This is a genomic window from Niallia sp. FSL W8-0954 (assembly GCF_038005605.1).
GTDB lineage: Bacteria > Bacillota > Bacilli > Bacillales > Cytobacillaceae > Niallia > Niallia circulans_A.
Genome location: NZ_JBBOTN010000001.1, coordinates 1,837,875 through 1,953,217 on the forward strand (window position 1 = coordinate 1,837,875; position 115,343 = coordinate 1,953,217).

Consider the following 115,343-nt stretch of genomic DNA (forward strand, 5'->3'; position numbering starts at 1 on the left):
GCCTCTTTAATATGTAGTGGAGTAGGAAAATCGGGCTGGCCAATGGTTAAAGAAACCATTCCTTTTTTTCCAGCGACCATATTAGCGAACTTTCTGATACCAGAAATCTCAATATTTTTAACTTTTTTATTGATTAAATGTTCCATAACAAGTCTCCTATCGTAACGTATTCTATTATGATATCAAAAGCGATGATTGTTTTAAATACATAAACAAATAAAAAGAGCAGGGTATAGAAGAATCTATCCCTGCTCCAAGCTTGCTCTAATATATATTTAATTAGTAACCATAATCCCAATCAACGTCTTCCTCCATTAATAAAAGTTGTTCATGGTTTGATTGATTCAGATGATTTTCTAAAGGCTGTTTCCGATTGTCCATTTTATCTGTGTTTTTCCATATCTCTAAATCGATATTTTCTAGAAAAGTTACCGTTAAGTCTTCGTGAAAAAGAATTGCAGTACCCTTCATTGTGTACTCGTCCTCTCTTTAATTAGTTAAATAATTTACGGTTTTCTTCCTTCACAACTTACACTATTAGCGTATTCTAATAACATAAAATCGTCTAGGTTTTTGTTTGATATTTCACAAATTAGAAAAAAACAAATAAACATTTTATGAACTTTTTAAGCAAAGAAGCAGGATGGTTTTTCTAATGTTTATTAATTGTAATTCAACCAGTCATTTCATAAAAAAGGTTGTTTAGAAAATAAATACCATTTATCATATTAGAAGGAGGGGAAAATAAATGGTAACAACTATACAAATAGAAGAAAAGGAAAATCATCCTCAATATGCAGGATTTTGGATTCGTTTTGGAGCATGGGCAATCGATAGTGTCATTTTAGGTATTCCTTTATTATTTTTTTCTAATATCATTTTTGCTTTATTTATCAGTTCAATGGAAATACCTAATGAATTATTGTTGGATCCAGCAAGTATAAATGCATTATCTGATTCTGAAATTTTATCTCTATTAGGCTCCATAATGACCGCTTTTTTTGGAACGATGGCAGTATGTATGTTTATTAGTCTTTTTTATTATTCACTGTTTCATGCTTCTAAATGGCAAGCGACAATTGGAAAGAAATTATTAGGTTTAAAGGTAGAGGATTTGAAAGGAAATAAGCTTTCTTTCTGGAGAAGTTTAGGAAGATACATAGTATCAAGTCTCCTTTCAGGAATTTTATTAATTGGCTTTATTTTGGCAGCGTTCACGGAGAAAAAACAAGCGTTACATGATTTAATTGTAGGTTCCATTGTTGTAAGAAAATAATTCATAAACTCTGTGGGCTTATCTATAATGTGAGTGAGACGACAAACATTATGGATAAGCCAAATGGTTCTTAAGGGAAACAAACAGGAGTATGTTATTTTATCGCTACATACCCGCTATTTGAGAGGAGAGCTTGATAGATGGAACCGATAACCAATAAAACAGAAATGAAAAAAAGAGGGTTGGCATTATATTTTACTTTGCCCATAATATCATGGGCCCTTTATGATGCGGCTAATACTATTTTTTCGTCTAATATTAATACAATCTTTTTCCCCTTGTATTTACAAGATATGGTTGGTTCGAATGAAGTAACCAAACAGATTGCTTCGACTTTTATTACATATGCGAATGCATTAGCAAGCTTTCTGTTAGTTATCTTTACACCATTATTTGGCGTAATGATGGATCGAACTGGAAAAAAGAAAAAATATATTGTTATTTTAACATTATTAACTGTATTTGGAACCATTGCTATGGGGTTTTTCTCTTTTATCCCGTCTACACAACAAATATTTGGAATTCCGATATCCTTAGCACTTGTTATCCTCTTTTTTGTTTTATCTAAATTTACTTATCATTCTAGCTTAGTGTTCTATGATACGATGATTTCTGATTTAGGAACAAAGGAACAGATTCCATTAATCTCTGGATTTGGTGTAGCCATCGGTTATATTGGAACACTGATTGGATTAACTGTTTATCTCTTTATAGATGAAGGGGCATATAATCAATCCTTTATTCCAACTGGTATTCTTTTTTTACTTTTATCCTTGCCATTATTTTTTTTCATTAAAGATACACCAAAAGAAAATATCCAAAAACAATCTGTTCTTTCTGGATATCGAGAAATAATAGAAACTTTTAAACAAATGAAAAGTTATCGGAAAATTTTCACCTTTATGCTTGCTTACTTTTTTCTAAATGATGCATTAGCCACTACTATTGCGACGATGTCTGCATATGCCAATGCGGTTATTGGATTAGATACTGGTAAATTTATTGTTCTTTATCTTGTGTCAACCATTGCAAGTATTATTGGTTCCTTTGTTTTTGGATATATAACGAAAAGTGTTGGTGCATACAGAGCTGTTCGTTATGTGGGGATACTGTTAGTTATTGCGATTATTATTGCAACGCTTGCTAAAAATGAAGGGTTATTCTGGGTAGCTGGCAGTTTATTTGGAGTGGCGCTTGGAAGTATGTGGGTAACAACAAGAACCTATATCGTTGAAATTACCCCAGAAGAGAAAAGAGGACAATTTTTTGGTTTGTTTGCTTTTTCTGGAAAAGTATCATCTATTATCGGTCCTTTAATATATGGGACAATTACATTGGTTTTTGCTGAGTACGGTAATATTGCAAGTAGATTTGCGCTAAGTTCTTTAATCATTCTAACTATTATCGGATTAGTGATTCATGCACGTATAAAGGAAGACTGATGGAAAAAAGATTTCTTCCTTCCAAATAGAAGAGGAAAACGAAGCTGTTTATGAATGCTAACAAAAGCAAATATTCCGTGAGAAGGTGGAATATTTTCATATTGTTCTTTCATGAATAGCTTTTTATTAGCCTTTTTTGCAAAAAAATGGATACTAAAAATACTATAGGTTGTAGAATAACTTTTCTTCACCTCAAAATTTAGGAAATTTAAAGAGCCTTACTTTAAGAGTAGATAAAAAGTCCGATATAAAAGATAGGTATAAATAATTTGATGTAGTCTGGCTAAATAAGTGAATTTTTAGGCGAGCGAAAGGACAAACAGAAATGAAAAATGATAAAGGGATACTTTTAGAAACGGGAACAAATGAATTAGAAATTGTAGAATTCAGCGTAGGAAAGAACCATTTTGGAATCAATGTGATTAAGGTTAAAGAAATCATTAATCCAGTGCCAATCACGCCAATCCCACACGCACACCCATATATAGAGGGGATTATGGAGTTAAGGGGAGAAGTATTAACTGTTGTTAATCTTGCAAATGTACTTGGTTATCCTCCTTCTGATACTCCTGAAAAGGACAAATATATTGTTTCTGAATTTAATAAAACAAAAATAATTTTCCATGTTCATAATGTAACACAAATTCATCGAATATCATGGGAAAACATTGAAAAACCATCTGAAACGTACTATGGAACGGACAGCCAGATTATCGGAGTAGTAAAATTAAAGGGAGAAATGATTTTATTATTAGATTTTGAAAAAATCGTTGTTGATATTAATCCGGAGTCGGGAATCAATGTTCAACAAGTAAAAAAATTAGGTGATAGAAAAAGAAGTGACAAGAAATTAATTGTTGTGGAAGATTCTGCCCTGTTAAGAAAATTATTAGAAGATACTTTAAATGCTGCTGGATTTCAGGAGATCACCTTTTTCGAAAATGGGCGTGAAGCTTTAGCCTATTTAACAAAAACTATAGAGGATGGTCATTCGGTTGAAGAAGTGGCTCAATTAATGATTACCGATATAGAAATGCCGCAAATGGATGGACATCATTTAACAAAAGTAGTAAAGGACAATCCTAACTTAGCAACATTGCCAATTGTTATATTTTCTTCGTTAATCACAGATGATTTAAGACATAAAGGTCAAGTAGTAGGAGCAAATGCTCAAGTAAGTAAACCTGAGATTAATGAATTAATTCATATTATCGATAACATCATATTATAAATGCTGATGAATTAGCAGTCTGCATGGGAGTTGCCTTTTTGCTTAAGAGAAGGGAAGCGAATCCAGCTTCCTTTGTCTTTAAGAACTACTTTGAGAGACTGGCACATGGGTGACCCAACCAATTATACGGAGAGGTTAATAAAGATTTCGTATAATTGGTTGGGTTTTTATTCTTTTTAGGAAAGAAGGCTTGTGGTAAATACCACAGACTTAAATACACTTCACTTTTCATGGGCTATACCTGTATTATTTCCTGGAGCCTCTTTACAAATAAATTCTTTTCACTATTTTATATTCAAATCAAGCATTATATTATGCATTATTATTTTGCATAATATCTTTATGTATTTTCTCAAATAGTTCTACTGGTAGGGAGTATTTAGTTGTTTTAAAGTTTTGCCAATTAGTAATGATTTCTACCATATTACCCTTTTTCTCAACTTCTAGAAGGGCATTTTCGCCAATATCCCTTACAGATATGAGCCTGTCTCCGTTTTTTTTCTCCGTCTGTTTATATTCATAATTAATACCAAATTTACGCATAATACCTCTCCTTTAAAATAGTTTTATAGTATTACCTTATCATAAGTTATATGTGTGGAGACTAAACAAACATTAAGATAGCCGTAAATAAAATATTATTATTCGGGTTACGGTTTACGTAACAATATTTTTTGAAACACCCTTTTTATACCGTAAAACAGCCACCCCATCATTCCAACTTATGTATGGGGTGGCTGTTTCTTAGGTGAAATGTATCCTAGCTGCATTATAGTATTAATTGCTCTCTTTTAGTTGATATAATCGAGGGGATTACCGTTTTCATTCAAGGTACATTAAAAATTAATAGCTTTCACCAAGTTTTTTAAAAACAGGCTTTTGGTATTTCTTTTTGCGGATTGAATGATTAGGTGGCGTATCTTCTTTTAATCCAGTATAAGTGGATAAAAGCTTTTTAGACTGTGTTAAGGAAAGAGTAGATTTGGGATTTCGAATACTTTGATTGAGAGATCCTAAATGTGGCAATTCCTCAAAATCCTTTTTAGTCGGAGGCAAATGAAATGTATAGTTTTCACACGCAATCAATAAATCTGATTGTTGTTGACTATATTTTGGATTATTTGAGAAGTGTAGACCGATTTTCTTTGCTTTTCCTTCTGCTAATAGTTTATGTAAACTGTCATGCTTTAATTTATATAAAAACTTTGGGTTTGGAGCAGTTTTTGCATGACGGTTTACAACTGAGATTGCTTGAAGAAGATTTACAACAGTAGGTTGTATTGGCGGCGGATATTGTTGCTGCTTATTCAATTGTTTTAACTCTCCCTTCTATTGTTTAGTACAAGTTATTATACTATTTTTTGCGAAAGAAGGAAATAAAAAAGAAATATCTTGTCTATCAAGTGTGCTCCTGAAGCAAGGTTAAGATAAATTTTATTTTAAGAATAGACATAATTTTTTATCTATTTGAGTACAGAAATGGATTCACATGCCGATAATAGTAGTAAAAGAAAAGTTGATAGGTTGTGTACATTTTTTTAGAACAAATTATTATATTGCTGCATGTAAGGAATGAGATGGATGGACAAATATAATGAGAATAGCACAAGTAAGAAAATAATCGCTCAATCCAAATCAAATATAGAGAATATTATTTTTGAAATTATTTTTATGTATATTAAAGATATGGTCTTTATCATGAAAGTAGAGAAAGGGGAAATTTTTCGCTATATTTTTGTAAATGAAGCTGCATTCTTGTTCGCTAAATTACCAATCAACTTTATAGGGAAAAAAATCCAAGATGTTAATTCTGCGTACATATCTGCTAGATTACAAAAGGAATATTCTACAGTGTGTAAGAGGAAGGAAAATCATAGTTATACAGATCAAATCAAGCTTAATGATTGAGAGCTTATCTATGCAGAATCTGTTTTAACGCCTATAAAGGATGATAAAGATGAGGTGAAATACATTGTTTCTATAACGAGAGATATTACAGAATCCATCAAGGAAAAACTTTTATTATATGAAAGTGAACAACGATATCGTTCATTAGTAGAGAATAATTTAGATGCTGTTCTCACAGTCAATTTAGATGGCGTTATACAGGAGGTGAATCCTGCTGGGTTGAAATTAATTGGTTTTAGTGACGAAGCTAAAACGATTTTTTCGCTTTATGATCTAATAGATGAGGAGAATACACTTTTTTATGGTAGTTTTAAAAAGTGTAAACTGACAAAAACATCACAATCAGTTGATTGTAAATTAATAAGTAAAAATGGAAACGAATTATCTGTTCATTCGAAATTCGTACCTATTATAGTGAATCATACCATTAAGGGGATTTATGTCATCTTAAGAGATATTTCAGAAAAGAAGAAGACAGCAGAAAAGATTCAGTTTATGTCTTTTCATGATCAGCTGACAGGACTTTATAATAGACGGGCTCTAATGGAGGCTATAAACCTTGAAATAAAAAGAGCGGAAACAGACCAAGCTGCTTTCGCTTTAATGACCATTGATTTAGACAGATTTAAATATATTAATGATACATTTGGTCATATTGTTGGCGATCAAATTCTTGTAAAAGTCGCGGAACGCTTATTAGAGTTTAATAATTACAAATGCCATGTGTATCGTCAAGGAGGAGATGAATTTAATATTCTTCTTTCGCAAACGAATAGACAAGAAGTAGCAAGTATTGCTCAACAAATACTTTCAACCTTTGCTAATTCTTTCTATCTAGATTCTCAGGAATATTATATAAGTCCCAGTATAGGAATTAGTATGTATCCACAGGATGGAGAAGATATTGAAATATTGATTAAAAATGCTGATGAGGCACTTTTTCGAGTAAAAGAAAGAGGCAAAGCACACTATCAATTTTATCGTTCCGATATGACAACAGCTTTAACTAATATAGTATCAGTTGAAACAAAATTGCGAAAAGCTGTTCAAAGGAATGAACTGAAATTGTATTATCAGCCGCAAATTGATTTGAACAATTATACTTTCAATAGCTTTGAAGCGCTATTACGGTGGGAGAGTCCCTCCTTAGGCTTGGTTGCTCCCAATGACTTTATACCCCTTGCGGAGGATACGGGTCTCATAATATCGATTGGCAATTGGGTTATTGAAACGGCGTGTGAGCAGATAAAAATTTGGAAGTCACTTTACAATCTAGATGTCAGAATCGCTGTGAATATTTCTCCCAAGCAATTTCAACAACCTAATTTTGTAGAAGTGATTCGCGAGGCTATCAAAAAATATAACATTCAGCCATTCCTCTTAGAAGTGGAAATTACAGAAGGGGTTATGGAGAATATTAAAGAAGCAGTTCCTATTTTGCGGAATTTAAAGGAGTTGGGTGTTATTATTTCTGTTGATGATTTTGGAACCGGCTATTCTTCTCTTAGCTATATAAAGCAATTTCCCATCGATGTGTTAAAAATTGACCAGTCTTTTATTAAAGATGCTGTGACAAGCGCAAAGGATGCTGCCATTACAACCACTATTATTCACTTAGGTCAAAACTTAGGAATGGAAGTAATTGCAGAAGGTGTCGAAAATAAAGATCAGGAAGATTTTTTAAAGAAGGCAAATTGTCAGAAAGCACAAGGTTATTATTATTCAAAGCCATTGACTTGTGAAGACGCAGAACAATTTCTTAGGCAGTTTTAAACATGATTGATGAGCGGAGAACATAAACTTTTAGGAGGGAAGGATGGTTGGCAAATTTGCCATTATAATTTAAGTGTATAGTTAAGGACTGGATTTTTATTAGGAATAATAGGGAGGAGAGTAAGCCAGCCTGAATACACGATCCTAAGCGCGTCAAGAAGACTCATACCGGTGTTTGCCCGCATACAAAGTAAAGTGTATTCAAGCTGCTTGCTTATTACTTGCAGCAAATAACAAAGGGAATCAGTCAGCCCACTAAGAGTTATTCAGCTTTAACCAATATTAAAGTGAAAAAAACTTTTTGGCTTTACCGATAACTAATTGCTCTTGACTTTAAAGCATGCCAGGAGTCAATAAAGTTTTTTTTATTTACCTTGACGTTTTTCTTACCAGATAAGGGATCATTTAAGTAAACATGCTCTTTACTGAACCCGACTAAAACAACTGCATGTAAATCTAATGGCGTTTTAATTGTTCTTCCATTATGTTCCCATGATTCCCATCTATCAGGTAAACGATAATCCCCTGTCGTCCATACGACAATTGGGTAACCATTCTCAACATGTTTCTCTAAGTCATGAAAAGAGGAATTTGTTAAATTAACTGCTCTTTCAGGTAAAAATTTGTTAACAAGGTCTTCCATCGGTCTATCAAACACAGCATAACCAGCCTTTTTCCCAGTCATATCTCCAACAAATCCAGTAGAAGGATCTCCCCATTTAATAATATTTCCGTTTTTTCGGACTAATGGATCTAAGTCCTTCTCTATGTCTTTAAAAAGGTCCATTTTCGTTACTTTAACACCAGCATAATTTAAGACCATGGTTAAACTTGTTACCTCACATCCATATCGTAATTCTGGATTTTGTTTTACCAAAGGAACATCTAATAGTATTTTATTAGAGGAGCTTGATACTTGACTTACTATTTCGCTTTTTTGTCTTGGATGGTCATCAATATGGAAGTATTCCCAAACTTGCTCCGAACCAAAAAAGGGAGCGAGCAAAAGTAATAGTTTCAACAACTGCATATGACTGCCTCTTTCTTGCCAACTCCTAACGTTATCATACGAAATTCTCATCAAAATATGAGGGCAAATTATTACCAAAAAGGTTAAATTAAGTTGATTCAAATTTAGACTTCATCCATAATGATAGGGTTGAATAGAAAGAATTTTCTATCAATATTTCGAAAGCTAGGAGTTTATATGATATAATTAGGCTTATTTAAATTTCTTAATATAAAGTGAAGAACCTTTGCTAACTAATTAATAAATCCATTTAAGTATAGGGGTTTTTTATTTGAAAAGCGTCGATTTGACAAAGTTTAATTATGATATGCAAAGGAGCTTGCTTTTCTTATAGGGAGGCGATCAAAATATGGATGCTTTGGATATTTTGACTGATTTAGAAAATGTCATCCCTTATTTTCAAGCTATTTTTAGCGCTGATGAACATCGGGTTATTGGATATGAGGTATTAGGTAGATATAATGGGCAAGATGGAGCGGAAAGTCTTGGTGACTTTTTTGCAGATGAAGGAATTCCAGATGAATACAAGCTTGAAGTAGATCAAGTTATTTTGACAAAAGCTTTAGATAAAGCTTTATCTCTTGATGAGGACGTATTGCTTTTTATCAATAGAGATGCTGAAATGCTGATGAAGGATGATGGAGAAGCCTTTTTAGATACCTTATTGGAGTACGAAGGGAAAGGTATCAAGCTGAATCGAATCGTTCTAGAGCTATCCGAAAGAAATTATCAAGGACAATTTGATCATTTAGATCATTTACTAATTTACTATCGCACATATGGTATAAAGATTGCGATTGATAAAATGGGAAGCGATAGCAGTTATCTTGACCGTCTAAGTGATTTAGGGCCTGATATTTTGAAAATTGATCTATTGGCTTTGCGGTCTACGTCCACCTCACATACTTATCAAGATGTATTGTATTCATTATCTATGCTTGCTCGAAAGATTGGTGCTACTTTATTATTTGAAAATATCGAGATGGTTTATCAGCTTCAATTCGCTTGGAAAAATGGAGGAAGATTTTATCAAGGGTATTACTTACATTATCCAGAGGAGAATTTCGTTGAACGTAATAGTAGAAAAGAAACATTGAGAAACATGTTTCATGAATTTATCCTTTCAGAAAAGAAGAAATTAGCGACGATTTATGATTTAACAGAAGAGTTTCAAGGTCAATTACAAGCATTGCTTGTCAAATACAAGAAATATTCTTCCTATGAAGAGTTATTAAAATTATTGTCAGCTGAGTTAACAGAGGCTGCTTTTCGAATGTATGTTTGTGATGAAGATGGGTTTCAGAAATCTGCCAATATTATTAAATATGAGAATGATTGGCTTATACAACCTGAATATGCACATAAAAATTGGAGTTGGAGACCATATTTTTTAGAAAATATTATGAAGATGCGAAATGAAAAAAAAGGGATATTATCTGATCTATACAGTGATATTGAAACCGGCGAAACGGTTAGGACGTATTCTTATCCGTTAAATTCAAAAGAATATTTATTTATTGATTTATCCTATAATTATCTTGATCGAATGAAATTATTGCTTCCTTAACAACAAGCTGAAGAGATTTTCTCTTCAGCTTGTTTTATTAGGAATAGAAAGGGTATGGAAGAGTAATGAAGTGGTAGAGCAATTAGAGAAGGGAAGGATTTGATGAAAAAAAGCTTCTTTATCTTATTGATTATTTCTATGTGGAGTGTTTTTCCGTATTCCATTGACGCCGCCAGCCGTTTGACAAGTAGAGAGGAAGTATTCGCTTTTGTAGAAAAGGCATTCCGGGCACAAGTATCATTAAGTAAAGAAGCGAGAGAAATGGAGGAGATAGAAGAAATCTTAACGCCTTATTTTTCAGACAAACTAATTTATTTATTTCTTAATGAAAACCTGAAGGGAGAACAAGGGAACTTTTTTACATATGGTAATGAATTTGGTAAATATTATCTACCTTTTTATCAATTATCAGAACAAACTTTTGTAGAACAAGAAGAGAATAGTATACTCCTATATGAATATTATGAACCAATTGTTATTGGAGAAAAAGTATATGAAGGTTCTTATGAAGGGATTTTGATCAGAAAATTGAATAATAAATGGCTTATAACAAATATGTTTTCAGATAAAGAGGTAAGGTCCATTTTAAAGAGTAAAGAAAAAAACTATAGTACATTAGTGTATATGCCGTTATTTTCCATTGATAATCAAGTTACTTATATAAAGAATGAGAATAAAAACTATAATGATGTCAACACAAATCATCTCTAATATAATCATTTTAAAGTTTATGGCGCACATTAGGTGCTGTACGCCACAATAAGTATTAAGAAAGATTCAAAGCTTCCTTTAGCTTTTCCAAATCAAATCCATAAATGACTGTTCCATCAATTACGAATGTTGGAGTGGAAAAAGATTGATATTTCTTTATTAAGTCTTTTTTGGCATGAGGGTCCTTTTGAATATCTCTCATTTCGAAATCAAAACCATGTTCTTTTAAGAATAGCTTTGAATATTCGCAAGGGGGACAATCTGGTTGAGTAAACAATGTGATTTGATGCATAATGCTCCTCCTACTTTTATCTTTAACTAAAATCATACAAAGAAAGTTATTATCATGCAATTCTTTTGAGTGATAAAAGAATTTCTTGTCATCATTTTAGCAAGAAATTATGCTCCTAAGGAAAGTGTGTATGTTAATTTGTGAAATGGTAAGAATATTCAGAGGAAATAAATAATAAAAAAACACCGAGTTTTTTTCAGTTTTACTTGGACAAACTCTCGACAATCTTTTATTCTGTTAGTATTGGCATTTTACACAAGAGGCGAATTGTAACTAAATTAAACGAAGAAAGTGTATAGAAACATGCTAATAGTGAAACCTATGCTTAATAAAGGTTTGTTTGAAAGGAGAGAGAGCATGTCACAATTACAAGGCATATTAACAAGATTGAAAAATCTACAAGAGCAGGCAACTGGGGGAGAACCAACTCAACGTTTCTTTGAGGTAAATGGAGAGAGAAAGTGTCAAGTAACATTTCATCCGAAAACTGAGACGTTTGAACTAGAAGTATATAATGACAAGGAAAAACCAAAAAGATATCAATTTGATAATGTTGATATGATTACGATTGAGATTTTTGATTTAATTCAGTAATCTTATTTAAAAAAATCTTCAGCAAGGTGGAACAGTCCATTTTGCTGAAGGTTTTTTTAGTTTTTAGTACTTACAGCTAGTAATTCAGGAGAATTTAATCAATATTAGGATAAAAAGCTCTAAAGATTGAAAATATTTCCTACATGAAAAAAACATGAGAATCCATACTAATGGTTGAGGTGATAAACATGATGCCAACGGTTATTTGTCCAGAATGTTCACAGGAAGAAAAACTGGAAAATGTCTTAACTGCTCAATCTAATCAAAATGTGATTTTTCGATGCCCACATTGTCAACTGCTTGTAAGGAATATAAAAACGAGTAAGGGTTAAAAGAGCATAATGCCGAGAACTATGATAAAATGAGATATAAATATATTTTGTGAGGAGTTTTCGGCTATGATAAGTATGCACAGCGAAGAGTTTTTAAACATTACTTTACAGGACTTATTAATTCCATCTGAACGAGTAGCACATGTGCAGATAGGAAATAGTTTAGAACACGCTCTGCTTGTCTTAACAAAAAGTGGATACTCAGCAATACCAGTATTAGATGCTCATTATAAACTCCATGGCTTAGTCAGCACTCCGCTCATCATGGATAGCATATTAGGCTTAGAAAGAATTGAATTTGAGAAGCTTGAAGAAATAAAAGTGGAAACAATTATGAATAAGGTAATACCAAGAGTGAAGAGCAATAGTTCTGTATTACATACGATAAAATATTTAGTAGACCATCCTTTTATTTGCGTGGAAACAGACGATGGCTATTTTGATGGAATTTTAACAAGAAGATCCATACTAATGCGACTTAATATTTATTTGCATCAACTCAATCAAAATGAACGCTAAAAGTAATATTCCTTCATCTACGGCTACCGCTCTTGTCTGCCTCTTCATTAGAGATGTATCCCTCTTTTGATAACAATTTTTATTTTATGAGGATAATGTCATGTCAACGATTTCTGAATTACAACTATTAACTGTACTTTCACAGGAAATGAATATGCGCAAAGCAGCAGAGAGATTATTTGTCACCCAGCCAGCTCTTTCTCAAAGGCTGCAAAATATTGAGAAAGACTGGGGAACCCCGTTATTTATTAGGTCACAAAGAGGCCTTTCTCTTACTGCAGCTGGCGAATTAGTAACGACATTTGCAAGGGAAACATTAAAAAAAGAAGAAGAAGTAAAAGAATCCATTCATGCATTTAAAGAAGAAGTATATGGAACATTAAAAATAGCTGTCGCAAGTATAGTTGGACAAAATTGGCTTCCAGAAGTATTAAAACGATTTGTTGAGCGCTATCCACAAGCAAAAGTATCATTAGTAACTGGTTGGAGCAGCGATATGATGAAATCAGTTTCAGAGGATAATATGCATATCGGTATCATAAGAGGTGCATCTGATTGGAAAGGGATAAAAATGCATTTATTCGATGATCCACTTTATTTAGTGGATCGAGAAATTGCTAAGTTAGAAGATATTGCCTTAACTGATCGACCGTTTATCCAGTTTAAAAGTGATTCTAACTATTACGAAGAAATACAAGTTTGGTGGCATCAGAATTTGCAAATGCCTCCTAAGAATACTATTGTTGTAGATCAAATTGAAACATGTAAACAGCTTTCTTTTAATGGCATTGGATATAGTATCTTACCTTCCATTGCCTTAAGAAAAGCTGATGAGTCACTATCAAGAATACCATTATTTAATGATAATAATAAACCTATTACAAGAGGGACTTGGTTAATTGGCTATGAAGCGAATTTTCAATTAAAGCAAGTTCAAGCGTTCATAGAGATTGTCAATGAATACCTTGAAGAAGAAAAAGTGAAAGCAATTAATCCTTAATATTATAATAATAATTGCTTGTTTTCATAACTTTTGTTTGGTAAAGTAATTTTTATATTGTAATTTATACATAACTGGAGGTAAAGAAATGAAAATGATGGATGCAAATGAAATTATTTCATTTATTCAAAATAGTACAAAATCTACACCTGTTAAGGTATATGTAAAAGGGGATTTATCAGCTGTTGAATTTGGTGAGAATATCCAAACCTTTATTAGCGGGAATTCTGGTGTGATTTTTGGAGAATGGACAGACATTCAAAGTGTAATTGAAGCTAATAAGGATAAAGTAACAGATTATGTAGTTGAAAATGATCGTAGAAATTCCGCTATTCCTTTATTAGATTTAAAAAATATTAAAGCTCGTATTGAGCCAGGCGCAATTATTCGTGACCAAGTTGATATTGGTGATAATGCTGTTATTATGATGGGTGCTGTTATTAATATTGGTGCTGTTATCGGCGAAGGCACAATGATTGATATGGGAGTTATTATGGGTGGACGAGCTACTGTCGGTAAAAACTGTCATATTGGAGCAGGTGCAGTATTAGCTGGTGTAATTGAGCCTCCATCTGCTAAACCAGTTATAATTGAAGATGATGTATTGGTTGGTGCAAATGCTGTTATTGTAGAGGGTGTAACTGTAGGAAAAGGGTCTGTAGTTGCTGCAGGAGCTATCGTATTAGAAGATGTTCCAGCGAATACATTAGTAGCAGGAGCTCCTGCACGAGTAGTAAAAGAAATTGATGATAAAACAAAATCAAAAACAGAAATTATGCAAGAGTTACGTCAATTATAATTTTGATGAAAAGCGTGGAGAAACTTCCGCGCTTTTCTTGTAGGTAATCTAATGAGCTATGTAAAATTGTATAAAAAAGGAAGAGTAGGGGAGCTATATGGGGAATACGATAGATTTAGTTACTATTCGCAGACAGCTGCATAGAATTCCGGAGCTTGGATTTAAAGAATTTAAAACACAGCAATATTTACTACAGATGATTCAAAGCGTCGCAGATGAACGTGTAGAAGTGAAAACATGGAAGACTGGGATTATCGTAAAAGTGAATGGACTTAATCCAACAAAAACGATTGGCTATCGTGCTGATATGGATGGATTACCGATTGTGGAAGAAACATCATTATCCTTTGTATCAGAGCATCCGACTGAAATGCATGCTTGCGGTCATGATTTTCATATGACGATCGCATTAGGTGTGCTAACTAATATTATTAATAATCCAATTAACGATGATGTGGTATTTATCTTTCAACCTGCAGAAGAGGGACCAGGCGGTGCTGAACCGATGTTGAAAAGTGAGGAGCTCCAAGCATGGAAGCCAGATATGATAATAGCTCTTCATGTTGCTCCGGAATATCCTGTAGGGACGATTGCGATTAAGCCTGGCTTATTATTTGCGAATACATCAGAACTCTTTATTGATTTAAAAGGGAAAGGGGGACATGCAGCCTATCCTCATTTAACAAATGATATGGTTGTTGCTGCATGTACATTAGTATCCCAGTTACAGTCCATCGTGTCTAGAAATATAAATCCACTTGAAAGTGCTGTTGTAACGATTGGGAAAATCACAGGCGGAACGGTTCAAAATGTTATCGCCGAAACAGCAAGGCTAGAAGGAACGATGCGTACGCTTTCTAGTGAAGCAATGGAAAAAGTAAAAAAACGCGTTCAATCTTTAGTAAAAGGAACTGAAATCGCCTATGACTGTGAATGCACCATTGATTTCGGAAGTGGTTATTATCAAGTCTATAATAATGAGTTATTAACGAAAGAGTTTATGGATTTTATTATAGAGGAAACAGAAGCAACCTTATTTGAATGTAAAGAAGCCATGACAGGGGAAGATTTCGGTTATATGTTAAAGGAAATCCCAGGATTTATGTTTTGGCTAGGAGTTGACTCTACCTTTGGATTACATCATAGCAAGCTTAATCCGAAAGAGGATGCTTTACAGTTGGCTGTAAATGTATTAACAGCGTATTTAACCAAAAAAGGCAATTAAGAATAGAGGAACTCTGTTTTATATAAAAGAGAAGGCTTACTGCAAAATGGACAGTAAGCCTTTTTTTAACTCTTTTTATCTACTATAATCGGAGTTTCTGGAAGTTTAATACCATTTTCATCAAGTGCGATTTTTACTTCTTGTCTGATTAATCGTTCGACACCCCATTGCTCCATATTGATTGTTTTGGCTAGTATTCTAATAGTAAGAGTATTTGGTCCCATGTTTTGTATGCCAACCACATCTGGTCCATCCGTAATGACTGTGTTTTCTTTGGCGATATGTTCACATAGAGCCTTTAAAATTTCTAATGTTTTTGGTATATTATTATGTACAGAAATTTCTATATCGACTAAAGCTTGCATTTCTCCCCGAGAATGGTTACTAAGCTGTGTGATTTCTCGATTAGGAATAAAGTGTAATGTTCCATCAGCACCTCTAATTTGTGTTGTTCGCAGCCCTACTTGTTCGACAGTACCTGAAAAATCCCCTATCGATACAAGTTCCCCCACATCTAACTGTTTTTCTAATAACAAAAAGAATCCTGATACTAGGTCACTTACTAAACCTTGTGCACCAAAACCAACTGCTAATCCAATAATACCAGCTCCAGCTAATATGGCTGTTGCATCAATTCCTAGCAATTGAAGAATAGTAATAATGAGTATAAAAAATAATACATAGGTAATTAGATTATTCGTTAAGCTTTCTAAAGTGAAGGCTCTGCCACGTGAGATAGAATGCTTTTGAATATAAGTTTCGAATAATTTATTTATTACCTTTTTAGCCATCTTTTTGATGAAAATATAACTTAACAGAATCAAGATAATTTTTAACGCTAATAGAGAAGATTCTAGAAGGAAATCTCCCCATTCTATATTTTGGATATACGTTTTTAGTTTATCAACATAAATCATTAGAAATTGTACTCCTTTTAATGAAAAATAAGTTTTTTCTTTTTATTCCCTTTAAAGTATTTGATAAACTAGGAGATGGATCTATTAAGCTTCGGATAAGTTAGTTACTTGATAGATTTGCAAATAAGGATACTCTGTTTATCTAAAAGCGGGGAGACATGATTCACTAACTTTTTATGTGATTAGTTCAGCAAAAAATATGCGTATAGGAATAAAAAGAAAGAAGGTAACGAATCATTGAAAATAGGTGAGCAACTTCCAAACTGGAATACTCCGACCATATGGATTAACGGGGAAACAAAGCTTACAAATGAAATAGGCGATAAGCTGATTTTAATTCACTTTTGGTCTGTAAGTTGTTATTTTTGTAAAAGGGCTATGCCCGAATTAAACCAATATAGGGAGTTATATCAAGATAATCTTCTAATAATATCTGTGCATTTCCCTCGAACAGAGCGAGATTTAGATATTGATTTAATAAAAAAGACTGCCAAGACGTATAGTATGACACAGTCCATTTATGTAGATCATGATTTTCAGCTAGCCAAGGCATTTTCGAATGAATATGTTCCCTCCTACTATTTATTTGATAGGGAAAGAAAGCTGCGGTACTACCAGGCGGGCGGAACTAATTTAAAAATGTTAAATACACGCATCAACCGTGTCATAAATAATCAACAATAACTGGCTGGAAAACAATCATTAGCTTTTATATATTAATCAAGTGGTTTAATGTTATAATAAGGACGATTTATTTAGGTGAAATTTTTATAATTGTTGGAGGATTTTATTGTGAAAAGAGCATTTGCGGTTATTGGCCTTGGAAGATTTGGTGGTAGTATTTGCAAGGAATTGACCGAACTAGGTATGGATGTAATGGTCATTGATAAAAGTGAAGAAAAAGTAAATGAATACGCAAATCTAGTTTCGCATGCAGTGGTAGGTAATGCGGTAGATGAAACAGTATTGAAAGGTCTTGGGATCCGTAATTTTGACCATGTTATTGTTGCAATAGGGGAAGATATCCAAGCAAGTATTTTAACAACTTTAATGCTGAAAGAATTAGGTGTGCAAAATATAACGGTAAAAGCCCAAAATGATTATCATGAGAAAGTACTAAGTAAAATTGGAGCAGATGCAGTTGTTCATCCTGAAAGGGATATGGGCAAGAGAATAGCTCATAATATTGTCTCTAACAATGTCCTTGATTATTTAGAGCTATCGGATGAGCATAGTATTGTGGAAATTAAAGCAAGTCATAAATTAGATGGTCGTTCGATCATTGATTTAGATATTCGTGCCAGATATGGAATCACTATTGTTGCCATAAAAAGAGGGAAGGAAATTATCGTTTCTCCTCAAGCATCAGAATCAATTAGAGAAAAGGATATCTTAATTGTAATTGGAGCTGACTCGGATATTAATCGTTTTGAGAAAAAGGTTATGTCTTAACAAGAAAAAGGAGCTATTTGTTCGATATAGAACAAATAGCTCCTTTTTACTTATTTATACTTCCATGATAATAGGAAGGATCATTGGGCGACGTTTTGTTTTTTCATATAGGAATGGAGAAATAGTATCAATTATTTCATTCTTTATTTCTGACCATTGTGTCGTTTTGCGTTCCATTACTTTATTTAAATGTTTACTTATTAGTGTTTGTGCATCATTGATTAAATCACCAGACTCACGCATGTACACAAATCCTCTTGAAATAAGATCAGGTCCAGCGGCGATTCTAAAATCAGTCATATTAATACTCACCACGACAACCACTAAGCCTTCTTCTGAAAGAATTCGACGATCACGTAAAACAATATTTCCAATGTCGCCAATTCCGCTTCCGTCAATATATACATTTCCAGATGGAATTTTACCTGCAACCTGTGCTGAATCGCTTGAAAGTGCTAATACTTCACCATTATCCATAATGAAGCAGTTCTCTTCTTTGACGCCACAATCAACAGCAGTTTGAGCGTGTGTTTTTTGCATTCTAAACTCACCATGGATTGGCATAAAGAATTTAGGTTTAATTAATCGAAGCATTAGCATTTGCTCTTGTTGACCACCATGACCAGAAGTGTGAATATTGTTAAGTGGTCCATGAATTACTTCCGCACCTGCTCGGTAAAGTTGATTGATTGTTTTATTAACACTTAATGTATTACCTGGTACTGGATTGGAAGAGAATACCACAGTGTCACCAGGGATAATCTGGATTTGTCTATGCGTACCATTAGCAATTCTTGATAGAGCTGCCATTGGTTCACCTTGGCTTCCTGTACAAAGTATGACCACTTGATTAGCTGGCAGTCGGTTAATTTGTTGCGGATCAACAAAAGTTTCTTTTGGTGCTTTTATAAAGCCAAGTTCCAAACCGATGTTAATAGCAGCTTCCATACTGCGTCCAAAAACAGCTATTTTGCGGCCAAATTCTACGGCTGCATCTGTTACTTGCTGTAAGCGATAAATATTGGAAGCGAAAGTAGCAAAAATCAATCTACCGTCCGCCTTTATAAAAGTATCATGGATGCTTTTTCCGACTTTTTTCTCCGACATAGTAAAATTAGGAACTTCACTATTTGTACTATCAGATAATAAGCACAAAACGCCTTCTTTCCCTATTTCAGCCATTTTTGTTAAATTGGCAGGTTCCCCAACTGGCGTAAAGTCAAATTTAAAATCTCCAGTGTGTACAATGTTCCCAGGTGGTGTTTTGACAACAATCCCATAGGAATCAGGTATACTATGAGTAGTTCTAAAGAAAGAAACCGATGTTTTTCTAAATTTAATGATATCGTCTTCTTGAATTTCATGCATCGTTGTTTGGCGCAATAATCCATGCTCTTCCAATTTGTTACGAACAAGTGCTAATGCCAGTTTGCCTCCGTAAAGAGGGATATTAACTTGTCTTAAAAGGTAAGGAATACCACCAATATGATCTTCGTGACCATGCGTGATAAATAAGCCTTTAATTTTGTCTACATTCTTCTCTAAAAAAGTATAATCAGGAATAACATAGTCAATTCCTAAAAGCTCGTCCTCAGGAAATTTAATTCCAGCATCAATTAAAATAATTTCATCTTGAAACTGGACACCATACGTATTTTTACCGATTTCCCCTAATCCTCCTAGGGCAAATACAGCAGTTTGATCATTTTTTACAAATTTCATTATTCAATCTCCAATACTGTAAAGTCTTCGTTTTGTTGTTCATATTCTAAGAATGCACCTTCTACGCCAGTAATAAACTCGATATTATATGGTTTTTCTGCTAATTTTGTTCGAACATCTCTTTCTGATGAACCTTTAACGAAAATAGTTCGCGTATTTTCTCTTACTGGTACCTCTGTTTTTAAATCTTGAAAATATACTTTAAATATCATTGTAAATCGCTCCTTAATCATTTGTTTCTGAAATTTATTATATAAAAAAATAACATGGTTTTCATGTTTTTTCTTTTAATAGCCATTATATTAGAAAGGTTCTTTTCTCAGTGAGTTTATGTGAAACTGATGGATGGAAAAAGATATTTACCCTCTATATATTATTATGAAACATATTAATATTACATAAGTTTATGTATGATCATTCTTATGAAATCGTTATTAAAACAAAAGGTCAGACTCAATACCATAATGCTTGGTTTGTATAGCGGTATAATAACCACTATATTTAACTAAGCGTGGTATTGGCCGGACCATAAAAATACCCTTCAATTTTTTAAGCTATTGTTTTTTTGCGAAGTAAATCTTTCCACTGTTTTAAAAGCTTCTTTCTTAGCTTCTTTAACATAGTGGATCATCTCCTTAATTCTATTTTAAACCATTCTTGTACAAAGTAAAGTCATCTTCTCATTTTATATTTCTTTTTGTAAAAAAATAGTTTATTAAATGGTGTTTTTTCAATCCGATCATTCAAAATTGAAGGCGGTTTTACATTATTTGGATACGAAAGAATGGTTTATTCCTTTTATTTGGCTAATTTCATAGTGGGTCGTTAGATAAGAGTATTTAGGAAGCGTCAATTTTCTATCTTAGTGTGAAGCTAATAGAAAGAATCGTTAACTAGACATGTTTTAGAGACGATAAGCATTCCTTTTATTTTCTATGAAAACAGCCTTTTATATAAATAGTATATGAATATTTTTGTAAGATTCTCATGGATAATGTTGGTAATTGTAAAATAGGCTGAATGGAGAGCGATCCTCTGTAGCAGGATAAAACCTTATTTAGTATAAAACAGGGAAGTAGAAGGGAAAGAAGAAGAGGCTCGAATAGTAATGATCGAACCGTTTCTTTCTATAAAAAGTTATCTTTCAATAGGTAATGCGTTATCAATAGGAAGAAAAGGATCTTTTTCATTGATATGATCATAAAACATCACGCCGTTTAGATGATCAATTTCGTGTTGGAAAACAATTGCTGGTAATCCTTTAAGGCGTAATTTTACTTCTTTTCCTTCTAAATCAATCCCTTTCAAAGTAATTCTTGCATACCTTGGAACGAAACCTGGAATGGTTTCATCGACAGAAAGGCAGCCTTCGCCAGTTGTTAAATAAGCTTTTTCAATGGAATGGCTGATGATTTTAGGATTGAATAAAGCGTAGCTGTATTGCTTGTCATTTTCATCTTTAACGTGCACAGCAATCATTCTTTTGGAAACATTTATTTGCGGAGCAGCTAAGCCTACCCCGCCTCTTAATCCATACTTATCTGCTAATTCGGGATTTTGGCTATTTATTAAATATTCCATCATGCTTTTTAGAATGTTTTTTTCCTCTTCGCTTGGTGGCATGATAACTTCGCTTGCCACTTGTCTCAATGTCGGATGGCCATCGCGAATAATATCTGTCATTGTTATCAAAATAATCACTTCCTTGTATCTAACTGTTTATAAAAGTAGTCTAACAGAGATAGAATAAAAAGTTAATAAATGAGAATAGTACTTTATGCAAGAAGATAATTAGATATACCTATAATATATTATAGGACAAGCTAATATGTTTATAATATAAAAATATTTCTAAAGTCATCAGTGCTGCCTGTTAAAAAAATTGGAAACGGACAATTACGCAGGGAAGAATGGAGTTTTTATTAGATTCTTAAAACAGTCTAGATGATTAAGACGAAGGGAACCATTATTGTCAAAGTACAGAAGAATCGATATAGTAATAAGAAAGTGAGGAGGAAACAAATGAAACGAAGTGTTTTAATTAGTACAATTATGCTATTTACGATAATTGCTGCTGGGTGCAATTTTAATTCTCCAAGTGAGAAAATGTATGACAAACTAGAAGAAGTAGTTAAGATTGAAAGTGGTTTTGAAGAACAGCAAGATCCTCTTGTCAAATTAGAAAAGAAGGAACAAGATATTTATTCTAAAATAATTAGTCTTGGATTAGAGGATATGGATGAAATTACAAAATTATCGGACGAAGCTCTAGAATCCATTTCCAAAAGAAAAGAATATATGGATAAAGAAGCAGATAGTATAAAAAAGTCACAAGAAAAGTTTGAAACAATAACAACAGACATAGAAGAACTAGAAAAAAAGGAGGAAAAATCATTAAAGGATAAAGCGGATAATCTATACCAAACAATGATGGCCCGTTATAAAGAACATGATAAATTATACGCAAATTACATAGAAGGGCTTAATAGTGATAAAAAGCTTTATGAAATGTTTAAAGATAAAGATGTGAATATGGATGATTTAGAAAAACAGGTAAAAAAAATCAATGATACGTATGAGAAGGTTTATGAAAATAACAAAACATTTAATGAATTAACGAAGAAATATAATGATTTGAAAGTAGACTTCTATAAAGAAGCCGGCATAAAAATCAAAATGAATGAAGAGGAAGAAGAAAAATAAAGTAATATTTATTACTTGTAGCTTGTCGACAAAAAGATATTGGAGAAGTAAAAATGCATTTTCATGCGTTGCTTGGAGTGGAGGGGGTGAGACTCCCTCGAGGAAAGTTGATATACCAACGTTTACAGCGTTATTTTTTTAGTCCAATATTTTTTTAGGAAAACTCTTTGAATCATATTTTAACTAACTATTCCATTAATTATAATATTTGGTAAGTAAGTGGACGCGACGCTAGAGCCAATAGGGATTTATTGACAAATATACACTATTAGATGCATCCGGTATCTCTACTCTTCTTATGAGGACGTACCCTCCCATGTCTCTTAGCGTCGCGCGCTTACATTCCTTCGTTTGGTCTCATCATAAGGCAGAGGCTGGCATCATGCTCCTGTATGGACTCTAAGTCGTAAGTCTCTCTAAAAGCCAGCTTTCCTGTCATCTTTTTGAATATAACCGTCTTATAGATTTTTATTTGGGTTGGAGGATAGAGAGATCTTGTCTCATTCGCTCCTTATCAAACAGTACTTCTTGCTGACAAAGTCCATGAAAAATCTTTAACATTTTATTACATAGAACGACTAATGCTTCTTTCTTCTTCAAAGGGTTTTCTTTTCTAGAGATATAATACTGATATAAATCATAAAAGGTTTCATTATTTCTAATCAAAGGCAAGACAGCACGATAGAGAAGGGCTCGCAGCTTTCTTCTCCCTCTTTTGGAGATTCGCTTTTGTCCAATCATCTTTCCAGAAGAGTTCTCTCGTAAGGTTAATCCCGCTAATTTAATAAGTTGGCGTGGATGTTTATAATGCTTGAGAGAACCCACTTCTGCTAGTAAATCTATAACGGTAGTTTCCCCAATGCCAGGGATTGATAATAAATAATGATATTCCGCTTGTTGCTCTGCTAGTGTCTTTAAACTTTCATTTACCTGTTCTAATTGCTTTGTCAGAAGTTCGTATTGAGTAATTAAAGAGTAAATTTCTATACGAGCCATATTGGAGCCTTCTGTTAATCCAATAGATTGTACCGCCACTCTCTTTAGTTGTGCTATTTTAGGTCTTGCTGGATACTTTAGTTTTTCCTTTTCCAAGTATAAAAGGACTAACTCCTCGATTTCTTTTTCCATTAAGTCTACTGGTAAAGGGGTATGTTTTAATATGGCACATGCATTCAGCCCTAAATCTTTAAATGCTACTTTAAATTCAGGAAAGTAACGATCCGTCCAGCGAATGATACGATTCTTCACTTTCGAAATGTCCTTTTTCAGATTCCACCGAATAGAGGAACCTTCTCTAAGCTCTGCTTCTATTCCTTCTATTTGACGAGGATCACTAAAGTATCCATTGGTTATTAGTTTAGCAATGACTCTCGCATCCTTCTTATCATTCTTCGTTTGTAAGTTATCATCCAACTCCTTGGAACGATTCACATGTAGAGGATTGACCATGACAAAACGAATATCATTTTGGGTAAGAAAAGCAGCTAAATTCATCCAATAGTGCCCAGTAGGCTCGAATCCAATCAATAAATCATCCTTTTGATGAATTGCCTTTAGATTTTGAAGCTTGAGATAAAATTGATGAAAACCATGATGAGACTGGTGGATAGAAAAAGAGGTACTTAACTCAACCCCTCGATCGTCCACCGCACATGCATAGTGTGTATTTTTAGCAATGTCAATTCCAATGATTAAAGTGGAAGTAGACACTTGATTTAAACGGTGATTACGGGTATTATTCATAATAGATTCTCCTTCTGACGCTGTGTTGATTGGTCTCAATATTAGCATCATAAAGGAGGATCTTTTTTTGTGCAATACCACAGAAACTAATCCCACAGGAATGCTCCTGTGGGATTAGCGAGACAGTCTAAGACCCTGCAGGCTGTAAGCCGAAGCGGCTTAGCGCGAGCCCCACGGAAAGCGAACCCCCGGAGCGGAAAGTAACGTCTAAATTCAAAGAGATTAATAAATATACTTTACTCAAACTTCTATTTCCAAAATACAGGAGTTTGTCTACAGTCTGAAGTAATATTTATTACTTGATTATTCCTTTTATCTATCCCATTAAAATTTTTATAAGTTACAAAATAGAGAGGACAAACGGAGCATGAATTTTGCTTCTTTGGACACACTTTGTTTTGTGGCTTTTTTTGTGGGATAATATTTCAGAATGTAGGAGGTGCTTTGTAACATGCAGTATTCAAAACATACGGAGTTCATAATAGAAAAGAAATGATTTTTCGACACTTTCGCAAGTTATTATAAAACAGTTGCAAATAGTGTTTTCTGTATGATACAGATGTTGTGTTGCAAATAATACAGATGTATTAATTTCATGTAAAAAAATAATAAAAACTTCGAGCTTAAAGATTGACGGATAATATTTAAGTATATTAAACTTATAAATGTATTGAACAGTTGTATTAATATTTACATATAAATAATTGATACAGTCTATACGGAAACCGAATTAATTTTATAAGACGTTTTTTCTTGCGTATTTTGTGGAAAACTGTTTAAGTATGGTTTTTTTTGTTGCTTAGAGCGATATGCTTTAAGGAATAGAAAGCGTTACCCAACTAAGTGTTTACCACATGGCAACACATTGTAAACATCTATTTGTTTTTACAGAAAAAAGTCTTTTAATATGAAAGGAAAGGGTGGCTTTAATGGCTTCTAAAACAAAGAAGGCACAATTTGATGTGCAAGCACAGCTTGAACAAGTGGCAAACCAATTTCAAACACTTCAGATTTTAAATGAAGAGGGCGAAGTTGTAAACGAATCTGCAATGCCTGATTTAAGTGATGAGCAATTACAAGAATTAATGACTCGTATGGTTTATACTCGTATTCTTGATCAACGCTCTATTTCCTTAAACAGACAAGGTCGCCTAGGTTTCTATGCACCTACTGCAGGACAAGAAGCTTCACAATTGGCTTCACAATTCGCATTAGAAAAAGAAGATTTTATTCTTCCAGGATATCGTGATGTTCCACAAATTATCTGGCATGGACTTCCTTTATCTCAAGCATTCTTATTCTCACGTGGTCACTTCCAAGGAAACCAAATTCCTGAAGGTGTAAACGTAATTTCTCCACAAATCATTATTGGTGCACAATACATCCAAACTGCTGGTGTAGCATTAGGAATGAAAAAACGTGGTGCTAAATCTGTTGCAATCACTTATACAGGTGATGGTGGGGCTTCACAAGGTGATTTCTACGAAGGAATTAACTTTGCTGGTGCATTTAAAGCTCCTGCAATTTTCGTTGTACAAAACAACCGTTTTGCAATTTCTACTCCAGTTGAGAAACAATCTGCCGCGAAAACAATTGCACAAAAAGCAGTTGCTGCAGGTATCCCTGGAATTCAAGTAGATGGAATGGATCCATTAGCAGTTTACGCTGCTGTACGTGAAGCTCGTGAAAGAGCAATCAACGGTGAAGGTCCAACATTAATCGAAACTTTAACTTACCGTTATGGTCCACATACAATGGCTGGGGATGACCCAACTCGTTACCGTACTGCTGATCTTGATAGTGAATGGGAAAAGAAAGACCCATTAGTTCGTTTCCGTAAATTCCTAGAAAACAAAGGCATTTGGAATGAAGAGAAAGAAAATGCAGTTATCGAGCGTGCTAAAGAAGAAATTAAAGAAGCAATCAAAATTGCTGATGAAGCTCCAAAACAAAAAGTTACTGACTTAATGAACATCATGTATGAAGAGTTACCAGTTAACTTAAAAGAACAATATGAAATTTATGCAGCAAAGGAGTCGAAGTAAGCCATGGCGCAAATGACTATGATTCAAGCAATCACTGATGCGTTACGCACAGAATTACGTAATGATCCAAACGTATTAGTATTTGGAGAAGACGTAGGTGTAAACGGCGGTGTATTCCGTGCGACAGAAGGTCTTCAAAAAGAATTCAGCGAAGATCGTGTATTTGATACTCCATTAGCTGAATCTGGAATTGGCGGTTTAGCAATCGGTTTAGGACTTCAAGGATACCGTCCAGTACCGGAAATTCAATTCTTTGGTTTCGTTTATGAAGTAATGGATAGTATTTCTGGACAAATGGCTCGTATGCGCTATCGTTCAGGTGGTCGCTACAACGCACCAGTAACTATTCGTTCTCCATTTGGTGGTGGAGTTCATACTCCTGAACTTCATGCCGACAGCTTAGAAGGATTAATGGCACAACAACCTGGTCTTAAAGTTGTTATCCCATCAACTCCTTATGATGCTAAAGGTTTATTAATTTCTGCTATTCGTGATAACGATCCGGTTATCTTCTTAGAGCATATGAAATTATACCGTTCATTCCGTCAAGAAGTTCCAGAAGAAGAGTATACTATTCCTCTTGGAAAAGCGGATGTAAAACGTGAAGGTAAAGACCTTTCTATCATTACTTATGGAGCAATGGTTCAAGAGTCTATTAAAGCAGCAGAAGAATTAGAAAAAGAAGGATACTCAGTGGAAGTAGTTGACTTACGTACTGTAAGCCCACTTGATATCGAAACAATCATTGGATCTGTTGAAAAAACAGGTAGAGCTGTGGTAGTTCAAGAAGCACAAAAACAAGCTGGTATTGCAGCTAATGTTGTTGCTGAAATCAATGATCGTGCAATTCTAAGCTTAGAAGCTCCAGTTCTACGTGTAACTGCACCAGATACTGTTTTTGCATTTACACAAGCTGAAACTGTATGGCTTCCAAACTTTAAAGATATTATTGAAACAGCTAAAAAAGTTCTAACTTTCTAATTAAAACCGAATAATATTCGCACAAGAATTAGAAGATAAGTTAGTTAAAAGAAGAAAATTTTTTCATAAGATATTAGGAGGTTGTCACATTGGCTTTTCAATTTAGATTACCTGACATTGGTGAAGGTATTCACGAGGGCGAAATCGTAAAATGGTTTGTTAAACCAGGCGATAAAGTTCAAGAAGATGATGTATTATGTGAAGTTCAAAATGATAAAGCAGTAGTAGAAATTCCTTCCCCAGTTGAAGGTACTGTAGAAGAAGTGAAAGTGGAAGAAGGAACTGTTGCAGTAGTAGGAGATATCTTAATTACATTTGATGCTCCTGGATATGAAAACCTTCAGTTCAAAGGCGATCATGGTGATGAAGCTCCAGCTGCTGAAGAAGCAAAACCTGAAGCTGTTGAAGAAAGCAAAGGTCAAGAGGCAGAAGTTGATCCAAGCAGACGTATTATCGCAATGCCTTCTGTACGTAAATATGCTCGTGATAAAGGTGTAGAAATTCAACTTGTTTCTGGTACTGGTAAAAACGGACGTATTTCTAAAGAAGATATTGATGCTTACTTAAATGGTGGTGCAACACCTGCTAGCCAACCAGCTGCAGAAGCTGCTCCAGCAGAAACAGCAGCGGAAGCTCCTAAGCCGCTTGCTATTCCAGAAGGTGACTTCCCAGAAACTCGTGAGAAAATGAGCGGAATCAGAAAAGCTATTGCTAAAGCAATGGTAAATTCTAAGCACACTGCTCCTCACGTAACATTAATGGATGAAGTAGAAGTGTCAAAATTAGTTGCACACCGTAAGAAATATAAAGAAGTTGCTGCTGCAAAAGGTATCAAATTAACTTTCTTACCTTATGTAGTAAAAGCTTTAACAAGCGCATTAAAAGAATTCCCAGCTTTAAACACATCATTAGATGATGCTACAAGCGAAATCGTTCATAAGCATTACTATAATATCGGTATTGCTGCTGATACAGAAAAAGGTTTATTAGTTCCTGTTGTTAAAAATGCTGATCGTAAAGGTATCTTTAACATCTCTAACGAAATTAATGAACTTGCTGTTAAAGCAAGAGACGGTAAATTAGCTCCAGCTGAAATGAAAGGTGCTTCTTGCACAATTTCTAACATTGGATCTGCTGGTGGACAATGGTTTACTCCAGTAATCAACCATCCTGAAGTTGCTATTTTAGGTATTGGTCGTATTGCTGAGAAAGCTATCGTTAAAGATGGAGAAATTGTCGCTGCTCCTGTATTAGCACTTTCTTTAAGCTTTGACCACAGAATGATTGACGGAGCTACTGCTCAAAATGCAATGAATCATATTAAACGTTTATTGAACGATCCAGAACTATTGTTAATGGAGGCGTAAAAACATGGTAGTTGGAGATTTTCCTATTGAAACAGATACTATAGTCATTGGTGCGGGTCCTGGTGGATATGTTGCAGCAATTCGTGCAGCACAATTAGGACAAAAAGTTACAATTGTTGAGAAAAACGTATTAGGTGGAGTTTGCTTAAACGTTGGATGTATTCCTTCAAAAGCTTTAATCTCTGCTGGACACCGTTACGAGCATGCTGCACATTCTGCAGACATGGGTATTACAACTGAAAACGTAACAGTTGACTTCTCTAAAGTTCAAGCTTGGAAAGACAGTGTTGTTAAAAAGCTTACTGGTGGAGTTGAAGGTCTATTAAAAGGGAACAAAGTTGATATTGTATACGGTGAAGCATATTTTGTAGATGCTAACACTTTAAAAGTAATGGATGAAAAATCATCTCAAACTTATACTTTTAAAAATGCAATTATCGCAACTGGATCTCGTCCAATCGAAATTCCTACTTTCAAATTCTCTAAACGTGTTCTTGACTCAACTGGTGCACTTGCACTTCAAGAAGTTCCAGAGAAAATTGTAGTAATCGGTGGAGGATACGTTGGTACTGAGTTAGGTGGAGCTTATGCTAACTTTGGTACACAAGTAACAATCCTTGAAGGTGCTGATGAAATTCTTGGTGGTTTCGAAAAACAAATGTCTTCATTAGTTACTCGCAACCTTAAGAAAAAAGGTGCTGAGATCATTACAAAAGCAATGGCTAAAGGTGTGGAAGAAACAGACACTGGCGTTGTTGTTAAATATGAAGTTAAAGGCGAAGAAAAATCAGTGGAAGCTGATTATGTATTCGTAATGGTTGGTAGAAAACCTAATACAGACGAACTTGGTTTAGAACAAGTTGGTATTGAATTAGGCGAACGCGGAATCATTAAAACAGATAAGCAATGCCGTACAACTGTAAGCAATATCTTTGCTATCGGTGATGTTATTTCTGGTCCTCCATTAGCGCATAAAGCTTCTTATGAAGGTAAAATTGCTGCTGAGGTTATTGCTGGACATAACTCAGAAATCGACTATTTAGGAATTCCTGCAGTAGTATTCTCTGAGCCAGAATTAGCAACTGTTGGTCACACAGAAGCTTCTGCTAAAGAAGCTGGTATCGAAGTGAAAGCTGCTAAATTCCCATTTGCAGCAAACGGTCGTGCGTTAGCACTTAACGATGCTGAAGGTTTCTTGAAGCTTGTTACACGTAAAGAAGATGGTCTTGTAATCGGTGCGCAAATCGCTGGTCCAAGTGCATCTGATATGATCGCTGAATTAGGCTTAGCAATCGAAGCTGGTATGACAGCTGAAGATTTAGCTATGACTATCCATGCTCATCCAACTTTAGGTGAGGTAACAATGGAAGCAGCGGAAGTTGCAATTGGCAGCCCAATTCATATCTTACGCTAATTATAAAAAAGAAGTCCTCGTCCCGAGGGCTTCTTTTTTTTATCTTAAAAACGATTCGAGAAAACTTTTTTTGTATCTAATCTAGTTTTAGGGAAGAAAATTAGCTAGTAGAATTTAGACATATTACTGTTTTTTGAAATGAAATAATTATAAAATAAAACAAAAGATTGGTACATATACTAGTATTAATTGTTAATGGAGGAAAGGTGGTGTTTTTCTTGAAGGTTTATACAGCAATTTTATTTCAGCTAATCATTTGGAGTGGGTTTTCTATTATTGAATGGTTATCAAGATATGATTTAATTTTATATAAGGTGTTTATGTTTGGTGTGTTCTTTTATTTAGCGATTATCATAGGAAATACAATTATAAAATCAACAAGAAAAACAATGCTAGCCACCATGATCAGTTTATCCATTTACGGTTCTTTTCATTTAATTATGACAATTATATCAGTTGTATAAATCATATAAACATAACACTATGATTTATTTTAAATATAGTCTTTCTTTAGAAGTGAAGAAGAAAACAGTTCTCTTTAACCTAATATTGCGAAAAGAGCAGACTTTTTCTCATTATGAAATTTCTCCTATACAAATATTCAGCACAAAAAATGCCTTAATCTAAAAATAAAGGCATTTTTTAATACAACTAAATTCTTAAGTAGTTATAATCTCCTTTTTGTTGATTTTTTTCCAAAAAAGCTACTAAAAACGGTGGAAATCGCTAGAATTAATAAGAAAAATACAAGAAAACTAAAAATAAACGGAATAGGATGGAAAATAGTTTTTGATTGCACCGGCGATTCGAATGTAATTTCTAAAGGGTATGCCTCAACGGAAGTGGGCAGCAGCTTTTTTTGTTCAGCAAATGGGATTGGACCACCGAAATGGAAAGCCTGTTCTAATTGTTCAGGTTTTTGTGCCACATAATTTTTAAAAATAAACGGAGAAACTAGGCTAATTAGTAAACTGATAATCATGATAACAATATATTTTTTCAAAAAGGAAAACTCCAATCTTTCTATATACAATAAACAAATGCTGTCTTTTCATTTATTACCAAATTAAAGACAGGAATACCCTATATATGGCATCCCTGCTCTCCAAAATTTATTTATCTTATTGCACGATGCTCTTTAATAACACGAAGCTTTTTGAAATCGTAATCCTCAGGACCCTGAACAGGCAATCCTGCCTCCATATTTCTTTTTATATAAGCAAGGTTATCTTCTGTAATAATTTCGCCAGGAATGAAAATAGGGATTCCTGGAGGGTATACCATAATAAACTCCGCAATTACTCTTCCCACTGAATCATCAAAATCGATTAATTCGGTTTCTGAGTAGAATGCATCTCTCGGCGTTAGTGCCAGTAAAGGGATGTTTGGCAGCATCACTCGTGCTTCTACTTTTGAAGCCTTATCTTTTCGTTCTACTGCAAGAGCTTTTAAGGCGTCAATTAAAATATTGGCCTCTCTTTCGGAATCCCCTGGTGTAATAATGCACAGAATATTATACAAATCGGACATTTCTACTTCAATGCGATAATGTTTCCGAAGCCATTCTTCCGCATCGTGGCCAGTTAAGCCAAGGTCTTTCACAGATATAATGAGTTTTGTTGGGTCATAATCGAAAGCAGAATCTGATTCCAGAATTTCTTCGCCCACACAATATAGATGTTCTACGTCATTAATCTGTCTTCGAATGTATTGTGCAAGATTAATCGTTTTATCAATCAGCTCTTTTCCTTCTGTTGCAAGACGCTTTCTGGCAACATCTAAAGAGGCTAGCAGCAAATAGGAAGTACTAGTTGTTGTCAACATACTTAAAATAGATTGTACACGTTTATAGCTAATAAGGTCGCCTCTCATATTTAAAATAGAGCTTTGTGTCATCGACCCACCGAGTTTATGCACACTTGTTGCGGCAATATCTGCTCCGGCTTGCATTGCAGACATTGGCAGTTCCTCGTGAAAATGAATGTGAACTCCATGTGCTTCATCTACAAGGACAGGGATATCATAGGAATGCGCCAAATCTACAATCGTCTTTAAATCAGCAGAGATGCCAAAATAAGTTGGATTAATAACTAAAAGCCCTTTAGCATCTGGATGAATATCTAAAGCATGTTGAACAGACTCGACGGTGATTCCATGAGAAATTCCAAGATTCTTATCTACTTCAGGGTGGATGAAAATTGGAATTGCTCCAGCAAATATTATGGCAGACATAACAGATTTATGGACATTTCTAGGAACAATAATTTTATCTCCTGGGCCACAAACACTCATGATCATCGTCATGATAGCACCACTTGTGCCTTGAACGGAAAAGAAAGTATGATCTGCTCCAAATGCCTCAGCAGCAAGCTGCTGTGCATGTTTAATCATCCCTTTTGGATAATGAAGATCATCAAGAGGACCAATATTAATAAGGTCTATCGAAAGGGCGTTTTCTCCGATAAAGTTTCTAAATTCTGGATCCATTCCATTCCCTTTTTTATGACCGGGTATATGAAATTGAATCGGATCCCTTTTAACATGTTCCAATAATCCGTGGTATAACGGTGTTTCGTGTTGTGACAATTTATTACCACACCTCTTTATTTAGTATTTTTATGCAATTTTAAGCGAACTTTATTTAAATTTCTTATGTACATCTAAAAATTTTATTGTACATTGCTGCCGCTATTCTGTCTTTAATTTCATTACTCTTAACAAGTTTTACCCTAATCTCAAAATATAAAAATCAGAAAACAAAAGAATTATAGCATTTTTTATTTTCTTTGCATACAATTAGTTTTCACTATAGGAAAAAGAATTATTTTTTTTCTCTATTTTTTCTTTCTTCAGTTTAGCTAGTAGAGGAAAGGAACTTGGGAAAAGAATCAATATTTTACTTTCTTAGCTACTTAAATTACAATAGTTTTTATCTGAAAAACTTCAATTAATAGGATGTGGAAATATGGATTATCAATACCCAATCGATATTGATTGGTCAACGGATGAAATTATTACTGTCGTTAAATTTTTTGAATGCATTGAAAAAGCATATGAAAAAGGGGTAGAGAAGGCAGAATTAATGGAGCAATACCGTGCCTTTAAAAAAATTGTCCCAGGAAAAGCGCAAGAAAAAAAAGTATGTGATGAATTTGAAGAAGTAAGTGGTTATTCAACCTATCGAACCATCAAAAAGGCGAAAGAAGCTTCGGATGATAGTAGAATAAAGATGTCATGATAGGTGATATAAAATATTTTGCTTGTAACTTTTTACAAAAAGATAATGAAAAACTGTAAACAAACCGCTGATTTTAGTTTGCTTACAGTCTAGGAGGCTGTATAACGGCCTCTTTTTTCATAGCTAATCCAAATCTAATACTCCAATGATAATTTATAAATGGGAAGCAGGGTATCATAAGTTTTTTCAATTAATGCAAGCAGTTCTTCTCCATTTGATAGAATAGAATCTCCAGCAGCGATTTTCTGACCTACTAAAAATTCAGCTTTTTTTACATCACGGAATCTTGTTAAGGCTGCTTCTAAGTTTGTCTCTCCAATTTTAACTGCATCTTTTTTCATATGGTCCATGGATAGAACATAATCTTGTGGCAAAGTGGACTGCAGAATCTCATAATTTGCCAAAAAACCTTCAGCGATTTCTTTCTTTTTTGGAAGTTCATATATATATGCTAACCAAATAAAGACATGGTCATCAAATAAGCCGACTTGGAAATGTGGATGTTGTTTGTAGCCTCGTTTATTACTTGCGATGGCAAGCCAAGTATCCTTCGGCGGGTTAACTGTTCGTCTTGCATGTTTTGCAATATGTAGAAACATTTCCATGCCAAGCTTTCCAGACAGCTCTTCAGTAAGCTGTGTGCCAATTTCGCGAAACTTTGGCTGAATTCTTTCCTGAATCGCTTCCATTCGAGCATCTAGTCCATCAATTGTAAAGGTATCAAAATCTTTTTGTGTAAAACCAGTGAATGCCATTATTTCTTATCTCCTTTTTAGTTTATCTCCATTGTTTACGGGTAAATACTGTATATAAAATCAAGTAAGCTATTTAGTCACTTAAAATGTAGCTTCAACTTAGCTAGCCTTTTCGCAAATATTGTAGCATACATAAATAATATTATGAAGGAATTTGGATTACGCTGGGTTATAGCACAAAATAGGAGCAAGCTAATTAGTTTCCACATAATATATATGAAATCAACAGAAATGCAAGTCGATGAAAGGGGTGTTCTGTCAGTGAAACAATTGATGAATTTAGCGAAGAAAATGGAAGTGGAAAAGGAAAAAAAAGCTGTTCTTCGTCTAGAAATGGATTATGAATTGGCTACCTTATTCGATGCGATGAATGAAAAGGATGAAAAACAAAAAAAATTAAGTAAGCAAAAGTTAGAAAGAATTAGGCAGGAACTTCTAAGACTTAAAGCATTATAACTAATGAATAAGCTGATAGGTAATCATGCAGCTGACTCTATAGGAAGCAACCTTTCATTCCTATAAAGTCAGCTGCATGATTTTGCATACCAATAGAAAAATGAGCTTTAGAAATATTGTTTAGCTTAAATGGACGTTGTCACCGCATTGACGAAGAGAATTGGAAAGGGAAGGGGGTATAGGCTGGGCTCTTAGTAATAGACTTTAAGAAGAAAATACATAATATTATCCAAAGAACCTGTATTCATAGAATTTTCTTATTTTATGATACTATATAGAAGAAGGATAGATTTTTTAGAAGTATGTTTAGGGATGATCTAAGCTAAAATATAGGAAACGATGAAAAAAAGAATGTAAAGAAGGGTTGAGAAGATGACAAATTGGCTGGAAATCGATAAATATGCGAAAGAATGGATTAAAGAGGCAGGAGCAAGAATTATCAAGTCTTTTTCTTCTGAGCTCATTATTCAAACGAAATCAAATAAAAATGACTTGGTCACCCAAATAGATAAGGGGACAGAAGAATTTTTGATTAATAAGATCAATAAAGTTTTTCCTTCCCATCGTATTTTAGGCGAAGAGGGAGTATGTGAGGCACTAGAAGATTTGAAAGGGATAGTCTGGATTATTGATCCTATTGATGGAACGATGAATTTTGTCCATATGCAGCGGGATTTTGCCATCTCTATTGGAATTTATGAAGATGGAGTAGGAAAGATTGGTTTAATATATGATGTAGTGGCAGACGAGCTGTACCATGTTCGAAAGGGAAATGGTGTTTTTATGAATGACTTAAAGCTATTACCTTTAAAAGATACGGCCGTGGATGAGGCTATTATCGGATTAAATGCTACATGGGTAACAAAAAATAAACGGATTGATCCGACTATCTTAGAACCACTTGTAAAAGCATCAAGAGGAACGAGATCTTTTGGATCTGCCTGTTTAGAATTAGCGTACATAGCAGCCGGAAGAATGGATGCTTATTTAACCTTAAGATTATCGCCTTGGGATTATGCAGCAGGTAAGATAATGGTTGAAGAGCTAGGCGGCAAGGTAACAACTTTAAGAAACGAACCGCTTGATTTATTAACGCAACAATCTTTTTTTGCATCCAAACCTGGATTACATGATGAAATACTTCAAAAATATCTAAAAGATGGAAACTGGTAAGAGTTGTTAAGGCTAGTTTTCGGTTACATGAAGAACTTTCTTTTTTTTATGGGATTTTAAGAACCAAATTCCACAGAATAGGCAAAAACAAATAAGAGTACCAGCTAATGTTTTTTCTAAAATACATATTCCGATGCTTATAAAACTAGATACCCCATAAACGTTATAGTAAAAATATGGATAATTATCAAAATTCATGTTTATCTTCCTTTATTATGGTCTATATTTATCAAAATTAATAGCGTATGATAGTAAAGAAATCCCACAGCGAAATGTTGTGGGTATTTTTTAATCGTGTCTCCTCTATCATACTATGTTATGGAATGGAAAGAACAGCCATAATGTAAATAAATTGTTATATTCAAGCATAAAATGATGATAAAATAAATTTTTTTATCAAAATAACGTTTACATTTGTTATTTTGATAAAAGGTTTTAGGTTTCTGTGAAATTATGTGATATAATGACTCAGTTATAATATTATTAAAAAAATAAATTAATCCAGATAGACATATTTAGGTAGGAGTGAAATTTTTGAAAATTAGAGAAGATATTCGTAACATTGCTATTATTGCTCACGTTGACCATGGGAAAACAACTTTGGTTGACCAGCTGTTAAAACAATCCGGCACATTCCGTACAAATGAACATGTGGAAGAACGTGCAATGGATTCCAACGATTTAGAAAGAGAACGTGGAATAACAATATTAGCGAAAAATACTGCTATTCAATATAAAGATAAACGTATTAATATCCTAGACACACCAGGACATGCTGACTTTGGTGGAGAAGTAGAGCGTATCATGAAAATGGTTGATGGTGTTCTACTTGTTGTTGATGCATATGAAGGTTGTATGCCACAAACACGCTTCGTATTAAAAAAAGCTTTAGAGCAAAACTTAACTCCAATTGTTGTTGTTAACAAAATTGACCGTGACTTTGCTCGTCCTGCTGAGGTTATTGATGAAGTATTAGATTTGTTTATTGAGTTAGATGCGACAGAAGAACAATTAGAATTCCCTGTTATCTATGCATCAGCTATTAATGGTACAGCTAGCACAAACCCTGAAAAACAAGATGAAAACATGCAATCATTATATGATGCAATTGTAGATCATATTCCTGCACCAGTTGACAATCGCGAAGAGCCTTTACAATTCCAAGTAGCTCTTTTAGATTACAATGATTATGTTGGAAGAATCGGTATCGGTCGTGTATTCCGCGGTACGATGAAGGTTGGTCAACAAGTAGCGTTAATGAAATTAGATGGAACAGTGAAGCAGTTCCGTGTAACAAAAATCTTTGGTTTCTTCGGATTAAAACGTCAAGAAATTGAAGAAGCATACGCTGGAGATTTAATCGCAGTATCAGGAATGGAAGATATAAACGTTGGTGAAACAGTATGTCCATTTGAACATCAAGATGCACTACCAGTTTTACGTATCGATGAGCCAACTCTTCAAATGACATTCTTAGTTAATAACTCTCCTTTTGCAGGTAAAGAAGGTAAATATTTAACTTCAAGAAAAATTGAAGAAAGATTGCGTGCACAATTAGAAACAGATGTAAGTTTACGTGTTGAAAATACAGACTCACCAGATGCATGGACGGTATCAGGACGTGGAGAACTTCATTTATCTATCTTGATTGAAAATATGCGTCGTGAAGGTTACGAGCTTCAAGTGTCAAAACCTGAAGTTATCGTTAAAACTATTGATGGAGTTCGTTGTGAGCCAATTGAACGTGTACAAATCGATGTTCCTGAAGAGCATACAGGTTCAGTTATGGAATCGATCGGTGCTCGTAAAGGTGAAATGTTAGATATGATCAACAACGGTAATGGACAAGTTCGTTTAATCTTTAACGTACCTGCTCGAGGACTTATTGGTTATACAACTGAATTTTTAACATTAACACGCGGTTATGGTATCATCAACCATACATTCGATAGTTATCAACCAATGGCATCAGGTCAAGTTGGTGGACGTCGCCAAGGTGTATTAGTAAGCATGGAGTCTGGAAAATCATCTACTTATGGAATTATGCAAGTAGAAGATCGTGGAATTATCTTTGTTGAAGCTGGGACTGAAATTTACGAAGGAATGATTGTTGGGGAACATACTCGTGAAAATGACATCACTGTTAATATCACAAAAGTAAAACAAGCAACAAACATCCGTTCAGCAAACAAAGACCAAACGGCAACAATGAAAAAACCAAGAATTATGACTTTAGAGGAATCCTTAGAATACTTGAACGATGATGAGTATTGTGAAGTAACTCCTGAATCAATTCGTTTACGCAAAAAAATCTTAAATAAAGCAGAACGTGAAAGAGCTGGCAAGAAGAAAAAATCTGCTGAATAATAATAGATAAGGAAGTCATCTGTTGATGGCTTCTTTTTTTTATTTTGAGTGAAGTGGAGGTATAGGCTTTAACTGAGAATGCAAGCAAGGAAACTAAGTGATTGTGAACAAAGAAGAGTCTTCTGTGACTGTAAGGAAGTTGGAAGAATGGTGTTCATTATTTTGAATTGTGAGAGAGGGAAACGGAGTTCATGGAGAAATGAACACCATTTTTGCATTGGGAGAGCAGAAGAATGGTGTTCATCGAGGAAATGAAAGCCACATTCAGCATGGAGAGTGTAGAAAATGGTGTTCATCGAAGGAATGAAAGCCATATTCAGCATGGAGAGTGTAGAAAATGGTGTTCATCGAAGGAATGAAAGCCATATTCAGCATTGGGAATGTAGAGAATGGTGTTCATCGAGGAAATGAAAGCCACATTCAGCATGGAGAGTGTAGAAAATGGTGTTCATCGAAGGAATGAAAGCCATATTCAGCATTGGGAATGTAGAAAATGGTGTTCATCGAAGGAATGAAAGCCACATTCAACATGCAGAGTGCAGAAAATGGTGTTCATCAAGGAAATGAAAGTCACTTTTTGCATGAGGACAAAGAAATCAGAGTGAAAGGTCATGGAGACCATCTCTCGTAGCTCTCATAAGTTAAACCCAATCTCTAATCGTAATAGAAGCACATATTCAAAAATAAATTAGTTGTATTCTTCAACCAACCTCTAAACTTATAATTAGTAAATAAAGGAAAATGAGGAATGGGAAATGAAAATTTTTCGATTTAATAAAGAGTCTGGAAAGCAAATCACTCAATTTAATTCCTGTTTTATTATGAATCGCATCCTGGAAACTAAGAAAGAAGCATATATTGGATGTATGTATCTTGAAGAAAATGGGATTATTGGTTTACATCAAGCTGTAATACCACAACTTCTGTTAATTGTTAGCGGCATAGGCTATGTTCGAGGAGAAAAGAATGAAGGTTTCAAGTTAGAAGTGGAGAGGCGGTGTATTGGGATAAAGAGGAATGGCATGAAACGAAAACAGATATTAGCTTAACAGCCATCGTTATTGAAAGTGAAGAGATAATGCCTGATTTAATGAAACCATTAAAAGAGAAGAGCATATAAAAAAGAAGACCTTACTAAAAGATCTTCTTTTTATTTATAATGCTTGTCTACTTACCAATCATCTTCTTGAGTTTTGTTTTGATAAAGAACAAAGTTACCCGAATCGATTCTTTTCTTTGTGTTTTTGGCGATTCTATCATCACACTCATTACACATATACGTATGGATTGGCCGATTTCGTAGTCGTTTTGCCTGAAAGGAGTTTTCGTCTATATCTTCAATTTTATCACATATCACACATTTAACTTTCAATAGTTGCACCTCTAATCATAAAATAGATTATAGGCACATTATAATATATAATCGTATAGAAAATCGAATTTTAATCTCTTATATGATTATTTGATTGTTCATCTTGGTTATTTTTCAGCTCTTTTTCTTCTTTATCATTCAATTTTTCATTTGATTTTTTGAGATCTCTATCTGGCTCATTTCGAATCATATCCGCTGGTACCTCTGGGATAAGTCTTCCACTAATATCAGCTAGTTCATTGAATATACCTTGAATAGGTTTTCCATTTTGAATATCTTCCCCAATTTCTTTCAGTCTTGCATTAATGTCAGGATCGGCAATGACAACTGCATTGGCGCCATCAGGATCATTTTTTAAACTCTCGGCTACTGCGTATTTTATTGAACCAACCTCAGAACGATCTAGGTCAGCGTTGACATCAACCCCTACGAGCGCATATTTACCGATTACTACCGCTGTTGCATCATTAACATTATCAATGCTTGTTGCAAGAGCTACGAGCCTTTTGGCGATATCCTGTCCAGTCTTCCGGTCAACCCTTTGGTTGGTAGAATTTTTTACATTTGTAACTTGAGGGCTGTTTTCTCTATTCTCAGATTGCTGGCTATTTTCTGCGTTATTATTTGTGCATCCTGTAAGAAGAAAAAGGACTGCGATGAAGAAAAACCATTTTTTCATAAAATTCCCTCCTTTAATATTGAAACCTACAATTAAAAGTGTACATTTCCCCTGATTTGTAGATGGAAATGAGCATTTTTACGATTTTTTACACTTCCTCTCTCTTTATTGTGCAAAATATCTTCTATCTTTATTCGATAAAACATATATTTTACCAAGGTTCTTTCCGTTACACGGATAAGTGCAGCAATATATGACGTTTTAGAGCAGGGGGCATCGGTTTGAGTAAAATTTACGTATTGGATACAAATGTCTTGTTACAGGATCCTTATTCTATTTTTTCTTTTAGTGACAATGATGTAGTAATTCCAGCAGTAGCTTTAGAAGAGGTAGACAGCAAAAAACGGTACATGGATGAAATCGGAAGGAACGCAAGACAAATATCTAGATTGATCGATAACTTAAGAGAGTCAGGAAAGTTGCACGATAAAATTCCATTGGAGAATGGTGGAACTTTACGGATAGAATTAAACCACCGTTCTTTTCACGAACTGCAAGAAATATTTGTCGAAAAAACAAATGATAATCGCATACTAGCAGTCGCAAAAAATTTATCAATAGAAGAAAGTAAAAAAGAAAATGGACGAACCGTTATTCTTGTTAGTAAAGATACACTCGTCCGTGTAAAAGCAGATGCAATTGGTTTGAAGAGTGAGGATTTTTTAAGTGATCGAGTAGTAGAAAATGAACATTTATATACTGGTTTTATGGATGTACAAGTAACCATAGATATATTGAATAACTTTTATGAAAATGGTCAACTCCCGATTGCAGAAATTGGGAATGGAAATTATTATCCAAATCAGTTTCTTATTTTAAAGGATGTATTGGGATCTTCCTCTTCAGCATTAGCTATTGTAGATTCATCGAGGAAGTTTGTTAAAAAGCTAGTGTTTGATCATGAGCATATTTGGGGGATCCGTCCAAGAAATGTGCAGCAAACGATGGCGATTGAAATGCTATTAAAAAAAGACATGCCATTAGTGACGTTAATAGGAAAAGCAGGTACAGGAAAAACACTATTGGCATTAGCATCTGGATTAATGCAGACAGAAGATTTTGGAGACTACAAAAAATTATTAGTGGCAAGACCGATTGTCCCGATGGGAAAGGATTTAGGTTTTCTTCCTGGAGAAAAGGAAGAAAAATTACGACCGTGGATGCAGCCTATTTTTGATAATCTTGAGTATTTGTTTAATACAAAGAAACCAGGAGAACTAGAAGCAATTCTGGCGGGAATGGGATCTATTGAAGTAGAGGCATTAACATATATTAGAGGAAGAAGTATTCCAGACCAGTTTATTATTATTGATGAGGCCCAGAACTTAACGAAGCATGAAGTGAAAACGATTTTAACAAGGGTTGGAGAAGGTAGTAAGATTGTTTTGATGGGAGATCCTGAACAAATTGATCATCCTTATTTAGATGCTTTTAATAATGGATTAAGCTATGTAGTAGAACGTTTTAAAGACCAACCGATAGCAGGTCATGTAAAATTAGTTAAGGGAGAAAGATCTTCTTTAGCTCAGCTTGCCGCAGATTTATTATAATTTAACGGGAAACAATGATACGCCATCTGTTAATAGCTAGATGGCGTATGTGTGAATGAATAACATTATGTAATTTTAAATGCTCTGACATTTTTGATAGGAGTTTGTTCTGGGCCTTTTGTTTGATCGAAAATATGTACAGGACCATCTTCTGTAAGCGGTTTTCCTTTTACGCAAAATAATAAGAAGATCGAACCGATTTCTTCTAAAGGAATCGCATATTCTTCTTCTTCTGTTGTGATTAAAAGAGTTTTTGCCTCTTCCTGCGGTTCTGCATTTTTTATAAAGGGAGCTAAAGCCATATAGAAGGTTCCGGTTAGCATTTCCACTTTTTTATAGGTTTTTGTGGATTGTTCTGGGGCTTTCGCTCCATCTGTAATTTCTTGATCCCAGTGCTTGGAGGCTTCTTTTGTATACGCTTCTAATTCGTCCTTTACTTCAACTGGGGCAAATACAGTATCAGCTGTTTGTTTTCGATCATCAAAGATCCAGACAGTAGGATCAATAGTAATCGGAAAATTTACCAACCCAGAAACTTGAATAATACTATTCATTTTTATATCTCCTCCGTATGTGTGTTCTTTGTTATGTATAAAAGTTCTGCAAATTAGTATTGCTTCTAAAAGAAAATATCTTAAATTGGCTAAATTTTAATTGGCAGATTAAAACAGTTGTTATGTTAAGTATAGCTTTTTCTTGTCTTTCTGTCATTCGAGATGATAGAACGCAAACTTTTAAATTTTTTAAAAGGGATTGTTCTTGCAATTTTTCTAGGTTGAGTTTAAACTTTATAGATAGGATAATCGCTCGGAAACGGGGGGATAAGATTGACTTCTGAAATGATTATTAATCATAAAGAAAAAGCAAATGAGTTATTGAAAGCAGATGCTGAAAAAATATTAAAACTAATTAAAGTTCAGATGGATAATTTAACAATGCCACAATGCCCTCTATATGAAGAGGTTTTGGATACGCAAATGTATGGATTGTCTAAAGAGATAGATTTTGCTATTCGATTAGGTTTAGTAGAAGAACAGGTTGGTAAGAAAATTTTAGATGAATTGGAAAAAGAGCTATCGATTTTGCACGAAGCATCTATAAGAAAATAAAAAGTAAACTCAAACAAAAGCATGTATTGTTTGAGTTTTTTTAGTGGCTATGTGTATTATTTGTAAATAAGGGAAGTACATACGAACAAAGGCAAATCTTTTGGCAATTTATAAGCTCACTTGAGCCCATAAGCTTGTAAGTAACATCCGATGTAGAGTAAGTAGCGGATAAGAATAAGCAATTTGTTATGATTAATAACAGAAAGCGGCCCAATATTTTATGAGAATGAAAATTAGAAGTTTATCCTTTTCAGCAGGAAAAAGATAAGACACAACGAATACTCTAAATGAGGAGATTGAATAAGGGATGCGGTTGAATGATAAAGAAGATATTAAAATCGTATGATTATACATTAATTATAGCAATGGTATTATTAATTCTATTTGGATTGATTATGATTTATAGTGCTAGCATGGTTTCAGCAGTCCAATATTATGGAGAAGACAGTAGTGATTTTTTTTATAAAAGACAACTAAAATATATTATCATTGCCGGGATTGCTTTTGTGATAGTGGCAATTTTTCCATATAAGGCATTGTTAAGCAATAAAATATTAGTACCAATGGTATTTGGCTCTATTATTTTTTTAAGTGGAATCTTTTTATTCGGTAGTGTTTTTGGAAATGCGCAAAGCTGGTATAAAGTAGGAACAGCAAGTCTTCAGCCAGCTGAGTTTGTTAAATTGGGTGTGATTATTTATCTATCGGCAATTTACTCTAAAAAACAGGCGTATATAAATGAATTTAATCGAGGCGTTGTTCCCCCGCTAGCATATTTGGTTATTGTTTGTGCATTGATTATTCTTCAGCCGGATTTTGGTACAGCAGCGATTATATTTATGATTGGTGCTACGGTTATTTTATGTTCAGGAATGAACTGGAAAAACTTGTCCAAGTTGATGCTGATTGGCTTGGCGTTTCTATTATTACTTGTTTTAATCCTCCAGCTTGCAGGAAAGAGTATTTTTACAGAAAAGCAAATGGCGAGAATTTTCGTTTTTCTAGATTCGCCTTTTGCTGAAGATGTTGTACAAGAATCTGGTTACCATATGAGTAACTCTCTTATCGCTATTGGATCTGGTGGTCTAAAAGGGGTAGGTTTGGGACAAGGTGTCCAAAAACTGGGTTACTTAACAGATGGCCATACTGATTTTATTATGGCAGTAATTGCTGAAGAACTGGGTATTTTTGGTGTCGGATTTGTAGTGGTAGGGCTCAGCTATATTGTTTTAAGAGGCATTTATACAGGATTAAAGTGTAAAGACCCGTTTGGGAGCTTATTAGCAATCGGTATTTCCAGTATGATAGGAATCCAAGCTTTTATCAATATTGGAGGAGTTTCTGGATTAATACCATTAACAGGTGTCCCGTTACCTTTTATTAGTTACGGAGGATCATCTTTATTACAATTGTCCATTGGAATGGGGATTCTTGTCAATGTTTCCATGTTCGTGAAATATGAAAGAGTTTATAAGCCGAAAGAAGAGAATGTTTCAGATATAGCAGTGAAGAAACAGCCTACTTCCAGTTTTGTTCGACCAAACCGTCATTTTTAAACAATTCAATAAAATGGCTGGGATATAAGTTTTCCAGCTAAAGAAAAACCAAAACCATGATACGAAGATATTAAAGCATTTCGTATCTGATTTTGGTTTTTTTATCTTTGTTTATAGAAGTAATACTAAGAAAACAGGTTGATTCATTTGCTTCCTTGCTAAAAAAGGCTATAATGAATAGAGTGTCTTTTTATTTGTAAAACGCTCTCGAGGAAGTTGTGATAAATGTTAAAGTTTACCAATAATGTGACAACTGAAGTTTTTAGTGTAAAAAGAGAGAAATATTCATGAAAATATGGTTTAATAGCAAAAGAGTCTTTTTTTAACATTGCTATGATGTTAAATGTGAATAATGACACAATAAAATGAACGGTATTTTATATAGTATGATATCTTTTTGTATGTAATGAAAGGGGAGATATGATCAAATGGCTAATTCTCGCGTTTATCCTGAAGCCAAATTGACGAATCAACAATCAGAAACAAGTGCTTGGAAGGATTTTCTCGCATTAATTAAAATAGGAATCGTAAATTCAAATTTAATCACCGTGTTTACCGGTATCTGGCTTGCAATAGTCTTCACAGATGCAAAGTTTCTAGAGCAAATTGATACGGTATTATATACTTTAATCGGATCAGGATTAATTATGGCAGGTTCCTGTGTTTTAAATAATTTTATTGATCGTGATATTGATCCATTAATGGAAAGAACGAAGTCCAGACCAACAGTAACAGGAAAAGTGAAGCCTGCAAAAGTTGCTGTTTTAGGTTTTGGTTTTCTCTTCATTGGTACTTTATTCCTGTTATTAACAACAATAACTGCAACTGTCATTGCTTTAATCGGTGCATTTAGCTATGTCGTTGTCTATACTATGTGGACAAAGCGTCGACTAGTATCTAACACCGTAATAGGAAGCTTTTCAGGAGCATTTCCACCACTAATTGGATGGGCTGCCATTGATCCTGGCCTCCATGTGATGGCTTGGAGCTTGTTTTTAATTATGTTTGTTTGGCAGCCGCCACATTTTTATTCTTTAGCAATTCGAAGAGCAGAAGAGTACCGAGCAGCAGGAATTCCAATGCTCCCTGTTGTTAAAGGTTTTGAGGTAGCAAAAAGGCATACGTATATATGGATTATTGCTTTATTTCCGCTGCCATTTTTGTTATACCAAATCGGTATTCCATTTTTAATATTAGCAACATTATTAAATATCGGTTGGGTTATTACGGGGATACGAGCAAGTAAAAAGGAAGATGAATACAAATGGGCAACAGCAATGTTCATTTATTCCATTCAATATTTAACAATATTATTTGTCTCAATGGTAGTATTTACATTATTCTAAAAAGGAATTGTTTATAGGGGAGAACATTTCAAGGAGAATAATGGTTGATTTCTTATTGGTTAAAGCTTGATGCTTTTTCCGATAAGAAACATTAATATCCTGAAACTTGGAGCAGTCTGAATACATATAGACTTCGATGGGATTAGTGAGACAGAGGAGACCGAGCAATGCTCGCTTTCGTCAGAAAGGTCGAGGGTGTTGCCTGGTTAACGGCACTAAATTTGCGAACCAGTCTTATTGAAAAGGGAATTTTGGGAGTTTGTTAAACAAAGAGGTAAATACTTTATGGAGTGGGTAGCTAAATGGAATTTACATTACCGATATTGCCGACAATTAGTACTACGTTTATTATTTTAAGTGCGATTTTTGTAGCGATTGGTTGGGGATTAATTAAGCAGAAAAAAAGACAACAACACCAGACTGTCATGTTATTTGCAGCGATTTTCGCGGTAATCTTTTTCGTCATTTATGCATCAAGAACGATTTTTATTGGTAACACTTCTTTTGGAGGACCAGATGATATTAAGATCTACTATACTATATTTCTTATCTTTCATATCACCTTGGCCACAATAGGTGCTGTATTAGGAATCATTATGTTGTATACAGGTTATAAGCAGCAATATGCAAAGCACCGAAAGTTAGGACCGATCACAAGTATTATTTGGTTTATTACAGCTATTACAGGAACAGCGGTTTATTTACTACTCTATGTTTTTTATCATGGAGGAGAAACGACATCTGTTATTAAAGCAATATTAGGTTTTTAAAAATAACATGTAAAAATGCTTCTAAAAAACAGAAGCATTTTTTTTATTGGTTTCTAATGGCGAAATGGATGGTTTTAAATGTAACTTTATTTACATAATTGAAAAACTACTTCTTCTATTAAAATTATTTAAATTAAGTTATACTATTTAGTAAGAAAGCCACATATATTAATAGAAACAATGCTAGAGAGGGGGGAATCCTCTGAAAATTTTATTAAGAACTGTCATAATTATTGCTGTATTATCGGCGATTGGATTCTATTTTAGTATAGCAGATGATAATAATCAGCCAGATGTATTAGTTGAAAATGGTGATAATCCTAAAAAAGTAGAGGATAATCTCAAAGAAGCAAGTAAAAATACGCAAGTTTTGCCAGCTCCTAAAGAGGGGTTAGGGAGCTTAATCGGTAAGAGTACAAGTGAACTCAAAAAGAAGTATGGGAAGCCAGCGAGAATTGATCCTTCCGCTTATGAATATGACTGGTGGATATTCAATAAGGATGACTCTAAGTATTTTCAAGCTGGTATTCTTGATGACAAAGTAGTTACCATTTATGCAATTGGCAGCTCAGTGAATGTTACGCCTTATAAAATTGGACAAGAAGTTGGAGATATTTATACAATGACTCCAATTGAAACCAATATTAGCTTTAACTACGAAAATTCCTCCTACCGTTTTGAATTATCGGAGGATGAAATAAATAACCGCCCACTTATTCAAATTGGAGATTATTATGCACAGCTATACTTTGATAAATTTAATGGTACTCTATCAAGTATTCGGTATATGGATGCCCGAACGTTACTTCATTTAAGACCATATGAATTAGTTTATCGGGGAGAACTATTAGAGACACAGAGTAATGTGGAGAATAATGAAGCAATACAAGAAGGAAACGAGCGACAAATTCTAGATATGACAAATGTATTAAGAAAAAGATTCAAGTTAAATACAGTTGAATGGGATCAGCCTACTGCGGTAGTAGCATTAGGCCATAGTAAGGATATGTTTGATACCGAAAACTTTTCTCATACATCTGAGAAGTATGGTGATTTAGAGGACCGCTTAAAAGCAGGTGACATCTTATATCAAGTTGCTGGGGAGAATATCGCTGCAGGGTATTCAGATGCTCCCGCAGTAATGGAAGGTTGGCTAAATAGCAAAGGGCATCGAGAATGTTTATTAAATGAGAAATTTACACATCTTGGAGTAGGAGTATTTGATAAATACTATACACAAAATTTTATCGAAAAATGGTAAGAGTAGAAAAAGAAACAGTCGGCAAACTCAGCGGAGGAGTGGTCGGCTGTTTTTTTTATCTGAGTTGTTGGTGTATGGTAGGGATAATTACATAGCAGGATTTGGTTATCTTTAACCAATCTTATAATCTTATTAGTTACAGGGTTTTAGGGAAATATGAAGAGAAATGCACACTTTTTACAAAGCTGTCATAAAGTAATATAGGCAGATGTATCAAATTAGAGGTGAAATAATGATGGCTGATAAAAAACTTCATCCTTCTGTAGAAGAATTTAAAGCATTTGTAAAAGCAAACCCTAAAATATTGAAAGAGGCAAGAAGTGGGAATGTGACATTACAGGAATTATATGAGGATTGGTATTTATTAGGTCCAAATGATACTAGATGGGATGGTTTATTAGAAGGTAGTGCTGAGTCCACCCAAAAGAAAGAAGAGGCATCAGGTAATCGGACTGTATGGATGTCTAATATTGTTGATACATTAAAGAATATGGACCAAAATCAAATCCAAGGATACTTGGCAAACTTAAACCAAGCTTTAGGTACGTTGCAAGGTGTTATCTCTCAATTCGCTCCCAATAGTGGTTCTAGTGGAACATCTGCGCCAACAGAACAAAAACCTTCTGGACCATTTTCTTTTAGGAAAGATTAAATAGGAGGACTATATGAGACAGAATATTAAAGAATATATTGCGCAGAATACAGAATTACAACAGTTTATACGAGAACAGCCACAATGGTATAGAGAATTAAGCAGAAATCCAAATCAGTTAGAAGTCTTTGAGATTGCTTCCCTTCATTATTATAAAAAAACCATCCCAGATCATGTGGAAAAGTTTTCGAATGGTGTACAAATGGCGTCTATGATGGTTAGCATGTTTCAGGCAATGAATGCACAATCTTAGGTCTTTAGAAGTCAATAAATACTTTGAGTAAAACAAACAGGAATGGTAATACTAACGAAAACATTATTAAAATTACCAGGAGTGTTTATGTTGAAAAAATTCGGATTGATTTGTATTCCTGCTTTTCTCCTTTTAACTGGGTGTAGCCATGATATACCTGATCCAAAAGTAAAACCTCATAAGGAAGCAGTAAATGGTGTAATCTCATCAAATATGGCTGTACAAGCCTCTACTACTTATAGAGATACAGAAAAGATGGCTGTGCATCATTTAGTGAAGGGAAATAAAGTATTTGTAGAATGCAGAGTAAAGGACTATTCATTCAGAGAAGATAGCCAGGGGAAATTAGGTAAAATAGTTTTAGAAGTTGATGGTCAGAAGTATGAATATTCTTCTGCTGCCTTTGTAATTGAAGGGCTGAAAGCAGGAAAGCATACGATTAATCTTTCTGTTATAGATGCAGCAAGTAAGGAAACGCAATATCAGAAGTCATTTCAAGTAATGATTAAAAGTTAGATAAAAAAGGATATCACATTCCTTTTCTTTCTAGTGTCTTTCATGTAGAATAAGAGGTGGAGGTGAGCGAATACGTGCTTGCGACAACTGAAATACTCCTTATTCAAGAGGAAGCAGAAGAGATTGCTGAAATGATATTAGAATCAGATGTTGCAGAACAATACCGTATTTGTTTGGCCAATATACAATCAAATAAGGAAACACAGCGGAAAATTCATTCTTTTAACAAAATGAAAGAGCTATATGAAGAAGTTCAGCGTTTTGGAAAATATCATCCTGAATATAAAAAAGTGATGATGGAAATAAGACAGCTTAAACGCGAGATGGATTTAGATGATAATGTAGCAGCATTTAAAATTGCTGAGAATGGTTTACAAAAGCTTTTAGATGATGTTAGTGTTATTATTGGACGTTCTGTTTCTACTTTCATTAAAGTACCAACAGGTAATCCATTTTTTGATGAACTTTCTGGCTGCTCCGGAGGTTGTGGTAGTGGTGGAAGCTGTAGTTGTTCTGCATAATATACTTAAAAGCAATGATCCTAGATGATCATTGCTTTTCTATTTTCTTTTCCTATGCTATTATGATAAATAATGGTATTTAAAGGGGTTAAATTATGCTAGGGCAACGACAAGGGATTATTGTTTGGTTATTTTCACTAAAACAAGCAAAAATGTTAAGAAGATATGGGAATGTTCATTTTATTTCCAAAAGGTTAAAATATGTTGTGCTCTACACAAACCAAAGTGACGTAGAAAGCATAATGGAAAAAATAAATGCTCATTCTTTTGTTAAAAAGGTAGAACCTTCCTATAAACCATTTTTAAAAATGGAATTTGAAAATTCGCGGCCAGATAAAGCGAAAGAATATGATTATAAAATGGGAATTTAATAGCTGCTTAAAAGATAATAAGAGCAGTATGGACGAAGCTTAGTTAGAAGGATTAACTTCTGCGACTAAGTCATCATCCATACTGTTTTTTTCTTTAATATAATTCCATTTAAATTGGGAAGGGGAGTAAAAAAAGCCTGCAGGCAAATACCTGCAGGCTCCTTCCACATCCTTATTATTCATAAGGAAAGAAGGTAAAGGGAGAGGAGAAACCGGAGGAAAACTTAGGGGAAACGTAAGTCTTCTCCGCGGTTGGCAACAACATCCTCGAATAGATGCTGTTAATTACATTATCCCCAACCATGGAACACTTATACCTAATCAAAATAATTTTTTTGGATAAAGTAAGATAGTCTTCTTTTTTAGTTAATAGGTGGAATAAAACTATTCATGGTATAAATAGTAAAAAATCTTTAAAATGTTGGCTCGCTATAAGGTTTATGGTAGGATAGGGAAGGTAAAAGCAGTTAAAGTAAAATTAGGGTTGTGGTGATTGAAATGAGAGTTGTCTCCGGTAAAAATAAGGGGATTCCATTGAAGGCAGTGCCTGGTAACTCGACTAGACCTACTACAGATAAAGTCAAAGAAGCCATCTTTAACATGATAGGTCCTTACTTTCAAGGAGGAGAAGGCCTTGACTTATTTGCTGGGAGTGGTGGACTAGGTATTGAAGCTTTAAGTAGAGGATTGGATCTTGTTATTTTTGTAGACAAAGAAGGAAAAGCGATACATACGATTAAAGAAAATCTTTCTATATGCAAATTAGATAGCCAAGCAGAGGTATATCGCAACGATGCGGATCGTGCTTTAAAAGCATTACAAAAAAGAGAAAAAAGATTTGATTATATTTTTTTAGATCCGCCATATAAAAAGCAGCAGTTGGAAAAAATGCTAACATTTATTGATGAAGCAGGTCTCTTAAAGGAAGACGGAGTTATTGTTTGTGAACACGGTTCGGAAATTTCTTTGCCTGAGGCAGTTAGCAGACTTCAACAAGTGAAACATGAAAAATATGGAATAATTGCGGTTTCTATTTATTCCTTACAAAATGGTATGGAGGACTAAGAAATGGCTAGTATAGCAGTTTGCCCAGGTAGTTTTGATCCGATAACGTATGGTCATATTGATATTATTAAACGATCAGCAAAGGTATTTGACCATGTATACATATGTGTATTAAATAATTCTGCCAAAAAACCTTTTTTTTCAGTAGAGGAAAGATTAGCGTTAATTAGAGAAGTAACAAAAGATATTAAAAATGTTTCTGTGTCGTCCTATGAAGGGCTTTTGATTGATTATGCAAAAAGTGTAAATGCAAATGCAATTATTAGAGGGTTACGAGCTGTATCAGACTTTGAATACGAAATGCAGATTACCTCTATGAACCGAGTTTTATCAGATGATATTGAGACATTCTTTATTATGACAAATAATCAATATTCTTTCTTAAGTTCAAGTATAGTGAAAGAAGTCAGTAAGTATGATGGTGACATTTCGGAGCTTGTCCCAAAGATTGTTCATGATGCGTTAAGAGCAAAGTTTCATAAAAATCGTCCCTAACGCTTTCTCTCCAGTAATATGAATAAAAAAGGACTTATTGCCTAAAAGATTTTTATATCTTTATGGCAATAAGTCTTTTTTATACTTCTTCTCTTGGAGATAATCTTTTTATTAAGATAAAACAATAAATTGTCAAGGAAATAATCGTTACAATTGGACCCCATGTGCTAATATTTTCAAATATTTGTTGAAAGAAAGCTCCCTCCTGTTTTAATCCTGGAATTGCAATCGTTGGAGCATCTTTTGCCAAAAAGGTTTTGTTAAAGAAATCCCAAGCGATAAATGTATAAATACCGGAGAAGATTGCTTGCATTATTCTTGCTATAAAAAATGGTTTAAAGCGAATATCTGTCTGTGCTAGAATACTTGCAACCTGCGCTTGTACACTCAAACCACTAAAGCCGAGAATACAGCTAGTTAGGATTGCTTGATGCATAAGGGTAGAAGTTTCTACCTCACTTGTTAATTGACTTCCTAATGTAATTTCAAATATCCCAGCAATGAATGGAATCGTTAATTCGCCAGAAAAAGTGAATAGCTGGAAAATAGATTCTAACAATTTAGCAACAAAAGAAGTAATATGTAAGTGAAATAGTAATCGATTAATAACGGAAAAAAGAATAATGAAGCCACCGACCATTAATAATGATTGAATTGAAGAAGTAACGGCATCACCCATTAATTTGCCAAGCGGACGCTTGTCTTTTAATCGAGTATGATGTAATTCCCGTAATGCTCTTTTGATAGAGGCTTTTTCAGTTGCCTCCTGTTTCTTTATTTCTGTGTCCTTGCCATGAAATCTCATAAAAAGTCCTACTGTAAAGTTGGCTAAGTAATGAGAAAAGGCAAGAAGTAGTCCTAGTTTGGGACTATGAAAAAAAGAAGCTGAAACTGCACCAATAATAAACATTGGATTAGAAGCGTTAGAAAAAGAAACGAGTCTTTCAGCTTCTGTTCTTGTTAATTGTTTTTCTTCACGCATTCTTGCTGTTAATTTTGCTCCAGTAGGAAAGCCTGATACCATGCCCATTGCCCAAACAAATCCACCTACACCTGGAACTTTAAAGAGAGGTCGCATAATGGGTTCCAATAAAACACCAATAAAACGAACTACACCAAAACCGATTAAAATTTCGGATAAAATAAGGAAAGGAAGAAGTGAAGGAAAAACAATCGTCCACCATGTGTTTAGTCCATTTTTGGAAGCGTCAACTGCAACTCCTGGAAAAGAAATTAGAGCAAGAGCTAATAGGGACGCAGATAAAGCGAGTACGATTGTCTTAAATTTTGAGCGTAACAAATTATATTGCTCCCCCTTCAAATAGAAAATAGTAGGTAAGTATTCTTTTTTATAGAAGAAAGACTGTTTAAGAAACATATTTAATAAAAAAGAATACTTGTACACAAACAGCCTGAAGAATATCCCTCTACCAATCAATATACTCATAACATAAAAAAAAAGACCATAAGAATATATAGATTATTATTTTGATAAGAATAGGTGGGACAATATGGAACGCCCAAAAATTGGATTAGCGTTAGGGTCAGGTGGAGCGAGAGGATTTGCACATATTGGTGTAATAAAAATACTTAGAGAAGAGAACATCCCAATAGATTATATTGCTGGTAGCAGTATAGGTGCTATAGTTGGCTGTCTATATGGAGCAGGATCCGATATTGAGCGATTATACACTTTATCCAAGTTCTTTAAAAGAAAATACTATTTGGATTTTACTGTGCCTAAAATGGGGTTTATCGCTGGGAACCGTGTAAAGGAATTAATTCATTTGTTTACCTATGGAAAAAATTTAGAGGAGTTAGATATCCCTGTTGCCATTGTTGCGACAGATTTGTTAACAGCAGAAAAAGTAGTTTTTACAAAAGGGCCCATTGCTGATGCTGTTCGGGCAAGTATTTCTATTCCAGGCATATTTGTTCCAGAAAAAATTGACGGGCGATTGCTTGTAGACGGAGGAGTAATCGATCGTGTTCCTGTCTCAGTTGTGAAGGAAATGGGAGCAGATATTGTAATTGCTGTCGATGTAGCAAAAGTAAACATTCATACAGATATTTCTAATATTTATGATGTAATTATGCGTTCATTAGATATCATGCAAATGGAACTAGTAGAATCACGCGAGGTAGCAAGTGATGTGATGATTAAGCCGCCTGTTGAAATGTTTAATAGTAAGGCATTTACTGATTTGGAGAAAATTATTAAAATAGGGGAAACAGAAACGAGAAGATATATAGAAGGGATTAAAAAGGAAATCAGAAAAAAAGAAAGAAGGAAAAAAAGTAATTAATAGAGTAAACAAATAAAGATTAAAGGTTCTCGATTTACTACAGTGGAGGGCCTTTAATCTTTAAGCTGTTTATAAAGAACTCCAACCAATAAACTAGTCCTTGCATAGGAATTATTTCATGATTGGAGGTTTGGTGTAATCCATCTCTAATAGTTGATGCTGAACAAGATTAGGAACACCTAAAGCATAAATTTGCGAAGCGCGAATATCTAATGCGATTTTTTCTTTATCAAAAGCAGAAAGCTTACTGATAATTGGCAGCTGAAACTGCTTCTTTTTTTCTTTTAAATAGAGACGGCCATTTACAGTTGTACCAAGTAAACGAATAAAACTTGGCTTCAATGAAGACTGCATTTCTGCCTTTTTGGTGTTTGTTAAAATATGTACGCAAATTCTTTGCAGCCTTGTCCATGTATATCTTTTCGTTTTTACTAAACGAATAAAATCCTGAAAAGAGGATGCTGTTTTTACATATTTGAGGAAGCGATACTCTAAACCTTCCTCCATCTCATATATGGTAGCTAGCTCTTCTGCTGTTGACTGAAGGAGACGGAATTTTAAATAGTGCCAGTAATTCTCCCAAGTATGATAAGCGAGGTATGTTTCCTTATACTGCTGTAGTATTTGATAACTACTTGCGGGGAGGAAGGGTTCTATTTTTTTTATGTCTCCCTTGGCATGCAATAATTCTTCACGAATGCTTGTTGCGCTAGCTATCGTATCCGAAGTAAATGTTTTGTCATGATAGTCTGCTTTCATGCGGGCAACTGTGCAAATTTCCATAGGATACTTATTGGTATGCACCGCCTTATAATATTCATATCCTAAGATGTTATTTGGCATACTAAGATTTAGCGTGGTGTGATCATCACTATTTGTTAATTCTTTTATCGCTAATGATTTAGCTTTCGGATAGCTTATTCCTTGTTTCATAAATCTCTTAACAAGTAAATCCTCTTCTGTCTTTTGCTCTTGCAGCTTGGTAAAAATCTGATGAAAAGCATCAATGCTGCCTGATTCACTGCCAAAACATAAGAAATTACAACTTAAGCTTTGCAAAATATCAACAGCGCCAGAAGCAAATACGGCAGCATGCTGTGTGGCAAAAGCATAAGGAAGCTCCACAATAAGATCTACTCCACTTTCCAAAGCCATTTCTGCTCGAGCCCACTTAGAAACAAGGGCAGGTTCTCCTCTCTGCAGAAAAGGACCACTCATAACAGCAACCACAATATCTGCCTGTGTTAGTTCTTTCGCTTTTTGGATATGATACAAATGTCCATTATGAAATGGATTATATTCTACTACTATTCCAACTGCTTTCATCACATTCTCCCTAACTAGTTTCTTTATGGTTGTATTAATAAAAGTTTATCCTAAAAATAGTGGTTATAAAAGAGAAACCTATATGATTTGCTTGTTTTAATAGGGCTGTCTACTTTCTAATATAGTTTCTATTCTACGAATTTTAGAAGGTAAAGCTTTGCTAATAGCTTAAATGGAAAGCAAAGGGGAGAGAAATAAAAATCATTTAGGAAGTTTTGGTTGCAATTCTGATGAATATGGGTAGAATAGAAAAGAAATCACGAAATATGGTCGTGATTCAGGACATATCTCTTATTATTTACTGTAAAGAAAAAATATTGACAAATAATTATATGAAAGCTATAATTACCTTTGTTGCCTTGGGGTGATATATATGAAATGGACGTTAAGCCAGTTACAAAAATTTCGAAGTAAGGGATTGCCAATTGATGAAACAATAAATATGGATGAGATCAAAGAAACAGATCCAACCATAAGAAAAGTATCTCCTATTCATATAACAGGACGTACGGATATTGATTCAACGAAAGTGACTTTTCATTTAAATATAAAAGGATCGCTCGTGCTACCTTGCTCTCGTACTTTAGTAGACGTGGATTATCCAATTAATGTTGAAACAACAGAAACCTTCCTATTAAAAGTTTCGGAATATGAAACAGACGAAGAGGAAGTTCATCAGGTGAAAGGGGATGTAATTGACTTAAAGCCAATTATAGCCGAAATACTTTTACTTGAGGTACCGATGCAAGTCTTCTGTGAAGATGTAACAGAAGAGGGAGCTCCGCAATCAGGAAATGATTGGGAAGTAATCCAAGAGCAAGATTTACAGGAGAAGAAAGTTGATCCTCGTCTTGCAGGACTTGCTAAGTTTTTTGAAAATGAGTAAATAAACTCATATTTAATTATGCAAAAGAAAAATGTGAGATTGGAAATATCTTTTCTCATTACTTTCTTAATACTCTTTAAGGAGGTGGGACGAATGGCTGTACCTTTTAGAAGAACATCTAAAACTGCAAAGAGAAAACGTCGTACACATTTTAAATTACAAGTGCCTGGTATGGTAGAATGCCCTAACTGTGGTGAAATGAAACTTGCTCACCGTGTATGCAGCGCTTGCGGAACATACAAAGGGAAAGAAGTTGTAAGCAACTAATTATCTTTTTTGTTGATTAAAAGCACAAGAACTTAAGTTCTTGTGCTTTTTTCCATGTTATCGTTATTTTTATAAAATAGCTGAGGTAAAATAAAAGGAAGTTTTGAAAGTTAGAAGAAAATACATATTAATGAGGTGTTGAGCAATGATTGTCGTAAGTTCTTGTTTAGCTGGTCTGAAAGTTCGGTATAATGGGACGGATTGTTTAGATGCCAACATAGAAGCGTTTATAAAAAAAGAAAGCATAAGAACGGTTTGTCCGGAATTATTGGGAGGCTTCTCTACTCCGAGGGAGCCAGCCGAGATAGTCGGAGGGGATGGTTATGATGTTCTCGATGGAAGAGCGTTTGTTAAAGATGCTAAAGGAAATGATGTGACACAAATGTATATCGAAGGGGCTAATAAAACGTTAGTTTTTATTAAAGACTTGGAGGCAGAAATGGTAGTCTTAAAAGAAAATAGTCCTTCTTGTGGTAGTGGTAGTATATATTCAGGGAGCTTTGATGGCACAAGAATGGACGGTGTGGGTGTAACCACAGCGCTTTTAAGAAGAAACGGTATCAAAGTGGTATCGGAAGACGAATTATTTTCTTGAATAGATCTTTAAGCAGTTTTGCGTGCCATTAATTTTTCTTTCTGTAATATGAATAAATCAGTCTATCTTTTCTAGTAGATGCATATGTATGAATAAAAAACACTAGGAGGGTACACTGATGACAACAACAAGACAAGATGCTTGGTCAAAAGATGAAGATATTTTACTTGCTGAAATTGTTCTTCGTCATATTAGAGAAGGCGGTACACAGCTTCAAGCATTTGAAGAAGTGGGGAAGTTATTATCAAGAACAAGTGCAGCATGTGGATTTCGCTGGAATTCATATGTACGCAAACAATATAAATCTGGTATAGAACTTGCCAAAAAACAAAGAAAGCAATTGAAAAAGACAAATGTAGCAGAAGAGTTTTCTCAAGAAGAAGTAACTGGCCAGCCTGCTATATCTCCAACTCCTATACAGAATCAATTTGATGAAATGATGATATATTTAAAAGATTTATATGATAAAGCAACTAAGTGGGAACAAGAAAATATAGACTCTTCCACCGTTAAAGAGAAAACGAAAGAATTAGAGGAAAAGCTAGCGTTATTAAAGAAGGAAAATGAAGAACTGCAAAGTGAATTAGATTCCATGGAAGGTGCTTATAAAGCATTAGTGGAGCTGATGGAAAAAGCAAGACAAATGGTGGTTTTTAAAGATGAGGATAAACTTCCCAAGGTATAAGTAAGATTTTCTTTAGCTGAAATGCTAATGGCATCTATTTCTATAATAATTAGATCAAATAAATATTCTATATTGCAGGAGGAATCCTGTCAGTTAGGAAGCATCCGCTCAAAACTCCTGTATATAAAAGGTGAGGCAGAGGAGAATCAATGGATTCACTTGACTCCCAAGGAGAATATGAGCGGCTGCTTTATATAAACCATCAAAATCTCCCTATGTAAAGAAAACAAAATCAATTTGATTTTGTGAGTATAATACCGCGTTTTCCCCATTAAAGTTGTCACATTCTTCTCTAATTTTATTCCTTCTATACTATTAAACCTTAAAAAATCTCTTTTATAGATTATCTTTCAATAACTGTGTGATTCCACTCGTTTTTTAGCTTTCGTTTCGTTTTTTAGGGCAAGAATAATATTTTATTTTTTTCTATTGCTGTGATTTTCGTACTACAAACATTTCAGAAAATGTTAATATATAACTAACGATAACTTGAAACGATAAAGGAGCTTCTGATGAAAATTGCAATTATTGGAGCTGGGGCAATTGGCTTATTATGTGCATACCAGTTAAAGGAAAAGCATGATATCACCTTATATGTTCGGTCAAAGAAGCAATACGAGCGAATCTTAGAGGAAGGAATATATTATAAAGTAAATGACGAAAAGAAAAATCGAACAGTACACGTACGGTTTTTTGAAGAGTGGAATGGACTAGAAGAGCTGACAATCGTGGCAGTGAAGCAATATCAATTATCGTCCATTTACGAGAAGATGGAAAAAATGGGTGATAAAATAAAGGCAATGTGCTTTTTACAAAATGGAATGGGACACATAGAGACAATTAGGAATTCGCGAGTTGCTAATATATTGATAGGAATTGTCGAACATGGAGCGATGAAGGAAGATGAGCAAACTGTCATACATACTGGTGTAGGAGCAATAAAAATAGCTTGCTTAAAAGGAGAAATGGACGATATACTTACCAAGCTCACAACAGCGACCAATAAAGACTTTTTATTTATAATGGAGCATAATTATGAAATAATGCTGCAAAAAAAATTAGTCGTAAATTGTCTTGTAAATAGTTTAACTAGTATTTTGCAGGTGCCAAATGGTGTTTTGCTGGAAAACGCTTATTATTCTGAAGTGATGACTATGTTTATGAATGAGGTATTAGATGTTTTAACGATAAATGAAGCTGATAAAGAAATTTATCGAGAGTATTGTTTGGAAGTCATACGAAAAACAGCTTTAAATAAATCTTCGATGCTAAAGGATATGGAGGCGGGAAGGCCTACGGAAATAGATGCAATTTTAGGATACATAATAGAGGAAGCAAAAAAGAAAAAGCAGAGTGTGCCTATTGCAAAGGTGGTTTATCGGATGATTAAAGGAAAAGAACGAGAAAGAGAGGTGTTTATCCATGATTAATCTAACTTCACAGCTCATTAGTTTTCTCGTGGTTTTTCCTATCTTTACATTGTTTATTGTTTTTGTTATTAGTAAGTTGATTACAAAAAAGCACCGTCTATCTATACATCTAGCCCTAGATATAAGTACCATCTTTTTTATTGTTTCTGTCCATTTTCTTATTCAATCCATCTGGCATACTTCGCTCTTATTGTATATTGTGATATTTATCTTGTTGATTGGCATGTTATTTGTTATTATTCATTGGAAGTTTAAAGAGGAAATACAATACAAAAAAGTATTTAAAGGAATTTGGCGTGTAACCTTTCTTCTTTTTTTCCTTTTATATATTGTATTGCTCGTTTATGGCCTTATATTATCTATATGGAGAACACTTGGAATGATATAATAATTGATTATAATAAAGTAACTTAAATGGTTTTAGCAAGCCAGTGCTCCTTTAAATGAATAGGTGGGCTCGAACTGGCAGATGCTAAAAAGAAAATAAATCGAAAAGATAAGGCTTATAAGCAACTTTTTTTCTTTTATAGTAAAGGGATGCTATACTTTTCTATGTGGCGAAATAAAATGAATGTTTTTTATAGCTGGATGATAAGCTCGTGGTTGGACTCCCACTATAGAAAGAGTCTTTAATAAGGAGAAAATACATATATAAGGAAAACTCGAATAGGAGAAAGGAAGTACATAGATGGAGATGATGAATCTCTCTTTGCCTGTGGCAAATAAATTCGTAACAGATTATTTAGAACAAAAAAATAGTGCGGAAGACTTTTTTCATTATTCTTATCTTGATAATGGTAGCTATGAGAAGAGAGTTAAAGAATTAGAAACGAGAACTTTTATGAGGAATGATCTTGCAGATTATATTGCAGATTACATGAAAAAGTTCCCTCAAGGTGAAAAGGTGAGGCAATCCCTTTCTAAATTAAGAAAGGAAAACAGTGTAGTTGTTATTGGTGGACAACAAGCGGGTGTTTTAACAGGACCGTTATACTCCATTCATAAAGTAATTAGTATTATCTTGTTAGCTAAACAAAAAGAAGAAGAATTAGGTATCCCGGTTGTGCCAGTATTCTGGATAGCGGGAGAAGACCATGATTATTTAGAAATTAATCATATTTATACACCAGGTAAGGAAAAAATGAAGAAGGTAGTTTTTCCGCAAAGAGTGTTGGATAAAAGAATGGCTTCCGATATATTGCTGGAAAAAGAAGTCTGTATAGAATGGCTGGAAACAGTCGTTGAATCCTATGGTGAAACAGATCATTCTAAGCCTTTGTTGGAACTTTTGCATAGCGCTGTCCATGAATCCACCACGATAGTTGACTTCTTTAGCTATATTACTATGAGTTTATTCCAAGATTATGGTTTACTATTGGTCGATTCTGGTGATAAAGAGATTCGCAAGTTGGAGAAAGAAATTTTCCTTAAACAAATTAATGAATTTCAAAAATTGGCAGATTCCGTTTCAGAACAACAAAAGTTAGTACAGGAGAAGGGATATTCTCTAGTTATCGAAATGGCAGAAAATCCTGTTAACTTGTTTTATTATGATGAAGCAGAGCAAGAAAGGGTATTGCTGCAATACGATGAAATAGAAAACTGTTTTATCGGGAAAGATAGAACGGTATCTTTTACAATGGAACAGTTAATAGAGATTGCAAGTGAATTCCCTCAAAGGCTTAGCAATAATGTGGTAACAAGACCAATAACGCAAGATCTATTATTTCCTACTTTAGCATTTATTGGTGGACCTGGAGAGATTGCATACTGGGCGGAACTTAAAAAGGCTTTTGAACACCTAGGGATTAAAATGCCGCCTGTTATTCCTCGCTTAAATATTACTCTCTTAGAGAGAAGCGTGGAAGCAGACATAGAGGAACTAAAATTATCGATAAAGGATGTTCTTGTAAATGGAACCTCTGAAAAATGTGCGGAATTTTTAAAGTCTGTCTCGAATGAACGGATTGAACAGATACTTAGTGAGTTAACAAATATAATCAAAACGAAATACGATCAAGTGGAAGAGGAAATGAAGGCGGAGTATAAAGGCTTACTGCCGTTATTAGAAAAAAATGAAGATTTCTTAGTTAGCCAGGTTGAATTTTTGCAGAACAAAGTCGATGCTTCCGTAAAATTAAAGCATGAAGTACTGGTAAATAAATTCAATCGCATTGAACAAAATTTAAAACCAGAAGGATCTCCACAAGAAAGAGTTTGGAATATCACTTATTTCTTAAATAAATATGGTATGGATTTTATTCAAAGTGTAATGGAATTGCCAATGGATTTTGATGGAACACATAAGGTTATTAAATTATAAGGAAGAAAAGAATGATTGCCATCCTAATTATAGGAAGGTTCAGACTGTCGACAAACTCCTAATTCAGTAATTAGGAGTTTGTCTTAGTTTATACATATATATTCTTTTAAATAAGAATTGATTTCCATTGCAGGGGTTCGCTTTCCGTGGGGCTCGCGCTGAGCCGCTGCGGCTTAAAGGCCTGCAGGGTCTCAGACTGTCTCGCAGATCCCACAGGAGTCTCACCCCTTCCACCCTAATCAATGCATAATAATTCCATTTACATTTCCTAAATTCCTTTTGTCAATAAGCTGTACCGTCCTAATTATAGGACGGTTTTTTTATTGTTATAACGTATTTTCATTCCTTCCTCTAGGTTTGTCTTTTAGAAAATAAACAGTCAATTCTCAAAAAGTAGTGACAAAGAAACCTATTTATTCTTTTCAAAATTATTATTTTTGTTGCAGGAAATATACAAAATAGATAGAATTAAAATTAATAGTGGAGGAAAGTGGGGGAATGTGGTACATTGAGGTTAGAAAGTGGGGGACAAGGGTATGTTTATGGGTGAATATCATCATAATGTTGACGCAAAAGGACGTATCATTGTTCCTGCGAAGTTTAGAGAGAACTTAGGTGAGACCTTTATTCTAACCCGCGGCCTCGATCGATGTCTTTTCGGTTACCCACTGAATGAATGGGAGATAATTGAAGACAAGCTCAAGCAATTGCCCTTAACCAAAAAAGATGCTAGAGCATTTACCCGATTTTTCTTCTCCGGAGCAACAGAATGTGAGATTGATAAACAAGGTCGCATAAATATTGCCTCCCCCTTATTTCAATATGCACAGCTAGAGAAGGAGTGTGTTATTCTCGGTGTTTCTAATCGTATTGAAATATGGGATAAACAAGAGTGGGAAAATTATTTTTCCGAATCAGAGGATTCTTTTGCAGAAATTGCAGAGAATATGATTGGGTTTGATATTTAATTTTTTTCACTATGTACATAATAAATACTACCTACAAGAAAAATTTATAGACAGGTGTGGATTCATGTTTAATCATACAACAGTATTACTGAATGAAGCGGTCGATGCTCTCGATATTAAGCCAGATGGAATTTATGTGGATTGTACTTTAGGCGGAGCAGGGCACAGCGAATTAATTCTTTCCAAATTATCAGGCAGCGGAAGATTAATTGCATTCGATCAAGATGAAATAGCCATAAAAAATGCACAAGAAAAATTAGCCCCATATAAGGACAGATTGACGATTGTCAAAAGCAATTTTCGTTATCTAAAAGAAGAAATTCACAACTTAGGGATTACACATGTAGATGGAATTCTTTATGACTTGGGTGTTTCTTCCCCGCAATTAGATACTCCTGAACGCGGATTTAGTTATCATCATGATGCACCGCTTGATATGCGCATGGATAACGAAGCGGATGTTACTGCATATGATGTAGTCAATTCTTGGTCATATGAATCATTAGTTAAAATTTTCTTTCGTTATGGTGAGGAGAAATTCTCTAAACAAATAGCAAGGAAGATTGAGGCAGCAAGAGAAAATCGGCCAATTGAAACGACTGGAGAGTTGGTTGAATTAATCAAAGAAGCTATTCCAGCGCCAGCTAGACGAAAAGGTGGTCATCCTGCTAAAAGAGTTTTCCAAGCAATACGAATTGCAGTCAATGATGAACTTGGCGTATTTGAAGATTCGTTAGAGCAAGCTATTACGTTGTTAAATCCAGGCGGAAGAATCAGCGTTATCACTTTCCATTCTCTTGAAGACAGAATCTGCAAGTCGACATTTAAAAAGATGAGTGACCTGCCGCCGTTGCCGCCAGGACTACCGGTTATTCCAGATGAGTTTAAACCAGAATTGAAATTAATTACAAGAAAGCCGATTGTTCCATCAGAAGAAGAATTAGAATTTAATAACAGAGCAAGATCAGCGAAACTACGTATTGCAGAAAAACAATAACCAAAGGGTGCGGGAGGTAATTAAATGAGCAACTTAGCAAGAAAAATTCAGCAGGATCAATATCAACAACAAGAAGAAAAACAGTCGGTTAAAAAGGTTATTAAACAGACTAAATCATTATTATCTCCTGGAGAGAAGATTTTAGGAATTGCCTTTGTAGCGATTATTTGTATTGGCGGCGTAAAAATTGTAAGCAACCAATCGGAGATTTATCAAGTAAATAAAGATATTCAAGTAGCGGAAAGCTCCATTAATTCGCTTGAAAAGTCAAACAAGGAATTAGATACACAGGTCAAGGATTTAAGCAGCTTTGAACGCTTACGCGAAGTAGCAGGGAAATTAGGTTTAGATTTTAGTAAAGATAATGTAAAGGTTGTGCATTAAGCAATGATTCGAAAACAACCTAATATTAATTTTGGAGCAGCCATCCTTTTTATTCTCTTTTGTCTGCTCTTTTTTGTTTTAGTTATTCGGTTTGTCTATATTCAAGCGACAGGAGAAGTGTCAGGAGTAGAACTAGCTGCACAAGCAGAAAAAAAACATAACACTTCTCGTGTGCTAGAGGCTTCTAGAGGAAGTATATTAGATCGCAATGGGGACGTAATTGCGGAGGATGCAGTTTCTTATAAGCTAGTTGCTGTAACGGATAAATCATTGAGTAAAAATCTGGATAAAAAAGTTCATGTTGCAGATCCTGAATTGACAGCTAGAGAATTAGCGAAATATATCGATTTAAAAGAATCGGAGATTTATAGAATTTTAACCAAAAAGGGCGCAAAACAAGTGGAATTTGGGGAGGCCGGAAAGGATCTTTCCTATGAGACGAAAAAGAAAATTGAAGATTTAAAGCTTCCTGGTATTCAAATTGTCGAAGGGAAGAAGCGTTTCTATCCGAATGGAATCTTTGCTTCCCATGTTATCGGCTATTTGGAAGAGGATGATGGTAAAGAAACAGGTAGATTAGGTATTGAAGAAAGCTTAAATAAAATGCTGACAGGCACAAATGGCAGTATGCAGTATAGTAAAGATATATGGGGTTATATTTTGCCGAACAGTAAGGATAAAATCGTGCCTGCTCAAAATGGCAAGGATGTTTATTTAACACTCGATAAGAAAATTCAATCCTTTTTAGAAGATACGATGAATAAGGTGAATGCGGAATATGATCCTGTAAAAATGATTGCGATTGTAGCTAATCCGAAAACAGGGGAAATATTAGCGATGAGTCAAAGACCGTCCTTTGATCCTGAAACAAGAGAAGGTATTACAGCTTCCTGGCATAATGAAGCAATCGAAACCAATTATGAACCAGGATCCACGATGAAAATCTTTACCTTAGCTGCAGCAGTAGAAGAAGGAGTATTCAATCCAAACGAGGAGTATCAGTCAGGCAGATATGAAGGAATAGGAGATCATAATAATGGAGCTGGTTGGGGACCTATTTCCTATTTGGAAGGTGTTCAGCGATCTTCCAATGTAGCGTTCGCGAAACTTGCTAAGGAAAAAATCGGCTTTGAGACATTCAGAGAATATTTAACAAAATTCGGCCTTGATCAGCCAACTGGCATCGATCTGCCAAAAGAAGCAAATAGCTCGATTGTATTTAATTGGCCAATCGAAAAAATTACTACTGCTTTTGGTCAAGGTACTGCTTTAACGCCAATTCAGCAAATTCAAGCTGCAACAGCTATCGCCAATGATGGAAAAATGGTAAAGCCGTATGTTATTGAACAGATTAAAGATCCAAATACAGGAAAAATCATTAAAAAAGGCGAGACAAAAGTTGCAGGAACACCAATTTCTGCAAAAACAGCCAAAGAAGTCCGCGATATTCTTGAAACAGTTATTACGAGTAAAAAAGGGACTGGTTACAAAAAATTCAATATTGATGGATATGATGTTGCCGGTAAAACAGGAACCGCACAAATTCCTAAAAGCGGCGGTGGGTATTTAAAAAGTAAAAATGATTACATCTTTTCTTTCTTAGGAATGGCTCCGAAGGATGATCCTGAATTAATAATGTATGTTGCTGTTCAGCAACCAAAGTTAAAGGAAACGGAAACTGGGTCTGAACCAGTCGCTGAAATTTTCACTTCAGTAATGAAGAGCAGTCTACAGTATATGGATATAGTTCCAACAAAAGAAGTAATTTCGAAGCCAATCGAAATTCCTAATTTAAGTGGAATGACTGCAGAAGAAGCGAAGAAAATTCTGGAGGATAAAGGGCTGAATGCCGTTATTATCGGAGACGGCAAGACAGTGGAAGAACAGCTGCCAGTCAAAGGAGATACTTATCTAAAAGGCGAGAAAGTAATCTTAAAGACGGATGGGAAAGAAACAGTCCCTAATATGAAGGGCTGGTCATTACGCGATGTTTTAAAAGTAGCGGACCTCAATAAGCTGAAACTTGAAAGTTCCGGCAGTGGTTATGTGTCCTCCCAAAGTATAAAAGCAGGGTCTAAGATTAAGGAAAACGATAAGTTATCGGTTAAGTTAAAAGAACCAGAGTAAGAGAGCTTCACTACATTTTTGAGATGTAGTGAAGCTTTTTTGTTGGAGATGGACGCGGTATTGTATACTAGAAATAAGCGTTCGTTTGTAACGCTTTAGTATAATAGGAGGGTGAAAAAGTGTATAAGAAAAGAAGGGAACCACTGGAATTAGCTTTATTAAAATCATTAAATAGCCGAATGGAATTATCTGATGAATTGAAGACAAAGTACTTAAATCAAGGGAAAGGCTGGGAAGGAGAGAGGAAGTTTGATGAGCATTTAAGGGATTTAGCCCCAAATAGTATTGTATTAAATGATTTATTATTACAATCACACCAGACGACATTTCAAATCGACTCCTTATTGATAGAAGGAGAGGCACTTCATCTCTATGAAATTAAGAACTACGAAGGTGACTTTTATTATGAAAATGATCGATTCTATAAGAAAAACAATAAAGTAGAAATCAATAATCCTATTACTCAATTAAAACGAACAGAGTTCCTGTTAAGACAATTAATTCACCAGCTTGGTTACTCTATTACAATTATTCCACATGTTGTTTTTATAAACCCCGAATTTATCTTATATCAAGCTCCACTTCATTTGCCTTATATTTATCCCAACCAATTAAATCGTTATGTTAAATTATTAGAAAAAAATAGATCACAAGTAAAAAAACAGTATGCGCTCTTAGCTGAAAAGTTGATCGCTCTTCATATGGAAGATTCATCTTATCGAAGAATGCCAAGTTATACCTATGAAGAACTTAAGAAAGGAATCCTTTGCGAAAAATGCAACTCACTGTTTATTTCAACAGAACGCGCAATGATCAAATGTAATGTATGTGGATATACAGAAAGCTTGGAGTTAGCAGTTTTACGAAGTGTTAAAGAATTTAAGCTGCTTTTTCCAGAAAGAAAGATAACGACAAAAGAAATATATGACTGGTGTTTGATATCGGGAGGAATGCGGAGGATTAAGAGAATATTAGATAAGCATTATAGGCTTATTGGTATACATCAGTGGGCGTATTATGAGTAAAAGATAGTTTTCACAGAAGAGATGAACGCCAAAATTAATAGAAGAAGCAGGGAAAGTGGTTTTCATCGGGAGGATGAACGCCGAAATAATTAGAAGAAGCAGGGAAAGTGGTTTTCATCAAGGGGATGAACGCCGAAATAATTAGAAAAAGCAGGGAAAGTGGTTTTCATCGGGAGGATGAACGCCGAAATAATTAGAAGAAGCAAGGAAAGTAGTTTTCAACAAGGGGATGAACGCTAAAATAAGCAGAAGAAGCAGGGAAAGTGGCTTTCATCGGGAGGGTGAACGCCAAAATAAGCAGAAGAAGCAAGGAAAGTGGCTTTCATCGGGAGGATGAACGCCGAAATAATTAGAAGAAGCAAGGAAAGTAGTTTTCATCGGGAGGATGAACGCCAAAATAAGCAGAAGAAGCAGGGAAAGTGGTTTTCAACAAGGGGATGAACGCCAAAATAATTAGAAAAAGCAGGGAAAGTGGTTTTCATCGGGAGGGTGAACGCCAAAATAAGCAGAAGAAGCAGGGAAAGTGGTTTTCAACAAGGGGATGAACACCAAAATAATTAGAAAAAGCAGGGAAAGTGGTTTTCATCGGGAGGGTGAACGCCAAAATAAGCAGAAGAAGCAGGGAAAGTGGTGTTCATCAAAGAGATGAACGCCGAAATAATTAGAAGTAGCAAGGAAAATGGCTTTCATCGGGAGGGTGAAAACCACAATAACTAGAAAAAAACAAAAGTGGCTTACATCAACAAAAAATCCCTCACATAAAAATCCCTACCTCTTTTCTAATCAACTAACCAATACTCTCCGTTCTATTCCGATTCGTACAAGCATATATTTCAATTGAGCTAGTATAAAGGAGGTTCCATCTGTATGCGGGTTTCAAATGTAACCGTTCGGAAGCGATTGTTGATAGCGCTTGTTGCTGGGATAGTTATTTTTCTCATAATTGATACAAGATTGGCGTATGTTCAATTTTTTCTGGGGGACGAGCTTACAACAAAAGCAAAAAATTTATGGAGTAGACAAATTGCTTTTGAGCCACAACGAGGAGAGATCTTGGATCGTAATGGAATAGCGCTTGCGACTAATGTCAGTGCGCCAACGGTTTATATAGTACCACGCCAAATTAAAGATCCAGCAGACACCGCTGAAAAGCTTGCAGAAGTATTAGAAGCAGATAAGGAATCTGTTTATAAGCAGATTATTCAAAGGGAGATGAGTGTTCGCTTAAAAGAAGGTAGGAAAATCACGCATGAAAAGGCCAAAAAAGTTCGTGCACTTGATATAGACGGTGTATATATTGGTGAAGATTCGAAGCGATCTTATCCTTTTGGAAACTATTTATCCCATGTATTAGGGTTTGCTGGTATTGATAATCAAGGGCTAATAGGTTTAGAGTTGGAATATGATGATGAGTTGAAGGGAAAGAAGGGATCTGTTCAATATTATTCGGATGCAAAAGGACAGAGAATGAATGATATGGCTGATGCCTATGAAGCGCCGGTAAATGGGAATGATTTAGTCCTTACCATCGATACAAAAATTCAAACGATTGTAGAAAGAGAATTGGATATAGCCCAACAAACCTATGATCCTGAATCGATTATCGCACTTGCAATGAACCCGAAGACTGGCGAGGTTTTGGCGATGTCAAGTCGTCCAGGCTTTGATCCATCAGATTTTCAAAATGTGGATTCCACTGTATATAATCGTAATTTACCGATATGGAGTTCATATGAACCAGGATCTACCTTTAAAATTATTACATTGGCAGCAGCCTTAGAAGAAGGAAAAGTAGATTTAGATAAGGATACTTTTTATGATAAAGGGTATGCCGAAGTAGGTGGAGCAAAACTTAAATGCTGGAAGCGAGGAGGACATGGCTCGCAAACGTTTTTAGAGGTCGTTCAAAATTCTTGTAACCCTGGTTTTGTAGAATTAGGGGAACGTCTTGGCAAAGATAAGCTGTTTCAATATATTCGTGATTTTGGATTTGGGCAAAAAACAGGAATTGATTTACAAGGGGAATCTAAAGGGATTTTGTTTAACATGGACAGAGTAGGACCAGTGGAGCAAGCGACAACAGCATTTGGTCAAGGCGTCGCCGTAACGCCAATTCAACAAGTTACAGCATTATCTGCCGCCATTAACGGGGGCACTTTATATACTCCTTATGTAGCAAAAGAATTAATTGATCCGTCTACTGGTGAAGTGGTTATGGAGAAAAAGCCTGTTGCAAAAAGAAAGGTAGTTTCTGAAGAAACATCTAAAGAAGTAAGACGGGCATTAGAAAATGTTGTGGCAAAGGGATCTGGAGGCAAGGCCTTTGTGGAAGGCTATCGAGTTGGTGGAAAAACAGGGACGGCGCAAAAAGCTTCAGGTGGAAGATATTTAGAAAATAATTATATACTATCCTTTATCGGCTTTGCACCTGCTGATGATCCTGAATTAGTCGTGTACGTGGCAGTAGATAACCCAAAAGGAACGGTGCAATTCGGTAGTGCGGTTGCTGCTCCAATTGTTGGCGCGATTATGGGAGATAGTTTGAGAGCACTTGGTGTGGAACCTCGTAAAGATCAAATTGACAAAGTATATAAATATCCGGAAAATCCATTAATAGAAGTGCCAGACCTTGTCGGGCATACGAAAAAAGATATCAGTGAAATGTTTATTAATCTTAAAATTGATTCAAGTGGAAGCGGGGATACGGTGATTAAGCAATCTCCAGAGCCTGGAACAAAAGTGAAGGAAGGATCAACTATTTTGGTTCAATTTAATTAATTGGAAGAGATGCGGCAGCATAATACGTGCCGCTTCTCTTCCTCTATAAAAAAGCCTCTTGAGCCTTTTAATCCAAGAATAGAGCTCGTATGTAAATAATTAAAATTTTCCTCTATCTTAAATTATTCTTCTAATATAAATTCTCCAACAATAAGGTACAACATAGATAAATTTTTTTTAATCATGTAAAATAAAATACGCTAAGAAAATTGTATAATCTATATGGCTGATTCATTATTTAGTATATAATTAATATTTATGAGCAATCAAAGATTACATATAGAGCTAGAGAAAAGAGGAATCAAAAAGCGATGCAATTAAAAAAACTTATTGAGAGTTTACAGCCATACACTCCTTATACCGGAGAAGATGTGGAAATAAAATCAATAGAGAATGATAATCGCAAAGTATCAGATGGCAGTCTTTTTATTTGTATAAAAGGTTATACAGTCGATGGCCATGATTTTGCCCAAAAAGCATACGAATCTGGGGCAGTCGCTGTCATAGCGGAAAGAAGTCTGTCCTTGCCTATTCCAGTGATCGTTGTAAAAGATACAAAAAGAGCTAGTAGTGTGCTTGCAGATGTATTTTATCAAAAGCCGACTCAAAAGCTTCAGCTTATTGGAATAACAGGTACAAATGGAAAGACAACAACTAGCCATTTAATAGATGCTATTTTAAAAGAGGCAAATAAAAAAACAGGAATCATCGGTACGATGTATACCAAAATCGGTGAGCAAATACAAGAAACAAAAAATACAACTCCAGAAGCTGTGACCCTGCAGAAGGTGTTTCATCAAATGGTGGAGCAAAAAGTTGATACAGCTGTTATGGAAGTATCTTCCCATGCCCTTGTAGAAGGCAGAGTATTTGGTTGTGACTATGATATTGCTGTTTTTACCAATCTAAGTCAAGATCATTTAGATTATCATGGTACGATGGAAGAATATAAAAAAGCGAAAGGGTTGCTTTTTACAAGACTAGGAAATGCCTTTTCGTCTGAAAAGCCAAAATTTGCTATTCTCAATAAAGATGATGCAGCAGCGAATGAGTATGAAACCATTACAGCCGCTCATATTCTTACATATGGAATTGATAAAGAAGCTGATATAATGGCAAAAAATATAAAAATTACGGCAGCAGGCACATCATTCGATTTACATACTCCGCTTGGCATACATTCTGTCCAATTAAAAATGGTTGGGAAATTTAACGTGTATAATACACTAGCAAGCATTGGTGCTGCAATCGCAAGTAATATTCCAATGGAAGTGACCATCAATGCGCTAGAAAAGGTAGCAGGAGTCGCAGGGAGATTTGAAACGGTTAATGCCGGCCAAGACTTTTCTGTGATCGTTGATTATTCACATACACCTGATAGTTTGCAAAATGCTTTGCAAACGGTAAAAGAATTTGCTAAGAATAAAATATATGTGATCGTTGGCTGTGGGGGCGATAGAGACAAGACGAAACGTCCTTTAATGGCGAAAATTGCTTGCGAGGAAGCGAGTTATGCAATCCTAACTTCCGATAATCCTAGAAGTGAAGATCCGCTTGCCATATTAAAAGATATGGAGGAAGGAGTTAGGGCTGAACAGAATTATACGATAATCTCTGATCGCAAAGAGGCTATTGCTTTTGCTGTTGATCAAGCGCAGCCTGATGATGTTATTCTAATTGCAGGGAAAGGGCATGAAACGTATCAAATTATTGGTTCTAAAGTGTTGGACTTTGATGACCGTTTAGTTGCAAAAGAAGCGATAGAGGAGAGAAAAAATGACACTGTCCTATAACTTAGTCCTTCAAGCTATTCCCGAAGCAAAAGGGTTTGTGAAAGAAGATTTGCTTTTTCAAACCGTGTCATTCTTAGCAGAGTGCGAACAGCCAAAAGGACTGTTTATTCCATTTTATAAAGATAGTTCTGGTGATTTGAGTGCTGCTATAACAAATGGAGCAATTGGAGCGATTTGGGAAGAGGGGATGAAACTCCCATCCTATACACCAAATCATTTTCCGATTTTTTATACAAAAGATTTAAAGGAAGGCATATTAAAAATGAGTAAAATTTACGAGCAACAATTACAAGCACAAGAAAAAACAACTAAATTTATTTTTTTGCAAGAAAACAGTCTGAATTCCCAGATGGAAACATATGATATAGCGGTAATTAGAGAGCATGTATTAAATACAAATAATCAAATGAAAGGAGGGAATTAAAATGCAGGAGAAAGTTATCTTTTTTACGATTCTATTAGGCTTTTTAATAACAGTATTAATTTCTCCCTTTTTTATTCCCTTCTTGCGAAGATTAAAATTCGGACAAAGCATTAGAGAAGAAGGACCGAAGTCTCATCAGAAAAAAACGGGAACGCCAACTATGGGGGGCTTAATGATTATTTTCTCCATTGTTGTAACGACATTGGTAATGATTAATAAATTTTCAGAGCCAACAATTAAGACGTATTTATTACTTTTAGTATTAGTCGGATTTGGATTGTTAGGCTTTTTAGATGACTTTATAAAAGTAGTGATGAAGCGTAATTTAGGATTAACTTCTAGACAAAAGCTATTAGGGCAGATAATTATTTCGCTTATTTTTTACTTTGTTTTACGCGAAAACGAATTTTCCACTGCAATTTCGATTCCTTTTGTAGATAAACCACTAGAATTAGGGTGGTTTTATGCGCTATTTATTATTTTTTGGTTAGTTGGATTTTCTAATGCGGTGAATTTAACCGATGGCTTGGACGGATTAGTTTCTGGAACTTCTGCTGTGGCATTTGGAGCGTTTGCTGTCCTTGCATGGAGTCAATCACAGTTTGAAATTAGCATTTTCTCGGTAGCCATTGTGGGCGCAGTTTTAGGATTTTTAGTATTCAACGCCCATCCAGCAAAAGTATTTATGGGAGATACTGGTTCACTTGCCCTTGGAGGTGCTATTGCAGCGATTGCTATTTTAACAAAGACAGAAATTTTATTAATATTAATAGGTGGAGTATTTGTTATTGAGACACTTTCTGTCATTCTTCAAGTAATATCTTTTAAATCAACAGGGAGAAGAATTTTCCGTATGAGCCCATTACATCACCATTATGAACTAGTTGGCTGGTCTGAATGGCGAGTAGTTGTCACATTTTGGACGGTTGGATTATTATTTGCCGCTTTAGGAATTTATATTGAGGTGTGGTTATAATGAAGCAGATTAATGATTATCATCATAAAAAAATTCTGGTATTAGGTCTTGCTAAAAGTGGAATAAGCGCAGCTCAATTACTACATAATTTAGGTGCCTTTGTAACAGTAAATGATAGTAAGCCATTAGATGAAAATCCAGAAGCACAAGGCTTATTAGAACAAGGAATCACGGTTATCTGCGGAAGTCATCCTATTGAATTGCTGGAGGAGGGTTTCCAGCTGATCGTAAAAAACCCTGGAATTCCTTACTTTAATCCAATGATTAAAGGGGCAGTGGAGCGTGGCATTCCTGTAATCACAGAGGTAGAACTAGCATACAGAGTGTCCGAAGCTCCTTTTCTTGCAATCACTGGGTCAAATGGGAAAACAACGACCACAACCTTATTGTTTGATATGTTAGAAATTGATAAGAAAAAGCCTTTGATAGCGGGGAATATTGGAACAGTTGCTTCTAATGTAGCCCAAGTTGCAGAGGAAGATAATAAAATAGTGATTGAATTATCCTCCTTTCAATTAATGGGAATTGAAAAATTCAAGCCGAAAATTGCGATCATTACAAATATTTATGAGGCACATTTAGATTATCATGGGACACGGGAAGAATATGCGAAGGCAAAAGGAAACATTACGAGAAACCAAGATGAAAGTGACTATTTAATTGTGAACGTCGAACAAGAGATTGTCATGGATATCGCGAACAGAAGCAATGCAACGATTATTCCTTTTTCTGCAAAACGTGAACTTGAGTTTGGGGCCTATATAAAAGATAATATTATTTATTTTAATGATCAAAAAATTATGGCACTATCAGATATAACGTATTTAAGTGCATTAAATTTAGAAAACATCCTTTCATCTGTTGCAGCAGCAAAATTATCAGGTGTAACAAATGAAAGTATTTTTGCAGTATTAAGTACCTTTAAAGGGGTTAAGCATCGTCTGCAATTTATTAAAGAAATAAACGGACGGAAATTCTATAATGATTCGAAAGCAACAAATATCCTGGCAACACAAAATGCCCTTGCAGCCTTTAATGAACCGGTTATTCTGTTAGCTGGTGGACTGGACCGCGGAAATGAATTTGATGAACTCATTCCATCTCTTAAAAATGTAAAAGCTATGATTACTTTTGGACAAACTGCTGAAAAAGTGGAGAAGGCAGGCAAGCTTGCAGGAATAAAAACCATTAAACGCGTCGATAATGTGGACAAAGCAGTACCTGTTGCCTATGACTTATCAGAAAGCGGAGATGTTATTCTTCTTTCCCCAGCATGTGCAAGCTGGGATCAATATAAAACTTTTGAAGTCAGAGGAGACATTTTTATCAATGCGGTGCATATGCTTAAATAAGGGCTTGTCTGTAAGTAGGCGTTGAAAGAAAATTTAAGATCTATATGGATAGAAATAAAAAAGTATCCATATAAAATACTTACTTAAAAGTAAGCTCTGTAAATGATAACAAGGTTAGTAGAAAAAGGCTAAAGGTTTCATTTCATCTAAATTAGGGTGGAAGGAACGCTCTTTTCCCTTATTCCTAGTTTAACCGATAATTTACAGAGCTTTCTTTTTTTATCCGATTCCTCAGTAGTATACAAAGAAATCTGGGTATAAATCGCTTTTCTTTGTTGCAAGCCCTTAATCTTGCAGGTTCGAGGTGTTAATGGTGCCATCAAAAAAAACGACTCCAGATATAATTCTAATGATTATTACATTTACGTTGCTAGCGATAGGGTTAATCATGGTGTATAGTGCTAGTGCTGTAATGGCTGAACGAAATTTAGGTGATTCTTTTTTCTTTGCTAAAAGGCAAATGCTTTTTGCAGGAGTCGGAATTGCAGCAATGTTATTTATTATGAATCTTGATTACTGGATATGGAGATCTTGGGCTAAACCGATTATTATTGTTTGTTTTATTTTACTTGTCGTTGTTTTAATTCCTGGGGTGGGGTTAGTTCGAAATGGTTCGCAAAGCTGGATCGGAGTAGGTGCTTTTTCTATTCAGCCCTCTGAATTTATGAAAATAGCAATGATTCTTTTCTTGGGAAAATTTCTATCAGAAAATCAAAAGCATATAACCTCCTTTAAAAAAGGGTTACTTCCCTCATTAGGTCTGGTATTCCTTGCCTTCGGAATGATTATGCTTCAGCCGGATTTAGGTACTGGGACAGTTATGGTTGGAACTAGTATTGTCATGATTTTTATTGCTGGTGCTCGCATTCGTCACTTTGTTATTTTAGGTCTTATTGGGGTAGCTGGTTTTATCGGTCTGGTTGCATCAGCTCCTTATCGGATTAAAAGGATAACATCCTTTCTGGACCCATGGTCAGATCCATTAGGAAGCGGATTTCAAATAATCCAATCTTTATATGCAATTGGTCCAGGCGGTTTATTCGGTTTAGGACTTGGGGAAAGCAGACAAAAATTTTTCTACTTGCCTGAGCCGCAGACCGATTTCATTTTTGCGATTCTGTCAGAAGAATTAGGCTTTATCGGCGGTTCGCTGATTTTATTATTATTCGCGCTTTTACTTTGGAGAGGCATAAGAATTGCATTAGGAGCTCAAGATTTATTTGGGAGCTTTGTGGCAGTCGGGATCATTTCCATGGTTGCAATTCAAGTTATGATTAACATTGGGGTGGTAACAGGGCTAATGCCAGTTACAGGGATTACACTTCCGTTTTTAAGCTATGGCGGCTCATCGCTGACACTTATGTTAATAGCAATAGGCATCCTTCTAAATGTGAGCCGATTTTCGCGGTATTAAATGCAGCCTCATTGCTAGGAAATTTTTTGATGAAATTTATAGAAACCTAGTGGAGAGAATACGTTCTCTTTACTAGGTTTTTTTGTGGAGAGCTAAAGAGTGTTTATCATGGTAGTCTCTGTTTCAGAGGGAAGAAATGTTGTAGAATACAAAAAATTTATTTTTTTCACACATATGATAAATCCTTTTCAAACATGACAATATGACATGTAGGAAGACGAAATGTATTACATTTCATTATCATTTTCAAGATATTCATAAAGCAAGTTTAAAATATAGTACAATAAGGTATCTATTATTTGGGAGATGACGGCAAAGCTAAAAAATATCTAAAAAAATAGCAGAAGATTATTTTTGTTTTATGTTATTTGAAGCTATAATGTAAAAGAGAAGAAAACCACGTTTTTTTCAGGAAAAGTAGAGATGAGAAGTATTTTGAGGTGGAAAGAATGAAAATAGTAGTAAGCGGCGGAGGAACAGGGGGACATATATACCCTGCATTAGCATTGATCCGCGAAATAAAAAGAGAAGTGAAGGATGCTGAATTTCTTTATATCGGAACAGAGCAAGGGCTAGAAAGTAAATTAGTTAGACGAGAAGATATTCCATTTAAAACAATACATATCACAGGGTTTAAACGAAAACTTTCCCCAGAAAATGTGAAAACAGTTTGGCGATTTATTGCAGGTGTACAAAAAAGTAAAGCGATTTTAAAAGAATTTAAAGCAGACGTTGTCATCGGAACAGGCGGATATGTTTGTGGTCCGGTTGTATATGCGGCAGCTAAGCTTGGAATACCGACTATTATTCATGAACAAAATAGTGTTCCAGGGTTAACCAATAAGTTTTTAAGTAAATATGTCGATAAAGTAGCGATTTGCTTTGAAGAAGCGGCTTCTTTTTTTCCAGATAAAAAAGTAGTGATGACCGGGAATCCAAGGGCATCCGAAGTGTTAAATCAGGATGGAATAAAAGGTCGCTTATCAGTCGGATTAAAATTAAAAGAACCCGCTGTTCTTATTGTTGGCGGTAGTAGAGGAGCAAGACCGATAAATGATGCTGTAATTGCAGCTTTACCACAATTAGGGGAGAAAGCTTATCAAGTTCTTTATGTAACAGGAGAGGTGCACTACGAAGCGGTAAAGAAAGAAGTAGAGCGTGTCGGCAATCCAGAAAATGTTATTATTAAGCCATTTGTCCATAATATGCCTGAAGTATTAACGAGTATTGATTTAACTGTTGCAAGAGCTGGCGCAACAACACTAAGTGAGCTAACCTCGCTTGGTATTCCGAGCATTCTTGTGCCAAGTCCTTATGTAACGAATAATCATCAAGAAAAAAATGCGCATGCATTAACGAGTAATGGAGCAGCCAGAATGCTTCTTGAACAGGATATGAATGGCCAAAAATTGATAGAAGAAATGGATGCAATCATGCTTAATCCTGTTTTGCTAAAGGAAATGAAAGAGGCTTCCAAAAAATTAGGTATTCCTGATGCGGCAATGAGGTTGTATAATGTCATGAAGGAAGTAATCGATAACAAGAAAAAATAAGATAGCAAATAGAAAATTTGTTTGTTAGGAAAAGGTGGACAACCTATTGAAATGTTATGTACTATTTCCTTATTTAATAATACCGGGGTGATTTTTTGGAAAAAGGGAAGGTAGTTTCTTTAGAAGATAGAATTCCAAAATTAAAAGAGCAGAGACGAAGAAAAGCAAATCGTCGCCTTATTTTCCTTCTCCTTCTATTCTTCCTAATCATCGTTTGCGTTATATACTTCCAATCGCCTTTAAGTCATGTGAAAAACATCGAAATTACGGGTAATCATTTATATTCTTTTGAAGACTTGGAGAAAATGAGTGGAATTGACAGCAAAACAAATATTTGGACAATCAAAAAAGACAAGCTCACAGAGAAATTAAAAGACTCAGGCGGGATTAAATCTGCTAAGATTTCTATTGTTTTTCCAAATACTGTTCATATAGACGTAAAAGAGTATAGGAAGATTGCTTACTTTGAAGTAAAGAATGAATTTATTCCACTTCTTGAAAATGGGGAGATGTTGCATGACAGAGCTATGACCAATAGTCCCTATGATGCTCCAATTATTAAGGATATAAAGAGCGAAGATAATAAAGTAATCAAAAAAATAGGGGGAGAACTAAATAAACTGTCAGCAGAAGTGTATAACGCAATTTCTGAAGTAAGGTATACTCCTAAAAATACAGATAAGTGGCGTGTTACTGTATATATGAATGATGGAAATCAGGTATTAGCTTCTTTATCCTCTTTTTCGGATAAGCTGCAGCATTATCCATCCATCATTTCCCAGCTGAATACAGATAAAAAAGGCGTTATTGATTTAGAGGTAGGTTCTTATTTTAAAGCTTTTGATTCGGAAGGGGAAAAGAAGGGTGAAGAATAATAAAAGAAGAAGAAATGTTATCTTCTCCTTAGTTTTTCTTGTACTTGGATTTATGATCTCTTTTTCCTATCAAAATACAAAAAAAGATGAAGGGAAAGCAGTGAGTGAGAGCCAATTTGAAAGAGATTTGGATTTGCGCAATGAGCTAATTGAGCAGGAAGAAAAGAACAATAAGTTGTATAAGGAGTTAAAGGAAAACCAAAGGGACTTGCTTCAATTAGAGAAGAAACTTTCTAACGAAGCAGAGACTTATTATAACTTGGCAGAAGATGCGGAAAAATACCGGATATATTTAGGAAAGGTTGCAGTAAAAGGGGAAGGGGTACAAATTGCTTTGGAAGATGGTGAGTATAATCCAAAGGAAGATAATGTGAATAATTATTTGGTTCATGAGCATCATGTATTTAAAGTGATCAACGAGCTTTATATTGCTGGTGCAGAAGCGATTAGTATCAATGGACAAAGGCTAGCACATAATTCTTATATCCTTTGCAATGGTCCAGTAATTGAAATTGACGGTTATCAGCACCCAGCCCCATTTGTTATTACGGCAATTGGCGATAGCGATGTGTTAGAAGGCGCAATAAATATAAATGGTGGCGTAAAGGATTTGTTAGTAAATGATAATGTAAGATTTACGCTTGAGAAAAAAAGAATGATCCAAATGGATCCTTTAAATGTTAATTAACGATAAGTATGATTTAGAAAGTATGATGCGCTTTGAATAAGAAATTTATAACGATGACGGGAATTACACTTATTGCAGGGTTTATGATAGCAGTTCAATTTCAGACAATAAAAGAACCTGTTGTACGAGACACGAGAGATACTTGGGAGTTAAGAGAAGATCTTATCCATGAGAAAAAATTAGAATTAAAGTTAATAGATGAGATACGTTCGACAAATGGAAAGATAGAAGAATATGAGAATGAAACCCCAAGAAGCAAAGAAGCGGTATTGAAAGAGACTTTGGCAGAATTAAAGCAGGAAGCGGGCTTAACAGAAGTAACGGGAAATGGAATTGTCTTAAAGATTGAGTCTGTCAGTACAGAAATGCTTTTAGGTGAAAATCCTGGAGTAGTTACCTCTGAATTATTACAACGGTTAGTAAATGAATTAAATTTATATGGTGCTGAGGAGATAGCGATAAATGATAATCGTTATGTAAATACAACTGTTATCCGTGAAATTAACAATGTGTTAAAAATGGATGGGAATCCCCTAAACCAGCTGCCAATTGAAATAAAAGTGATAGCGAAGGATGCTAACACTGTTGAAAAACTGTTTAATTACATGAAGGTTTCAAAGTCAGCAGATGAATTTTTCTTATCTAATCTGTTATTGAATGTCGAGATGCCAAAGGAACCAATCAAAATACCAGCATATAGCAACCCCATAAATATCCATTATATGAAGCCCGTAAGTACAAGTAAAGGAGGAGATTCTTAATGTGGCTTCCTATATTTGGGCTGATTGTTGGGATTGTATTAGGATTATTAACCGATATAAAAGTGCCAGACGAATATGCTAACTATTTATCAATTGCTGTTCTCGCTGCACTGGATACTTTATTTGGAGGGATTCGTGCTCATCTGCAAAATATATTCGACGAGAAAGTATTTGTAACTGGGTTCTTCTTTAATATTGCTCTTGCAGCAAGTTTAGCTTTTCTAGGTGTACATCTTGGTGTAGACTTATACTTAGCGGCTATTTTTGCATTTGGTGTTCGACTATTTCAAAATATAGCTGTCATTCGCAGTATTATCTTAAAGAAATCAAATACGCATTCTCTTGAAAAAAATGAAAAAAGTTGACAGAGAAAAAAGGGAATATATTAGTTTTGGCGAATAATTTAAATATTAATAGATATGTGGAAGTGAATTACGATATTTCCTTGTGAAATAAGTAATTAGTCCTATTTGTAGTAAAAAAGACCAAAATTGTATTGACACTTTGCGAAAACTTAGTGAAAATATGGTGTTGCCTGGTATACAATAGAATAGTTGTGAAGATTATATTATGTATATCAAAAAACTATGTAAATAGCAGACGTTACTTCTGATAAAAAAAGTTGAATTTTTTGACTGTATGACATAACTTGTTGTTCACATTATTTAAAATGCAAAAGGAGGTGCCCGAGAATGAACAGCAATGAACTTTATGTGAGTCTAGACATCGGTACATCCAGCATAAAAGTAATCATTGGAGAAATGATTAACGAATCTTTAAATATTATTGGTGTAGGCATCGTCCCATCAGAAGGTTTAAAAAAAGGTTCAATTGTGGATATAGATGAAACCGTTCATTCTATTCGACAAGCAATAGAGCAAGCTGAAAGAATGGTTGGGATGGAGATAAAGCAAGTAGTTGTTGGCGTTTCGGGAAATCATGTTAATCTGCAAACCTCACGTGGGGTAGTTGCAGTTTCAAGTGAAAATCGCGAAATTACAATTGAAGATGTAATTAGGGTAAAGGATGCTGCACAAGTAGTTTCCATTCCCCCTGAAAAAGAGATTATTGATATTATTCCTAAACAATTTATTGTCGATGGATTAGATGAAATTACTGATCCCCGAGGAATGATTGGTGTACGATTGGAAATGGAAGGTACTATTATAACTGGAAGTAAAACCATTTTACATAACACCTTAAGATGTGTGGAAAGAGCAGGACTTGAAATTCAAGATATCTCCTTGCAACCACTTGCTGCAGGATCTTTTGCGCTTTCAAAAGATGAGAAAAACTTAGGAGTGGCGTTAATAGATATAGGCGGAGGATCTACAACTATTGCTGTATTTGAAAATGGATTCCTTAAAGCCACTAGCGTTATTCCTGTAGGTGGAGATCATATTACTAAAGATCTATCCATTGGTCTTCGAACTACAACAGAAGATGCCGAAAAAATTAAAATAAAGTATGGTTATGCTTTTTATGATCATGCTTCTGAAGAGGAAGTATTCAGCGTTCCTATTATAGGAAGCGATCAGCATCAGCAATTTAATCAATTGGAGATTTCTGATATTATAGAAGCTAGATTAGAAGAAATCTTTGAACTTGTTGGTCATGAACTAGCTAGACTAGGAGTATATGATCTTCCAGGAGGATTTGTATTAACTGGAGGAGTAGCTAGTACGAAAGGAATTTTAGAATTAGCGCAAGATATTTTCCAAAGCCGAGTTAGAATTGCTATTCCTGATTATATTGGAGTTAGAGAGCCACAATATACTACTGCAGTTGGTTTAATTAAATTCTCCTATAAAAATAGTAAACTTCAAGGTGGAAATATCCATAACCCTGTTGCTGTTCCTGCTGAAACAAGGGAAAAAGCTCAGAAAACAGCATCCCAAAAACAAGCTTATGAGAAAAAACAAGTGGAAAAAGAACCTTCAAAGTTTAAGAAATTTATGGGATATTTCTTTGATTAATGAAATGTCTTAATAGAAAAACATAATTTTGATAAAAAAGAACTTCGAGAAGGCTGAGAGTCGTTTAGGGTCAGTCTAGGTATTAAAATGGTATGTTACTCCATATCACCAAGACTTGAGATGCGGACAGTTCGATACTGCTGAATATCGACGAATTAGGAGGATTTGTCATGTTGGAATTTGATACAAATATAGATTCACTAGCTGTAATAAAGGTTATAGGTGTAGGTGGCGGTGGAAATAACGCTGTTAACCGAATGATTGAGCATGGCCTACAAGGGGTAGAGTTCATTGCTGTAAATACAGATGCACAGGCATTAAATTTATCTAAAGCAGAAATCAAAATGCAAATTGGTGGAAAACTTACAAGAGGATTAGGGGCAGGTGCAAATCCTGAAGTAGGGAAAAAGGCTGCTGAGGAAAGCAAAGAACAAATTGAAGAGGCATTAAAAGGAGCAGATATGGTCTTCGTTACGGCAGGAATGGGTGGCGGAACTGGAACAGGTGCTGCACCAGTTATTGCTCAAATCGCCCACGACCTAGGCGCCTTAACAGTAGGGGTAGTAACAAGACCTTTTACTTTCGAAGGAAGAAAAAGATCCACACATGCTGCAAGCGGGATTACAGCATTGAAGGATGCTGTCGATACATTAATCGTTATTCCAAACGACCGCTTACTTGAAATCGTAGATAAATCAACTCCGATGCTTGAAGCGTTTAGAGAAGCGGATAATGTATTACGCCAGGGTGTACAAGGTATCTCTGACTTAATCGCAACACCAGGGCTGATTAACTTAGACTTCGCTGATGTGAAAACAATTATGGTGAATAAAGGTTCTGCACTTATGGGGATAGGTGTTGCAGCAGGGGAAAACCGTGCAGCTGAAGCAGCGAAAAAAGCAATTTCTTCACCACTTCTGGAGACTTCCATTGATGGAGCACAAGGAATATTGATGAATATTACCGGTGGAACGAATTTAAGCTTGTATGAAGTACAAGAGGCAGCCGATATTGTGGCATCTGCTTCCGATCAAGATGTAAACATGATTTTCGGTTCTATTATTAATGATGATTTGAAAGATGAAATTGTTGTTACGGTGATTGCTACTGGCTTTAACCAAGATTTATCGCAGCTCCAGCCAGATAGACCTGGATTTGGCGGCTTAAAGCCAAATAACAATAACGCAAACCCTGTCAACAATCCGGTTAACAATAGAGAAGTGAAACGTGAAGAGCCGCATGTGCAAAAAGAACAACAACAACCAAGAAGCAATGCGCAACAACCAGAAGATGCTTTAGATATTCCGACATTCTTAAGAAATAGAAACCGCAGAAGGTAATTATTTCTTTAGCAAAAACCTTTCCATTTTTTCATAATGGAAAGGTTTTTTGTTGTGCGCCCGGCATGCACATGAACTATAGGGTGCGAGTCCCGAACCCCGAAGACAGAAGTAGAGGTTAGCCAAGAGCTAGGGTGTCCGTGGTGACGCGGAATCTGAAGGAAGCTGGAGGCAAAACACCGGTCCGAGGAACACGAATCTCATACAAGGCTAGTTACGACTGGATGAGTTTGCAACACAAAACAAAGTCCTTTCTGTCGAAGGTCATACCTAGTAAATGAGGCGGATAGATGGTGTGAAAGTGCATGTGCTTACCCGGGGAGGTCTGATGGAAACGTGAAGTACCCTTCATAACCTACTTGGTGACAAGTAGCTGAATCATCAGAAGTCAGCAGAGGTCATAGTACGATTGGGTCTAGAACCAGTCGGAAGGACTGAACAATTAAGAGAGATTAGCCCTTGGCTTTCCATCTAGAATGAAATAGCACAGAAAACAGAGAAACCTCACGCTTAGAAAGTAGTGGTGAATCCCACGAGGGTATTTGCGGAGGGTGGAGTTCAGATGGGCATAATAAGATAAGCTAATCACGGAAAGGAACGAAATGGTGATGTTGAATCAAATTCTTGAACGGCAAAATATGATACAAGCGCTAAAGCGAGTGGAAGCGAATAAAGGAAGCCATGGAGTAGACATGATGCCCGTACAAACCTTACGACAGCACATCCTCGAAAATTGGGAAACCATTAAATCGCAGATTTTGAATGGAACCTATGAACCACAACCAGTACGTCGAGTCGAAATCCCGAAACCAGATGGTGGTGTGCGTTTACTAGGTATCCCAACCGTGACAGATCGTTTTATTCAACAAGCTATCTCGCAGATTTTATCAAAGGAATATGACAAAACATTTTCGGACCACAGTTATGGATTCCGTCCAAATCGGAGTGCCCATGACGCTATTCGGAAAGCAAAGGGTTATTTAAAGGAAGGTTATCGATGGGTGATTGATATGGATTTAGAGAAATTCTTCGATAAGGTCAATCATGACCGACTAATGGCAACATTAGCGAAACGAATTTCAGATAAATCTTTATTAAAACTTATTCGTAAATATCTCCAAGCTGGTGTCATGATAAATGGAGTGATTTCAAGTATAGAAGAAGGAACACCACAAGGTGGACCTTTAAGTCCCTTACTTTCAAACATAGTTCTAGATGAACTCGATAAAGAGTTGGAGGAACGTGGACATAAATTCGTTCGATACGCAGATGATTGCAATATTTATGTGAAAACAGAACGTGCGGGTCTAAGAGTAATGGCGAGTGTACAAAGATTTATTGAGGGAAAACTTCGTTTAAAAGTAAACGAAAAGAAATCAGCGGTAGACCGTCCTTGGAACCGGAAGTTCTTAGGTTTTAGTTTCACGAGTCACAAAGAACCAAAGGTTCGTCTTGCGAAAACAAGTCTAGTTCGAATGAAAAAGAAAATACGAGAGATTACCTCAAGAAAGATGCCATACTCCATGGAATACAGAATCAAGATGTTAAACCAATATCTAATGGGGTGGTGTGGTTATTTTGGATTAGCAGATACAAGTTCCACATTCAAATCACTAGATAGCTGGATTAAAAGAAGATTAAGGATGTGTCTATGGAAGAATTGGAAGAAACCTCAAACAAGAGTCAGAAATCTTACTCGGTTGAAAGTTCCTTTTGGAAAAGCATACGAGTGGGGAAACACCCGAAAAGGGTACTGGCGCATTTCTAAAAGCCCCATATTACACAGAACCCTCGGCAATTCCTATTGGGAAAGCCAAGGGCTGAAAAGTCTGCAAGTTCGTTACGAAACTTTGCGTTATTCATCTTAATTGAACCGCCGTATACGGAACCGTACGTACGGTGGTATGAGAGGTCGGGAGTTAATCACTCCCTCCTACTCGATTTATCTTCCAGGAATAAAGTAATCTCCCCTTTTATTTAGAGTAAAACTCATCACTTCTTTTATTCTTCCCTTTTTATTCCTTTGAATTAGTAAAAAAACTGATAATATTTCGCTAGAACTTAAAGTTTTTAACCGAGGAGATATAGTGACAAAAACCGTTAGAAATAGAGCAAATTTCTGATATTTTGATTACAGAAAGTGACAGAATTTCAAGAACAAGTACGTTATACTTTTTCGTAACAGATTAGTAGAGAGAAGATTTACTTCTTTTGTTGCTTTTATGAAGGAGAGGAGGAATTACATGCTTGGCCATTTATTTAGATGTGATATGGCTATTAAATTTTTTGTTTGACAGTTTATTACTATATTTAACAGGCATTCTATTAAAGAAAAAAATTATCCATTGGCGAATATTGCTTGGAGGGTTAATTGGTTCCCTTATTATCCTTTTTTCGATAACGCCGCTTAGTCCCTATACTAATCATCCCATATCGAAACTTCTATTTTCTATCGTGATGGTAGCAATGGCTTTTGGATATAAGCGATTTCGTACCTATATCCAAGCATTAATGATATTTTACTTAGCTACTTTTTTAATTGGGGGAACTTTGATAGGTGCTCATTATTTTATTCAGTTTGATTTCAATCTTTCTTCTTCTGTCCTTCTTGCAAGCATTAAAGGCTTTGGTGACCCGATAAGTTGGCTTTTTGTTTTGTTAGGATTTCCGATTGCTTGGTACTTTTCGAGAAGAAATGTGGAAGGGATGGAAGTGACAAAGATTCAATATGAACAGATAATCGACGTTATTTTTCAAGTAGGGGGAAAAGAATTTTCTATCAAGGGTTTGGTGGATAGTGGTAATCAAGTATATGATCCCATTTCCCGCCTTCCCGTAATGTTTGTATCTTTGAAAAATATAGAAAAGGATATGCCAGCAGAAATAATTCGTCTCACGGACCAGCCAGAAGCTATTATCTATGGCAGTCAACCAATCGCACCAGAATGGGAAAGCAAGATGCGAATTATTCCATATAAGGTAGTCGGCAAGGACCACCAGTTACTTATTGCCGTGAAACCAGATTCTTTGCTTTTAAAAAAAGAGCAGGAAGTAATTGCAGTGGAAAAGGGATTAATCTCGTTTACCAATCAAGTTCTATCTGCTGAGGGCATATTTGATTGTATTGTTCATCCAAAAATGCTCTTAGGAAAAAAATCAATCGAAGAAAAAGTTAGTTAATATACTATACTCACGAAAATCATCGTTTAGAAGGAGGAAATGCACATGAGTAAATGGAAGCTTCGCTTATCTTATTATTGGTACAAATTACTGATAAAACTTGGACTGAAAACAGATGAAGTATTTTATATTGGTGGAAGTGAAGCACTGCCTCCTCCGTTAACGAAAGAAGAAGAGGAAATCCTTTTAGAAAAACTTCCAAAAGGAGACCAAGCAGCTCGTTCGATGCTGATAGAGAGAAATTTACGCCTTGTTGTTTATATCGCAAGAAAGTTTGAAAATACTGGGATTAACATCGAAGATTTAATCAGCATTGGCACAATCGGATTAATTAAGGCGGTTAATACGTTTAATCCGGAAAAAAAAATAAAACTGGCCACATATGCTTCAAGATGTATTGAAAATGAAATTTTGATGTATTTGCGCAGAAATAATAAAATCCGTTCAGAGGTTTCATTTGATGAGCCGTTAAATATAGATTGGGATGGAAATGAACTTCTTCTCTCCGATGTTATGGGCACAGAGGATGATATTATTACGAAAGATTTAGATGCAAGTGTAGATAAAAAGCTATTAGTAAAAGCGCTTCACCAATTGTCTAACAGAGAGAAACAAATCATGGAATTACGGTTTGGTTTAGGAACGGGAGAAGAAAAAACGCAAAAGGATGTAGCAGATATGCTTGGGATATCCCAATCGTATATTTCTCGCTTAGAGAAAAGGATTATTAAAAGACTACAAAAAGAATTTAATAAAATGGTCTAAAAAATTTTTTCGTTCGGAAAGCCTTGTCCCACATAAATTCAGTTGAAATTAGCGTAAATAGGAAATTTAACAAAAATTCATCCCATGCATATTTTTCCTTCTCGGGGAGATACTGTTTTTTGTACAGCAGCTCCTGTGAGGAGGGAAATAGATTGACTCGAAATAAAGTAGAAATTTGCGGTGTGGATACATCAAAGCTTCCAGTATTAAAAAACGAAGAAATGAGATTGCTCTTCAAGCAAATGCATGAGGGAGATACATCCGCAAGAGAAAGTCTCGTAAATGGGAATCTCCGCCTCGTATTAAGTGTGATACAACGATTTAATAATCGAGGAGAATTCGTGGATGACTTATTTCAAGTGGGTTGTATTGGTCTAATGAAATCTATCGATAATTTTGATTTAAGTCAAAATGTTAAGTTTTCCACCTATGCTGTTCCGATGATTATTGGAGAGATTCGTCGTTATTTACGCGACAATAATCCAATTAGGGTTTCCAGATCTCTGAGAGACATTGCTTATAAGGCATTACAGGTCAGAGAAAGGTTGATGAATAAAACATCAAAAGAACCAACAGCTGAGGAAATTGCCAAAGAGTTAGACATTCCACATGAAGATATTGTTTTTGCATTAGATGCTATTCAAGATCCAGTATCGCTTTTTGAACCAATCTATAATGATGGTGGAGATCCGATTTATGTAATGGATCAATTAAGTGATGAAAAGAATAAGGATATACAGTGGGTGGAAGAATTAGCATTAAAAGAAGGAATGCGCCGATTAAATGATCGAGAAAAGTTGATATTGCGAAAGCGGTTTTTTCAAGGGAAAACACAAATGGAAGTGGCAGATGAGATAGGCATCTCACAAGCGCAAGTCTCAAGATTGGAAAAAGCTGCTATTAAACAAATGAATAAAAACATTCAAAGCTAAATAGGAATAAAACAGGTTAGACTTCTTAAAGTAGGTACTTTAATGATTGTCTAGCCTTTTCTATTGGTAAAAAGGGAGAGGAATGGCAGGTTAGAAAAGAGCGAGTTTCGAATTTCATAAAATGCAACCTTATTTCTACAGAAAAATATGTTTTTCTGTGACCAATGACAGCTCTATATGGTAAACTAAAACAAAAAGATGGGGTTAGATAATGGAACCTTTTATTTTAAGAAATAAGCAGTTTTTCAATCTTGATTTATGGGAGCAGCAGTTTCCGAATCTAATAGCTGGTTTCACAACAAAAAATGGTGGGAAAAGTAAAGGCGATTATGCAAGTTTAAATATGGCGTTTCATGTAAATGATCAAAAGGATACAGTGGTTGCAAACCGTAAGGAACTAGCACAAAAATTATCTTTCCCATTAGAGCAATGGGTTGGTGCTGTGCAAACACATCAAGTTAATATTGTGGAAGTAACACAAGCACATTTAGGTATGGGTGCAAGCGATTATGATAGTGCGTTAAAAGATACGGATGGTTTGTTTACTTTTGAAAAAAATATATTATTAACTTTATGTTTTGCAGATTGTGTTCCTTTATATTTCATTCATCCAGCTACAAAAGCAGTAGGTATCGCTCATGCTGGATGGCAAGGAACCGTAAAAGGCATTGCCGGGGAAATGATGAAAGTTTTTGCTTCTCATAAGATACCAAGAGAAGAAGTGCTCGCCATTGTTGGTCCTTCTATCTCAGAGCGCCATTATGTCGTGGATGATCGTGTTATTAATGAAATAGAAAAGGCAATACAATCAGAACACAAGCCATTTAGTACTATTTCTCCAGGACAATACAGACTGAATTTACAAGAAGCAAATAAGCAGATATTGTTAGAAAGTGGTATGCTCGAAAGTAATATTCATCTAACCGACTATTGTACTTACGAAGATGATGCATATTTTTTCTCTCACAGAAGAGATAAAGGGAACACTGGGAGAATGATGAGTTATATTGGATGGAGAGAGGAAGACGAAAATTAAATGTTAGTGAAAGATAATCTTAATGGAATAAAACAAGAAATAGTAGCAGCATGTAAAAAAGTGAATCGTCAGCCAGAAGAGGTTACGATAATTGCTGTCACAAAATATGTTACAATAGAGCGAGCAAAAGAAGCACTCGATGCTGGCATTGTTCATTTAGGAGAAAATCGTGAAGAAGGATTATTAGCAAAATATGATGTTCTTCAAGACAAGCCTATATGGCATTTTATCGGATCATTGCAGACGAGAAAAGTAAAAGGTATTATAGATTATGTAGACTATATTCACTCATTGGATCGACTTTCTCTAGCAAAAGAAATACATAAAAGAGCGAATCGAACCATAAAGTGTTTTGTACAGGTTAATGTTTCCAATGAAGAGTCAAAGCATGGAATGAAGCCAGAGGAAGTTATCGATTTTGTTAAACAGTTGTCCGAATATCCTCATATTCAGGTAGTTGGATTAATGACGATGGCACCATTTACAGATGATAAAGAATTCTTGCGTGAGTGCTTTCAGAATTTAAAAAGCATTCAAGAAGATGTTAAAGGACTACAATTACCATATGCTCCATGTACAGAGCTTTCTATGGGAATGTCAAATGATTATTCTATTGCGATCGAAGAGGGAGCAACGATGATAAGAATTGGAACTGCTTTAGTAGGAAGCGAGAATTAGGAGGCAAGTGAAATGAGCATAAAATCAAAAATTAAAACGTTTTTCTTTTTAGAAGATGAAGATTATGAAGAAGAGCAAGTAAACTATCAAGAAGAACCAAGCGAGCCGGCAAGGAATTATAAGCAGCCTGTACAGCATACTCACAGTCAGCATAACCATAACCATCATATTCAGCAGCAACAACCGAAAAACAGTCAAAATGTTGTGAGTTTACAAAGTGTACAGAAGTCATCGAAGGTATTTTTAGTGGAACCTCGTGTGTACGCAGAAGCACAAGATATTGCTGATCAATTAAAAAATCGTCGTGCAGTTGTTGTGAATTTACAGCGCATCGAAAAAGACCAAGGAAAGCGTATAATTGACTTCCTAAGTGGCACTGTTTATGCTATCGGTGGCGATATCCAGAAAATCGGTACGGATATATTCTTATGTACACCAGATAACGTAGAAGTTTCAGGGAATATCTCGCAAATCCTGCAAGATGCAGAATACGAAAATACGAGGTGGTAAAACCGAATGACAATGATTATTTATTTGTTAGCTAGATTATTACAGTATTACTCTTATGCTTTAATTATTTACATTCTAATGTCATGGATTCCAAATGCACGCGAAACGTCAATTGGAATATTCCTAGCTAGAATTTGTGAACCATATTTAGAGATTTTTAGAAGGTTTATTCCGCCTCTTGGCATGATTGATATTTCGCCAATTGTTGCTATCTTCGTATTAAATCTTGCAGGAATGGGAATTCAACAATTAGGATTTTGGTTTATATAAAAAGTCAAAAGAGGATGGGACAATACAAAATATATAATGCATAAAGACGAACAATCTCTAATTAAGTAGTAAAACCAATTCGTTCCATTGCGCTACAGACCCACGATGCGCCGGGGAGCAACCTAAGTCTCCTCGGCTAAAGCCTGTGGGGTCTTAGGTTTTGCTCTACTTCCCGCAGGAGTCGAGGGTCCTCCGCTCCATTCCACTCCGTTTTTAAAGGTTGTTTCGTTCCATTATTTTTTTTAAAAGAAAATATAATTATTAGGAAAAACGGAGCAGATTGAATACACGTAGACTCCTATGGGATCTGCGAGAAAGTCCGAGACCCTGCAGGCGAAGCCGAAGCGGCTCGGAGCTCGCCCTATGGAAAGCGAAGTGTATTCAGTCTGCGGTGACTAACCATAAAACCCATTCAGAATGAAAATAACAAACAATTATACGAGAATTTGATTAGCATCTTCATATAATTGTTCGGATTTATATTTGGTTGGAATACTTTTGTCCCAGCCCTTTTTCTATGCCAAAAAGGAGTTACAAAGATGTCAATTTATCAACATTTTCGTCCGGAAGAAAGAGAATTTATCGATCAAGTGCAAAATTGGCGAAATTATGTCGCGGATACTTATGCGCCGAAATTGACTGATTTTTTGGATCCGCGTGAACAAAAAGTCCTTAGGATGATTATCGGAGAAAATCAGGAAGTAAAATATGCATTTTTTGGCGGACATGAACAGGCGGAAAGAAAACGAGCTATCCTTTACCCTGAATATTATCAACCGATGGAAGCAGATTTTAATTTAGCCTTATTAGAAGTGAATTATCCCAAGAAATTTGTTACGATAGAGCATCCTCATGTTTTAGGAAGTTTAATGTCGCTTGGATTAAATAGAAGTAAATTCGGAGATATATTCGTTCTTGACGGGGATATTCAAGTTGTCGTTGCTGGTGAAGTTGAGGATTATGTAAGACTTCAACTTGATTCTATCGGAAAAGCAAAGGTAACACTTGCTGCTGTACCTTTAGAAAAAATAATTTTAACAGAGGAACACTGGACAGAGATGACTACGACTATTACGTCGCTTCGACTTGATGCGATTCTTGCTGCTATTTATAATTTTTCAAGAGAAAAAGCAAAAAACTATATCACCCAAGGCTTAGTAAAAGTTAACTTTACTTTAAATGAAAACGTCGCTTTTATGTGTGAAGAAGGGGATGTATTCTCAGTGCGCGGAGAAGGCAGAGCGACGATTAAATCGATTGAAGGCAAAACAAAAAAAGATAAATGGAGGATTGTAGTAGGTAAATTGAAGTAGAGAATCGAAAATGAAGGAATTCCCAGAATTTCTATTTCAGACAAAAAACATAGTTTTTTTATTGTATATATATGATACAATATTTTTTAGCAGCATTATTTTTCATGTTTCTTCTTATTTTTTAAAAATAATGCAGGAAATCCGATAATACTGTCGAAATAAGGATGATACATAAAGAAATTGAAGTTTGGGAGGTGGCTTTATGCCATTAACGCCGTTAGATATTCATAACAAGGAATTTGCCAAAGGCTTCCGTGGTTATGATGAAGATGAAGTAAATGAATTTCTTGATCAGGTAATTAAAGATTATGAAAATATTATCCGCGAGAAAAAAGAACTGGAAGAAAGATTAAACGAGTTAACTGACCGTATCGGCCACTATAATAATATTGAAGAAACATTAAATAAATCAATTGTTGTAGCACAAGAGGCTGCTGAGGAAGTTAAACGTAATGCACAAAAAGAAGCAAAACTAATTATTAAAGAAGCGGAAAAGAATGCAGATCGAATTGTGAACGAATCACTATCAAAGGCGAGAAAGATCGCGCTTGAAATTGAAGAATTGAAAAAGCAGTCAAAAGTGTTCCGTACACGTTTCAAAATGTTGATTGAAGCACAATTAGATATGTTAAACAACGATGATTGGGATCATTTATTAGAATATGAATTAGATGCATCAGAGTTAAATTCCACAAAATAAAGACCATAGTCTTGACGATAAGGTAGAATTGCAATATAATTTTTCACAAATATATATTCATGTAGCGTTGATAGGGATAGTAGATTGTCAAAAACTTATGAAAAGCGAATCAGGGATGGTGTAAGCCTGATATAAGTTGGCAATTGAAAATCACCCTGGAGTCTTTTTCTGAAAAGTTAAGTAAGAAAAAGCGGTTCATTGCCGTTAAAAAATGTCTAAGTGGATAAAAGTTATTTTTATCTATAAGGGTGGTACCGCGGGAACCTAATGGAAAAACCTTCTCGTCCCTTTCGTGGGGATGAGAAGGTTTTTTGCTGTCTATACTGAATTAGAGAATATTGGTTAGATGGAAGTATACATGAAAAAAGAGAATTAAGTTGGAGGAAGAAAATGGAATATAAAGATACGTTGCTCATGCCAAAAACAGCATTTCCGATGAGAGGAAACTTGCCTAATCGTGAGCCTGAAATTCAAGCGAAATGGAAAGAAATGAACATCTACGAAAAAGTACAGGAACGTACTCAAGGTCTCCCAATGTTTGTTTTGCATGATGGACCTCCATATGCAAACGGAGACATCCATATTGGACATGCGCTTAATAAAATTTTAAAAGATTTCATTGTTCGTTATAAATCAATGACTGGCTTTCAAGCACCATATGTGCCAGGATGGGATACACACGGTCTGCCAATCGAACAAGCTTTAACCAATAAAGGGGTTAAACGTAAAGAAATGACGATTGCTGAGTTCCGTAAACTATGTGAAGAATATGCATTAGGGCAAATCGACAGTCAACGAGAACAATTTAAACGCTTAGGAGTTCGCGGAGATTGGGAAAATCCTTATATTACTTTAAAGCCTGCGTATGAAGCACAGCAAATTAAAGTGTTTGGAGAGATGGCGAAAAAAGGCTATATTTACAAAGGTAAAAAGCCAGTTTACTGGTCTCCAACAAGTGAATCAGCTCTTGCTGAAGCTGAAATTGAATATAAAGATAAAAAGTCTGCTTCCATTTATGTTGGCTTTAAAGTAAAGGATGGCAAAGGGGTTCTAGAAGAGGATGTACAAATCGTTATCTGGACAACTACTCCATGGACAATTCCTGCTAACTTAGGTATTTCTGTTCACCCTACTTTAACGTATGTTGTAGTGGAAGAAAAAGGCAGCAAATACTTAGTAGCACAAGACTTACTGGAAAGTGTTAAAACAGAAATTGGCTGGGAAGAAGCGAAAGTAGTTCAAGAATTGAAAGGGAAAGACTTAGAGTATATTCTAGCTGCACATCCAATCTATGGCCGTGATTCTTTAGTAATGTTAGGAGAACACGTAACAACAGATGCAGGTACTGGATGTGTTCATACTGCTCCTGGACATGGGGAAGATGACTTCTTAGTTGGGCAAAAATACGGATTGGAAGTTCTTTGTCCTGTTGATGATAAAGGGGTTATGACAGAAGAAGCACCTGGATTTGAAGGGTTATTCTATGATAAAGCGAATAAGCCGATTACCGAAAAACTGGAAGAGGCTGGAGCATTATTAAAGCTGCAATTTATCACTCACTCCTATCCACATGACTGGAGAACGAAAAAACCAGTTATTTTCCGTGCTACCGCACAATGGTTTGCTTCTATTAAAGACTTTAGAAATGAACTATTAGATGCAGTTAAAGAAACAGCTTGGGTTCCGGCATGGGGCGAAACAAGATTATTTAATATGATTCGTGATCGTGGAGACTGGTGTATTTCAAGACAACGTGCATGGGGAGTGCCAATTCCTGTATTTTATGCAGAAAACGGTGACAGCATTATTACGGATGAAACGATTGAGCATATTTCTAATTTATTTAGAGAAAATGGTTCAAATATTTGGTTTGAAAAGTCTGCGAAGGAATTATTACCAGAAGGATTTACACACCCTGGAAGCCCTAATGGAGAATTTACGAAAGAAACAGATATTATGGATGTATGGTTCGACTCTGGTTCTTCTCACCAAGCTGTATTGCTAGAAAGAGATGATCTGCAGCGTCCTGCTGACTTATATCTAGAAGGTTCTGACCAATATCGCGGCTGGTTTAACTCCTCTTTATCTACAAGTGTAGCGGTAACTGGTAAAGCACCTTATAAAGCTGTTTTAAGTCATGGCTTTGTTTTAGATGGAGAAGGCCGTAAAATGAGTAAGTCACTAGGAAATGTAATGGTTCCTGCAAAAGTTATGAATCAATTAGGTGCAGATATTTTACGCCTATGGGTAGCTTCTGTAGACTTCCAAGCAGATGTACGCGTATCTGATGCTATATTAAAACAAGTAACAGAAGGATATCGTAAAATTAGAAATACATTCCGTTTCTTATTAGGAAATCTTGCTGATTTCAATCCAGAAACAGATGCACTTTCCTACGATGAATTACGTGAAGTTGATCAGTTTATGCTGATTAAATTAAATAAATTGATTAAAAACGTAACAGAATCCTATGATAAATATGACTTCTCTACGATTTATCATAATATTAATAATTTCTGTACACTGGACTTAAGTGCATTCTATCTTGATTTTTCAAAAGATGTACTTTACATTGAAGCAGCAAATAATAAAGAAAGAAGAGCGATTCAAACCGTTCTTTACGAAAGCTTAATCAGCTTAACAAAATTAGTTGCACCAATCTTACCGCATACTGCGGATGAGGTATGGGATCATATCTCTTCTGCACAAGAAGAAAGTGTACAGCTAACTGATTTCCCAGCATACACAACATTTGAAAATAGTGATGTGTTAGAAGAAAAATGGAATAAATTCTTGGTTGTACGTGATGATGTGCTGAAAGCTTTAGAAGAAGCACGTAATCAAAAAGTAATCGGTAAATCACTTGCAGCGAAAGTAACATTGTATGTAAATGAAGAAGTAAATAGCCTTCTAAATTCCATTCAAGAAAACTTACAGCAATTATTTATCGTATCAGGTTTTGAAATTGCTGGTGCATATAATAGCGCACCTGAAGATGCTTTAAAACTTGAAAATGCAGCTATTGTTGTTACAAAAGCAGATGGTGAAACATGTGAAAGATGCTGGACTGTAACAACAGATGTCGGTAAAGTGGAAGCACATCCAACACTATGTGAACGATGCGCACATGTAGTAGAAGAAAATTATTAATAATTTTTTATATGAGGCTGAAACATAAACTTTCAAGCCGAAGTTAACCCCAAATAAGGATACGAAAAAATATTTCGTATCATTTGTTTGGGGTTTTTTTGATAAAAGGAAAAAAGTTTTGGAAAAGCCTTTTATTGGGAAAAGAAAACAGAAAAAGTGATTACATAGTGTGAAAAACATTCCTGGCTATTATCATAAAGCGGAGGGGATTTTTTATACATGTGAAAAGAAGTGAAATACTTCCACCTCCGTTAATAGTTGTTATGCCTGTTAAATCTTTAATCGGTTTTTGTCTCCCTCAATGGAAATGCTAAAAATAATTAAAGAAACGGAGGTAATGGAATTGAATTCTACTATTGAAAAGCTTTATACAGAACTCCGTATGACACAAATTGAATTAGTAACAACGTTAAGAGTAAAAAGAGATTCAAAAATAAATAAATATATTGAAGATGAACTAAAAGATGTAGAAGAAACGATGCAAAAGTTAGAAACTGGTAATTTTGGAATGTGTGAAATGTCAGGTGAATTGCTGCCATTTGATTTGTTGGAGATGATTCCGACAATTAGGACAAAGGACGATATTAACAGCATTCAATCCTATTATCGAAAGTCAATCCACTGATTAATACACTAGCTTCAAATAGAAATATGCGGCCAAGCTATCGTTTTCATCTAGTTTATGCTAAAATGCTAAAGGAGACTCGAGAATGGAGGAAACTTTAGTGTTTTATTACATAATTGCAGCTATTATTATTATTATTGATCAATGGACAAAATGGTTAGTTGTAAAAAATATGGAGCTGGGAGAAAGCATCGAGGTAATAAAAGATTTTTTCTACCTAACATCTCATCGTAATAGTGGAGCTGCATGGGGCATGCTGGAAAATCAAATGGTATTTTTCTATATTATCACCGTCATTGTGGTGATTGGGTTAATTTATTTGATTCAAACTGGTACAAAAGGAAAAATGCTGTATGGCGTTTCACTTGGTCTAATTTTGGGTGGTGCGCTTGGTAATTTTATCGACCGGGCCAGACATCAATATGTAGTCGACTTTATCAATACGTATATCTTCAATTATGATTTCCCTATATTTAATATTGCAGACTCATCTTTAGTAATTGGTGTTATTTTATTAATCCTAGTGATGCTGAGGGAGGATAGAGACGCAAAGAAGGAGAAGAAACATGGAGAAAAAGGAACATATCATTCAAAGTGAACAAGTAAATGAACGAATCGACAAGATTGTTTCCACAATTAATGCAGATTGGTCCAGAACGCAGGTTCAACAATGGATAAAAGACGGTCATGTAACTGTTAACGGACAAACTGTCAAAACAAAGTATAAAGGTGTTTTAAATGATATAGTAGCTATTGAAGTACCAGAAGCAGTGGAGTTAGATGTAGAAGCAGAGGAAATGGATTTGGATATTTATTATGAGGATCAAGATGTTATCGTAGTAAATAAACCAAAGGGAATGGTTGTACATCCAGCACCTGGCCATGTAACAGGAACATTAGTAAATGGTCTGATGGCGCATTGTAAAGATCTTTCTGGGATTAATGGGGTGATGAGACCAGGGATTGTCCACCGAATTGATAAAGATACGTCTGGTCTGCTGATGGTTGCTAAAAATGATGCTGCGCATGAAAGCCTAGTGAATCAATTAGTAGCAAAAACGGTAACGAGAAAATATAAAGCATTAGTACATGGTTCTATTCCCCATGATTATGGGACAATTGAGGCACCGATTGGTCGTGACACGAAAGACAGACAAAGTATGGCTGTTGTAGATAAGGGGAAACACGCGGTTACTCATTTTCACGTGCTAGAAAGAATAGCGGAATACACCTATATTGAATGTCAATTAGAGACGGGACGTACCCACCAAATTCGTGTGCATATGAAGTATATCGGCTATCCGCTTGTGGGAGATCCTAAATATGGACCAAGAAAAACATTAGATATTGGCGGTCAGGCACTTCATGCTGGCTTACTAGGATTTGAACATCCACGAACAGGAGAATATCTAGAGTTCGAAGCACCTTTACCTAAAGAATATGAACAGCTTTTAGATACATTACGAAATAATCGTTGACAAGAGTTCTATCTTATATTAAGATAACTTTAGTTGAATAAGTCCTTTAAATCAATCCCGTGAGGTTGAGAAGGTAACGGATTATAGCTATTTTAAGTAATAGCTATCTTAGTATACGTATATCCTCTCATCCAAAAGGGTGAGAGGATATTTTTTTTAAAGATTGAATTCACAGCATGGATGGTGATCGAGATGTCAAAAAAGGCACTTGTACTAGACGATCAAGCAATAAGACGAGCATTAACTAGAATCGCTCATGAAATTATTGAAAAGAATAAAGGGATAGAAAATTGTATTCTAGTTGGCATTCGGACAAGAGGTATCTATATTGCAAACCGTCTTGCCGAAAAAATTGCCCAAATAGAAGGAAAGCCAATCGAAGTTGGAGAGTTAGATATTACGTTATATCGAGATGATTTAACGAAGAAAACAAAGAATGAGGAACCATTAGTAAAAGGATCAGATATTCCAACAGATATCCAAGGCTTAAAAGTCATTCTGGTAGATGATGTGTTATATACAGGTAGAACTGTTCGTGCCGGAATGGATGCACTGATGGATTTGGGAAGACCAGCATCTATACAGCTTGCGGTTTTAGTGGACAGAGGTCATCGAGAACTTCCGATAAGAGCTGATTATGTAGGGAAGAACATTCCAACTTCCAGTTCAGAAAAAATTGTAGTCGAGCTTGATGAAGTCGATGGACATGATGAAGTAAATATATTTGAAAATTAAATAGATCCCTTTTAAAAGCAGTCCTGTGAGGCTGAAAAGGGGAGTTTTTCTAAGGTTTCTTTAAACCTGCTTAAAACCCCTTTTTGCTGCGCAGAAAAGGGGTTTTATTTTTTCAATAGGGGATATTAATAACTTACTCAATTTTTTAAAACAGAAAGAGGAGACAGAAATGAACGAAACAAAACCCTTATTAGGAATTAATGATAAACCAAGTGCTCTTCAATGGATTACCTTAAGCTTACAGCATTTATTCGCCATGTTTGGCGCAACTGTATTAGTACCATTCTTAATTGAATTGAGTCCAGCGGTCGCTTTAGTCTCAAGTGGAATAGGTACACTCGCATTCTTAATCATTACACAATTTAAAGTACCTGCATATTTAGGCTCCTCTTTTGCTTTTATCGCACCCGTTATCGCGGCGAAGACAATGCCGGGCGGCGGGCCAGGCGCAGCAATGATCGGAACCTTTATTGCCGGAATTGTGTATGGAATTGTTGCCTTAACGATTAAAAAAGCAGGATATCGTTGGATTATGAATATCTTGCCACCGATCGTTGTCGGACCTGTAATCATGGTAATCGGATTAGCGCTTGCTACAACTGCGGTTGGACAATCAATGTATATGAATAATGGAGCTGAGAATCAAGAATACAGCTTACTTTATATCTCTGTAGCATTAGTGACATTACTTGCAACCATCCTTTTCACGATGTTTGGCAAAGGAGTATTCAGCTTTATCCCAATATTAGCAGGTATCGTAATCGGCTATGTCTATGCCCTGCTTGTAGGAGTGGTTAACTTTCAAGGAGTCTTGGATGCCAAATGGTTTGCAATGCCAGACTTTATCTTCCCATTCGTAGATTATCCTGTAACAATAAACCTTGCCCTACTAACAATTTTTGTTCCAGTGGCAATCGTGACACTAACGGAGCATATCGGTCATCAGCTTGTATTAAGTAAAGTAGTTGGAAAAGATTATATAAAAGATCCTGGCCTTCACAGAAGTATTTTAGGAGATGGAACTGCAACGATTATATCTGCTTTAATGGGTGGACCTGCAAAAACAACTTATGGAGAAAACATAGGGGTTTTAGCAATAACGAGAGTGTATAGTGTATATGTTTTAGGAGGAGCAGCAGTATTAGCAATAGGTTTTGGCTTTATCGGCAAAATTGCGGCCCTTATACAGTCTATCCCAACACCAGTAATGGGAGGCGTATCTATCCTTCTTTTCGGAATTATTGCATCATCTGGATTAAGAATTATTGTAGAAGCAAAGCTTGATTTTAATAAAAACCGCAATTTAGTTATTGCATCTGTCATCCTTGTAACTGGAATAGGCGGATTCTCGATTCATATGGGAGAACACTTTAAACTAGAGGGAATGGCTTTTGCTGCAATCCTCGGAATTATTTTAAACCTAGTATTGCCTGGTAGAGAAAAAGCAAAAGAAGATTTATTCGAAGAATCAATCGCAGTAGATGAAACTAAATAAGAACACCTTTTAAACAAGTACAGAGAGACTTATAAGGGTGCCAAAAACGATGCATAGATTATAGCCGCAGGTTTACTTTGCCTAAATCTATGCAAAAGTGAAATTTTTGACGCCCTAACGAGTATGTTAGGGCGTTTTTTTTGCGAAGTGAAGTTAGTAAACAGCAGCAAATCACGGGAGGTAGTATCATGGAAAACTTATTAACGACGACTGAGTTAACCGTTACAGAGATTCAGGAAATCTTAAGAGATGCACAAAGATTTGCAGATGGAGAAATATGGCGGCCGGCAAATCAATGTTTTATAGCAAATCTTTTTTTCGAAGCTAGCACGAGAACAAAAAGCAGCTTTGAAGTAGCGGAAAGAAAGTTAGGACTTGAAGTGATTCCTTTTGAAACGACAACCTCAAGTGTTGTGAAAGGAGAAACACTATATGATACTGTTCGAACGCTGGAATCAATAGGAGTAAATGCTGTAGTCATAAGGCACGAAACTGACCGCTACTTTGATGAGTTAGTCGGAAAAGTAAATATACCAGTCCTTAATGCAGGAGATGGCTGTGGTCATCATCCTACTCAATCATTGCTTGACCTTCTAACCATACAGCAGGAATTCCAACGCTTCAACGGCTTAAAAGTAAGTATTATCGGTGATATTAGCCATAGCCGTGTCGCTAGATCTAATGCAGATGCTCTGACAAGGCTAGGGGCAGAGGTTGTTTTTTCCGGACCAAGAGAATGGTTTGATGAAACAGTCTTACAAGATGCAAATTATGAAGATATTGATACAGCGATTGAAACATCCGATGTTGTGATGCTGCTGCGTGTCCAACATGAAAGGCATGGCGATGAAAGAGCTGTTTTTGACAAAGAAAGCTACCATAAGCTTTATGGATTAACAATAGAAAGAGAAAGAAAAATGAAGCAAGGAAGCATTATTATGCATCCTGCCCCAGTAAACAGAGATGTTGAAATTGCCGATGAACTTGTGGAATGCGAACGCTCCAGAATTTTTAAGCAAATGGAGAATGGTGTGTTTATCCGCATGAGTGTACTAAAAAGATCATTAGAAAATATCGGAGGGAGAAATGAACATGTCAATACTTATCAAAAATGGCCAGTTGCTTAATACTACAGGGGAATTAGAACAGAACGACATTTTGATTGAAAATGGAGCAATTAAGATGATTGCAAAGGAAATCAATGTAACTGCAGAGGAAGTGATTGATGCAGCTGGAAAAGTGGTTGCGCCAGGCTTTATTGATTTGCATGTTCATTTAAGAGAGCCAGGCGGCGAAAAGAAAGAAACGATTGCAACAGGGACAATGGCAGCAGCTAGAGGTGGATTCACAACGATTGCGAATATGCCAAACACTAGACCTGTGCCTGACACGGTCGAAAATCTACATAATTTAAATGAAAGAATTAAAAAAACAGCAAATGTAAATGTTTTACCGTATGCCTCCATTACAATTAGACAATTAGGGACAGAGCTTACTGATTTTAAGGCACTTAAAGAATTAGGAGCATTTGCCTTTACAGATGATGGCGTAGGAATTCAAGAAGCTGGCCAAATGCTTGAAGCAATGAAGCAAGCTGCTGCGTTGGATATGGCAATTGTCGCTCACTGTGAAGACAACAGCCTCATTAATAAAGGTTGTGTCCATGAAGGGGAATTTTCGAAGGCGAACGGTGTAAATGGAATACCAAGTGTTTGTGAATCAGTCCAAATTGCAAGAGATGTTCTTTTAGCAGAAGCAACAGGCTGTCATTATCATGTTTGCCATATCAGTACAAAAGAATCTGTACGTGTTGTAAGAGATGCGAAAAAAGCTGGAATAAGAGTGACTGCAGAGGTATCACCACACCACTTACTATTAGCAGATACAGATATTCCTTCCCTTGACACGAATTATAAAATGAATCCTCCTTTAAGAGGAACAGAGGATCGTGCTGCTCTAATCGAAGGGCTGCTAGATGGAACAATTGATTTTATTGCAACAGATCATGCACCACATACAGCAGAAGAAAAGGCACAGTCGATGCAGCTTGCACCATTTGGAATTGTTGGTTTAGAAACAGCATTTCCGCTCCTTTATACGAACTTTGTAAAAACAGGGGTCATGACGCTGCAACAGTTAATGGATTATCTAACGGTAAAACCAGCTCAAAGCTTTAAATTGGATACGGGAACATTAGAAACAGGAAAGAAAGCGGATATCGTAATACTTGATTTAGAAGAGAAAAATAAAATTGATCCTGAAACATTTTTATCAAAAGGAAGAAATACCCCATTTGCTGGTTGGGAATGTCAAGGTTGGCCAGTTACAACAATTGTTAGTGGAAAGATTGCTTGGAGAAAGGAAAGTGTACACGCATGAAAAAACAACTAATTCTTGAAGATGGCACAGTATTTATCGGGAAAGGCTTCGGTGCCGATACAGAAAAATTTGGTGAAATAGTATTTAACACAGGTATGACAGGCTATCAGGAAATTCTATCCGATCCATCCTACTGTGGACAAATTGTCACACTTACGTATCCTTTAGTGGGGAATTATGGCATCAATAGAGATGATTTTGAATCGATAACGCCTGCTATCCATGGATTTATTGTCAAAGAAGTGTGTGATTTCCCTTCAAACTGGCGAAATGAACTATCATTAGACGAATATTTTAAACAAAAGAAAATTCCCGGAATTGCAGGAATAGATACGAGAAAATTAACCCGTATTATCCGTCAATATGGAACGTTAAAAGGCGCCATTTGCAGCATCGAAGAAAATGCGGAAGAAGTAATTGCAAAATTAAAAGGTATTACATTAAGTGCAGAACAAGTAAAGCAAGTTTCAACAAAGAAACCTTATCCAAGCCCTGGCCGTGGAAGCCGCGTAGTGTTAGTAGACTATGGCATGAAGCATGGTATTTTACGAGAATTAAATAAACGAGATTGTGATGTAATCGTTGTTCCTTATAACACTACAGCAGAAGACATTCTAAATTTAAGTCCAGATGGTGTGATGTTATCTAACGGACCTGGGGATCCAAAGGATGTACCGGAGTCCATTGAAGCAATTAAAGGAATTATTGGGAAAGTACCGTTGTTTGGAATCTGTCTAGGTCATCAATTGTTCGCACTTGCAAGTGGGGCAAACACGGAGAAAATGAAGTTTGGTCATAGAGGATCAAACCACCCAGTGAAGGATTTATTAACAGGGAAGGTTTCGCTGACATCGCAAAACCATGGCTATACAGTAGAGGAAGAATCTATTAAATATACAAACTTAGAAATAACACATATTGCTTTAAATGATGGAACAATTGAAGGCCTACAGCATAAAGAATATCCAGCATTTACCGTACAATATCATCCAGAAGCTTCACCTGGACCAGAGGATGCCAACTATTTATTCGATCGTTTTATGGAAATGATACAATCTCACAAACAGGAAGGTGCCGCATATGTCAAAGCTTAAAAGTATTAAAAGTATATTAGTAATCGGATCAGGACCAATCATCATTGGGCAGGCAGCAGAATTTGACTATGCAGGAGCGCAAGCATGTATCGCTTTAAAGGAAGAAGGCTATCGTGTTATTCTAGTAAACTCCAACCCTGCGACCATTATGACAGATACAGAAATGGCAGATAAAGTGTATATAGAACCATTAACACTTGAATTTGTCAGCAGAATTATCCGCAAAGAGCGACCAGATGCTATTCTCCCAACATTAGGAGGGCAAACTGGCTTGAACCTTGCTGTTGAGCTTTCCGATGCTGGTGTGTTGAAGGAATGTGGAGTTGAAGTACTTGGAACAAAGCTATCTGCCATTCAGCAAGCAGAAGATAGAGACCTTTTCCGTAATTTGATGAATGAATTAGGTGAACCTGTACCAGCTAGTGATATTATCCACAATATGGAGGAAGCAAAAGCTTTTGTGGAGAAAATTGGTTATCCGGTTATCGTCCGACCTGCTTTTACACTAGGAGGAACTGGTGGAGGGATTTGCCATAATGATGAAGAATTAGAAGAGATCGTAACAAGCGGCTTGAAAAATAGCCCAGTTACACAATGTTTATTAGAAAAAAGCATCGCGGGCTTTAAAGAAATTGAATACGAAGTAATGCGTGATAGCAATGATAACGCGATTGTAGTATGTAACATGGAAAATATCGATCCAGTTGGGATTCATACAGGTGACAGTATTGTCGTGGCACCAAGCCAAACATTAAGCGACCGTGAATATCAATTACTAAGAAATACATCTTTAAAAATTATCCGTGCCTTAAAAATCGAAGGTGGCTGTAACGTACAGCTTGCCTTAGATCCAGATAGCTTTCAATACTATATTATCGAAGTAAACCCAAGAGTAAGTCGTTCATCTGCCCTTGCTAGTAAAGCAACTGGCTATCCAATTGCAAAGCTGGCGGCAAAAATTGCAGTAGGCTTAACATTGGATGAGATGATGAATCCTGTCACTGGAAAAACTTATGCAAGCTTTGAGCCAGCCCTTGATTATGTTGTAAGTAAAATCCCACGCTTTCCTTTCGATAAGTTTGAATCAGCAAAGCGTAATTTAGGGACCCAAATGAAAGCAACTGGGGAAGTAATGGCAATTGGCCGTACTTTTGAAGAATCTTTACTAAAAGCGATCCGCTCTCTAGAAGCAAAAGTATATCATTTCTCTCTAAATGCAGCAGATGAAACAAGTGATGAATTACTCGAGAAACGAATAAGAGTTGCCGGTGACGAAAGATTGTTTTATATAGCAGAGGCACTTAATCGGGGCATAAGCATAGAAACCATTCATGAGTGGAGTAAAATTGATCTCTTCTTCCTTTTCAAACTGGAAGGCATTATTAAGTTTGAGAAAGAGTTAGTTAACCATCCATTTGATGAGGAGTATGTAAAAGAAGCAAAAGAAAAAGGATTCGCTGATATTCAGCTTGCAAAGCTTTGGAACACAACAGAACTTGAAATATATAACTGGAGAAAAAAGAAAGGCATTGTACCTGTCTATAAAATGGTTGATACATGTGCTGCTGAATTTGAATCAGAAACACCATACTACTATGGAACATATGAAGAGGAAAATGAATCCATTGTCACAGATAAGAAGAGCATTGTTGTCCTTGGTTCGGGTCCAATTCGTATCGGTCAAGGAATTGAGTTTGACTATGCAACGGTTCATTCTGTTTGGGCAATCAAGGAAGCAGGCTATGAAGCAATAATCATCAACAACAATCCAGAGACTGTTTCAACAGACTTTAGTATTTCAGATAAACTTTACTTTGAGCCACTTACAATTGAAGATGTCATGCATATCATTGATTTAGAAAAGCCAGAGGGAGTAGTGGTTCAGTTTGGCGGACAGACAGCCATCAACTTAGCTGGTCCATTAGCAGAGCGTGGCATCAAAATTTTAGGAACATCTCTTGAAGATTTAGATCGTGCGGAGGACCGTGATAAGTTTGAACAAAGTCTTCAAGCCTTGGGTATACCACAGCCAGACGGAAAAACAGCGTTAACAGTTGAAGAAGCAATTGTCGTTGCACAATCAATTGGCTACCCTGTACTAGTAAGACCATCTTATGTATTAGGTGGAAGAGCAATGCAGATTGTTTATAAAGAAGAAGAGCTGGTTCCTTATATGGAGAATGCAGTTAAAGCAAGTCCGGGACAGCCAATCTTAATTGATCGATATTTAACAGGGAAAGAAATTGAAGTGGATGCAATCTGTGATGGCACTGATGTAGTAATTCCAGGAATTATGGAGCATATTGAGCGAGCGGGAGTACACTCAGGCGATTCGATCGCAGTCTATCCGCCACAAAGCTTATCTGCAGAAATCAAGCAAACATTAGTAGATTATACAACAAGGCTGGCAAAAGGGTTAAAAATCGTTGGTTTGCTGAATATCCAGTATGTTGTATCCAAAGGCGAAGTTTTTGTACTAGAAGTAAATCCTCGCTCTAGTAGAACAGTACCTTTCTTAAGTAAAATTACGAATGTGCCAATGGCGAAAATAGCTACTAAAGTTATTTTGGGTACTTCCTTAAAAGAACAAGGCTATCAATCCGGCTTAGTAGTAGAGAAGTCTGGTGTTTATGTGAAAGTTCCAGTATTCTCTTTTGCAAAATTACGAAGAGTAGATATTACCTTAGGTCCTGAGATGAAGTCAACAGGAGAAGTAATGGGGAAAGACATCACTCTTGAAAAGGCTCTTTATAAAGGGTTAATTGCTTCAGGAATGAAGATTAAAACATTCGGAACTGTTCTGATGACAATTGGCGATAAAGATAAGGAAGAGGCTTTACAGCTTGCAAAAAGATTTACGAATATCGGCTATAGCTTAATGGCAACAAGTGGAACAGCAGCTTTCCTTGAAAGCAATGACATTCCAGTAAAAGTGGTTGGCAAAATCGGTGGAGAAGGCCATACATTAATTGATGTCATCCGCAATGGAGAAGCACAATTTGTCATTAATACCTTCTCCAAAGGCAGTCAGCCAGCAAGAGATGGGTTCCGTATCAGACGTGAATCTGTCGAAAATGGGATTCCGTGTTTAACTTCTTTAGACACAGCAGAGGCGATCCTGCGAGTAGTTGAATCCATGACGTTCTCTACAGAGGCAATGGAGCCAAGCAAAAAGCAATCGGAGGCAGTGTTAATATGATCAAAAATGAAATCTGTACAGTAGTTGATCAGAAGGAAATCGCGGAGAATATTATGGAGCTCACCTTAACAGGTGGGCTTGTCTCTGAAATGAACGAGCCAGGTCAATTTGTTCATATCAAAGTAAGTGATCATTCTGCACCGTTATTAAGACGTCCAATTAGTATTTGCCACATTGATCAGGAAAGAAAAACATTTACGATGATCTACCGTGCAGAAGGAGCTGGCACCAAGCTTCTTGCCAAAAAACAAGCAGGAGAAGCTATTGATATCCTTGGTCCATTAGGAAATGGTTTCCCAATTGAAGAAAGTAAGTCAGGGCAGACAGCATTATTAGTTGGTGGAGGAATTGGAGTGCCGCCATTATATGAATTAGCCAATCGTCTAGTTGCCAAAGGAGTAAAGGTAGTGGCTGTATTAGGCTTTCAAACAGAATCCGTTGCTTTTTATGAAGAAAAGTTTGCCAAACTCGGGGATACGTATATCGCTACAGTAGATGGTAGTTATGGTACACAAGGATTTGTGACAGATGTTATTTTTCAAGAAAAACTAGAATTTGACGTATTATATTCCTGTGGACCAACACCAATGCTTAAAAATCTAGAAAAAACATTTCCAGATAAAAAGGTGTTCATTTCTTTAGAGGAAAGAATGGGTTGTGGGATTGGTGCGTGCTTTGCTTGTGTATGTCATACAGCAGATGATCCAACAGGGTTTAGTTATAAGAAAGTATGTACAGATGGACCAGTATTTAGAACAGGGGAGGTTGTCCTATGAACCGACTTCAGGTAAAGCTTCCTGGATTAGAGCTTAAAAACCCGATTATGCCTGCTTCTGGCTGTTTTGGATTTGGACGGGAATACAGTAATTTATATGATTTAAGCAAGCTTGGTGCTATCATGATTAAAGCGACAACTGTGGAGCCTCGCTTTGGCAATCCTACACCAAGAGTCGCAGAAACTACTTCTGGGATGCTCAATGCTATCGGTCTTCAAAATCCCGGTCTTAAAAAAGTAGTTGGGGAAGAATTGCCATGGCTAAGTCAGTTTGATGTACCAATTATTGCAAATGTTGCTGGATCCGTTGAAGAGGATTACGTTGAAGTGGCGAAAGAGATTTCCAAAGCTTCGAATGTCGCCGCATTAGAATTAAACATTTCTTGTCCGAATGTAAAAACAGGAGGAATTGCTTTTGGAACAATCCCTGAGGTTGCAAAGGAATTGACGAAAAAGGTAAAGGAAGTATCAGAGGTTCCGGTATATGTAAAGCTATCTCCCAATGTGACAAATATTGTGGAAATGGCAAAAGCAGTGGAAGCAGGAGGGGCAGATGGGATTACCATGATTAATACGCTTGTTGGCATGCGTCTGGACTTAAAGACAGCACAACCCATTCTAGCGAACAAAACGGGAGGCTTATCTGGACCAGTTGTTAAACCTGTAGCAATTCGAATGATTTATGAAGTAAGTCAAGCGGTAAATCTGCCGATTATCGGAATGGGCGGTGTATCGTCGGCTGAGGATGTCCTAGAGTTTTTCTATGCTGGTGCAAGTGCAGTAGCAGTCGGGACAGCAAACTTTGTGGACCCATTCATTTGCCCAAAAATAATCGAAGAATTACCTGAGCTTTTAGATAAATACGGATTTGAACATATTTCAGAAGTAACTGGAAGGAGCTGGGGAAAGCATGAACAATTCGCTTATCATCGCGCTTGATTTTGCAACAAAGGAAGAGGTGCATTCCTTTTTGAGCAAATTTAATGGAGAATCTTTATTTTTAAAGGTAGGAATGGAACTTTTTTATAAAGAAGGACCAAGCATTATCAAGGAATTAAAAGAGCAAAATCATCAAATTTTCCTCGACTTAAAATTACATGATATCCCTAATACCGTTGGAAGTGCGATGAAAAATATTGCTAGCTTAGGCGTTGATTTAGTAAATGTCCATGCAGCCGGCGGAGTGGACATGATGGCTCGGGCAGTGGAAGGACTTGAAGCAGGGACACCATCTGGAATGAAGCGAGCAAAATGTATTGGAGTAACTCAGCTAACAAGTACGTCTGAAGCAAGCATGCAAAAAGAGCAGTTAATTTCAGTACCTTTAGTAGAGTCTGTTTTACATTATGCAACGATTACGAAAGAGGCTGGATTAGATGGCGTTGTTTGCTCCACATTAGAAGCTGGGGCCATTCGTGAACAATTAGGAGAATCGTTTCTCACTGTAACACCTGGCATTCGATTACAAACAGATCAAGTACAGGATCAAGTACGCGTTGCAACACCTCAAGTTGCCCGTGAGAATGGTGTATCAGCAATAGTTGTTGGTCGTTCGATTACAAGAGCAGAAAATCCATATGAAAGTTATACATTATTTAAATCAGAGTGGGAGGGCATTATGCTATGAAACATGAAATTGCTGAACAATTACTAGAGATTAAAGCTGTTTTTTTACAGCCAAATGATCCATTTACTTGGTCTTCAGGATTAAAATCTCCAATCTATTGCGATAATCGCTTAACTTTGTCTTATCCTAAGGTGCGTAAAAATATTGCGACAGGGTTAGCTGATTTAATTAAAGAAAATTTCCCCGAAACAGAAGTAGTGGCTGGAACAGCGACAGCAGGTATTCCTCATGCTGCTTGGGTAAGTGATATTTTAGATTTACCAATGGCATACGTCCGCTCAAAAGCAAAAGCGCATGGAAAAGGAAATCAGATTGAAGGAAAAGTGGAAAAGGGCCAAAAAGTAGTCGTCGTCGAGGATTTAATTTCTACTGGGGGGAGTGTCATCACAGCTGTTAATAGTTTACGAGAAGCAGGTTGTGAGGTTCTTGGTGTCGTTGCGATTTTTACATATGAATTACCAAAGGGCAAAGAACTCCTTGGGGACGCTGAGATTACAGCCTACTCATTAACAGACTATTCGAGCTTATTAGATGTAGCACAGAAACAAGGCTATATTCAAGAAGGAGATTTGGCAAGCTTAAATGCTTGGAAGGAAAGTCCGGAGAATTGGGGATAGATTAAGGAGTGAACAGCACTTTTATGTAAAGTGCTGTTTTTTAGTTTGAGTAAAAAAGTTTGTTATTGTTTGGGATTTGGTGAGAAGAATTGTTCAATAGAGGCATGAAAATGGAAGGGTGAAGGGGGGTTGGCGAAAAGTAGCGTTTATAGGGATGGTGAACGCCAAAATGGATGCAGGAAGTAAGAAAAATGGTGTTCATAGAAGGGATGAACGCCAAAATTGGGGTGAGATGGAGGAGAAGTGGTGTTCATAAAAAGGATGAAAACCAAAATTGGAGTGAGATGGAGGAGAAGTGGTGTTCATAGAAGGGATGAACGCCAAAATTAGTGCAAGAGGAAGAACAATGGTGTTCATAAAAGGTATGAAAACCAAAATTAGTGAGGGAAGTAAAAAAATTGGTTTTCAGACGGATTTACCATAAGTTACATGCACAATCAAACAAAAAAACGAGAGGCAGCTAAAGACCTCTCGTTTCAAACTATTTAGCTTTTTTTCAAGCGAATAACCGTTTCTTCATCTGGAGTAACATAAACAGTTTGCTGATTATCATATATGACAAAGCCTGGCTTTGCGCCACTTGGCTTTTTCACATGACGTACTAATGTGAAGTCAACGGGAACAGAGCTAGATTGGCGTGCTTTACTGAAATAAGCTGCTAATATTGCTGCTTGCATGATTGTTTCCTCGGAAGGCTCTTTGCTGCGAATGACAACATGGGATCCAGGAATATCCTTTGTATGCAGCCAAATTTCATCTCTAGCTGCAACTTTATTTGTTAAGTAATCATTTTGTTTATTATTCTTTCCGACGATAATTTCTGTGCCATCGGACGAAACATAGTAGTCTAAGACAGGCTTTATATTTTGCGGCTTTTTATTTTGCTTTTTCTGTCTTTCTCTAAGGTAACCTTCTTCCACTAACTCTTCGCGAATTTCTTGAATATCCTTCGGAGAGGCAGCAAGAATTTGCTGATATAGTGTTTCAAAGTATCCATATTCTTGGTCTGCTAGTTTAATTTGTTCCTTAATAATATCAATCGAATTTTTTGCTTTTTGATATTTTGTAAAATATTTTTGCGCATTTTCAGAAGGCGACAGTCTTGGACTAAGCGGAATCTTAACGGTTTTACTCTCTTCATCATAATAATTGATTACTTCTACTTCTGACAGGCCTTTTTTAACCGCATAAAGGTTTGCTGTCAAAAGTTCACCAAGTAATTGATATTGTTCTGCATTTTCAGCTTCCGACAAAGAACGTTCTAGTTTTTTTATTTTCTTTTTATTTTTATCACGTTCATTTACAATAAACCGTTCTAAATCATTGCTTTGCTGTTTCACACGGTCTCGTTCTGCTTTTCCGAAATAATAGCGATCGAGCATTTTACTTAATGTAGGAAAGGACTTCACGTTTCCTTTGACATGCTCCATTGATAGGCAGTAAAAATATTCTTTCTCTGGAGTATCCATAATAGAAGGAGCATAATTGCCATTTTTTATTGGCTCCATTACCATAAGAAAAGCTTTTGGCAAAGTTTCACGGTTGGCAAGACCTGCCTGATAGACCATTTCTTTAGCAACTAGTGGAGATAATCCGGCAAATTGCTGGACCAGCTGTTTGTCCAATTTTCCGCTATTAAAATCAATAGCTCTTAGAATATCTTCTTCTGTTGCAGTATAAGGATCTTGTTTTTCTTGTTTTGGCGGTGCTAAATACTCATAACCGGGAAGAATAGCTCTATGACTATTAACAGCATACGAAATATGTTTAATGCTATCTAGAATAGTATTTTTATCGCGGTCAACCAAAATGATATTGCTGTGTCTCCCCATTATCTCGATCATTAGTTTTTTATAGGAAGTATCGCCAATTTCATTTCTTCCCCTAATTTCTAAAACAATGATTCGTTCATTGTCTATTTGATAAATGTCTTCTATAAAATAACCTTCTAAATGCTTGCGGAGAAGCATGCAGAACATTGGTGGTTCTTTAGGATTTTCATAATTTTCTTCCGTAATTTGAATGCGGGCATAGCTAGGATGAGCAGATAATAGCAATTTTTGATTTTTTCCATTAGCTCGAATGGATAAAATAATTTCATTGGTAAAAGGCTGTTGAACTTTATTAATTCGGCCTCCTAGTAAAAGCTCTTTTAATTCAAGAGACATTGCGCGTGTAAATAAACCATCAAATGACATAACTAACGACCTCATTTATAATAATTTCCCTCTTTACTCTATCTTTATTGGGGAAGAAATACAAGGATTTGGGTTGAAAATGCTTGTGATTTTGCTATAGATGCAAGAATAACGAGAAGTGGAGGCAGCCTTCGATAAGTTTTAATTTGTAAAAAATAGATGAGATCTAGGCATATGGTATTTTTTCTCATAATAAATAGGAATTAAATCTCTATCCTTAGCATTTTTTCGGCCAAGCTTGAATATGATTCTCTTAGAGTGGTGTTGGGACAACTATGTATGTTAGTAAGTTGCTAACTTTTGTTCAAAACAGCTACGAATTTCTTCGCTGCTACTATAGCGAACGGTGAATGAAAAAGGGGGAAGTGAGATGGCCGGATGAACTATCATGAAATGAACGAAAAAGAAGTAGAACAAACATTGAATACTGATTTTTCGGCTGGGTTATCAGATGAAGAAGCGGAAAAGCGACGAAAGAACTTTGGATACAATGAATTAGAGGAAGGAGAAAAGCAATCACTCCTGCTTATTTTCTTCAGTCAATTTAAGGATTTTATGGTACTCGTTCTTTTAGCTGCCACGCTTATTTCAGGTTTATTAGGCGAATATATTGATGCAATTGCGATAATTGCAATCATCATTCTCAATAGTTTTCTTGGATTTTTTCAAGAGATAAGAGCAGAAAAATCATTATCTGCATTAAAAGAATTATCACAGCCTCATGTTCAGGCACTTCGGAATGGAGAATGGGTTAGTCTATTATCGAAGGAGCTAGTTCCTGGTGATGTCATAAAATTCGCGAGCGGGGATCGAATAGGAGCAGATGTCAGAATTATTGAATCAAGAAGCCTGGAAGTGGAGGAATCTGCGTTAACCGGAGAATCTGTGCCAGTTCCTAAAACAGTATCTGCAATCAAAAATAATAATCTAGCACTTGGTGATATGGAAAATATGGGTTTTATGGGAACAATGGTATCCCGTGGAAGTGGTGTCGGGGTTGTTATTGGGACAGGAATGAAAACAGCAATGGGGCAAATTGCTGATTTGCTGCAAAATGCAGATTCTGTTACCACCCCGCTGCAAAGACGTTTGGAGCAGCTAGGGAAAATTCTCATTGTCACAGCATTACTATTAACCGTATTAGTTGTGGTGATTGGGGTTCTTCAAGGGAATGATTTATACACAATGGTACTAGCCGGTGTATCATTAGCGGTAGCCGCGATTCCAGAAGGGTTGCCCGCGATTGTAACGATTGCTCTATCTCTTGGTGTTCAGAAAATGATTCGCAAAAATGCTATTGTCAGAAAGCTTCCTGCTGTCGAAACTCTTGGCTGTGCTTCAGTCATTTGTTCTGATAAAACCGGAACATTAACGCAAAATAAAATGACAGTAACCAAAACTTGGATTGGCGGAAAAACATATACGGTAGATGGAACCGGATATGAGCCGCAAGGGCAATACTATGTAGGTGAACAATTAGTAAATCCAGCAAAGGATAAGGCACTACAACAGCTTTTAACCTTTGGAATGCTTTGCAACCACGCCGAGATTTTGCAAAAAGATGATGATTATGTTTTAAATGGGGATCCGACGGAAGGCGCGATTTTAGTTGCCGGGATGAAAGCGGGATTCACTCGTGCTCAATTATTAAATCAATTTGCGATTGTCAATGAATTCCCTTTTGATTCTACAAGAAAAATGATGAGTGTTGTGGTGAAAGATCCAACTGGACGTCAATTTGTTGTTACTAAAGGTGCACCTGATGTCTTAATTGGTCAGAGTAAATCAATACTTTTCGAAAATCGTTCGCAAGCTTTAGGAAATAAGGAAAAGCAAGTGGTTCAAGATGCGATCAATGGCTTAGCTTCCCAGGCGCTTCGTACCATTGCGATTGGCTATAAGGAAATTTCACCAAATACCCTTATTATGCATGAAAGAGAAGCAGAAAAGGATTTAATTTTCATCGGTCTCCAAGGAATTATTGATCCGCCAAGGCCAGAAGTAAAACAAGCTGTAAAAGAATGTAAAGAAGCTGGTATAAAAACAGTAATGATTACAGGAGACCATGTTATTACTGCAAATGCTATTGCGAAACAGCTAGGCATTGCCAATAATCACTCTAAAGTAATGGAAGGGAAAGAGCTTTCAGATCTAAGTTTAAAAGAATTAGAGGATATCGTTGAAGATGTTGCTGTATTTGCACGAGTTTCGCCAGAGCATAAATTGAAGATTGTTCAGGCGTTTCAAAATAGAGGGCATGTAGTTGCGATGACTGGGGACGGAGTAAATGACGCTCCAGCGATAAAGAAAGCTGATATCGGAATTGCAATGGGAATCACAGGCACGGATGTCGCAAAGGAAGCATCTTCTTTAGTATTGATGGATGATAATTTTGCGAGTATTAAATCTGCTATTGTAGAAGGAAGAAATATTTATGAAAACATTCGTAAATTTATCCGCTATTTACTTGCTTCAAATGTTGGGGAAATACTGGTGATGTTATTTGCGATGCTATTGGCACTTCCTTTGCCGCTTGTTCCTATTCAAATTTTATGGGTGAATTTAGTAACAGACGGTTTGCCAGCGATGGCCTTAGGCTTAGATAGACCGGAAGATAATGTTATGAAAAGAGGACCGCGTAGTCCGAATGAAGGTGTATTTTCTAGAGGATTGGGCTGGAAGGTTATCTCTCGCGGGTTCTTGATCGGTGTTTCGACTATTCTAGCCTTTATGTTTGCCTATAACAATAATCCAGAAAATCTTGAATATGCCCAAACTGTTGCTTTTATAACATTGGTACTTGCCCAGTTAATTCATGTATTTGACTGCCGCAGTGAAAAATCCATTCTTTCAAGAAATCCATTTGGCAATATGTACTTAGTTTGGGCTGTGGTTTCTTCCTTAGTATTGGCACTTATTGTTATTTACGTGCCAGGGCTGCAAGAAATCTTCCATACACTGCCAATAGCAATGAAAGATTGGCCAATGATCATCGGATTCGCCTCCGTACCAACTTTTTTACTCGCAGGATCATTTTTATTAAGTAAATCAAAATAAAATATGTTATAATCCAAAAGGTAGTAGAGATCACTCTATTACCTTTTATTTATTTGATGCTGTTTTTAATGCTGATTTCTAAAAGGTTAGTAACTATATAATGTATAATGAGAAATGATCGAGTAATAAAGCAGCGATTAAACTTTGTGGAAAAAGCACAAGCAACATTAATTCGCACATTTTTTAGAAAACGGATGTGTCAGTATAATGAAAAGCATGACTGGATTTGGAAGAGCAACAAAACAATATCACCATTCAACACTTCATATCGAAATAAAGTCGGTCAATCACAGGTTTAGCGATCAGATTATTCGGATGCCAAAGCAATTTCTATATTTGGAAGATCAAATAAAGAAAATTATTTCAAACTATATACATAGAGGTAGAATCGAAGTATTTGTAACATTAGAGGATGAAGACAAAAAAGGTCAAGAAATTATAGTGGATTGGCCATTACTTGATCAATACTATCAATTGCTTCACCAATTAAAAGACAAATATTCTATCAAAGAGCCCATCTCCCTTCGTGATTTATTAAATCAAGAAGAGTGTTTTCAAATAGTAGAACGAGAGCTTGATATGGAAGAACTATCAGAAGTGTTGCTTGCTACAATGGAAGAAGCGGTTGTCCAGTTAAATAGGATGCGCACTATTGAAGGAGAGGAATTATCCAAAGACTTAGAAAGCAACCTTAAGCAGATAGAAAAGCTAGTTGCGAATTTACAGTCATTGG

111 protein-coding genes, 1 pseudogene and 1 other annotated feature (2 of these 113 cut by a window edge) are annotated in these 115,343 nt (G+C 35.7%); of the genes and pseudogenes, 92 read left to right on the forward strand and 20 right to left on the reverse strand.

Features of this window, described 5'->3' with window-relative positions; genetic code table 11:
- A protein-coding gene (locus NX902_RS08925; RefSeq protein WP_123257398.1) for an aminotransferase A crosses the window boundary here: on the reverse strand, positions 1 to 146 show its 5' end (the start). 1,012 nt of this gene lie to the left of the window's left edge; the window shows 146 of its 1,158 coding nt (coding positions 1–146); it begins with the start codon at positions 144 to 146; its stop codon lies beyond the left edge, outside the window.
- Positions 147 to 279: 133 nt separating this feature from the next.
- Positions 280 to 471 carry a hypothetical protein gene (locus NX902_RS08930; RefSeq protein WP_341160691.1) on the reverse strand — a complete coding sequence of 64 codons (192 nt, stop codon included), beginning with the start codon at positions 469 to 471 and terminating at the stop codon, positions 280 to 282.
- Between the two features lie 277 nt (positions 472 to 748).
- On the opposite strand from NX902_RS08930, the gene NX902_RS08935 reads away from it, so the two are divergent.
- From NX902_RS08935 to NX902_RS08945, 3 genes are all read left to right on the forward strand, one after another.
- Complete coding sequence (locus NX902_RS08935; RefSeq protein ID WP_341160692.1) at positions 749 to 1,276, forward strand: RDD family protein; 528 nt, start codon at positions 749 to 751, stop codon at positions 1,274 to 1,276.
- A 140-nt stretch (positions 1,277 to 1,416) separates the two neighbouring features.
- A complete protein-coding gene (locus tag NX902_RS08940) occupies positions 1,417 to 2,718 on the forward strand; it encodes an MFS transporter (protein WP_095329031.1) in 1,302 nt (433 codons plus the stop codon).
- Positions 2,719 to 3,043: 325 nt separating this feature from the next.
- Positions 3,044 to 3,949 (forward strand): chemotaxis protein, encoded by a 906-nt coding sequence (locus NX902_RS08945; protein ID WP_095329032.1) that lies wholly within the window; start codon positions 3,044 to 3,046, stop codon positions 3,947 to 3,949.
- A 312-nt stretch (positions 3,950 to 4,261) separates the two neighbouring features.
- Here NX902_RS08945 and NX902_RS08950 read toward each other — a convergent pair whose 3' ends face one another.
- Both NX902_RS08950 and NX902_RS08955 read right to left on the reverse strand, forming a co-directional pair.
- On the reverse strand, positions 4,262 to 4,492 hold the full coding sequence (locus NX902_RS08950; RefSeq protein WP_217279723.1) for a hypothetical protein: 231 nt from the start codon (positions 4,490 to 4,492) through the stop codon (positions 4,262 to 4,264).
- Between the two features lie 300 nt (positions 4,493 to 4,792).
- Positions 4,793 to 5,260, reverse strand: a complete 468-nt coding sequence (locus NX902_RS08955) for a YkyB family protein (RefSeq protein WP_095329033.1) — start codon at positions 5,258 to 5,260, stop codon at positions 4,793 to 4,795.
- Between the two features lie 270 nt (positions 5,261 to 5,530).
- Here NX902_RS08955 and NX902_RS08960 point away from each other — a divergent pair, with 270 nt between their 5' ends.
- Together NX902_RS08960 and NX902_RS08965 are read left to right on the forward strand one after the other, a co-directional pair.
- The gene (locus tag NX902_RS08960; protein WP_341160693.1) at positions 5,531 to 5,857 is read left to right on the forward strand and encodes a hypothetical protein; all 327 of its coding nucleotides are present in this window, start codon (positions 5,531 to 5,533) and stop codon (positions 5,855 to 5,857) included.
- Between the two features lie 54 nt (positions 5,858 to 5,911).
- The gene (locus tag NX902_RS08965) at positions 5,912 to 7,630 is read left to right on the forward strand and encodes an EAL domain-containing protein (protein ID WP_341160694.1); all 1,719 of its coding nucleotides are present in this window, start codon (positions 5,912 to 5,914) and stop codon (positions 7,628 to 7,630) included.
- A 307-nt stretch (positions 7,631 to 7,937) separates the two neighbouring features.
- Here NX902_RS08965 and NX902_RS08970 read toward each other — a convergent pair whose 3' ends face one another.
- Positions 7,938 to 8,660 carry a C39 family peptidase gene (locus tag NX902_RS08970; protein ID WP_123257399.1) on the reverse strand — a complete coding sequence of 241 codons (723 nt, stop codon included), beginning with the start codon at positions 8,658 to 8,660 and terminating at the stop codon, positions 7,938 to 7,940.
- Between the two features lie 349 nt (positions 8,661 to 9,009).
- On the opposite strand from NX902_RS08970, the gene NX902_RS08975 reads away from it, so the two are divergent.
- Together NX902_RS08975 and NX902_RS08980 are read left to right on the forward strand one after the other, a co-directional pair.
- Positions 9,010 to 10,227, forward strand: a complete 1,218-nt coding sequence (locus NX902_RS08975) for an EAL domain-containing protein (protein ID WP_163188179.1) — start codon at positions 9,010 to 9,012, stop codon at positions 10,225 to 10,227.
- Positions 10,228 to 10,329: 102 nt separating this feature from the next.
- The gene (locus NX902_RS08980) at positions 10,330 to 10,938 is read left to right on the forward strand and encodes a DUF3993 domain-containing protein (RefSeq protein WP_123257401.1); all 609 of its coding nucleotides are present in this window, start codon (positions 10,330 to 10,332) and stop codon (positions 10,936 to 10,938) included.
- 55 nt (positions 10,939 to 10,993) lie between these two features.
- Here the strand turns inward: NX902_RS08980 and NX902_RS08985 are convergent, their stop codons facing one another.
- The gene (locus NX902_RS08985; RefSeq protein ID WP_095329037.1) at positions 10,994 to 11,230 is read right to left on the reverse strand and encodes a glutaredoxin family protein; all 237 of its coding nucleotides are present in this window, start codon (positions 11,228 to 11,230) and stop codon (positions 10,994 to 10,996) included.
- A 357-nt stretch (positions 11,231 to 11,587) separates the two neighbouring features.
- Here NX902_RS08985 and NX902_RS08990 point away from each other — a divergent pair, with 357 nt between their 5' ends.
- From NX902_RS08990 to NX902_RS09010, 5 genes are all read left to right on the forward strand, one after another.
- Complete coding sequence (locus NX902_RS08990) at positions 11,588 to 11,824, forward strand: YkuJ family protein (protein WP_016200943.1); 237 nt, start codon at positions 11,588 to 11,590, stop codon at positions 11,822 to 11,824.
- Between the two features lie 398 nt (positions 11,825 to 12,222).
- Positions 12,223 to 12,675: a cyclic-di-AMP-binding protein CbpB gene (gene cbpB / locus NX902_RS08995; protein WP_095329039.1), complete on the forward strand. Its 453-nt coding sequence runs from the start codon at positions 12,223 to 12,225 to the stop codon at positions 12,673 to 12,675.
- A 100-nt stretch (positions 12,676 to 12,775) separates the two neighbouring features.
- On the forward strand, positions 12,776 to 13,675 hold the full coding sequence (locus tag NX902_RS09000) for a LysR family transcriptional regulator (protein WP_095329040.1): 900 nt from the start codon (positions 12,776 to 12,778) through the stop codon (positions 13,673 to 13,675).
- Positions 13,676 to 13,763: 88 nt separating this feature from the next.
- Positions 13,764 to 14,474, forward strand: a complete 711-nt coding sequence (gene dapD, locus NX902_RS09005; RefSeq protein WP_095329041.1) for a 2,3,4,5-tetrahydropyridine-2,6-dicarboxylate N-acetyltransferase — start codon at positions 13,764 to 13,766, stop codon at positions 14,472 to 14,474.
- A gap of 97 nt (positions 14,475 to 14,571) precedes the next feature.
- Positions 14,572 to 15,699, forward strand: coding sequence for an N-acetyldiaminopimelate deacetylase (locus NX902_RS09010; RefSeq protein WP_095329042.1), 1,128 nt, complete (start codon positions 14,572 to 14,574; stop codon positions 15,697 to 15,699).
- Positions 15,700 to 15,764: 65 nt separating this feature from the next.
- Here the strand turns inward: NX902_RS09010 and NX902_RS09015 are convergent, their stop codons facing one another.
- Entirely contained in the window at positions 15,765 to 16,616 is an 852-nt protein-coding gene (locus NX902_RS09015; protein WP_095329043.1) for a mechanosensitive ion channel family protein, read from the reverse strand.
- A 237-nt stretch (positions 16,617 to 16,853) separates the two neighbouring features.
- Between NX902_RS09015 and NX902_RS09020 the strand changes: the two genes are divergently transcribed.
- On the forward strand, positions 16,854 to 17,300 hold the full coding sequence (locus tag NX902_RS09020; protein WP_171509508.1) for a TlpA family protein disulfide reductase: 447 nt from the start codon (positions 16,854 to 16,856) through the stop codon (positions 17,298 to 17,300).
- A gap of 108 nt (positions 17,301 to 17,408) precedes the next feature.
- The gene (locus NX902_RS09025) at positions 17,409 to 18,068 is read left to right on the forward strand and encodes a potassium channel family protein (protein ID WP_095329045.1); all 660 of its coding nucleotides are present in this window, start codon (positions 17,409 to 17,411) and stop codon (positions 18,066 to 18,068) included.
- Positions 18,069 to 18,122: 54 nt separating this feature from the next.
- Here the strand turns inward: NX902_RS09025 and rnjA are convergent, their stop codons facing one another.
- From rnjA to def, 3 genes are all read right to left on the reverse strand, one after another.
- The gene (gene rnjA / locus NX902_RS09030) at positions 18,123 to 19,790 is read right to left on the reverse strand and encodes a ribonuclease J1 (protein WP_095329046.1); all 1,668 of its coding nucleotides are present in this window, start codon (positions 19,788 to 19,790) and stop codon (positions 18,123 to 18,125) included.
- Positions 19,790 to 20,002: a DNA-dependent RNA polymerase subunit epsilon gene (locus NX902_RS09035; protein WP_095329047.1), complete on the reverse strand. Its 213-nt coding sequence runs from the start codon at positions 20,000 to 20,002 to the stop codon at positions 19,790 to 19,792. The genes rnjA and NX902_RS09035 overlap by 1 nt, the downstream gene beginning before the upstream one ends.
- 925 nt (positions 20,003 to 20,927) lie before the next feature.
- The gene (gene def, locus NX902_RS09040; protein ID WP_163188094.1) at positions 20,928 to 21,482 is read right to left on the reverse strand and encodes a peptide deformylase; all 555 of its coding nucleotides are present in this window, start codon (positions 21,480 to 21,482) and stop codon (positions 20,928 to 20,930) included.
- Between the two features lie 252 nt (positions 21,483 to 21,734).
- Between def and NX902_RS09045 the strand changes: the two genes are divergently transcribed.
- The gene (locus NX902_RS09045) at positions 21,735 to 22,493 is read left to right on the forward strand and encodes a YkyA family protein (protein ID WP_123257402.1); all 759 of its coding nucleotides are present in this window, start codon (positions 21,735 to 21,737) and stop codon (positions 22,491 to 22,493) included.
- Positions 22,494 to 22,961: 468 nt separating this feature from the next.
- Here NX902_RS09045 and NX902_RS09050 read toward each other — a convergent pair whose 3' ends face one another.
- Positions 22,962 to 24,236 (reverse strand): IS110 family transposase, encoded by a 1,275-nt coding sequence (locus NX902_RS09050; protein ID WP_047945042.1) that lies wholly within the window; start codon positions 24,234 to 24,236, stop codon positions 22,962 to 22,964.
- Positions 24,237 to 25,165: 929 nt separating this feature from the next.
- Here NX902_RS09050 and pdhA point away from each other — a divergent pair.
- The 5 genes from pdhA (at position 25,166) to NX902_RS09075 (ending at position 30,507) form a co-directional block, all read left to right on the forward strand.
- Positions 25,166 to 26,281 (forward strand): pyruvate dehydrogenase (acetyl-transferring) E1 component subunit alpha, encoded by a 1,116-nt coding sequence (pdhA, locus tag NX902_RS09055; RefSeq protein WP_095329053.1) that lies wholly within the window; start codon positions 25,166 to 25,168, stop codon positions 26,279 to 26,281.
- Positions 26,282 to 26,284: 3 nt separating this feature from the next.
- Positions 26,285 to 27,262, forward strand: coding sequence for an alpha-ketoacid dehydrogenase subunit beta (locus NX902_RS09060; protein ID WP_095329054.1), 978 nt, complete (start codon positions 26,285 to 26,287; stop codon positions 27,260 to 27,262).
- A gap of 89 nt (positions 27,263 to 27,351) precedes the next feature.
- On the forward strand, positions 27,352 to 28,629 hold the full coding sequence (locus NX902_RS09065; RefSeq protein ID WP_095329055.1) for a dihydrolipoamide acetyltransferase family protein: 1,278 nt from the start codon (positions 27,352 to 27,354) through the stop codon (positions 28,627 to 28,629).
- Between the two features lie 4 nt (positions 28,630 to 28,633).
- Positions 28,634 to 30,043 carry a dihydrolipoyl dehydrogenase gene (gene lpdA / locus NX902_RS09070; protein WP_047942998.1) on the forward strand — a complete coding sequence of 470 codons (1,410 nt, stop codon included), beginning with the start codon at positions 28,634 to 28,636 and terminating at the stop codon, positions 30,041 to 30,043.
- A 209-nt stretch (positions 30,044 to 30,252) separates the two neighbouring features.
- The gene (locus NX902_RS09075; protein WP_371000611.1) at positions 30,253 to 30,507 is read left to right on the forward strand and encodes a hypothetical protein; all 255 of its coding nucleotides are present in this window, start codon (positions 30,253 to 30,255) and stop codon (positions 30,505 to 30,507) included.
- Positions 30,508 to 30,710: 203 nt separating this feature from the next.
- On the opposite strand, the gene NX902_RS09080 is transcribed toward NX902_RS09075, so the two are convergent.
- Both NX902_RS09080 and NX902_RS09085 read right to left on the reverse strand, forming a co-directional pair.
- Positions 30,711 to 31,046, reverse strand: a complete 336-nt coding sequence (locus NX902_RS09080) for a hypothetical protein (protein WP_095329057.1) — start codon at positions 31,044 to 31,046, stop codon at positions 30,711 to 30,713.
- 113 nt (positions 31,047 to 31,159) lie between these two features.
- On the reverse strand, positions 31,160 to 32,629 hold the full coding sequence (locus NX902_RS09085) for an aminotransferase class I/II-fold pyridoxal phosphate-dependent enzyme (RefSeq protein ID WP_123257403.1): 1,470 nt from the start codon (positions 32,627 to 32,629) through the stop codon (positions 31,160 to 31,162).
- A gap of 379 nt (positions 32,630 to 33,008) precedes the next feature.
- Between NX902_RS09085 and NX902_RS09090 the strand changes: the two genes are divergently transcribed.
- Positions 33,009 to 33,281, forward strand: a complete 273-nt coding sequence (locus NX902_RS09090) for a UPF0223 family protein (protein ID WP_095329059.1) — start codon at positions 33,009 to 33,011, stop codon at positions 33,279 to 33,281.
- Between the two features lie 134 nt (positions 33,282 to 33,415).
- Here the strand turns inward: NX902_RS09090 and NX902_RS09095 are convergent, their stop codons facing one another.
- Positions 33,416 to 34,036 (reverse strand): YktB family protein, encoded by a 621-nt coding sequence (locus NX902_RS09095; RefSeq protein WP_123259636.1) that lies wholly within the window; start codon positions 34,034 to 34,036, stop codon positions 33,416 to 33,418.
- A gap of 261 nt (positions 34,037 to 34,297) precedes the next feature.
- Here NX902_RS09095 and NX902_RS09100 point away from each other — a divergent pair, with 261 nt between their 5' ends.
- The 6 genes and pseudogenes from NX902_RS09100 to NX902_RS09125 all read left to right on the forward strand — a co-directional run bounded on the left by NX902_RS09100 (position 34,298) and on the right by NX902_RS09125 (position 39,152).
- Positions 34,298 to 34,492, forward strand: coding sequence for a hypothetical protein (locus NX902_RS09100; RefSeq protein ID WP_047943020.1), 195 nt, complete (start codon positions 34,298 to 34,300; stop codon positions 34,490 to 34,492).
- Positions 34,493 to 34,864: 372 nt separating this feature from the next.
- Positions 34,865 to 35,665: an inositol monophosphatase family protein gene (locus NX902_RS09105; RefSeq protein WP_095329061.1), complete on the forward strand. Its 801-nt coding sequence runs from the start codon at positions 34,865 to 34,867 to the stop codon at positions 35,663 to 35,665.
- A 534-nt stretch (positions 35,666 to 36,199) separates the two neighbouring features.
- Positions 36,200 to 38,032 carry a translational GTPase TypA gene (typA, locus tag NX902_RS09110; RefSeq protein WP_095329063.1) on the forward strand — a complete coding sequence of 611 codons (1,833 nt, stop codon included), beginning with the start codon at positions 36,200 to 36,202 and terminating at the stop codon, positions 38,030 to 38,032.
- Between the two features lie 337 nt (positions 38,033 to 38,369).
- Complete coding sequence (locus NX902_RS09115; protein WP_268926838.1) at positions 38,370 to 38,495, forward strand: hypothetical protein; 126 nt, start codon at positions 38,370 to 38,372, stop codon at positions 38,493 to 38,495.
- A 30-nt stretch (positions 38,496 to 38,525) separates the two neighbouring features.
- Complete coding sequence (locus NX902_RS09120; RefSeq protein WP_341160695.1) at positions 38,526 to 38,663, forward strand: hypothetical protein; 138 nt, start codon at positions 38,526 to 38,528, stop codon at positions 38,661 to 38,663.
- Positions 38,664 to 38,787: 124 nt separating this feature from the next.
- Positions 38,788 to 39,152, forward strand: a pseudogene (locus NX902_RS09125) (cupin).
- Between the two features lie 51 nt (positions 39,153 to 39,203).
- On the opposite strand, the gene NX902_RS09130 reads toward NX902_RS09125, so the two are convergent.
- Both NX902_RS09130 and NX902_RS09135 read right to left on the reverse strand, forming a co-directional pair.
- Positions 39,204 to 39,404: a YlaI family protein gene (locus NX902_RS09130; protein ID WP_047939878.1), complete on the reverse strand. Its 201-nt coding sequence runs from the start codon at positions 39,402 to 39,404 to the stop codon at positions 39,204 to 39,206.
- A 70-nt stretch (positions 39,405 to 39,474) separates the two neighbouring features.
- Positions 39,475 to 40,083 (reverse strand): YhcN/YlaJ family sporulation lipoprotein, encoded by a 609-nt coding sequence (locus tag NX902_RS09135; RefSeq protein WP_123257405.1) that lies wholly within the window; start codon positions 40,081 to 40,083, stop codon positions 39,475 to 39,477.
- A 221-nt stretch (positions 40,084 to 40,304) separates the two neighbouring features.
- On the opposite strand from NX902_RS09135, the gene NX902_RS09140 reads away from it, so the two are divergent.
- Positions 40,305 to 41,633, forward strand: coding sequence for a PhoH family protein (locus tag NX902_RS09140; RefSeq protein ID WP_123257406.1), 1,329 nt, complete (start codon positions 40,305 to 40,307; stop codon positions 41,631 to 41,633).
- A gap of 65 nt (positions 41,634 to 41,698) precedes the next feature.
- Here the strand turns inward: NX902_RS09140 and NX902_RS09145 are convergent, their stop codons facing one another.
- On the reverse strand, positions 41,699 to 42,187 hold the full coding sequence (locus tag NX902_RS09145) for a peptidyl-prolyl cis-trans isomerase (protein ID WP_123257407.1): 489 nt from the start codon (positions 42,185 to 42,187) through the stop codon (positions 41,699 to 41,701).
- Positions 42,188 to 42,460: 273 nt separating this feature from the next.
- Here NX902_RS09145 and NX902_RS09150 point away from each other — a divergent pair, with 273 nt between their 5' ends.
- The 12 genes from NX902_RS09150 (at position 42,461) to coaD (ending at position 51,548) form a co-directional block, all read left to right on the forward strand.
- Entirely contained in the window at positions 42,461 to 42,742 is a 282-nt protein-coding gene (locus NX902_RS09150) for a YlaN family protein (RefSeq protein WP_016200976.1), read from the forward strand.
- A gap of 317 nt (positions 42,743 to 43,059) precedes the next feature.
- The gene (locus NX902_RS09155; RefSeq protein ID WP_123257408.1) at positions 43,060 to 44,298 is read left to right on the forward strand and encodes an FtsW/RodA/SpoVE family cell cycle protein; all 1,239 of its coding nucleotides are present in this window, start codon (positions 43,060 to 43,062) and stop codon (positions 44,296 to 44,298) included.
- A gap of 428 nt (positions 44,299 to 44,726) precedes the next feature.
- Positions 44,727 to 45,644, forward strand: coding sequence for a heme o synthase (cyoE, locus tag NX902_RS09160; RefSeq protein WP_095329068.1), 918 nt, complete (start codon positions 44,727 to 44,729; stop codon positions 45,642 to 45,644).
- Between the two features lie 302 nt (positions 45,645 to 45,946).
- Positions 45,947 to 46,414, forward strand: a complete 468-nt coding sequence (locus NX902_RS09165) for a DUF420 domain-containing protein (protein WP_123257409.1) — start codon at positions 45,947 to 45,949, stop codon at positions 46,412 to 46,414.
- A gap of 370 nt (positions 46,415 to 46,784) precedes the next feature.
- The gene (locus tag NX902_RS09170; protein ID WP_235973322.1) at positions 46,785 to 47,675 is read left to right on the forward strand and encodes a CAP domain-containing protein; all 891 of its coding nucleotides are present in this window, start codon (positions 46,785 to 46,787) and stop codon (positions 47,673 to 47,675) included.
- Positions 47,676 to 47,907: 232 nt separating this feature from the next.
- A complete protein-coding gene (locus tag NX902_RS09175) occupies positions 47,908 to 48,327 on the forward strand; it encodes a YlbD family protein (RefSeq protein ID WP_249928583.1) in 420 nt (139 codons plus the stop codon).
- Between the two features lie 13 nt (positions 48,328 to 48,340).
- A complete protein-coding gene (locus NX902_RS09180) occupies positions 48,341 to 48,580 on the forward strand; it encodes a YlbE-like family protein (protein WP_123257411.1) in 240 nt (79 codons plus the stop codon).
- 90 nt (positions 48,581 to 48,670) lie between these two features.
- On the forward strand, positions 48,671 to 49,096 hold the full coding sequence (locus tag NX902_RS09185) for a hypothetical protein (protein ID WP_123257412.1): 426 nt from the start codon (positions 48,671 to 48,673) through the stop codon (positions 49,094 to 49,096).
- Between the two features lie 74 nt (positions 49,097 to 49,170).
- Positions 49,171 to 49,617, forward strand: a complete 447-nt coding sequence (locus NX902_RS09190; protein ID WP_047939888.1) for a YlbF family regulator — start codon at positions 49,171 to 49,173, stop codon at positions 49,615 to 49,617.
- 95 nt (positions 49,618 to 49,712) lie between these two features.
- Positions 49,713 to 49,988, forward strand: coding sequence for a YlbG family protein (locus NX902_RS09195; RefSeq protein ID WP_047939889.1), 276 nt, complete (start codon positions 49,713 to 49,715; stop codon positions 49,986 to 49,988).
- A 498-nt stretch (positions 49,989 to 50,486) separates the two neighbouring features.
- Complete coding sequence (gene rsmD / locus NX902_RS09200; protein ID WP_171509510.1) at positions 50,487 to 51,053, forward strand: 16S rRNA (guanine(966)-N(2))-methyltransferase RsmD; 567 nt, start codon at positions 50,487 to 50,489, stop codon at positions 51,051 to 51,053.
- Between the two features lie 3 nt (positions 51,054 to 51,056).
- Positions 51,057 to 51,548 (forward strand): pantetheine-phosphate adenylyltransferase, encoded by a 492-nt coding sequence (coaD, locus tag NX902_RS09205; protein WP_095329075.1) that lies wholly within the window; start codon positions 51,057 to 51,059, stop codon positions 51,546 to 51,548.
- Positions 51,549 to 51,627: 79 nt separating this feature from the next.
- Here the strand turns inward: coaD and ylbJ are convergent, their stop codons facing one another.
- Positions 51,628 to 52,848: a sporulation integral membrane protein YlbJ gene (gene ylbJ, locus NX902_RS09210; RefSeq protein ID WP_163188082.1), complete on the reverse strand. Its 1,221-nt coding sequence runs from the start codon at positions 52,846 to 52,848 to the stop codon at positions 51,628 to 51,630.
- Positions 52,849 to 53,059: 211 nt separating this feature from the next.
- Here ylbJ and NX902_RS09215 point away from each other — a divergent pair, with 211 nt between their 5' ends.
- Complete coding sequence (locus tag NX902_RS09215) at positions 53,060 to 53,854, forward strand: patatin-like phospholipase family protein (RefSeq protein WP_123257413.1); 795 nt, start codon at positions 53,060 to 53,062, stop codon at positions 53,852 to 53,854.
- 111 nt (positions 53,855 to 53,965) lie between these two features.
- Here NX902_RS09215 and NX902_RS09220 read toward each other — a convergent pair whose 3' ends face one another.
- Entirely contained in the window at positions 53,966 to 55,180 is a 1,215-nt protein-coding gene (locus NX902_RS09220; RefSeq protein WP_095329078.1) for a nucleotidyltransferase, read from the reverse strand.
- Positions 55,181 to 55,553: 373 nt separating this feature from the next.
- On the opposite strand from NX902_RS09220, the gene NX902_RS09225 reads away from it, so the two are divergent.
- The 49 genes from NX902_RS09225 (at position 55,554) to pyrE (ending at position 109,355) form a co-directional block, all read left to right on the forward strand.
- Positions 55,554 to 56,066, forward strand: a complete 513-nt coding sequence (locus tag NX902_RS09225) for a YceD family protein (protein ID WP_061796783.1) — start codon at positions 55,554 to 55,556, stop codon at positions 56,064 to 56,066.
- 93 nt (positions 56,067 to 56,159) lie between these two features.
- Positions 56,160 to 56,333, forward strand: a complete 174-nt coding sequence (rpmF, locus tag NX902_RS09230) for a 50S ribosomal protein L32 (protein WP_016200993.1) — start codon at positions 56,160 to 56,162, stop codon at positions 56,331 to 56,333.
- Between the two features lie 145 nt (positions 56,334 to 56,478).
- Positions 56,479 to 56,928, forward strand: coding sequence for a DUF523 domain-containing protein (locus NX902_RS09235; RefSeq protein WP_095329079.1), 450 nt, complete (start codon positions 56,479 to 56,481; stop codon positions 56,926 to 56,928).
- A gap of 118 nt (positions 56,929 to 57,046) precedes the next feature.
- Positions 57,047 to 57,613: an RsfA family transcriptional regulator gene (locus NX902_RS09240; RefSeq protein ID WP_095329080.1), complete on the forward strand. Its 567-nt coding sequence runs from the start codon at positions 57,047 to 57,049 to the stop codon at positions 57,611 to 57,613.
- Positions 57,614 to 58,125: 512 nt separating this feature from the next.
- Entirely contained in the window at positions 58,126 to 59,043 is a 918-nt protein-coding gene (locus NX902_RS09245) for a 2-dehydropantoate 2-reductase (RefSeq protein WP_095329081.1), read from the forward strand.
- Positions 59,036 to 59,431 carry a DUF3397 domain-containing protein gene (locus tag NX902_RS09250; protein WP_095329082.1) on the forward strand — a complete coding sequence of 132 codons (396 nt, stop codon included), beginning with the start codon at positions 59,036 to 59,038 and terminating at the stop codon, positions 59,429 to 59,431. The genes NX902_RS09245 and NX902_RS09250 overlap by 8 nt, the downstream gene beginning before the upstream one ends.
- A gap of 300 nt (positions 59,432 to 59,731) precedes the next feature.
- Positions 59,732 to 61,366 (forward strand): bacillithiol biosynthesis cysteine-adding enzyme BshC, encoded by a 1,635-nt coding sequence (gene bshC / locus NX902_RS09255; RefSeq protein WP_123257416.1) that lies wholly within the window; start codon positions 59,732 to 59,734, stop codon positions 61,364 to 61,366.
- Positions 61,367 to 61,902: 536 nt separating this feature from the next.
- Positions 61,903 to 62,334 carry a division/cell wall cluster transcriptional repressor MraZ gene (mraZ, locus tag NX902_RS09260; RefSeq protein WP_047939902.1) on the forward strand — a complete coding sequence of 144 codons (432 nt, stop codon included), beginning with the start codon at positions 61,903 to 61,905 and terminating at the stop codon, positions 62,332 to 62,334.
- A gap of 64 nt (positions 62,335 to 62,398) precedes the next feature.
- A complete protein-coding gene (rsmH, locus tag NX902_RS09265) occupies positions 62,399 to 63,331 on the forward strand; it encodes a 16S rRNA (cytosine(1402)-N(4))-methyltransferase RsmH (protein WP_123257417.1) in 933 nt (310 codons plus the stop codon).
- A 24-nt stretch (positions 63,332 to 63,355) separates the two neighbouring features.
- Positions 63,356 to 63,715, forward strand: coding sequence for a cell division protein FtsL (gene ftsL, locus NX902_RS09270; protein ID WP_095329085.1), 360 nt, complete (start codon positions 63,356 to 63,358; stop codon positions 63,713 to 63,715).
- Positions 63,716 to 63,718: 3 nt separating this feature from the next.
- Positions 63,719 to 65,842 (forward strand): penicillin-binding protein, encoded by a 2,124-nt coding sequence (locus tag NX902_RS09275; RefSeq protein WP_163188543.1) that lies wholly within the window; start codon positions 63,719 to 63,721, stop codon positions 65,840 to 65,842.
- A 119-nt stretch (positions 65,843 to 65,961) separates the two neighbouring features.
- Complete coding sequence (locus tag NX902_RS09280) at positions 65,962 to 66,867, forward strand: nuclease-related domain-containing protein (protein WP_123257419.1); 906 nt, start codon at positions 65,962 to 65,964, stop codon at positions 66,865 to 66,867.
- 867 nt (positions 66,868 to 67,734) lie between these two features.
- Entirely contained in the window at positions 67,735 to 69,645 is a 1,911-nt protein-coding gene (locus tag NX902_RS09285; RefSeq protein WP_095329088.1) for a stage V sporulation protein D, read from the forward strand.
- Between the two features lie 311 nt (positions 69,646 to 69,956).
- Positions 69,957 to 71,438, forward strand: a complete 1,482-nt coding sequence (locus tag NX902_RS09290) for a UDP-N-acetylmuramoyl-L-alanyl-D-glutamate--2,6-diaminopimelate ligase (protein WP_123259630.1) — start codon at positions 69,957 to 69,959, stop codon at positions 71,436 to 71,438.
- Complete coding sequence (locus NX902_RS09295) at positions 71,422 to 71,862, forward strand: hypothetical protein (RefSeq protein ID WP_123257421.1); 441 nt, start codon at positions 71,422 to 71,424, stop codon at positions 71,860 to 71,862. The genes NX902_RS09290 and NX902_RS09295 overlap by 17 nt, the downstream gene beginning before the upstream one ends.
- 1 nt (position 71,863) lies before the next feature.
- Complete coding sequence (gene mraY, locus NX902_RS09300) at positions 71,864 to 72,838, forward strand: phospho-N-acetylmuramoyl-pentapeptide-transferase (protein ID WP_095329091.1); 975 nt, start codon at positions 71,864 to 71,866, stop codon at positions 72,836 to 72,838.
- Positions 72,838 to 74,190: a UDP-N-acetylmuramoyl-L-alanine--D-glutamate ligase gene (gene murD, locus NX902_RS09305; protein ID WP_095329092.1), complete on the forward strand. Its 1,353-nt coding sequence runs from the start codon at positions 72,838 to 72,840 to the stop codon at positions 74,188 to 74,190. Before mraY ends, murD begins: the two co-directional genes overlap by 1 nt.
- Before the next feature lie 313 nt (positions 74,191 to 74,503).
- A complete protein-coding gene (gene spoVE / locus NX902_RS09310) occupies positions 74,504 to 75,604 on the forward strand; it encodes a stage V sporulation protein E (protein ID WP_047939912.1) in 1,101 nt (366 codons plus the stop codon).
- Positions 75,605 to 76,053: 449 nt separating this feature from the next.
- Entirely contained in the window at positions 76,054 to 77,157 is a 1,104-nt protein-coding gene (murG, locus tag NX902_RS09315) for an undecaprenyldiphospho-muramoylpentapeptide beta-N-acetylglucosaminyltransferase (protein ID WP_163188546.1), read from the forward strand.
- A 95-nt stretch (positions 77,158 to 77,252) separates the two neighbouring features.
- Positions 77,253 to 78,032, forward strand: coding sequence for a cell division protein FtsQ/DivIB (locus tag NX902_RS09320; protein ID WP_123257425.1), 780 nt, complete (start codon positions 77,253 to 77,255; stop codon positions 78,030 to 78,032).
- On the forward strand, positions 78,022 to 78,720 hold the full coding sequence (locus NX902_RS09325; RefSeq protein ID WP_095329097.1) for a DUF881 domain-containing protein: 699 nt from the start codon (positions 78,022 to 78,024) through the stop codon (positions 78,718 to 78,720). Before NX902_RS09320 ends, NX902_RS09325 begins: the two co-directional genes overlap by 11 nt.
- A 32-nt stretch (positions 78,721 to 78,752) precedes the next feature.
- Positions 78,753 to 79,481, forward strand: coding sequence for a DUF881 domain-containing protein (locus NX902_RS09330; RefSeq protein ID WP_371471169.1), 729 nt, complete (start codon positions 78,753 to 78,755; stop codon positions 79,479 to 79,481).
- Positions 79,481 to 79,846 carry a small basic family protein gene (locus NX902_RS09335; RefSeq protein ID WP_095329099.1) on the forward strand — a complete coding sequence of 122 codons (366 nt, stop codon included), beginning with the start codon at positions 79,481 to 79,483 and terminating at the stop codon, positions 79,844 to 79,846. The genes NX902_RS09330 and NX902_RS09335 overlap by 1 nt, the downstream gene beginning before the upstream one ends.
- 327 nt (positions 79,847 to 80,173) lie before the next feature.
- Positions 80,174 to 81,457, forward strand: a complete 1,284-nt coding sequence (gene ftsA / locus NX902_RS09340) for a cell division protein FtsA (RefSeq protein ID WP_095329100.1) — start codon at positions 80,174 to 80,176, stop codon at positions 81,455 to 81,457.
- Positions 81,458 to 81,627: 170 nt separating this feature from the next.
- The gene (ftsZ, locus tag NX902_RS09345) at positions 81,628 to 82,797 is read left to right on the forward strand and encodes a cell division protein FtsZ (protein ID WP_123257427.1); all 1,170 of its coding nucleotides are present in this window, start codon (positions 81,628 to 81,630) and stop codon (positions 82,795 to 82,797) included.
- A gap of 605 nt (positions 82,798 to 83,402) precedes the next feature.
- On the forward strand, positions 83,403 to 84,665 hold the full coding sequence (ltrA, locus tag NX902_RS09350) for a group II intron reverse transcriptase/maturase (protein WP_171510276.1): 1,263 nt from the start codon (positions 83,403 to 83,405) through the stop codon (positions 84,663 to 84,665).
- Between the two features lie 379 nt (positions 84,666 to 85,044).
- The gene (gene spoIIGA, locus NX902_RS09355; RefSeq protein WP_163184929.1) at positions 85,045 to 85,977 is read left to right on the forward strand and encodes a sigma-E processing peptidase SpoIIGA; all 933 of its coding nucleotides are present in this window, start codon (positions 85,045 to 85,047) and stop codon (positions 85,975 to 85,977) included.
- A gap of 45 nt (positions 85,978 to 86,022) precedes the next feature.
- Positions 86,023 to 86,742: an RNA polymerase sporulation sigma factor SigE gene (sigE, locus tag NX902_RS09360; RefSeq protein ID WP_095329103.1), complete on the forward strand. Its 720-nt coding sequence runs from the start codon at positions 86,023 to 86,025 to the stop codon at positions 86,740 to 86,742.
- Positions 86,743 to 86,894: 152 nt separating this feature from the next.
- The gene (gene sigG / locus NX902_RS09365; protein WP_047939922.1) at positions 86,895 to 87,674 is read left to right on the forward strand and encodes an RNA polymerase sporulation sigma factor SigG; all 780 of its coding nucleotides are present in this window, start codon (positions 86,895 to 86,897) and stop codon (positions 87,672 to 87,674) included.
- Positions 87,675 to 87,885: 211 nt separating this feature from the next.
- Positions 87,886 to 88,710, forward strand: a complete 825-nt coding sequence (gene pgeF / locus NX902_RS09370) for a peptidoglycan editing factor PgeF (RefSeq protein WP_095329104.1) — start codon at positions 87,886 to 87,888, stop codon at positions 88,708 to 88,710.
- Positions 88,711 to 89,388 (forward strand): YggS family pyridoxal phosphate-dependent enzyme, encoded by a 678-nt coding sequence (locus NX902_RS09375; RefSeq protein WP_095329105.1) that lies wholly within the window; start codon positions 88,711 to 88,713, stop codon positions 89,386 to 89,388.
- 12 nt (positions 89,389 to 89,400) lie between these two features.
- Positions 89,401 to 89,898 carry a cell division protein SepF gene (locus tag NX902_RS09380; protein WP_095329106.1) on the forward strand — a complete coding sequence of 166 codons (498 nt, stop codon included), beginning with the start codon at positions 89,401 to 89,403 and terminating at the stop codon, positions 89,896 to 89,898.
- A 6-nt stretch (positions 89,899 to 89,904) separates the two neighbouring features.
- Positions 89,905 to 90,168 (forward strand): YggT family protein, encoded by a 264-nt coding sequence (locus NX902_RS09385; RefSeq protein ID WP_095329107.1) that lies wholly within the window; start codon positions 89,905 to 89,907, stop codon positions 90,166 to 90,168.
- A 539-nt stretch (positions 90,169 to 90,707) separates the two neighbouring features.
- On the forward strand, positions 90,708 to 91,481 hold the full coding sequence (locus NX902_RS09390) for a YlmH family RNA-binding protein (protein WP_095329108.1): 774 nt from the start codon (positions 90,708 to 90,710) through the stop codon (positions 91,479 to 91,481).
- A gap of 202 nt (positions 91,482 to 91,683) precedes the next feature.
- Complete coding sequence (locus NX902_RS09395) at positions 91,684 to 92,181, forward strand: DivIVA domain-containing protein (RefSeq protein ID WP_016201026.1); 498 nt, start codon at positions 91,684 to 91,686, stop codon at positions 92,179 to 92,181.
- Between the two features lie 58 nt (positions 92,182 to 92,239).
- Positions 92,240 to 92,473: a binding site (T-box leader), on the forward strand.
- Between the two features lie 98 nt (positions 92,474 to 92,571).
- Positions 92,572 to 95,331, forward strand: coding sequence for an isoleucine--tRNA ligase (gene ileS, locus NX902_RS09400; RefSeq protein WP_341160696.1), 2,760 nt, complete (start codon positions 92,572 to 92,574; stop codon positions 95,329 to 95,331).
- A 343-nt stretch (positions 95,332 to 95,674) separates the two neighbouring features.
- On the forward strand, positions 95,675 to 95,956 hold the full coding sequence (locus NX902_RS09405; protein WP_095329110.1) for a hypothetical protein: 282 nt from the start codon (positions 95,675 to 95,677) through the stop codon (positions 95,954 to 95,956).
- A 100-nt stretch (positions 95,957 to 96,056) separates the two neighbouring features.
- A complete protein-coding gene (lspA, locus tag NX902_RS09410; RefSeq protein ID WP_095329174.1) occupies positions 96,057 to 96,554 on the forward strand; it encodes a signal peptidase II in 498 nt (165 codons plus the stop codon).
- Positions 96,523 to 97,434 (forward strand): RluA family pseudouridine synthase, encoded by a 912-nt coding sequence (locus NX902_RS09415; RefSeq protein WP_095329111.1) that lies wholly within the window; start codon positions 96,523 to 96,525, stop codon positions 97,432 to 97,434. The genes lspA and NX902_RS09415 overlap by 32 nt, the downstream gene beginning before the upstream one ends.
- A gap of 192 nt (positions 97,435 to 97,626) precedes the next feature.
- The gene (pyrR, locus tag NX902_RS09420; protein ID WP_095329112.1) at positions 97,627 to 98,169 is read left to right on the forward strand and encodes a bifunctional pyr operon transcriptional regulator/uracil phosphoribosyltransferase PyrR; all 543 of its coding nucleotides are present in this window, start codon (positions 97,627 to 97,629) and stop codon (positions 98,167 to 98,169) included.
- A 169-nt stretch (positions 98,170 to 98,338) separates the two neighbouring features.
- The gene (locus NX902_RS09425) at positions 98,339 to 99,664 is read left to right on the forward strand and encodes a solute carrier family 23 protein (RefSeq protein WP_095329113.1); all 1,326 of its coding nucleotides are present in this window, start codon (positions 98,339 to 98,341) and stop codon (positions 99,662 to 99,664) included.
- A 188-nt stretch (positions 99,665 to 99,852) separates the two neighbouring features.
- Entirely contained in the window at positions 99,853 to 100,791 is a 939-nt protein-coding gene (locus NX902_RS09430; RefSeq protein WP_123257432.1) for an aspartate carbamoyltransferase catalytic subunit, read from the forward strand.
- Entirely contained in the window at positions 100,757 to 102,043 is a 1,287-nt protein-coding gene (locus tag NX902_RS09435) for a dihydroorotase (RefSeq protein WP_123257433.1), read from the forward strand. Before NX902_RS09430 ends, NX902_RS09435 begins: the two co-directional genes overlap by 35 nt.
- A complete protein-coding gene (locus NX902_RS09440) occupies positions 102,040 to 103,137 on the forward strand; it encodes a carbamoyl phosphate synthase small subunit (RefSeq protein ID WP_095329116.1) in 1,098 nt (365 codons plus the stop codon). The genes NX902_RS09435 and NX902_RS09440 overlap by 4 nt, the downstream gene beginning before the upstream one ends.
- Entirely contained in the window at positions 103,124 to 106,336 is a 3,213-nt protein-coding gene (gene carB, locus NX902_RS09445; protein WP_123257434.1) for a carbamoyl-phosphate synthase large subunit, read from the forward strand. The genes NX902_RS09440 and carB overlap by 14 nt, the downstream gene beginning before the upstream one ends.
- Positions 106,333 to 107,112, forward strand: coding sequence for a dihydroorotate dehydrogenase electron transfer subunit (locus NX902_RS09450; protein ID WP_095329118.1), 780 nt, complete (start codon positions 106,333 to 106,335; stop codon positions 107,110 to 107,112). The genes carB and NX902_RS09450 overlap by 4 nt, the downstream gene beginning before the upstream one ends.
- Positions 107,109 to 108,050, forward strand: coding sequence for a dihydroorotate dehydrogenase (locus tag NX902_RS09455; protein ID WP_163184933.1), 942 nt, complete (start codon positions 107,109 to 107,111; stop codon positions 108,048 to 108,050). Before NX902_RS09450 ends, NX902_RS09455 begins: the two co-directional genes overlap by 4 nt.
- Positions 108,022 to 108,738 carry an orotidine-5'-phosphate decarboxylase gene (gene pyrF, locus NX902_RS09460; RefSeq protein WP_095329120.1) on the forward strand — a complete coding sequence of 239 codons (717 nt, stop codon included), beginning with the start codon at positions 108,022 to 108,024 and terminating at the stop codon, positions 108,736 to 108,738. Before NX902_RS09455 ends, pyrF begins: the two co-directional genes overlap by 29 nt.
- On the forward strand, positions 108,735 to 109,355 hold the full coding sequence (gene pyrE, locus NX902_RS09465; protein WP_095329121.1) for an orotate phosphoribosyltransferase: 621 nt from the start codon (positions 108,735 to 108,737) through the stop codon (positions 109,353 to 109,355). Before pyrF ends, pyrE begins: the two co-directional genes overlap by 4 nt.
- Before the next feature lie 485 nt (positions 109,356 to 109,840).
- Here pyrE and NX902_RS09470 read toward each other — a convergent pair whose 3' ends face one another.
- Positions 109,841 to 111,553, reverse strand: a complete 1,713-nt coding sequence (locus NX902_RS09470) for an Rqc2 family fibronectin-binding protein (protein ID WP_123259614.1) — start codon at positions 111,551 to 111,553, stop codon at positions 109,841 to 109,843.
- Positions 111,554 to 111,931: 378 nt separating this feature from the next.
- On the opposite strand from NX902_RS09470, the gene NX902_RS09475 reads away from it, so the two are divergent.
- Together NX902_RS09475 and NX902_RS09480 are read left to right on the forward strand one after the other, a co-directional pair.
- Positions 111,932 to 114,610: a calcium-translocating P-type ATPase, SERCA-type gene (locus NX902_RS09475; protein ID WP_095329123.1), complete on the forward strand. Its 2,679-nt coding sequence runs from the start codon at positions 111,932 to 111,934 to the stop codon at positions 114,608 to 114,610.
- 207 nt (positions 114,611 to 114,817) lie between these two features.
- Positions 114,818 to 115,343 carry the 5' portion of a YicC/YloC family endoribonuclease gene (locus NX902_RS09480; RefSeq protein WP_217279701.1) on the forward strand. It continues 347 nt past the right edge of the window, so only the first 526 of its 873 coding nucleotides appear in the window; it begins with the start codon at positions 114,818 to 114,820; its stop codon lies beyond the right edge, outside the window.

Coding starts and splice junctions, on each gene's coding strand:
- NX902_RS08930 (WP_341160691.1), bottom strand. CDS start 471: ATGAAGGGTACTGCAATTCTTTTTCACGAAGACTTAACGGTAACTTTT.
- NX902_RS08935 (WP_341160692.1), top strand. CDS start 749: ATGGTAACAACTATACAAATAGAAGAAAAGGAAAATCATCCTCAATAT.
- NX902_RS08940 (WP_095329031.1), top strand. CDS start 1,417: ATGGAACCGATAACCAATAAAACAGAAATGAAAAAAAGAGGGTTGGCA.
- NX902_RS08945 (WP_095329032.1), top strand. CDS start 3,044: ATGAAAAATGATAAAGGGATACTTTTAGAAACGGGAACAAATGAATTA.
- NX902_RS08950 (WP_217279723.1), bottom strand. CDS start 4,492: ATGCGTAAATTTGGTATTAATTATGAATATAAACAGACGGAGAAAAAA.
- NX902_RS08960 (WP_341160693.1), top strand. CDS start 5,531: ATGGACAAATATAATGAGAATAGCACAAGTAAGAAAATAATCGCTCAA.
- NX902_RS08970 (WP_123257399.1), bottom strand. CDS start 8,660: ATGCAGTTGTTGAAACTATTACTTTTGCTCGCTCCCTTTTTTGGTTCG.
- NX902_RS08975 (WP_163188179.1), top strand. CDS start 9,010: ATGGATGCTTTGGATATTTTGACTGATTTAGAAAATGTCATCCCTTAT.
- NX902_RS08980 (WP_123257401.1), top strand. CDS start 10,330: ATGAAAAAAAGCTTCTTTATCTTATTGATTATTTCTATGTGGAGTGTT.
- NX902_RS08985 (WP_095329037.1), bottom strand. CDS start 11,230: ATGCATCAAATCACATTGTTTACTCAACCAGATTGTCCCCCTTGCGAA.
- NX902_RS08990 (WP_016200943.1), top strand. CDS start 11,588: ATGTCACAATTACAAGGCATATTAACAAGATTGAAAAATCTACAAGAG.
- cbpB (WP_095329039.1), top strand. CDS start 12,223: ATGATAAGTATGCACAGCGAAGAGTTTTTAAACATTACTTTACAGGAC.
- NX902_RS09000 (WP_095329040.1), top strand. CDS start 12,776: ATGTCAACGATTTCTGAATTACAACTATTAACTGTACTTTCACAGGAA.
- dapD (WP_095329041.1), top strand. CDS start 13,764: ATGAAAATGATGGATGCAAATGAAATTATTTCATTTATTCAAAATAGT.
- NX902_RS09010 (WP_095329042.1), top strand. CDS start 14,572: ATGGGGAATACGATAGATTTAGTTACTATTCGCAGACAGCTGCATAGA.
- NX902_RS09015 (WP_095329043.1), bottom strand. CDS start 16,616: ATGATTTATGTTGATAAACTAAAAACGTATATCCAAAATATAGAATGG.
- rnjA (WP_095329046.1), bottom strand. CDS start 19,790: ATGAAATTTGTAAAAAATGATCAAACTGCTGTATTTGCCCTAGGAGGA.
- NX902_RS09035 (WP_095329047.1), bottom strand. CDS start 20,002: ATGATATTTAAAGTATATTTTCAAGATTTAAAAACAGAGGTACCAGTA.
- NX902_RS09045 (WP_123257402.1), top strand. CDS start 21,735: ATGATTAAGACGAAGGGAACCATTATTGTCAAAGTACAGAAGAATCGA.
- NX902_RS09050 (WP_047945042.1), bottom strand. CDS start 24,236: ATGAATAATACCCGTAATCACCGTTTAAATCAAGTGTCTACTTCCACT.
- pdhA (WP_095329053.1), top strand. CDS start 25,166: ATGGCTTCTAAAACAAAGAAGGCACAATTTGATGTGCAAGCACAGCTT.
- NX902_RS09060 (WP_095329054.1), top strand. CDS start 26,285: ATGGCGCAAATGACTATGATTCAAGCAATCACTGATGCGTTACGCACA.
- lpdA (WP_047942998.1), top strand. CDS start 28,634: ATGGTAGTTGGAGATTTTCCTATTGAAACAGATACTATAGTCATTGGT.
- NX902_RS09090 (WP_095329059.1), top strand. CDS start 33,009: ATGGATTATCAATACCCAATCGATATTGATTGGTCAACGGATGAAATT.
- NX902_RS09095 (WP_123259636.1), bottom strand. CDS start 34,036: ATGGCATTCACTGGTTTTACACAAAAAGATTTTGATACCTTTACAATT.
- NX902_RS09105 (WP_095329061.1), top strand. CDS start 34,865: ATGACAAATTGGCTGGAAATCGATAAATATGCGAAAGAATGGATTAAA.
- NX902_RS09115 (WP_268926838.1), top strand. CDS start 38,370: ATGGTGTTCATCGAAGGAATGAAAGCCATATTCAGCATTGGGAATGTA.
- NX902_RS09120 (WP_341160695.1), top strand. CDS start 38,526: ATGGTGTTCATCGAAGGAATGAAAGCCACATTCAACATGCAGAGTGCA.
- NX902_RS09135 (WP_123257405.1), bottom strand. CDS start 40,083: ATGAAAAAATGGTTTTTCTTCATCGCAGTCCTTTTTCTTCTTACAGGA.
- NX902_RS09145 (WP_123257407.1), bottom strand. CDS start 42,187: ATGAATAGTATTATTCAAGTTTCTGGGTTGGTAAATTTTCCGATTACT.
- NX902_RS09155 (WP_123257408.1), top strand. CDS start 43,060: ATGATAAAGAAGATATTAAAATCGTATGATTATACATTAATTATAGCA.
- cyoE (WP_095329068.1), top strand. CDS start 44,727: ATGGCTAATTCTCGCGTTTATCCTGAAGCCAAATTGACGAATCAACAA.
- NX902_RS09165 (WP_123257409.1), top strand. CDS start 45,947: ATGGAATTTACATTACCGATATTGCCGACAATTAGTACTACGTTTATT.
- NX902_RS09175 (WP_249928583.1), top strand. CDS start 47,908: ATGATGGCTGATAAAAAACTTCATCCTTCTGTAGAAGAATTTAAAGCA.
- NX902_RS09180 (WP_123257411.1), top strand. CDS start 48,341: ATGAGACAGAATATTAAAGAATATATTGCGCAGAATACAGAATTACAA.
- NX902_RS09195 (WP_047939889.1), top strand. CDS start 49,713: ATGCTAGGGCAACGACAAGGGATTATTGTTTGGTTATTTTCACTAAAA.
- rsmD (WP_171509510.1), top strand. CDS start 50,487: ATGAGAGTTGTCTCCGGTAAAAATAAGGGGATTCCATTGAAGGCAGTG.
- coaD (WP_095329075.1), top strand. CDS start 51,057: ATGGCTAGTATAGCAGTTTGCCCAGGTAGTTTTGATCCGATAACGTAT.
- NX902_RS09215 (WP_123257413.1), top strand. CDS start 53,060: ATGGAACGCCCAAAAATTGGATTAGCGTTAGGGTCAGGTGGAGCGAGA.
- NX902_RS09220 (WP_095329078.1), bottom strand. CDS start 55,180: ATGAAAGCAGTTGGAATAGTAGTAGAATATAATCCATTTCATAATGGA.
- NX902_RS09225 (WP_061796783.1), top strand. CDS start 55,554: ATGAAATGGACGTTAAGCCAGTTACAAAAATTTCGAAGTAAGGGATTG.
- rpmF (WP_016200993.1), top strand. CDS start 56,160: ATGGCTGTACCTTTTAGAAGAACATCTAAAACTGCAAAGAGAAAACGT.
- NX902_RS09235 (WP_095329079.1), top strand. CDS start 56,479: ATGATTGTCGTAAGTTCTTGTTTAGCTGGTCTGAAAGTTCGGTATAAT.
- NX902_RS09240 (WP_095329080.1), top strand. CDS start 57,047: ATGACAACAACAAGACAAGATGCTTGGTCAAAAGATGAAGATATTTTA.
- NX902_RS09245 (WP_095329081.1), top strand. CDS start 58,126: ATGAAAATTGCAATTATTGGAGCTGGGGCAATTGGCTTATTATGTGCA.
- NX902_RS09250 (WP_095329082.1), top strand. CDS start 59,036: ATGATTAATCTAACTTCACAGCTCATTAGTTTTCTCGTGGTTTTTCCT.
- bshC (WP_123257416.1), top strand. CDS start 59,732: ATGGAGATGATGAATCTCTCTTTGCCTGTGGCAAATAAATTCGTAACA.
- mraZ (WP_047939902.1), top strand. CDS start 61,903: ATGTTTATGGGTGAATATCATCATAATGTTGACGCAAAAGGACGTATC.
- rsmH (WP_123257417.1), top strand. CDS start 62,399: ATGTTTAATCATACAACAGTATTACTGAATGAAGCGGTCGATGCTCTC.
- ftsL (WP_095329085.1), top strand. CDS start 63,356: ATGAGCAACTTAGCAAGAAAAATTCAGCAGGATCAATATCAACAACAA.
- NX902_RS09275 (WP_163188543.1), top strand. CDS start 63,719: ATGATTCGAAAACAACCTAATATTAATTTTGGAGCAGCCATCCTTTTT.
- NX902_RS09285 (WP_095329088.1), top strand. CDS start 67,735: ATGCGGGTTTCAAATGTAACCGTTCGGAAGCGATTGTTGATAGCGCTT.
- NX902_RS09290 (WP_123259630.1), top strand. CDS start 69,957: ATGCAATTAAAAAAACTTATTGAGAGTTTACAGCCATACACTCCTTAT.
- NX902_RS09295 (WP_123257421.1), top strand. CDS start 71,422: ATGACACTGTCCTATAACTTAGTCCTTCAAGCTATTCCCGAAGCAAAA.
- mraY (WP_095329091.1), top strand. CDS start 71,864: ATGCAGGAGAAAGTTATCTTTTTTACGATTCTATTAGGCTTTTTAATA.
- murD (WP_095329092.1), top strand. CDS start 72,838: ATGAAGCAGATTAATGATTATCATCATAAAAAAATTCTGGTATTAGGT.
- murG (WP_163188546.1), top strand. CDS start 76,054: ATGAAAATAGTAGTAAGCGGCGGAGGAACAGGGGGACATATATACCCT.
- NX902_RS09335 (WP_095329099.1), top strand. CDS start 79,481: ATGTGGCTTCCTATATTTGGGCTGATTGTTGGGATTGTATTAGGATTA.
- ftsA (WP_095329100.1), top strand. CDS start 80,174: ATGAACAGCAATGAACTTTATGTGAGTCTAGACATCGGTACATCCAGC.
- ftsZ (WP_123257427.1), top strand. CDS start 81,628: ATGTTGGAATTTGATACAAATATAGATTCACTAGCTGTAATAAAGGTT.
- sigE (WP_095329103.1), top strand. CDS start 86,023: ATGAGTAAATGGAAGCTTCGCTTATCTTATTATTGGTACAAATTACTG.
- pgeF (WP_095329104.1), top strand. CDS start 87,886: ATGGAACCTTTTATTTTAAGAAATAAGCAGTTTTTCAATCTTGATTTA.
- NX902_RS09375 (WP_095329105.1), top strand. CDS start 88,711: ATGTTAGTGAAAGATAATCTTAATGGAATAAAACAAGAAATAGTAGCA.
- NX902_RS09380 (WP_095329106.1), top strand. CDS start 89,401: ATGAGCATAAAATCAAAAATTAAAACGTTTTTCTTTTTAGAAGATGAA.
- NX902_RS09385 (WP_095329107.1), top strand. CDS start 89,905: ATGACAATGATTATTTATTTGTTAGCTAGATTATTACAGTATTACTCT.
- NX902_RS09390 (WP_095329108.1), top strand. CDS start 90,708: ATGTCAATTTATCAACATTTTCGTCCGGAAGAAAGAGAATTTATCGAT.
- NX902_RS09395 (WP_016201026.1), top strand. CDS start 91,684: ATGCCATTAACGCCGTTAGATATTCATAACAAGGAATTTGCCAAAGGC.
- ileS (WP_341160696.1), top strand. CDS start 92,572: ATGGAATATAAAGATACGTTGCTCATGCCAAAAACAGCATTTCCGATG.
- NX902_RS09415 (WP_095329111.1), top strand. CDS start 96,523: ATGGAGAAAAAGGAACATATCATTCAAAGTGAACAAGTAAATGAACGA.
- pyrR (WP_095329112.1), top strand. CDS start 97,627: ATGTCAAAAAAGGCACTTGTACTAGACGATCAAGCAATAAGACGAGCA.
- NX902_RS09425 (WP_095329113.1), top strand. CDS start 98,339: ATGAACGAAACAAAACCCTTATTAGGAATTAATGATAAACCAAGTGCT.
- NX902_RS09430 (WP_123257432.1), top strand. CDS start 99,853: ATGGAAAACTTATTAACGACGACTGAGTTAACCGTTACAGAGATTCAG.
- NX902_RS09435 (WP_123257433.1), top strand. CDS start 100,757: ATGTCAATACTTATCAAAAATGGCCAGTTGCTTAATACTACAGGGGAA.
- NX902_RS09440 (WP_095329116.1), top strand. CDS start 102,040: ATGAAAAAACAACTAATTCTTGAAGATGGCACAGTATTTATCGGGAAA.
- carB (WP_123257434.1), top strand. CDS start 103,124: ATGTCAAAGCTTAAAAGTATTAAAAGTATATTAGTAATCGGATCAGGA.
- NX902_RS09450 (WP_095329118.1), top strand. CDS start 106,333: ATGATCAAAAATGAAATCTGTACAGTAGTTGATCAGAAGGAAATCGCG.
- NX902_RS09455 (WP_163184933.1), top strand. CDS start 107,109: ATGAACCGACTTCAGGTAAAGCTTCCTGGATTAGAGCTTAAAAACCCG.
- pyrF (WP_095329120.1), top strand. CDS start 108,022: ATGAACAATTCGCTTATCATCGCGCTTGATTTTGCAACAAAGGAAGAG.
- pyrE (WP_095329121.1), top strand. CDS start 108,735: ATGAAACATGAAATTGCTGAACAATTACTAGAGATTAAAGCTGTTTTT.
- NX902_RS09470 (WP_123259614.1), bottom strand. CDS start 111,553: ATGTCATTTGATGGTTTATTTACACGCGCAATGTCTCTTGAATTAAAA.
- NX902_RS09475 (WP_095329123.1), top strand. CDS start 111,932: ATGAACTATCATGAAATGAACGAAAAAGAAGTAGAACAAACATTGAAT.